Source organism: Streptomyces sp. NPDC051041 (assembly GCF_044456065.1).
GTDB lineage: Bacteria > Actinomycetota > Actinomycetes > Streptomycetales > Streptomycetaceae > Streptomyces > Streptomyces glaucus.
Genome location: NZ_JBITFM010000002.1, coordinates 211,101 through 312,444 on the forward strand (window position 1 = coordinate 211,101; position 101,344 = coordinate 312,444).

Annotated in this window: 83 protein-coding genes, 2 pseudogenes and 1 riboswitch (1 of these 86 running past the window's edge); of the genes and pseudogenes, 57 read left to right on the top strand and 28 right to left on the bottom strand. The window is 73.0% G+C overall.

The features are described 5' to 3' along the window. Positions 1-1,304, top strand: the 3' portion of a protein-coding gene (gene glmM, locus ACIBAI_RS04275; protein ID WP_399030875.1) for a phosphoglucosamine mutase. It extends 55 nt beyond the left edge of the window; the window shows 1,304 of its 1,359 coding nt (coding positions 56-1,359); its start codon lies beyond the left edge, outside the window; its stop codon occupies positions 1,302-1,304. Here the strand turns inward: glmM and ACIBAI_RS04280 are convergent. Both ACIBAI_RS04280 and coaA read right to left on the bottom strand, forming a co-directional pair. Further along, positions 1,301-2,239 (bottom strand): DUF389 domain-containing protein, encoded by a 939-nt coding sequence (locus tag ACIBAI_RS04280; RefSeq protein WP_399030876.1) that lies wholly within the window; start codon positions 2,237-2,239, stop codon positions 1,301-1,303. The two genes, glmM and ACIBAI_RS04280, sit on opposite strands and share 4 nt — an antisense overlap. Positions 2,240-2,255: 16 nt before the next feature. Next, positions 2,256-3,224, bottom strand: coding sequence for a type I pantothenate kinase (gene coaA / locus ACIBAI_RS04285; protein ID WP_399031363.1), 969 nt, complete (start codon positions 3,222-3,224; stop codon positions 2,256-2,258). 192 nt (positions 3,225-3,416) lie between these two features. Here coaA and glmS point away from each other — a divergent pair, with 192 nt between their 5' ends. Then, positions 3,417-5,264 (top strand): glutamine--fructose-6-phosphate transaminase (isomerizing), encoded by a 1,848-nt coding sequence (gene glmS / locus ACIBAI_RS04290; protein ID WP_399030877.1) that lies wholly within the window; start codon positions 3,417-3,419, stop codon positions 5,262-5,264. On the opposite strand, the gene ACIBAI_RS04295 is transcribed toward glmS, so the two are convergent. Further along, the gene (locus tag ACIBAI_RS04295) at positions 5,225-5,449 is read right to left on the bottom strand and encodes a DUF397 domain-containing protein (protein ID WP_399030878.1); all 225 of its coding nucleotides are present in this window, start codon (positions 5,447-5,449) and stop codon (positions 5,225-5,227) included. The genes glmS and ACIBAI_RS04295 overlap by 40 nt on opposite strands. A 7-nt stretch (positions 5,450-5,456) precedes the next feature. Continuing rightward, positions 5,457-6,308 carry a helix-turn-helix transcriptional regulator gene (locus ACIBAI_RS04300; RefSeq protein ID WP_399030879.1) on the bottom strand — a complete coding sequence of 284 codons (852 nt, stop codon included), beginning with the start codon at positions 6,306-6,308 and terminating at the stop codon, positions 5,457-5,459. 216 nt (positions 6,309-6,524) lie between these two features. Between ACIBAI_RS04300 and ACIBAI_RS04305 the strand changes: the two genes are divergently transcribed. The 4 genes from ACIBAI_RS04305 (at position 6,525) to ACIBAI_RS04320 (ending at position 8,813) form a co-directional block, all read left to right on the top strand. After that, entirely contained in the window at positions 6,525-6,953 is a 429-nt protein-coding gene (locus ACIBAI_RS04305; protein WP_399030880.1) for an ATP-binding protein, read from the top strand. Positions 6,954-7,057: 104 nt separating this feature from the next. Then, positions 7,058-7,978 (top strand): hypothetical protein, encoded by a 921-nt coding sequence (locus ACIBAI_RS04310; protein ID WP_399030881.1) that lies wholly within the window; start codon positions 7,058-7,060, stop codon positions 7,976-7,978. 3 nt (positions 7,979-7,981) lie between these two features. Next, entirely contained in the window at positions 7,982-8,431 is a 450-nt protein-coding gene (locus ACIBAI_RS04315; RefSeq protein WP_399030882.1) for a hypothetical protein, read from the top strand. A gap of 10 nt (positions 8,432-8,441) precedes the next feature. Continuing rightward, on the top strand, positions 8,442-8,813 hold the full coding sequence (locus tag ACIBAI_RS04320) for a holo-ACP synthase (RefSeq protein WP_399030883.1): 372 nt from the start codon (positions 8,442-8,444) through the stop codon (positions 8,811-8,813). A gap of 33 nt (positions 8,814-8,846) precedes the next feature. Here the strand turns inward: ACIBAI_RS04320 and ACIBAI_RS04325 are convergent, their stop codons facing one another. After that, positions 8,847-10,055 carry a hypothetical protein gene (locus ACIBAI_RS04325; RefSeq protein ID WP_399030884.1) on the bottom strand — a complete coding sequence of 403 codons (1,209 nt, stop codon included), beginning with the start codon at positions 10,053-10,055 and terminating at the stop codon, positions 8,847-8,849. 167 nt (positions 10,056-10,222) lie between these two features. Between ACIBAI_RS04325 and ACIBAI_RS04330 the strand changes: the two genes are divergently transcribed. The 5 genes from ACIBAI_RS04330 (at position 10,223) to ACIBAI_RS04350 (ending at position 15,119) form a co-directional block, all read left to right on the top strand. Beyond that, on the top strand, positions 10,223-11,656 hold the full coding sequence (locus tag ACIBAI_RS04330; protein WP_399030885.1) for an NAD(P)H-hydrate dehydratase: 1,434 nt from the start codon (positions 10,223-10,225) through the stop codon (positions 11,654-11,656). Between the two features lie 69 nt (positions 11,657-11,725). Next, positions 11,726-12,904 carry an alanine racemase gene (gene alr, locus ACIBAI_RS04335; protein WP_399030886.1) on the top strand — a complete coding sequence of 393 codons (1,179 nt, stop codon included), beginning with the start codon at positions 11,726-11,728 and terminating at the stop codon, positions 12,902-12,904. 136 nt (positions 12,905-13,040) lie between these two features. Beyond that, on the top strand, positions 13,041-14,300 hold the full coding sequence (locus ACIBAI_RS04340) for an alpha/beta fold hydrolase (protein ID WP_399030887.1): 1,260 nt from the start codon (positions 13,041-13,043) through the stop codon (positions 14,298-14,300). Next, positions 14,266-14,778, top strand: coding sequence for a tRNA (adenosine(37)-N6)-threonylcarbamoyltransferase complex ATPase subunit type 1 TsaE (gene tsaE, locus ACIBAI_RS04345; RefSeq protein WP_344599509.1), 513 nt, complete (start codon positions 14,266-14,268; stop codon positions 14,776-14,778). Before ACIBAI_RS04340 ends, tsaE begins: the two co-directional genes overlap by 35 nt. A gap of 170 nt (positions 14,779-14,948) precedes the next feature. Beyond that, the gene (locus ACIBAI_RS04350; RefSeq protein WP_399030888.1) at positions 14,949-15,119 is read left to right on the top strand and encodes a hypothetical protein; all 171 of its coding nucleotides are present in this window, start codon (positions 14,949-14,951) and stop codon (positions 15,117-15,119) included. 30 nt (positions 15,120-15,149) lie between these two features. Here the strand turns inward: ACIBAI_RS04350 and ACIBAI_RS04355 are convergent, their stop codons facing one another. Further along, entirely contained in the window at positions 15,150-15,704 is a 555-nt protein-coding gene (locus tag ACIBAI_RS04355; RefSeq protein ID WP_399030889.1) for a hypothetical protein, read from the bottom strand. Positions 15,705-15,824: 120 nt separating this feature from the next. Between ACIBAI_RS04355 and tsaB the strand changes: the two genes are divergently transcribed. The 4 genes from tsaB to ACIBAI_RS04375 are packed head-to-tail and all read left to right on the top strand — an operon-like array spanning position 15,825 to position 18,373. Next, complete coding sequence (gene tsaB / locus ACIBAI_RS04360; RefSeq protein ID WP_399030890.1) at positions 15,825-16,478, top strand: tRNA (adenosine(37)-N6)-threonylcarbamoyltransferase complex dimerization subunit type 1 TsaB; 654 nt, start codon at positions 15,825-15,827, stop codon at positions 16,476-16,478. Beyond that, positions 16,475-17,041 (top strand): ribosomal protein S18-alanine N-acetyltransferase, encoded by a 567-nt coding sequence (gene rimI / locus ACIBAI_RS04365; RefSeq protein ID WP_399030891.1) that lies wholly within the window; start codon positions 16,475-16,477, stop codon positions 17,039-17,041. The genes tsaB and rimI overlap by 4 nt, the downstream gene beginning before the upstream one ends. Continuing rightward, the gene (gene tsaD, locus ACIBAI_RS04370; protein WP_399030892.1) at positions 17,034-18,119 is read left to right on the top strand and encodes a tRNA (adenosine(37)-N6)-threonylcarbamoyltransferase complex transferase subunit TsaD; all 1,086 of its coding nucleotides are present in this window, start codon (positions 17,034-17,036) and stop codon (positions 18,117-18,119) included. The genes rimI and tsaD overlap by 8 nt, the downstream gene beginning before the upstream one ends. Then, the gene (locus ACIBAI_RS04375) at positions 18,116-18,373 is read left to right on the top strand and encodes a hypothetical protein (protein ID WP_399030893.1); all 258 of its coding nucleotides are present in this window, start codon (positions 18,116-18,118) and stop codon (positions 18,371-18,373) included. The genes tsaD and ACIBAI_RS04375 overlap by 4 nt, the downstream gene beginning before the upstream one ends. A 137-nt stretch (positions 18,374-18,510) precedes the next feature. Here ACIBAI_RS04375 and ACIBAI_RS04380 read toward each other — a convergent pair whose 3' ends face one another. After that, entirely contained in the window at positions 18,511-20,817 is a 2,307-nt protein-coding gene (locus ACIBAI_RS04380) for a glycoside hydrolase family 3 N-terminal domain-containing protein (RefSeq protein ID WP_399030894.1), read from the bottom strand. Between the two features lie 125 nt (positions 20,818-20,942). On the opposite strand from ACIBAI_RS04380, the gene ACIBAI_RS04385 reads away from it, so the two are divergent. Both ACIBAI_RS04385 and ACIBAI_RS04390 read left to right on the top strand, forming a co-directional pair. After that, entirely contained in the window at positions 20,943-21,992 is a 1,050-nt protein-coding gene (locus ACIBAI_RS04385) for a LacI family DNA-binding transcriptional regulator (protein ID WP_399030895.1), read from the top strand. A 344-nt stretch (positions 21,993-22,336) separates the two neighbouring features. Further along, entirely contained in the window at positions 22,337-23,341 is a 1,005-nt protein-coding gene (locus ACIBAI_RS04390; protein ID WP_399031365.1) for an LCP family protein, read from the top strand. 112 nt (positions 23,342-23,453) lie between these two features. On the opposite strand, the gene ACIBAI_RS04395 is transcribed toward ACIBAI_RS04390, so the two are convergent. After that, positions 23,454-24,623: a methyltransferase domain-containing protein gene (locus ACIBAI_RS04395; RefSeq protein WP_399030896.1), complete on the bottom strand. Its 1,170-nt coding sequence runs from the start codon at positions 24,621-24,623 to the stop codon at positions 23,454-23,456. A gap of 90 nt (positions 24,624-24,713) precedes the next feature. Between ACIBAI_RS04395 and ACIBAI_RS04400 the strand changes: the two genes are divergently transcribed. The 7 genes and pseudogenes from ACIBAI_RS04400 to ACIBAI_RS04430 all read left to right on the top strand — a co-directional run bounded on the left by ACIBAI_RS04400 (position 24,714) and on the right by ACIBAI_RS04430 (position 32,586). Beyond that, positions 24,714-25,652, top strand: a complete 939-nt coding sequence (locus tag ACIBAI_RS04400; RefSeq protein WP_399030897.1) for a polysaccharide deacetylase family protein — start codon at positions 24,714-24,716, stop codon at positions 25,650-25,652. Continuing rightward, positions 25,649-26,395: pseudogene (locus ACIBAI_RS04405) on the top strand (polysaccharide deacetylase family protein); the annotation flags it as partial. The gene ACIBAI_RS04400 and the pseudogene ACIBAI_RS04405, both read left to right, overlap by 4 nt. Positions 26,396-26,756: 361 nt before the next feature. Continuing rightward, positions 26,757-27,065 carry a co-chaperone GroES gene (groES, locus tag ACIBAI_RS04410; protein WP_399030898.1) on the top strand — a complete coding sequence of 103 codons (309 nt, stop codon included), beginning with the start codon at positions 26,757-26,759 and terminating at the stop codon, positions 27,063-27,065. A 119-nt stretch (positions 27,066-27,184) separates the two neighbouring features. Then, positions 27,185-28,810, top strand: coding sequence for a chaperonin GroEL (gene groL / locus ACIBAI_RS04415; RefSeq protein ID WP_344599498.1), 1,626 nt, complete (start codon positions 27,185-27,187; stop codon positions 28,808-28,810). 840 nt (positions 28,811-29,650) lie between these two features. Next, positions 29,651-30,115, top strand: a complete 465-nt coding sequence (locus ACIBAI_RS04420) for a hypothetical protein (RefSeq protein ID WP_399030899.1) — start codon at positions 29,651-29,653, stop codon at positions 30,113-30,115. A 9-nt stretch (positions 30,116-30,124) separates the two neighbouring features. Then, on the top strand, positions 30,125-31,960 hold the full coding sequence (locus ACIBAI_RS04425; RefSeq protein WP_399030900.1) for an alpha/beta hydrolase: 1,836 nt from the start codon (positions 30,125-30,127) through the stop codon (positions 31,958-31,960). 86 nt (positions 31,961-32,046) lie between these two features. Beyond that, a complete protein-coding gene (locus tag ACIBAI_RS04430) occupies positions 32,047-32,586 on the top strand; it encodes a hypothetical protein (protein ID WP_399030901.1) in 540 nt (179 codons plus the stop codon). Between the two features lie 600 nt (positions 32,587-33,186). On the opposite strand, the gene ACIBAI_RS04435 is transcribed toward ACIBAI_RS04430, so the two are convergent. Then, complete coding sequence (locus ACIBAI_RS04435; protein ID WP_399030902.1) at positions 33,187-33,609, bottom strand: hypothetical protein; 423 nt, start codon at positions 33,607-33,609, stop codon at positions 33,187-33,189. Between the two features lie 1,084 nt (positions 33,610-34,693). On the opposite strand from ACIBAI_RS04435, the gene ACIBAI_RS04440 reads away from it, so the two are divergent. Both ACIBAI_RS04440 and ACIBAI_RS04445 read left to right on the top strand, forming a co-directional pair. Further along, positions 34,694-35,254 carry a hypothetical protein gene (locus ACIBAI_RS04440; protein WP_399030903.1) on the top strand — a complete coding sequence of 187 codons (561 nt, stop codon included), beginning with the start codon at positions 34,694-34,696 and terminating at the stop codon, positions 35,252-35,254. A 138-nt stretch (positions 35,255-35,392) separates the two neighbouring features. Beyond that, entirely contained in the window at positions 35,393-35,983 is a 591-nt protein-coding gene (locus ACIBAI_RS04445) for a hypothetical protein (RefSeq protein ID WP_399030904.1), read from the top strand. A gap of 340 nt (positions 35,984-36,323) precedes the next feature. Here ACIBAI_RS04445 and ACIBAI_RS04450 read toward each other — a convergent pair whose 3' ends face one another. Then, entirely contained in the window at positions 36,324-36,488 is a 165-nt protein-coding gene (locus tag ACIBAI_RS04450; protein WP_399030905.1) for a hypothetical protein, read from the bottom strand. Positions 36,489-36,649: 161 nt separating this feature from the next. Between ACIBAI_RS04450 and ACIBAI_RS04455 the strand changes: the two genes are divergently transcribed. The 4 genes from ACIBAI_RS04455 (at position 36,650) to ACIBAI_RS04470 (ending at position 39,347) form a co-directional block, all read left to right on the top strand. Continuing rightward, complete coding sequence (locus tag ACIBAI_RS04455; RefSeq protein WP_399030906.1) at positions 36,650-37,258, top strand: hypothetical protein; 609 nt, start codon at positions 36,650-36,652, stop codon at positions 37,256-37,258. A gap of 176 nt (positions 37,259-37,434) precedes the next feature. Further along, entirely contained in the window at positions 37,435-37,953 is a 519-nt protein-coding gene (locus ACIBAI_RS04460) for an alpha/beta hydrolase (protein WP_399031367.1), read from the top strand. Positions 37,954-38,092: 139 nt separating this feature from the next. Continuing rightward, positions 38,093-38,554 (top strand): hypothetical protein, encoded by a 462-nt coding sequence (locus ACIBAI_RS04465; protein WP_399030907.1) that lies wholly within the window; start codon positions 38,093-38,095, stop codon positions 38,552-38,554. Positions 38,555-38,777: 223 nt separating this feature from the next. After that, positions 38,778-39,347 (top strand): multiprotein-bridging factor 1 family protein, encoded by a 570-nt coding sequence (locus ACIBAI_RS04470; RefSeq protein WP_399030908.1) that lies wholly within the window; start codon positions 38,778-38,780, stop codon positions 39,345-39,347. 367 nt (positions 39,348-39,714) lie between these two features. On the opposite strand, the gene ACIBAI_RS04475 is transcribed toward ACIBAI_RS04470, so the two are convergent. Then, positions 39,715-40,059, bottom strand: a complete 345-nt coding sequence (locus tag ACIBAI_RS04475; protein ID WP_399030909.1) for an ester cyclase — start codon at positions 40,057-40,059, stop codon at positions 39,715-39,717. 982 nt (positions 40,060-41,041) lie between these two features. On the opposite strand from ACIBAI_RS04475, the gene ACIBAI_RS04480 reads away from it, so the two are divergent. The 3 genes from ACIBAI_RS04480 to ACIBAI_RS04490 are packed head-to-tail and all read left to right on the top strand — an operon-like array spanning position 41,042 to position 43,924. After that, positions 41,042-41,506: a hypothetical protein gene (locus ACIBAI_RS04480; protein ID WP_399030910.1), complete on the top strand. Its 465-nt coding sequence runs from the start codon at positions 41,042-41,044 to the stop codon at positions 41,504-41,506. A gap of 9 nt (positions 41,507-41,515) precedes the next feature. Then, the gene (locus ACIBAI_RS04485; protein WP_399030911.1) at positions 41,516-43,324 is read left to right on the top strand and encodes an alpha/beta hydrolase; all 1,809 of its coding nucleotides are present in this window, start codon (positions 41,516-41,518) and stop codon (positions 43,322-43,324) included. A 30-nt stretch (positions 43,325-43,354) separates the two neighbouring features. Next, complete coding sequence (locus ACIBAI_RS04490; protein ID WP_399030912.1) at positions 43,355-43,924, top strand: hypothetical protein; 570 nt, start codon at positions 43,355-43,357, stop codon at positions 43,922-43,924. 748 nt (positions 43,925-44,672) lie between these two features. Here the strand turns inward: ACIBAI_RS04490 and ACIBAI_RS04495 are convergent. The 3 genes from ACIBAI_RS04495 to ACIBAI_RS04505 all read right to left on the bottom strand — a co-directional run bounded on the left by ACIBAI_RS04495 (position 44,673) and on the right by ACIBAI_RS04505 (position 46,980). Continuing rightward, complete coding sequence (locus tag ACIBAI_RS04495) at positions 44,673-45,341, bottom strand: ester cyclase (RefSeq protein ID WP_399030913.1); 669 nt, start codon at positions 45,339-45,341, stop codon at positions 44,673-44,675. A gap of 97 nt (positions 45,342-45,438) precedes the next feature. Continuing rightward, positions 45,439-46,212, bottom strand: a complete 774-nt coding sequence (locus ACIBAI_RS04500) for an SDR family NAD(P)-dependent oxidoreductase (RefSeq protein ID WP_399030914.1) — start codon at positions 46,210-46,212, stop codon at positions 45,439-45,441. Positions 46,213-46,311: 99 nt separating this feature from the next. Beyond that, positions 46,312-46,980 (bottom strand): MOSC domain-containing protein, encoded by a 669-nt coding sequence (locus ACIBAI_RS04505; protein WP_399030915.1) that lies wholly within the window; start codon positions 46,978-46,980, stop codon positions 46,312-46,314. Between the two features lie 80 nt (positions 46,981-47,060). On the opposite strand from ACIBAI_RS04505, the gene ACIBAI_RS04510 reads away from it, so the two are divergent. Then, positions 47,061-47,981, top strand: a complete 921-nt coding sequence (locus ACIBAI_RS04510) for a LysR family transcriptional regulator (RefSeq protein WP_399030916.1) — start codon at positions 47,061-47,063, stop codon at positions 47,979-47,981. A 46-nt stretch (positions 47,982-48,027) separates the two neighbouring features. Here ACIBAI_RS04510 and ACIBAI_RS04515 read toward each other — a convergent pair whose 3' ends face one another. After that, positions 48,028-48,357, bottom strand: a complete 330-nt coding sequence (locus tag ACIBAI_RS04515) for a WhiB family transcriptional regulator (RefSeq protein WP_344599488.1) — start codon at positions 48,355-48,357, stop codon at positions 48,028-48,030. 389 nt (positions 48,358-48,746) lie between these two features. On the opposite strand from ACIBAI_RS04515, the gene ACIBAI_RS04520 reads away from it, so the two are divergent. From ACIBAI_RS04520 to ACIBAI_RS04535, 4 genes are all read left to right on the top strand, one after another. Next, positions 48,747-49,358, top strand: coding sequence for a response regulator transcription factor (locus ACIBAI_RS04520; RefSeq protein WP_003948568.1), 612 nt, complete (start codon positions 48,747-48,749; stop codon positions 49,356-49,358). 267 nt (positions 49,359-49,625) lie between these two features. Continuing rightward, a complete protein-coding gene (locus ACIBAI_RS04525; protein ID WP_399030917.1) occupies positions 49,626-50,213 on the top strand; it encodes a sigma-70 family RNA polymerase sigma factor in 588 nt (195 codons plus the stop codon). A 138-nt stretch (positions 50,214-50,351) separates the two neighbouring features. Beyond that, positions 50,352-51,860, top strand: coding sequence for an IMP dehydrogenase (gene guaB, locus ACIBAI_RS04530; protein WP_344599486.1), 1,509 nt, complete (start codon positions 50,352-50,354; stop codon positions 51,858-51,860). Positions 51,861-52,007: 147 nt separating this feature from the next. Next, positions 52,008-53,132 (top strand): GuaB3 family IMP dehydrogenase-related protein, encoded by a 1,125-nt coding sequence (locus ACIBAI_RS04535; RefSeq protein ID WP_399030918.1) that lies wholly within the window; start codon positions 52,008-52,010, stop codon positions 53,130-53,132. 265 nt (positions 53,133-53,397) lie between these two features. On the opposite strand, the gene ACIBAI_RS04540 is transcribed toward ACIBAI_RS04535, so the two are convergent. Further along, positions 53,398-54,606, bottom strand: a complete 1,209-nt coding sequence (locus tag ACIBAI_RS04540; RefSeq protein ID WP_399030919.1) for a nucleotide sugar dehydrogenase — start codon at positions 54,604-54,606, stop codon at positions 53,398-53,400. 368 nt (positions 54,607-54,974) lie between these two features. Further along, the gene (locus ACIBAI_RS04545) at positions 54,975-56,018 is read right to left on the bottom strand and encodes a serine hydrolase domain-containing protein (RefSeq protein ID WP_399030920.1); all 1,044 of its coding nucleotides are present in this window, start codon (positions 56,016-56,018) and stop codon (positions 54,975-54,977) included. A 167-nt stretch (positions 56,019-56,185) separates the two neighbouring features. On the opposite strand from ACIBAI_RS04545, the gene ACIBAI_RS04550 reads away from it, so the two are divergent. The 7 genes and pseudogenes from ACIBAI_RS04550 (at position 56,186) to ACIBAI_RS04580 (ending at position 68,703) form a co-directional block, all read left to right on the top strand. Further along, entirely contained in the window at positions 56,186-58,135 is a 1,950-nt protein-coding gene (locus ACIBAI_RS04550; protein ID WP_399030921.1) for a serine/threonine-protein kinase, read from the top strand. A 153-nt stretch (positions 58,136-58,288) separates the two neighbouring features. Further along, the gene (locus ACIBAI_RS04555; RefSeq protein WP_399030922.1) at positions 58,289-60,883 is read left to right on the top strand and encodes a protein kinase; all 2,595 of its coding nucleotides are present in this window, start codon (positions 58,289-58,291) and stop codon (positions 60,881-60,883) included. Positions 60,884-61,073: 190 nt separating this feature from the next. Beyond that, on the top strand, positions 61,074-62,783 hold the full coding sequence (locus ACIBAI_RS04560; RefSeq protein WP_399030923.1) for a protein kinase: 1,710 nt from the start codon (positions 61,074-61,076) through the stop codon (positions 62,781-62,783). A gap of 172 nt (positions 62,784-62,955) precedes the next feature. Then, positions 62,956-64,065, top strand: a complete 1,110-nt coding sequence (locus ACIBAI_RS04565) for a serine/threonine-protein kinase (protein ID WP_399030924.1) — start codon at positions 62,956-62,958, stop codon at positions 64,063-64,065. A gap of 217 nt (positions 64,066-64,282) precedes the next feature. Next, positions 64,283-64,471 (top strand): annotated as a pseudogene (locus tag ACIBAI_RS04570) (serine/threonine protein kinase); the annotation flags it as partial. Between the two features lie 729 nt (positions 64,472-65,200). Further along, positions 65,201-66,814 (top strand): succinic semialdehyde dehydrogenase, encoded by a 1,614-nt coding sequence (locus tag ACIBAI_RS04575; RefSeq protein ID WP_399030925.1) that lies wholly within the window; start codon positions 65,201-65,203, stop codon positions 66,812-66,814. A gap of 56 nt (positions 66,815-66,870) precedes the next feature. Further along, positions 66,871-68,703, top strand: a complete 1,833-nt coding sequence (locus ACIBAI_RS04580) for a GMC oxidoreductase (RefSeq protein WP_399030926.1) — start codon at positions 66,871-66,873, stop codon at positions 68,701-68,703. Between the two features lie 123 nt (positions 68,704-68,826). Here ACIBAI_RS04580 and ACIBAI_RS04585 read toward each other — a convergent pair whose 3' ends face one another. Then, complete coding sequence (locus ACIBAI_RS04585) at positions 68,827-69,867, bottom strand: LPXTG cell wall anchor domain-containing protein (RefSeq protein ID WP_399030927.1); 1,041 nt, start codon at positions 69,865-69,867, stop codon at positions 68,827-68,829. A 791-nt stretch (positions 69,868-70,658) separates the two neighbouring features. Then, positions 70,659-70,994, bottom strand: a complete 336-nt coding sequence (locus ACIBAI_RS04590) for a chorismate mutase (RefSeq protein ID WP_399030928.1) — start codon at positions 70,992-70,994, stop codon at positions 70,659-70,661. Between the two features lie 439 nt (positions 70,995-71,433). On the opposite strand from ACIBAI_RS04590, the gene guaA reads away from it, so the two are divergent. After that, a complete protein-coding gene (gene guaA, locus ACIBAI_RS04595) occupies positions 71,434-73,014 on the top strand; it encodes a glutamine-hydrolyzing GMP synthase (protein WP_399030929.1) in 1,581 nt (526 codons plus the stop codon). A 3-nt stretch (positions 73,015-73,017) separates the two neighbouring features. On the opposite strand, the gene ACIBAI_RS04600 is transcribed toward guaA, so the two are convergent. Next, positions 73,018-73,515, bottom strand: coding sequence for a pyridoxamine 5'-phosphate oxidase family protein (locus ACIBAI_RS04600; protein ID WP_399030930.1), 498 nt, complete (start codon positions 73,513-73,515; stop codon positions 73,018-73,020). 711 nt (positions 73,516-74,226) lie between these two features. Here ACIBAI_RS04600 and ACIBAI_RS04605 point away from each other — a divergent pair. Further along, entirely contained in the window at positions 74,227-75,507 is a 1,281-nt protein-coding gene (locus ACIBAI_RS04605; RefSeq protein WP_399030931.1) for a hypothetical protein, read from the top strand. 309 nt (positions 75,508-75,816) lie between these two features. Next, on the top strand, positions 75,817-76,335 hold the full coding sequence (locus tag ACIBAI_RS04610) for a DoxX family membrane protein (protein WP_399030932.1): 519 nt from the start codon (positions 75,817-75,819) through the stop codon (positions 76,333-76,335). A 13-nt stretch (positions 76,336-76,348) separates the two neighbouring features. On the opposite strand, the gene ACIBAI_RS04615 is transcribed toward ACIBAI_RS04610, so the two are convergent. Both ACIBAI_RS04615 and ACIBAI_RS04620 read right to left on the bottom strand, forming a co-directional pair. Beyond that, a complete protein-coding gene (locus tag ACIBAI_RS04615) occupies positions 76,349-76,615 on the bottom strand; it encodes a hypothetical protein (protein WP_399030933.1) in 267 nt (88 codons plus the stop codon). Beyond that, positions 76,602-78,170, bottom strand: coding sequence for a PspC domain-containing protein (locus tag ACIBAI_RS04620; RefSeq protein WP_399030934.1), 1,569 nt, complete (start codon positions 78,168-78,170; stop codon positions 76,602-76,604). Before ACIBAI_RS04620 ends, ACIBAI_RS04615 begins: the two co-directional genes overlap by 14 nt. Before the next feature lie 179 nt (positions 78,171-78,349). Here ACIBAI_RS04620 and ACIBAI_RS04625 point away from each other — a divergent pair, with 179 nt between their 5' ends. Together ACIBAI_RS04625 and ACIBAI_RS04630 are read left to right on the top strand one after the other, a co-directional pair. Then, complete coding sequence (locus ACIBAI_RS04625) at positions 78,350-79,639, top strand: PspC domain-containing protein (protein ID WP_399030935.1); 1,290 nt, start codon at positions 78,350-78,352, stop codon at positions 79,637-79,639. Continuing rightward, entirely contained in the window at positions 79,636-80,382 is a 747-nt protein-coding gene (locus tag ACIBAI_RS04630; RefSeq protein ID WP_399030936.1) for a LuxR C-terminal-related transcriptional regulator, read from the top strand. Before ACIBAI_RS04625 ends, ACIBAI_RS04630 begins: the two co-directional genes overlap by 4 nt. A 45-nt stretch (positions 80,383-80,427) precedes the next feature. Here ACIBAI_RS04630 and ACIBAI_RS04635 read toward each other — a convergent pair whose 3' ends face one another. Beyond that, complete coding sequence (locus ACIBAI_RS04635; RefSeq protein WP_399030937.1) at positions 80,428-81,483, bottom strand: NlpC/P60 family protein; 1,056 nt, start codon at positions 81,481-81,483, stop codon at positions 80,428-80,430. A gap of 458 nt (positions 81,484-81,941) precedes the next feature. Between ACIBAI_RS04635 and ACIBAI_RS04640 the strand changes: the two genes are divergently transcribed. Next, positions 81,942-82,295, top strand: a complete 354-nt coding sequence (locus ACIBAI_RS04640; protein WP_399030938.1) for a hypothetical protein — start codon at positions 81,942-81,944, stop codon at positions 82,293-82,295. A 106-nt stretch (positions 82,296-82,401) separates the two neighbouring features. On the opposite strand, the gene ACIBAI_RS04645 is transcribed toward ACIBAI_RS04640, so the two are convergent. Continuing rightward, on the bottom strand, positions 82,402-83,616 hold the full coding sequence (locus tag ACIBAI_RS04645; RefSeq protein WP_399030939.1) for an NlpC/P60 family protein: 1,215 nt from the start codon (positions 83,614-83,616) through the stop codon (positions 82,402-82,404). 8 nt (positions 83,617-83,624) lie between these two features. After that, a riboswitch (cyclic di-AMP (ydaO/yuaA leader) is annotated at positions 83,625-83,782 on the bottom strand. A gap of 402 nt (positions 83,783-84,184) precedes the next feature. Here ACIBAI_RS04645 and pcrA point away from each other — a divergent pair. Next, entirely contained in the window at positions 84,185-86,632 is a 2,448-nt protein-coding gene (pcrA, locus tag ACIBAI_RS04650) for a DNA helicase PcrA (RefSeq protein ID WP_399030940.1), read from the top strand. Positions 86,633-86,691: 59 nt separating this feature from the next. Here pcrA and ACIBAI_RS04655 read toward each other — a convergent pair whose 3' ends face one another. Next, the gene (locus tag ACIBAI_RS04655) at positions 86,692-88,251 is read right to left on the bottom strand and encodes a M23 family metallopeptidase (RefSeq protein ID WP_399030941.1); all 1,560 of its coding nucleotides are present in this window, start codon (positions 88,249-88,251) and stop codon (positions 86,692-86,694) included. A 302-nt stretch (positions 88,252-88,553) separates the two neighbouring features. Then, a complete protein-coding gene (locus tag ACIBAI_RS04660) occupies positions 88,554-89,579 on the bottom strand; it encodes an esterase/lipase family protein (RefSeq protein ID WP_399030942.1) in 1,026 nt (341 codons plus the stop codon). 692 nt (positions 89,580-90,271) lie between these two features. Here ACIBAI_RS04660 and ACIBAI_RS04665 point away from each other — a divergent pair. Then, the gene (locus tag ACIBAI_RS04665; protein ID WP_344602693.1) at positions 90,272-90,688 is read left to right on the top strand and encodes a cobalamin B12-binding domain-containing protein; all 417 of its coding nucleotides are present in this window, start codon (positions 90,272-90,274) and stop codon (positions 90,686-90,688) included. 161 nt (positions 90,689-90,849) lie between these two features. Here the strand turns inward: ACIBAI_RS04665 and ACIBAI_RS04670 are convergent, their stop codons facing one another. Both ACIBAI_RS04670 and ACIBAI_RS04675 read right to left on the bottom strand, forming a co-directional pair. Then, on the bottom strand, positions 90,850-92,472 hold the full coding sequence (locus tag ACIBAI_RS04670; RefSeq protein WP_399030943.1) for a DUF5691 domain-containing protein: 1,623 nt from the start codon (positions 92,470-92,472) through the stop codon (positions 90,850-90,852). A gap of 58 nt (positions 92,473-92,530) precedes the next feature. Next, entirely contained in the window at positions 92,531-93,880 is a 1,350-nt protein-coding gene (locus tag ACIBAI_RS04675) for an SWIM zinc finger family protein (RefSeq protein WP_399030944.1), read from the bottom strand. Between the two features lie 156 nt (positions 93,881-94,036). On the opposite strand from ACIBAI_RS04675, the gene ACIBAI_RS04680 reads away from it, so the two are divergent. The 4 genes from ACIBAI_RS04680 to ACIBAI_RS04695 all read left to right on the top strand — a co-directional run bounded on the left by ACIBAI_RS04680 (position 94,037) and on the right by ACIBAI_RS04695 (position 100,802). Further along, entirely contained in the window at positions 94,037-95,236 is a 1,200-nt protein-coding gene (locus ACIBAI_RS04680) for an AAA family ATPase (RefSeq protein ID WP_399030945.1), read from the top strand. Positions 95,237-95,369: 133 nt separating this feature from the next. Beyond that, complete coding sequence (locus tag ACIBAI_RS04685; protein ID WP_399030946.1) at positions 95,370-97,997, top strand: DUF5682 family protein; 2,628 nt, start codon at positions 95,370-95,372, stop codon at positions 97,995-97,997. A gap of 82 nt (positions 97,998-98,079) precedes the next feature. Then, complete coding sequence (locus ACIBAI_RS04690) at positions 98,080-99,276, top strand: VWA domain-containing protein (protein ID WP_399030947.1); 1,197 nt, start codon at positions 98,080-98,082, stop codon at positions 99,274-99,276. A 797-nt stretch (positions 99,277-100,073) separates the two neighbouring features. Then, positions 100,074-100,802: a hypothetical protein gene (locus tag ACIBAI_RS04695; RefSeq protein WP_399030948.1), complete on the top strand. Its 729-nt coding sequence runs from the start codon at positions 100,074-100,076 to the stop codon at positions 100,800-100,802. The last annotated feature ends 542 nt before the right edge of the window (positions 100,803-101,344 follow it).

Consider the following 101,344-nt stretch of genomic DNA (forward strand, 5'->3'; position numbering starts at 1 on the left):
CGGCCGAGATGGCCCTCGGCCTCTCCGTCGCCGCGGCGCACGTGCTGGCCGAGGCGGGCACGTTCGAAGGACACCGGCCGACCGCGGTGGTCGGGCGTGACCCGCGAGCGTCCGGGGAGTTCCTGGAGGCCGCCGTCGTCGCGGGCCTGGCCAGCGCCGGCGTGGACGTGCTGCGGGTCGGCGTGCTGCCGACGCCCGCGGTGGCGTACCTGACCGGCGCGCTCGGCGCCGACCTCGGCGTGATGCTCTCCGCGAGCCACAACGCCATGCCCGACAACGGCATCAAGTTCTTCGCCCGCGGCGGCCACAAGCTCGCCGACGAGCTGGAGGACCGCATCGAGGCCGTCTACGACGAGCACCGCCGCGGCGAGCCGTGGGAGCGGCCCACGGGCGCGGGCGTGGGCCGGGTGCGGGAGTACGAGGAGGGGGCCGAGCGGTACGTCGCGCACCTGCTGGGCGTCCTCCCGAACCGGCTCGACGGGCTGAGGATCGTCCTCGACGAGGCGCACGGCGCGGCCTCCGCGGTCTCGCCGGAGGCGTTCACGCGGGCCGGGGCCGAGGTCGTCACCATCGGCGCCGAGCCGGACGGGCTCAACATCAACGACGGCTGCGGCTCCACGCACCTGGAGAAGCTGAAGGCGGCGGTCGTCGAGCACGGCGCCGACCTCGGCATCGCGCACGACGGCGACGCCGACCGCTGCCTGGCGGTGGACCACACCGGCGAGGAGGTGGACGGCGACCAGATCCTGGCCGTGCTCGCGCTGGCGCTGCGGGAGCGCTCCGAGCTGCGCTCCGACACCGTGGTGGCGACCGTCATGTCCAACCTGGGCTTCAAGCTCGCCATGGAGCGCGCGGGCATCCGGCTCGTCCAGACGGCGGTCGGCGACCGCTACGTCCTGGAGGAGATGAAGGAGAACGGCTACGCGCTCGGCGGCGAGCAGTCCGGGCACGTGATCGTCCTCGATCACGCGACGACCGGGGACGGCACGCTGACCGGGCTGCTGCTGGCCGCCCGGGTCGCCGGCAGCGGCCGTCCGCTGCGGGAGCTGGCGTCCGTGATGGAGCGGCTGCCGCAGGTGCTGGTCAACGTGCCGGACGTGGACAAGTCGCGGGTCGGCACGAGCGGGGAGCTGGCCGCCGCCGTCGCCGAGGCCGAGCGGGAGCTGGGCTCCACCGGGCGGGTGCTGCTGCGGCCGTCGGGGACGGAGCCGCTGGTGAGGGTGATGGTGGAGGCCGCGGACCTGGAGCAGGCCCGGTCGGTGGCCGGCCGGCTGGCCGACGCGGTGAAGTCGGCGCTCGGCTAGGACCTCGCCATACGGTCGTGCTGCCTGGCCCAGAACCACTTCTGGGCCAGCAGCGTCAGGGTGCCGGCCAGGACGATGCCGAGCAGGTTCAGCAGGAGCTGCTCCGTCGACCCCCAGGTCTGCCCGGTGTCGCCGTAGCCGAGGGCGACGGCCGCGTTGGCGGCGGCGGGGACCGTGGTCACGGAGATGGCGACGCCGACCAGGGCGCCGGACTTGGCCGAGGTCAGGGACAGGGTGCCGGCGGTGCCGGCCAGGACCGCCACCACGAAGGAGAACCAGTCCGGGGCGTAGATGAAGCCGGTGTTGGGCCGGTCGGCCTTCAGCTGCTCCTCGCTGAACAGGTCGACCGCGTCCATGAAGAGGCTGAAACCGACCGTCACCGCCATCGCCGCCGCGAAGCCCGCCAGCAGCGCGGCCAGCGAGCGCAGCGCCAGCCGGGGCGCCCGCTGCACGATCGCCGTGCAGATGCCGGCCAGCGGGCCGAACTCCGGGCCCACCGCCATCGCGCCGACGATCAGGATCGCGTTGTCCAGGACCACGCCGCAGGCCGCGATCATCGTGGCGAGCGTGATGAAGGCGACGTAGGTGACGGAGAGGGTCGACTCCTCGTGCGTCGCCTCCTCCAGCTGCTCCCACAGCACCGCGTCCGCGCTCTCGCCCGGCGCCTCCCGCTCGGCCTCCTCGGCCCGGTCGGACAGCGACAGGTCGATGCCCTCGACGGCGATGGACCCGCACTTGTCCAGGTCCAGCTCCCGCAGTTCGCCGATGAGTTCGTCGCCCGCCTCGCGGGCCACGTCGCACAGCACGACGTCCCCGGCGGGGCTGCGGGCGGCGCCCGGCAGCACGACGAGGTGCGCGGTGCCGACCGTGCCCTCGATCAGGCGGACCACGGCGCCGGTCTTCTCGGGCGGCGCGATCAGGCGCAGATGCAGCATGGCGGCAGCGTAGCGGTCACAGTTTGCGCAGGCTCAGGCGCTGCACCGTGTGGTCCGGGCCCTTGCGCAGGATCAGGGTGGCGCGGCCGCGGGTGGGGGCGATGTTCTCCACCAGGTTGGGCTTGTTGATCGTGCGCCACGTCGTGCGGGCGTAGTCGAGGGCCTCCTCCTCGGAGACCTGGGTGTACTTGCGGAAGTACGAGGACGGGTCCTGGAAGGCGGTCTCGCGCAGCTTGCGGAAACGGTTCAGGTACCAGCGCTCGATGTCCTCGGGGCGGGCGTCGACGTACACGCTGAAGTCGAAGTAGTCGGCGAGGCCGACCCGGGTGCGGCCGTCCTTGCCGGGCAGGGCGGGCTGCAGGACGTTGAGCCCCTCGACGATCAGGATGTCCGGGCGGCGCACGACGAGCTTCTCGCCGGGGACGATGTCGTAGATCAGGTGGGAGTAGACCGGGGCCGTCACCTCCTCCTTGCCGGCCTTGATGTCGGCGACGAAGCGGGTGAGCGCCCGGCGGTCGTAGGACTCGGGGAAACCTTTCCGCGACATCAGGCCGCGGGCCTGGAGCTCCCGGGTGGGCAGCAGGAAGCCGTCCGTCGTCACCAGCTCCACGCGCGGGTGCTCGGGCCAGCGGGAGAGCAGGGCCTGCAGGAGGCGGGCGACGGTGGACTTGCCGACCGCGACCGATCCCGCGACGCCTATCACGAAGGGCGTGCCCGCCTGGGACCCCTGCTCGCCGAGGAAGGTGTTCAGCGCGCCCCTGAGCCGGTCGGTGGCCTCGACGTAGAGGTTGAGCAGCCGGGACAGCGGCAGGTAGATGTCCCGCACCTCGTCGAGGTCGATGACGTCGCCGAGGCCGCGCAGCTTCTCCACCTCCTCCGCCGTCAGCGGCAGCGGCGTCTTGTCGCGCAGCGCGCTCCACTCGGCACGGGTGAGATCGACGTAGGGAGTCGCCTCCGGCCGCTGCCGGTGGGCGCTCCGGGGCATCGGGGAGACCGGAGAGATCACAGTCCATTGTTACGGGCGTGCGAACGGATCGGCGGGTGGGGTGCGTCACGCGACCGGTTTCCGGCCGTACGGGCGGCGTCCGGCGGGACGGCTTCGTACCCCGGTGGGAATTTCCGATTTCGGGCACGCGACGAGGGGTTCGGACGGGGATCGGACCGTAGGCTGCCGCCCATGTGCGGAATCGTGGGATACGTGGGGTCGCAGTCGGCCCTGGAAGTGGTGACGGCCGGACTGAAGCGGCTGGAGTACCGGGGCTACGACTCGGCGGGCGTCGCCGTGCTCGCGGACGGCGGACTGGCGACGGCGAAGAAGGCCGGGAAGCTGGAGAACCTGGAGAAGGAGCTCGCCGAGCGCCCGCTGCCGACGGGCACGACGGCCATCGGGCACACCCGGTGGGCCACGCACGGCGGCCCGACCGACGCCAACGCCCACCCGCACATCGACAACGCGGGCCGGGTGGCGGTGGTGCACAACGGCATCATCGAGAACTTCGCCCTGCTGCGCGCCGAGCTGGCCGAGCGCGGCCACGAGCTGGCCTCCGAGACCGACACCGAGGTCGTGGCGCACCTGCTCGCCGAGGAGTTCTCCTCCTGCGCCGACCTGGCGGAGGCGATGCGGCTGGTGTGCCGGCGGCTGGAGGGCGCGTTCACGCTGGTCGCGGTGCACGCGGACGAACCCGACGTGGTGGTGGGCGCCCGGCGGAACTCGCCGCTGGTGGTGGGCGTCGGCGCGGGGGAGGCCTTCCTCGCCTCGGACGTCGCCGCGTTCATCGCGCACACCCGGTCGGCGATCGAGCTGGGCCAGGACCAGGTGGTGGAGCTGCGCCGGGACGCGGTGACGGTGACCGGCTTCGACGGCAGCCCGGCGGACGTCCGCTCCTACCGCGTCGACTGGGACGCCTCGGCCGCCGAGAAGGGCGGCTACGACTACTTCATGCTCAAGGAGATCGCCGAGCAGCCCAAGGCGGTCGCCGACACGCTGCTGGGCCGCATCGACGCGTCCGGCTCGCTGACGCTGGACGAGGTGCGGATCCCGCCGGGCGTGCTGCGCGAGGTCGACAAGGTCGTCATCGTGGCGTGCGGCACGGCCTTCCACGCCGGGCTGATCGCCAAGTACGCCATCGAGCACTGGACGCGGATCCCGTGCGAGGTGGAGCTGGCCAGCGAGTTCCGCTACCGGGACCCGATCCTGGACCCGCGGACCCTGGTCATCGCCATCTCCCAGTCCGGCGAGACCATGGACACGCTGATGGCGCTGCGGCACGCCCGCGAGCAGGGCTCCCGGGTGCTGGCGATCTGCAACACCAACGGCTCGACGATCCCGCGCGAGTCGGACGCCGTGCTCTACACGCACGCCGGCCCGGAGGTGGCGGTCGCCTCGACGAAGGCGTTCCTGACCCAGCTGGTCGCGTGCTACCTGGTGGCCCTCTACCTGGGCCAGGTGCGCGGCACCAAGTGGGGCGACGAGATCCGCGCCGTCATCCGGGACCTGTCGCGGATCTCCGGCGCGGTGGAACGGGTCCTGGAGACCATGGAGCCGGTCCGGGAGCTGGCGCGCACGCTCGCCGACAAGAACACCGTGCTGTTCCTCGGGCGGCACGTCGGCTACCCGGTGGCCCTGGAGGGCGCGCTGAAGCTGAAGGAACTCGCCTACATGCACGCCGAGGGCTTCGCGGCGGGCGAGCTGAAGCACGGGCCGATCGCGCTGATCGAACAGGACCTGCCGGTGGTGGTCGTGGTGCCGTCCCCGCGCGGGCGGTCCGTCCTGCACGACAAGATCGTCTCCAACATCCAGGAGATCCGGGCCCGGGGCGCGCGGACCATCGTCATCGCGGAGGAGGGCGACGAGGCGGTCGTGCCGTACGCCGACCACCTGATCCGCATCCCGGCGACGCCGACGCTGCTCCAGCCGCTGGTGGCGACGGTGCCGTTGCAGGTGTTCGCGTGCGAGCTGGCGACCGCGCGGGGGAACGAGGTGGATCAGCCCCGGAACCTGGCGAAGTCGGTGACGGTGGAGTAGGGGGCCGCCTTCAGGGCTTCGACGAAGGAGGTGAAGGCTCCGGCCGGGAAGGTGAGGGTGGCCCTGGCCGGGGCCTTCGAGTCGCGGAGGGAGACGTGGGTGGTGGTGTGGGCTATCTCCACACAGTCGTTCCCGTCTCCTTCTCCGGAGTAGGAAGACTTCCGCCAGGGGCCGTAGGTGGTCATGGATGCCTCAGAGTTCTTTCGTCAGCTTGTGGATGAAGTCACGTGACTGTTCGGGCCCGAGCGCTACGGCCTCCACTTTACGGAAGCGCGTTCGGTAGGCGCCGAGTTGAGCTTCGGAATCGATGAAGACCGAGCCATGCGGCGCATCACGCACCACCGTGTCGAGCTTGGGCAGCGGGCCACCCACGTACGCCATGGTGCTCGAGGCTCTGGCGAAGCCGTCCAGGTCGAAAGGAATGACACGGACGGTGAGGTGATCCGCCTCGGAGAGATGAAGGATGCGGGTGAGCTGAGCCTGTGAGGTGGCACGGTCGCCGACCCTGATCCGAAGCGCCGCTTCGTGGATCAACACGTTGTACGGAACGGGGGAGGGGCCCTCGATGACCGCACGGCGCGCCACCCGGTGCCGGATGCGCAATTCGATCTCCTCCGCTGTCAGTTCAGGGATCCTGGACGAGAAGACGGCGCGTGCGTAGTCCTCCGTCTGCAACAGGCCCGGTACGAACAGGATGGCTACCTCGTGCCGGAAAGAACTGTGGTGATCCAGTTCGGACAGATCGAGGAACGACGTGGGCAGCAGGCCCCGGTACTCCTCCCACCAGCCGCGTGTCCGGTCGGTGGCCATGGCGACCAGAGCGTCGATGAACTGGTCGTCCGTGCAGGCGTAATGGGAGGCGAGGCGGCGGAGCCGCTGTTCGCTGACGCCTGCGATTCCGGACTCGATCTGGCTGATGACCGGTGCGGTCACCCCGAGGAGGGCCGCCGCCTGCCGGGCGGTGAGGCCCGCAGCTTCGCGGAGCCTGCGCAGTTCGACCGCCAGTCGAAGCTGACGGGCCGTCGGCTCGTTCCTCAAAGCCATCGGCTGTTTCTCCCAACCCGCCCGCGAACGCGACTCGTTCGGGCGTAACACTACGCGATCCGCTTGCAGGGTTTAAACAATTAGCCCTACTGTCGGTGACACGCCGCGCACTCTGCGGAAGCGCACCGCCCCGCCCTGCCGCGGCGGCCGCGGCACTGCCACCGCCCGGACGCGTAGCGCCCCCTGCCAACTCCCTCGTCTCGACAGGAGTCACGCATGCCCGGAACCCAGTCCAACGAGCCCGACGAGTCCTGGGAGTACTCCCTCTCCCTCCCCGGCGACCCGCGTGCCGTCACCGTCAGCCGCCGGACCCTCCGGCTGATCCTCACCGTGCACGGGCTGATCCGCCTCGTCGACGTGGCGGAGCTGCTCGCGGCGGAGCTGGTCTCCAACGCCGTGCGCCACACCAAAGGGCCGGCTGACCTGCGGGTGCGCTGGTCGGCGGGGGTGCTGCGGATCGGGGCGTGGGACGCGGACCCGCAGCCGCCCGGGCCGCCGCACTCCTTCGAGCAGGCCCTCGACCTGGAGGGGGGAAGGGGGCTCGCGCTGGTCCGGGCCTGCTTCGACCTGTGGGGGTGGCAGCCGCTGACGAGGGACGGCAGCCGGGGCAAGTACGTGTGGTGCGAGCTGGCCGCGGTCGCGTGAACGTTTTGCCGATCCCCGAAAGGGTGAACGTATCCCGATCACCCGGACAGCCCATCCCTTGAGCCGCCTAGGTTGCGCACATGGTCACATCCGCCCATGAGGGCATGCATCGCATCTTTCAGGAGAGGCCCGAAATCCTCACGCCCGTTTTCGACGTGCTGGACGTCGAGTTGCCCGAGAAGGCGGCGGTGGACGCGATCGTCTCCGACGTGACGGAGACCAGGCCGATGGCGCGTCACGTCGACACGGTGCTGCGGGTCACCTCCGCCGACGGCGACGCCTTCCTGCTCGCCGTGGAGGCGCAGGAGCGGCGGGATCCGAGGAAGGAGTCGAGCTGGCCGTACTACATCGCGTACCTCAACTCGAAGTACGGCCTGCCCGTGCTGCTGCTCGTGGCCTGCCGGGACCGGGCCACCGCCGCGTGGGCCGCCGGCCCGTTCGACTGCGGAGCCCGCGGCTGGACCGCCCAGCGGACGTATCCCCTGGTCGTGAGCCCGGACAACATCCCGCCGATCACCGACGTGAGAACGGCCATGGAGAAGCCCGCCATGGCGGCGTTCTCCGTCCTGACACATGCCAACAGTCCTGACATCGACGCCATACTGGACGTGCTGGCCCGAGCCCTCGCGAGGCTGGACTCCGAGATCTCGGACTACATCTACCAGTTCCTTGACGCCACCCTGGGGGACTCCCCCGCCGGAGAAAAATGGAGGAACATCATGACCTTCGTCAACTACTTCCCTGGCCGGGGCACGGTCATGGAGCGGGCCTACCTCGAGGGCAAGGCCGAAGGGAAGGCCGAAGGGAAGGCCGAAGGGAAGGCCGAAGGGAAGATCGAAGGAGTTCTGCGCGTGCTGGAGGGGCGCCGTCTTCCGGTCTCCGACGAGGTGCGCGAGCGCATCACCGCCTGCACCGACCTCGACCGCCTCGACGACTGGCTCGAACGGGCCGGCACCGTGGAGAGCGCGGAGGGCCTGTTCGACGCGGACCCGGAGGCTCCCCCGAACGCTCCCGGACAGGACTGACCTATGGACGGTTCCCAGGAGGACGAAGCCCGGGACGCACGGTCGGAACTGCTCGGCCTCTGCCGGTTCACGGCGCTGGGCCTCGCACGGGGCGTCCCGCGGGAGAAGGCACCGGCCGACTTCCACAACGGGCTGGAGGACCTCGGGCGGCGCGGTGTCGTCTCCCTCGACGACATGGCCCGGGCGCGCGCCAGGATGGCGCCGGATGCGAGGGAGCACCCCACGCAGTGGGCCAAGGGCTTCGCGGAGGGATACCGCTCGGCGCGGGCCGCGGCGGTCCCGCAGGTCCTGGACGCACGCGAGGCCGCCGTTCCCGCGGCTGCCCGCCGGGCCCTCGCCGTGTACCCCGACGCGGCCGCACTCATCCGCTTCCCCGGCCGGGCCGGCACCGTGGCCGACGTGGCCGGTCCGTTCACGGGGGACCCGAGCCGGCGGCCGTCGCGCGGATCGTAGGGTGCTCGGCATGAGCATCATCGGGGTCGGTATCGACGTCGCGGAGATCGACCGGTTCGAGACGTCGCTGAAGCGGACGCCGGGACTGGCCGACCGGCTGTTCCTGAAGAGCGAGTTGCTGCTGCCCAGCGGGGAGCGGCGGGGTGTCGCCTCACTGGCCGCCAGGTTCGCCGCCAAGGAGGCGGTGGCCAAGGCGCTCGGCGCCCCGGCCGGGCTGCACTGGACCGACGCCGAGGTGTACGTCGAGGACAGCGGGCAGCCCCGGCTCCGGGTGACCGGAACCGTGGCCGCCCGCGCGGCCGAGCTGGGCGTGCGGTCCTGGCACGTGTCGCTCAGTCATGACGCCGGGGTGGCTTCGGCCGTCGTCGTCGCCGAGGGGTGAGGAAGCGGGGGAGACGGCCTTCCGCGACGGCCCTCAGCAGATCGACTGCACGCTGTTGACCAGCGTGTTGTTGCGGAACGTGGTGTTCGTTCCGCACGGACTCTCGCGGATCGCGGAGTTGGTCACCGTCAGGTTCTGGATCGTGATGTCGGAGTTGTTCGGGAACTCCGAGCGGGCCGCGAGGCGGATCTCGCCGCCGCCCGTGACCGTGCCGCTCCGGGCGGCGATGTTCACGTTGGAGCAGTTCTCGACCAGGATCGCGTTGTTGCCGGTGTGGGACAGGGTCACCCGGTCGATGGTCGCGCCGCCGCTCTCCGAGACGCAGAACACGCCGCGCCCGCCGCCGCGCGCCACGACCTCGCCGACGCGGATGTTGGTCGGGTAGGAGTTGCCCACCCGGCCGTTGCGGTTGGCCATGCGGAAGGCGGCGTACCCGGTTCCGGTGCCCGCGTTCTCCGCGTCCACCTTGGTGACGGTGGCGTTGATCGTCTGGTTGAGCAGCAGTCCGGACTCGCCCACGTCGCGGGCGGTCACCGTGCCGACGGTGAGGCCGTCGACGCCGTAGGTCTCGACGGCGTGGCTGGACGCGCCCGAGACGTAGACGTCGTCGATGCGGACGTTGCGCGTCCACTGGCTGGTGTCGCCGCGGTTGTCGATGCGGACGCCGAGGCCGGCGGACAGGCGCATGTCGATCCGGCCGAGGACGACGTTCTGCACGTTGCGCAGGAAGACGCCGTACAGCGGGCTGCCCGTGACGTTGAGGTGCTGGACCTCGACGTCCCGGGTGCCGCGGGAGTAGACCGGCGCCTGGTCGCCCGTGCCGCTGCCGGTGACGTTGATCGTGCCGCAGACGTCGAGCACCGTGTAGCTCGGCAGCGAGATGCGCGAGCCCGCCGACATGGAGCCCGAGCCGCGGACCACGACCCGCTCCTTGGCCGTGCGTCCGGCGGTCAGGCTGTTCACCGCCGCCTGGACGGCGGCCCGCAGGTCGGTGCCGGTGTAGACGGTGCTGCCGCCGCGCCGGGCCGTCCAGGTGCTCCCGTTGAGCACGGCCTCGGCCTGGTACGCGCCGTCGCCGCAGGCGGCGGCGCGGGCGGGGGCCGCAGCGGCGGGCGCGGGCGCGGTCAGGGAGCCCGCGAGGGTGAGGAGGGCGACCGCGCCGACGGCGGCCAGGCCGGCGCGCTTGCGCGCCGACGCGTGGACGGACGTGCGTGAGGAGAGGAGTGCGGCTCTGCGTCCCATGGGAGTGGGTCTCCGCTCGTGAGTGTCGAACCGATTCGAGTGAATCGATTCATCCTGTGGGGAGCCGTGAGTTTGGCAAGAGCGCGGCAGAGCGTCAATGGGCGCGGCGGAACACGTGCGGCGCGACGGCCGCACCGTCGTGCCCGGCGTGCGGGAGACTCGACCGCATGCGTACTGCGTACAGCGTGGAGACGGTCAGGACGGCTGAGCGGGAGCTGATGGCGCGGCTCCCCGAGGGAGCGTTGATGCAGCGGGCGGCGGCCGGGCTCGCCGCCGCCTGCGCGGATCTGCTGGGGCGGGTGTACGGCAGCCGCGTCGTGCTGCTGGTCGGCAGCGGCGACAACGGGGGCGACGCCCTGTACGCCGGCGCCCGGCTCGCCCGGCGCGGCGCGGGCGTCACGGCGGTGCTGCTCGCGCCGGAGCGGGCGCACGCCGGAGGGCTCGCGGCGCTGCGCCGGGCGGGCGGGACCGTCGCGGCCCCGGGCGCGGGCGAGGAGCTGATCGAGCGGGCCGACCTCGTCCTCGACGGCATCGTCGGGATCGGCGGCAAGGGCGGGCTGCGGCCGGACGCGGCGCCGCTGGCCGCCGCGGCCGGGCGGGCGCGGGCCGCGGTCGTCGCCGTCGACCTGCCGAGCGGGGTGGACGCCGACACCGGCGAGGTGCACGGGGCCGCGGTCCGGGCCGACCTGACGGTGACCTTCGGGGCGCACAAGCCGGGGCTGCTGATCGACCCGGCGCGGGAGCACGCCGGGTCGGTGCGGCTGGTCGGCATCGGGCTGGAACTGCCGGCCGAGCCCGAACTGGAGGCGCTGCAGCACGCGGACGTGGCGCGGCTGCTGCCCGCGCCGGCCGCCGAGAGCGACAAGTACCGGCGCGGGGTCGTCGGCGTCGCCGCCGGGTCCGCGCGGTATCCGGGGGCGGCGGTGCTGGCGGTGTCGGGGGCGCTGCGGGGCGGGGCCGGGGCCGTGCGCTACGTCGGGCCCGCCAGGGACGCGGTGATCGCCCGCTTCCCCGAGGTGCTCGTGTCGGACCGGGGGCCGCGGCGGGCGGGACGCGTGCAGGCCTGGGTCGTCGGGCCCGGGGCCGGTGACGACGGCCGCGCCGTGGCCGAGGTGCTGACGGCCGACGTGCCCGTGCTGATCGACGCGGACGGGCTGCGGCTGGCCGACCGCGGGCTCGTACGGGCCCGCACCGCGCCGACGCTGCTGACCCCGCACGCCGGGGAGGCCGCCGCGCTGCTCGGGGTGGACCGGGAGGAGGTCGAGGGGGCGCGGCTGGCCTCGGCGCGGGAGCTGGCGGCGCGGTACGGGGCGACGGTGCTGCTGAAGGGGTCGACGACGCTGGTCGCCGACGCGGCCGGCGGCGCCGTACGGGTGAACCCCACCGGGACGCCCTGGCTGGCGACGGCCGGGAGCGGGGACGTGCTGTCGGGGCTCGCCGGATCGCTGCTGGCGGCGGGGCTGCCGGCGCGGGACGCCGGGAGCGTGGCGGCGTACCTGCACGGGCTGGCCGGGAGGTTCGCGGCGGACGGGGCGCCGGTGAGCGCGCACGACGTGGCGGAGGCGATCCCCGGGGCCTGGCGGGACGTGGTGCGGGGGTGAGTCCGGCCGCGGCCTGGGCGGACCCGCTGCCTCCGGTCCTGTTCGTCCGCTCTGAGACACTGGGCGGCGATGAGTGAGACAGCAGCCCTGCGGACCGCGCCCCTGCGGGCCCGCGCCGAGATCGACCTGGCCGCCGTGCGGGCCAACGCGCGCACCCTGCGCGCCCTCGCGCCGGAAGCGGCCCTGATGGCGGTCGTGAAGGCCGACGGGTACGGACACGGAGCACTGCCGTGCGCCCGCGCGGCGGTCGAGGCGGGGGCGACCTGGCTGGGCACCGCCACGCCCGAGGAGGCGCTCGCGCTGCGCGCCGACGGCGGGCTGCCGGCGGACGTACGGATCATGTGCTGGCTGTGGACGCCCGGCGGGCCCTGGCGGGAGGCCGTCGAGGCCGACCTCGACGTGTCCGTCAGCGGGATGTGGGCCCTCAGGGAGGTCACGGCGGCGGCGCGGCTCGCGGGCCGCCCCGCGCGCGTGCAGCTCAAGGCCGACACCGGGCTCGGGCGCGGCGGCTGCCAGCCCGGCGCGGACTGGGCCGAACTGGTCGGCGAGGCCCTGCGCGCCGAGCGCGCGGGACAGGTGCGGGTGACCGGCCTGTGGTCCCACTTCGCCCGCGCCGACGAGCCCGGCCACCCCTCCATCGCCGCCCAGCTCACCCGCTTCCGGGAGATGGTGGCGTACGCCGAGCAGCGGGGCGTGCGCCCCGAGGTGCGGCACATCGCCAACTCGCCGGCCACCCTCACGCTCCCCGAGTCCCACTTCGACCTGGTACGGCCGGGGATCGCCCTCTACGGCATCTCGCCCAGCCCCGAGGTCGGCACCCCGGCCGACCTCGGCCTGCGCCCGGCCATGACGCTGTCGGCCTCCCTGGCCCTGGTCAAGCACGTTCCGGGCGGGCACGGCGTCAGCTACGGCCACCACTACGTCACCCCCGGCGACACCACCCTCGGCCTGGTGCCGCTGGGCTACGCCGACGGCATCCCGCGGCACGCCTCCTCGGCCGGCCCCGTCCTGGTCGACGGCAAGTGGCGCACGGTCGCCGGGCGGGTCGCCATGGACCAGTTCGTCGTCGACCTCGGCGGGGACGAGCCCGAGCCGGGGGCGCAGGCCGTCCTCTTCGGGCCCGGCGACCGCGGCGAGCCCACCGCGGAGGACTGGGCGCAGGCCGCGGGCACCATCGCGTACGAGATCGTCACCCGGATCGGAACACGCGTTCCCCGCGTCTACGTGAACGAGCGGCAAGCGGGGTAACCGAACAGCAGCCCGCACCGGCACGGGAACACCGCCGGCGCGGGCGGCGCGGGCACGGACGGGCACCGGCCCGGCCCGCAGCAGCCCGGAAAGGCCCGGGAAGAGCCCCGGTGGAGCCGGGAAAGGGGAGCGGTACGTGAGCGAGAGCAGTGCGGGGGCCGTCGCGGACGTCGCCGCGGCGGCCGTCGCCTCCGCCACGGGGGCGGCCGCCGGCGGCTGGCGCAGGACGACCGGCCTCGCCGGCGCCGCGATAGGCGTGATCGCGGCGGGCGCGGCCGTCGGCGTCGCCGTCGAGCGGCTCACCGTCGGCCGCGGCATACGCGCCAAGGCCCGGCTGGTCCTCGACGCGGCGGGACCCTACGGCGCCCTGCGCGGCACCCCCGGCAGGGCGTACGCCGACGACGGCACCGAGCTGTACTACGAGGTCGACGACGTCGACCCGGACACCGCGTCCGCGACCGGCCCGCGCCGCCGGCGGCTCTTCGGGAGCAGGGCCCCCGCCCCCGTGACCGTCGTCTTCAGCCACGGCTACTGCCTGAACCAGGACTCCTGGCACTTCCAGCGCGCCGCGCTGCGGGGCGTGGTGCGGGCCGTGTACTGGGACCAGCGCAGCCACGGCCGGTCGGGGCGGGGCGTCGCCCAGGTGCGGGACGGCGAACCGGTCAGCATCGAGGAGCTGGGCCGCGACCTGAAGGCGGTGATCGACGCGGCCGCGCCCGAGGGGCCGATCGTGCTGGCCGGGCACTCCATGGGCGGCATGACCGTGATGGCCCTCGCCGACCAGTTCCCCGAGCTGGTCCGCGAGCGGGTGGTCGGCGTCGTCCTCGTCGGCACGTCGTCCGGGCGGCTCGGCGAGGTCAACTTCGGACTGCCCGTGGCCGGCGTCAACGTGGTGCGACGCGTGCTGCCCGGGGTGCTGAGGGCGCTGGGGCAGCGGGCCGAGCTGGTGGAGAAGGGGCGGCGGGCGACCGCGGACCTGTTCGCCGGGATCATCAAGCGGTACTCGTTCGCGTCGCGGGACGTCGACCCGGCGATCGAGCGGTTCGCCGAACGGATGATCGAGAGCACGCCGATCGACGTGGTCGCCGAGTACTACCCGGCGTTCGACGACCACGACAAGACCGAGGCGCTCGCGCACTTCGCGGACAAGCCGGTCCTCGTGCTGGCCGGGATCCAGGACATGGTCACGCCCAGCGACCACAGCGAGGCGATCGCCGACCTGCTGCCGAACGCGGAGCTGGTGCTGGTGCCGGACGCCGGGCACCTGGTGCTGCTGGAGCACCCGGAAGTGGTCACCGACCGCCTCGCCGACCTGCTCACGCGCGCCGGCGCGGTCCCGGCAGGGGCTACCGTGGGTGGCTATGAGAGCACCAGCAGCACCGCACGACCCGGCTGACACCGAGCTGATCGTCACCTCCCCCGAGCAGATGCGGGAACTGGGCCGCGAACTGGCCAAGCTGCTGCGCGCGGGCGACCTGGTGATGCTCACCGGGGAGCTCGGAGCGGGCAAGACGACGCTGACCCGCGGGCTCGGCGAGGGGCTCGGCGTGCGCGGCGCGGTCACCTCCCCGACCTTCGTGATCGCCCGGGTCCACCCCTCCCTCGGCGACGGCCCGCCGCTCGTCCACGTGGACGCCTACCGGCTGTCCGGCGGCCTGGAGGAGATGGAGGACCTCGACCTCGACGTCTCCCTGCCGGAGTCCGTGGTCGTCGTGGAGTGGGGCGAGGGCAAGGTCGAGGAGCTGACCGACGACCGGCTCCAGGTCATGATCCACCGGGCCGTGGGCGACACCGCCGACGAGGTGCGGCACGTGACGCTGACCGGGCTGGGGGAGCGCTGGGCGGCGGTGGACCTGAGCGTGCTCGCCGGCTGAGCGCTCGGGGCGGCCCGCGGCGCCGGACCCGGCGCCGCGGGCCCGTCCCGGAACGTTCCGACAAGCCGTCGGCAAGATGTTGCGCTCGGCGTCCCGGACGTGGTCACATGGTATCCAGCCCGTGGTTAGGTCTACCTAACCACGCCCGCCCCCGGCCTCAGGAGGCGTCCATGCCGGCCACGGAACGAGACGAGGCGCCGCAGCGCGCGGTGCCCGGGGTGCCCATGCGGGACCTGCTGGCGGCGTGCGCCGCCGCGACCGTGATCTCCACCCCGCCCCGCGCCCCGGAGCCCGAGGAGGCGGAACCGCCCGCCGAGCACCGCCGGCGGGAAGCCGCCTGACCCGCCACGGGCCCGCGGGCAGGGTCCCGGCTACCGGACGACGACGACCTTCTGCCCGATCGTCGCGAACGACCACATCGCCGCGCCGTCCGCGCGCGACTGCCGGATGCCGCCCGTCCGCGCGCCCGGGCCGAGCCGCGGCGCCGAGCCGTCCACGGCCGCGCTGAAACCGATGGCCACGCCGTCCACGCTGGTGAAGCGGACGACGTGCTCGACGGGGACGCCGTCGGACCCGGTGACCCGCTTCGAGCGGGACGTCACCTCGTAGGTGCCCGGCTCCGGGTCGACCGCGCCCGGGGTGACCGGGAACGCGCGCCGGACCCGGCCGTCCGCGCCGACCAGCCACACCCGGTCGTCGTCCACCGAGTACACCACCCGTTCACCCGTTCCGGACCCCGCGGGCGGCGCGGCGGGGTCCGTCCGGTCCCGGGGCGCCTTCGAGGCGGCCGCGGCCGGCGCGCCGCTCGCCCGCGGCTCGCCCGGTCCCGCGGGGACGCCCGCGGACGCCTGGTAGGCGAGGACGCCCACCGTCACCAGGGCCGCCGCGGTGAGTCCGGCGACGGTCGAGGAGCTGCTGCTGGCCACGGGCGCCCACCTCGGTCGCGTCGTACGTCGTGCGTGTCGTTCTCGGGGCGACGGTAGCAGCCGGTGACCGTCCTGCCGGGGTGTCGACCGCCCGGGACGCGGGAGCCGTAGGCTGTTTGCGTGCTCTTGCTCGCTCTGGATACCGCCACCCCCGCCGTCACCGTCGCGCTGCACGACGGCGGGAACGTCATCGCCTCGTCGAGCCAGGTGGACGCGCGCCGCCACGGGGAGCTGCTGCTCCCGGCGATCGACCGGGTGCTCGCCGAGGCCGGCGTCCGGCTGGACGCCGTCACCGGCATCGTCGCCGGCATCGGGCCGGGCCCGTACACCGGGCTGCGCGTCGGCCTGATGACCGCGGACGCCCTCGGCCTCGCGCTCGGCGTGCCCGTGCACGGCGTGTGCACGCTGGACGGCCTGGCGTACGCCGCCGACCTGACGGGACCCTTCGTGGTGGCGACCGACGCCCGCCGCAAGGAGGTCTACTGGGCGCGGTACGCCGACTCCCGCACCCGCCTCACCGACCCGGCCGTGGACCGGCCCGCCGACATCGCCGACCAGGTGAAGGGCCTGCCCGCGGTCGGCGCGGGCGCGCTGCTGTACCCGGACACCTTCCCCAGCGCGCACGAGCCCGAGCACGTGTCGGCCGCCGCCCTGGCCCGGCTGGCCGCCGAGAGGCTCGCCCGGGGCGAGGAACTGCCCGCGCCCCGGCCGCTGTACCTGCGCCGTCCCGACGCCCAGGTCCCCAAGAACTACAAGGTGGTTACCCCCAGGTGACCGGGCCCGTGACCCCCGTGCTGCGCGAGATGCGCTGGTGGGACATCGATCCCGTGCTGGAACTGGAGCGGGACCTGTTCCCCGAGGACGCCTGGTCGCGCGGGATGTTCTGGTCCGAGCTGGCCCACGCGCGCGGACCGGGGGCCAACCGGCGGTACGTGGTCGCCCAGGTCCCCGGGGAAGGCGCCGGGCGGATCGTCGGGTACGCCGGACTCGTCGCCTCCGGCGAGCAGGCCGACGTCCAGACCATCGCCGTCGCCCGCGACCACTGGGGGACCGGCCTCGGCGGGCGGCTGCTGACCGAACTGCTGGCGGCGGCGACCGCGTTCGAGTGCGCCGAAGTGCTGCTGGAGTGCCGCGTGGACAACGTCCGCGCGCAGCGGCTGTACGAGCGCTTCGGCTTCGAACCCGTCGGCGTCCGGCGCGGCTACTACCAGCCGGGCAACGTGGACGCCCTGGTCATGCGCCTGACCCCGGCAGCCGGCGGCGGCTTCGCCACGGGTGCACAGTGTCCGACCGCGGCCGAGCCGCGGTCCGTACGAGGAACAGAGATCCATGACTGACGAACCCCTGGTGCTGGGGATCGAGACCTCCTGCGACGAGACCGGTGTCGGTGTCGTCCGCGGCACCACCCTGCTGGCCGACGCCGTCGCGTCCAGCGTGGACGAGCACGCCCGCTTCGGCGGGGTCGTGCCGGAGGTGGCCAGCCGGGCGCACCTGGAGGCGATGGTGCCCACCATCGACCGCGCGCTGAAGGAGGCGGGCGTCTCCGCCAAGGACCTGGACGGCATCGCGGTGACCGCCGGCCCGGGCCTCGCGGGCGCCCTCCTGGTCGGCGTGTCGGCGGCGAAGGCGTACGCCTACGCCCTGGGCAAGCCGCTGTACGGCGTCAACCACCTCGCCTCCCACATCTGCGTCGACCAGCTGGAGCACGGCGCGCTGCCGGAGCCCACGATGGCGCTGCTGGTGTCCGGCGGGCACTCCTCGCTGCTGCTGTCGGCGGACATCACCTCCGACGTCCGCCCGCTGGGCGCCACCATCGACGACGCGGCCGGCGAGGCCTTCGACAAGATCGCCCGCGTGCTGGACCTCGGCTTCCCCGGCGGCCCGGTCATCGACCGGTACGCGCGCGAGGGCGACCCGGACGCGATCGCCTTCCCGCGCGGCCTGACCGGCCCGCGCGACCCGGCGTACGACTTCTCCTTCTCCGGGCTGAAGACGGCCGTGGCCCGCTGGATCGAGGCCAGGCGGGCGGCGGGGGAGGAGGTGCCGGTGCGGGACGTGGCGGCCTCCTTCCAGGAGGCGGTGGTCGACGTGCTGACCCGCAAGGCCGTGCGCGCCTGCAAGGACGAGGGCGTCGACCACCTGATGATCGGCGGCGGCGTCGCCGCCAACTCCCGCCTGCGGGCCCTGGCGCAGGAGCGCTGCGAGGCGGCCGGGATCCGGCTGCGGGTGCCGCGGCCGAAGCTGTGCACGGACAACGGGGCGATGGTGGCCGCGCTCGGCGCGGAGATGGTCGCCCGCAACCGGCCCCCGTCCGGCTGGGACCTGTCCGCGGACTCCTCGCTGCCGGTGACGGACCCGCACGTGCCCGGTCACGACCACGTGCACCGGACCGGTGAGGAGAACCTGTACTCGTGACGGTCGCGCTGATGTGGGAGGCGCGGGCGGTGCCCGGCCGGGGAGAGGAACTGCTGGCCTGGGCCCGGGCGCAGCAGCTCGCCGGGGAGCCCCTGCGCCGGGAGACCCTGCGCGCCCCCGGGGACCGGGTCCTGGTCATCACCTGGTGGGACGCGCCGTACGACGCCGAGCTGCCCGAACTGCCGGAGCCCGACGGGGAACTGGTCACCCGGGCGGTGCACCGGTGGCGGTTCGAGTCGGTGGCCGCGGACTGACCGGGGCGGCGCGGGCCGGGAGCCCGTGACCGGGCCCGCCGCCGGCAGGGCGACGGCGGCGGGCGCCGGGGAGGCGGCCCGCCGCCCGCGGTGCGGCGGCCCGCCCACCGCGCCCGCCGCGCTCCCGGCGCGGCGGGTCACACCGGCCGCGCCACCTCCGTCTCGCACCGCAGCCGCCGGTCCGGGCCGAGCACCCGCAGCGGGCCGGTGAGCGTCAGCCGCGCCGTGTGGCGCACGTCCGCGCTGGACGCCGCCAGCCGCAGTTCCAGGTCACCGGGCTCCACCACCCGCCGCCCCGAACGGTCGGTGAACGCCGACAGATCCGCGTGGAACCGGAACGTCACCCGCGCCGCCTCGCCCGGCGCCAGCTCCACGCGCCGGTAGCCGACCAGGCGGACGTCGGGCCGGGTCACCGACGCCACCGGGTCGTGCAGGTACAGCTGCACCACCTCCGCGCCCGCGCGGTCGCCGGTGTTGCGGACGGTGAGCGAGAGGTCGTACGAGCCGTCCGTGCCGATCCCCGGTTCCGTGCCGGCGACGTCCTCCCAGGCGAACGTCGTGTACGAGCGGCCGTGGCCGAAGGCGTACAGCGGGGTCGGGTCGAGGTTGCTGACCTCGCCCGCGAGGCCGAGCGGCGGCTGGAGGTAGGTCCAGGGCTGCCCGCCGGGCACCCGCGGGACGCTCACCGGCAGGCGCCCGGAGGGGTTGACGCGGCCCGACAGCACGCCCGCCACCGCGGGGCCGCCCTCCTCCCCCGGGAAGAACGCCTGGACCACGGCGGCCAGCCGGCCCTGCCAGCGGCCGAGCGCGTACGGCCGCCCCGTCAGCAGCACCAGCACCACCGGCACGCCCGTCGCCACCAGCGCGTCCAGCAGCGCCCCCTGCGCGCCGGGCAGCCTGAGGTCGGAGGCGTCGCAGCCCTCGCCCGAGGTGCCCCGGCCGAACAGGCCCGCCCGGTCGCCCAGCACGGCCACGCACACGTCCGCCTCGGCCGCGCGTGCCACCGCCTCCTCGAATCCGGCGGTGTCCGGGTCGGACACCCCGCAGCCTTCGGCGAACGTCACCTTGGCGTCCGGCAGTTCGTCCCGCAGCGCCTGGAGCACCGTCGGGATCTCGATGCCCGTCGGCACCTCGGGATGGTGGGGGAGCACATGGGAGGGGAAGGAGTAGCAGCCGAGCATCGCCAGCGCGTCGGCCGCGCGGGGGCCCACCACCGCGATCCGGGTGTCGGGGGCCAGCGGCAGCAGGCCGTCCGGGTTGTCCAGCAGCACCACCGACTCCTCCGCCAGGCGGCGGGCCAGGGCGCGGTTGGCGGCCGAGTCCAGCTCCACGGGGCCGGCCGGCTCCGGGGTCCAGTCCTCGTCCAGCAGGCCCAGTTCGCACTTCTGCAGCAGCACGCGGCGGGCCGCGCGGTCGATCAGGTCCTGGGGGACCTCGCCCGCCCGCACCGCCTCCAGCAGCGGTTTCCCGTAGCACTTCAGGGTCGGCAGCTCCACGTCGATGCCGGCCGCGAGCGCCGCGTGCGCCGCCTCGGCGGGGCTGCCCGCCACCCGGTGCAGGGTTTCGAGGAAGCCGATGCCGAAGTAGTCCGCGACCACCGTCCCCGTGAACCCCCACTCCTCGCGCAGGATCCCGGTCAGCAGCCCGGGGTCCGCCGAGGCGGGCACGCCGTCGGTCTCGGTGTACGCCGCCATCACCGACCGCGCCCCGCCCTCGCGCAGCGCCATCTCGAACGGCGGCAGGGTGACGTCCGCGAACTCGCGCACCCCGGCCCGCACCGGCGCCAGGTTGCGGGCGCCGGCCGAGGCGGCGTACCCGGCGAAGTGCTTGAGCGTGGCGACGATCCCCGCCGACTCCAGCCCCCGCACGTACGCGGCGCCGATCGTGCCGACCAGGTACGGGTCCTCGCCGATGGTCTCCTCCACCCGGCCCCAGCGCGGATCCCGTACGACGTCCAGGACGGGCGCGAGGCCCTGGTGGACGCCGACCGAGCGCAGGTCGCGGCCGATGCGCCGGGCCATGTCCGCCACCAGCTCCGGGTCGAAGCTCGCCCCCCAGGCCAGCGGCACCGGGTAGGCGGTGGCCCGCCAGGCGGTGAAGCCGGCCAGGCACTCCTCGTGCGCGACGGCCGGAATGCCGAACCGGCCCGCCTCGGTGATGCGGCGCTGGGCGCGGGCCAGTGCCTGCGCGCCCAGCGCCGGGTCCACGGGGGCGGTGCCGAAGGGGCGGGTGAGCTGGCCCAGGCCGTGGGTGATCAGCTCGTCCCAGTCGTAGTCGATGGTCATGTCGTGCTGGTGCGGGGCGACTCCGTCGCCGTCCGTGGCGGCGCCCACCCACACGCCGTACAGCTGGGCGGTCTTCTCCTCCAGGGTCATCCGGGAGAGGAGGTCGTCGACGCGGGCGGCGGCGGGCAAGGCGGGGTCACGCCAGGGCGCGGTGGTCATGAAACTCCTGTCGGGGGGACGGACGGCCCTCTCACGAATGTTTCGGTCCATAATTCGAATGTTCCGGGAACCTATGGCGCTCCGAGGACTTCGTCAAGAGGTCCCGCAGGGATACGATCGCCGCCATGACATCCCCGCAGCCCGCTGAAACCCGGACGCACGGGCGATCGGCGCAGACCGCGACCCTCGCCGAGATCGCCCGTGAGGCCGGCGTGTCGGCGCCGACTGTTTCGAAGGTCCTCAACGGCCGGGCCGACGTGGCCCCGGCCACCCGGACCCGCGTGGAGGAACTGCTGCGCGCCCACGGCTACCGGCGCCGCCGGGCCGAGGCGACCCGCTCGCCCCTGATCGACCTGGTCTTCCACGAACTGGAGAGCGCCTGGGCGATGGAGGTCATCCGGGGCGTGGAGAACGTCGCCAGGGACGCGGGCCTGAGCGTGGTGCTCTCGGAGAGCGCGGGCCGGCTCACCCCCGGGCGGACCTGGGCCGACCAGGTGGCCGCCCGTCGCCCGCACGGCGTGGTCCTGGTGCTGTCCGGGCTCGACGAGTCCCAGCGGGCGCTGCTGACCAGCCGCTCCATCCCGTTCGTGGTGATGGACCCGGCCGGCGACCCGGGCACCGACGTGCCGTCCATCGGCGCCACCAACTGGCAGGGCGGGCTCGCCGCGACCCGGCACCTGGTCGAGCTGGGGCACACCCGCATCGGCGCCATCAGCGGACCCTCGCGGATGATGTGCAGCCGCGCCCGGATCGACGGCTACCGGGCCGCCCTGGAGACGGCCGGGCTGCCGGTCGACCCCGGGCTGATCCGCACCGGCGACTTCCACCACGAGGCCGGCTACCGGCAGGGCCTGGCGCTGCTGCGCCGCCCGGACCGGCCCACCGCCGTCTTCGCCGGCAACGACCTGCAGGCGCTCGGCCTGTACGAGGCCGCGCGGGAGCTGGGCCTGCGCATCCCGGAGGACCTGAGCGTGGTCGGCTTCGACGACCTGCCGGTGGCGCGCTGGGTGGGGCCGCCGCTGACGACCGTGCGGCAGCCGCTGACGGAGATGGCGGAGGCAGCGGCCAGGCTGGTCCTCGACCTCGGCCGCGCCGACGGCTCCGCGGCGGCCACCCGGGTGGAACTCGCCACCAGCCTGGTGGTGCGCAGCAGTACGGCCGTGGCCGGAAGGTGAGGTGTCGACGGGTGGGGCCGACGGCCCCCATCCGGTCGAAGTCTGTCGGTTGTGCAATCGAAACTTTCGAAAATCATCGTCGTGAGAACCCCGGATCCGCCGGGACGAGGTGGACGCGCCGTTCGAGGAGGACGGCGCCCGCCGGCTGACCCTCGGGCCCGGCGGCCTCGGCGCCGACGCGTCGCCGGGCGCCGGTACCGGTACCGGTCCCGGTCCTGGTCCTGGTCCCGGGGAAGTCTGAGAATTTCTGAAGAAACGCTGCCCCACATCCCCGCTCGTAATAATTCGGACTTACGTTCCTCGTTGTGACGGGACACGACGGCGACGGGGACGGGGGCGGACTGATGGGCCTGCGGTCGATGGTGCTGAGGGCCGCCGGCCTCACTCTGGCGGGCGCGCTGCTGCTGGGACTCGGAGCGGCGGCCTGGGCGTACTGGCGGCTGGACGGCAACATCCGCGGCGTCGACATCAACAGCGCGCTCGGCGACGACCGCCCGGCGGCCTCGACCCCGTCCGCCTCGGCCTTCGCCGCCGCGCCGTCCACCGGCGCCCTGAACATCCTGGTCCTCGGCTCGGACTCGCGCAGCGGCGCGCAGAACCGGGAGCTGGGCGGCGGCGACAGCTCCGGCGCCCGCTCCGACACGGCGATGGTGGTGCACCTCGACGCGGGCCGCACCAGCGCCACGGTGGTCAGCATCCCGCGCGACACGCTGGTCACCCGGCCGTCCTGCCCGCTGCCGTCGGGCGGTTCGACCCCGGCGGCGTACCAGGTGATGTTCAACACCGCGTACGCGGTGGGCGGGCCGGTGTGCGCGGTGAAGACGGTGGAGTCGCTCACGGGCCTGCGCATGGACCACTACATCGAGATCGACTTCTCCGGCTTCGCGAAGCTGGTGGACGCGCTCGGCGGGGTCACCGTCACCACCGAGGAGGACATCGACGACGACAAGAGCCACCTGCGGCTCCGGGCGGGCACCCACCACCTGAACGGCACCCAGGCCCTGGGCCTGGCCCGCACCCGGTACGGCACGGCGAACGGCAGCGACCTGGACCGCATAGAGCTCCAGCAGAAGCTGGTCAGGGCGCTGCTGACCCGGGTCTCCGCGACCGACCTGCTCACCGACCCCGCGAAGCTGTACGAGGTCGCGGACGCGATCACCGGCAGCCTCACCACCGACACCGGCCTGGACTCCCTGAACGAGCTGACGCGCCTGGGCCGCAGCCTCGACGGCCTCACGGCGGACCGGGTGCGGACGGTGACGATGCCGGTGGTGCCGGCCCTCTCGGACGCCAACCGGGTGGTGGCCGAGGAGCCCGAGGCGCGAAAGCTCTGGGACTCGCTGCGGTGAGCCGCTCGGGCCGGCGAGTGCCGGGCGAGGCGCGCGGCGAACGGCTCGCCGCCCCCGGACGCCGGCGACCCGGGCGCCGTGCGCCTGCTCGCGGCCTTCGGCGGCGGGGGCCTCACGGCTGGACCGGATGCCCGACGAGCACCGTCGGCGCGCCCGCGACCCGGGTCAGGAACACCGTCGCCGCGTTCGGCCCCTGCGGCCGCACCTTCCGCCGCAGCTCCTCCGGTTCGACGGCCGACCCCCGCTTCTTCACGGTCAGCGTGCCGACCTCCCGCTGCCGCAGCAGGGCCTTCAGCCTCTTGACGTTGAAGGGGAGGTGGTCGGTGATCTCGTACGCGGTGGCGTACGGCGTCGGCCGCAGGTCGTCCGCCGTGACGTACGCGATGGTCGCGTCGAGCAGCCCGCCGCCGACCAGGTCGGCGACCTCCGCGACCAGGTGGGCGCGGACGACGGCGCCGTCGGGCTCGTACAGGTACCGCCCCACCGGGCGCACCGGCGGATCCGGCAGCCGGCGGGAGAGCAGGGTGCGCGGCCCCGGCAGCAGGGTCGCCCGGACCGCGCCCGGCTCGGTGCCGAACCACAGCACCGCCTCCTTCACGTCCCCGCCGTCGGAGACCCACTCGGCCTCGGCGTCGGCGGGCACCGCCTCGTGCGGGATGCCGGGCGCGACCTTCAGCGCGGCGGCACGGGAGGCCGTACGGGCCGCCGCGACGGCCCAGGACAGCGGCGGCGAGTAGGCCTGCGGGTCGAAGACGCGGCCGCGTCCGCCGCGCCGGGCGGGGTCGGCGAACACGGCGTCCCAGCCGGTGGTGTCCACGTCCGTGACGTCCGCCTCCCGCACCTCGATCAGGTCCGCGAGCCCCAGCGCGTCGGCGTTGGCCCGCGCCGCCGCCACCGCCGCCGGGTCCCGGTCCACGGCGAGCACCCGGATCCCGGCCCGGGCCAGCGCGATCGCGTCGCCGCCGATGCCGCAGCACAGGTCGGCCACGGACGCCACGCCCAGCTCCCTCATCCGCTCCGCCCGGTACGCCGCGACCGCCGCGCGCGTCGACTGCTCGACCCCGTTCGGCGTGAAGTACATCCGCCGCGCGTCCTCGGCGCCGAACTTCGCCGCCGCCCGCTGCCGCAGCCGCGCCTGGCCGAGCGCCGCCGACACCAGCCCGGCGGGGTGCGCCCGCCGCAGCCGGGTGGCCACGGCCAGCTCCTCGGCGGGGTCGGTGTCGCGCACCTCGTCGAGGAGGGCGCGGCCTTCGGGGGTCAGCAGGAGAGCGAGGTCGTTCACCGGGTCATTGTGGGCCAGTCGGTGGACGGCGCGCCCGCGGCGGCGGTGTCGGCCCGGGATCGGGACGCCGGGCTGCGAGGATCCGGCACCATGCGAGCAGCCGTACAAAATGACGAACGCCGGGTGCGGGGGGCGGTTTCCCCGAGACTGCGGATCCGTGGCGGCCTCGCCGTGCTCGCCGTCGCCGCCCTCGCCCCGGGATGCGCGCCGAACGACGACCGGGCGCGGCCCGTCGCCGGCCAGCAGGCGCCCCAGACGTCCCCGGCCCGGGCGCTGTCCGCCTACGCCGCCAGGCTGCGCGCGGCCCACGCCGCCCGGGTCGCCGCGGCGAAACGCTGGGGCCTGCGCAGGGTCCCCCTGACGGCTCCGCCCCCGCCCGCCGAGAAGCCGAGGATCAGGACCCGCGAGGGCTTCGAGGTCGACGAACACCGGGAACGGGACCTCCCCCCGGTCTTCACCACCGTCCCCACCCGGCACAAGGTCGTCTTCCTCACCATCGACGACGGCGCCGAGAAGGACCCGGCGTTCCTGCGGATGATGAGCGAGCTGAGGATCCCGTACTCCGCCTTCCTCAGCGACTACCTGGTCCGGAAGGACTACGGCTACTTCGAGCGGATGCAGCGGCTGGGCGTCGCCCTCAACAACCACACCCTGCGCCACCCCTACCTGCCCGCGCTGTCGTACGCCCGCCAGAAGCGGGAGATCTGCGGCATGCAGGACGTGATCGAACGGCGCTACGGCAAGCGGCCGGTCCTCTTCCGCCCGCCCTACGGCAACTACGACCAGGACACGCTGCGCGCCGCCAAGGCCTGCGGCATCCGGTACGCCCCGCTGTGGAACGAGGAGGTCTTCGCCGACCGCTGGGAGTACCGCGAGTGGGACCGCGAACTGCGCCCCGGCGACATCGTCCTCAGCCACTTCCGGGGCCGGGGCGACTGGGAGGGCACGATGCGGGACATGGCCCGCCGGTTCCTGGACAAGGTGACGGCCGAGGGGTACGCGGTGGCGCGGCTGGAGGACTACCTGTGAGGCCGCGGCGGGCGGCAGCCGGCCTCCTCACGGCCGCCGCCCTCACGGCCGCCCTGACCGCCTGCGGCACGCAGCCGCCGGCCGAGGCCCGGCCGGGCGGCGACGCGCCGCAGGGCCACCGGCCGGGCGGCGCCCGGGAGCCGGCCGCCCGCGGCACGGGCCTGCCCCCGGTCGTCGACCGCGTCCCGACCCGCGACCGGGTCGTCTTCCTCACCTACGACGACGGCGCCGAGCGCGACCCCCGGTTCGTCGACCTGGTCCGCGCCCGGCGCCTGCCGGTCACCATGTTCCTCACCGACAGCGTCGCGGGACCGGCGTACGGCCACTTCGCGCGCCTGCGCGCGGTCGGCGCGAGCCTGCAGAACCACACCCTCGACCACCCCTTCCTGCGGGGCCTGCCCTACGCCGGCCAGCGCGCCGAGATCTGCGGCCAGCAGGACAAGCTCAAGTCCCGCTTCGGCGTCCGCCCCCACCTCTTCCGGCCGCCGTACGGCGCGTACGACACGGCGACGCTCCGCGCCGCCGCCGACTGCGGGATCACCGCGGTCGTCCTGTGGCGGGCGTCGGTGACGGGCAGCGGCGAACTGGCCTACGCCCGGGGCGCCCCCCGCCTCCGGCCGGGCGACATCGTCGCCGTGGACCCCGACGAACCCGCGGGCCTGTCCCTCCTGGACCGCACGAGACGCCTGCTGGGGGAGATCGAGGAACAGGGGCTGCGCGTGGGACGCCTGGAGGACCACGTCCGGGTCCCCGGCCGGGGATCACGCGCGGACGCCCGGCCCTCCGGCGCCGGCCCGTCCGGCGCCCGGGAACGGGGCCGTGCGGGTCTGAGCGGGGGGCCGGGGGCGGCTCCCGGGGGGCGGTCCCTCCGGCACCGGCCGGCTGCGCGGACGCGCGCCCGCGGGGATTTCCGCCGCCACGCCACGGGCAATTGGCACTCCGCTTGACCGAGTGCTAATCGCGGTCATAGTCTCGGCTCTGGCACTCCCCCCTGGAGAGTGCCAACAACGCGACGGGCAGGTCCGGCACCCGCGACGACGGATCGACCTGGTCGCCACCTCAGACAGTTAACCCCGTGAGATCTCCGAAGGGGGAGGTCGGATCGTGACGACCGCCAGCTCCAAGGTTGCCATCAAGCCGCTCGAGGACCGCATCGTGGTCCAGCCGCTGGACGCCGAGCAGACCACGGCCTCTGGCCTGGTCATTCCGGACACTGCCAAGGAGAAGCCCCAGGAGGGCGTCGTCCTGGCCGTGGGCCCGGGCCGCTTCGAGGAGGGCAACCGCCTTCCGCTCGACGTCAAGGTCGGCGACGTCGTGCTCTACAGCAAGTACGGCGGCACCGAGGTGAAGTACAACAACGAGGAGTACCTCGTCCTCTCGGCCCGCGACGTCCTCGCGATCGTCGAGAAGTAAGTCGACGCCACCTCGACTCCTTGCTCTCCAGCTGCGCCCCTGGCCCCCGCGACCGATAAGAAGCCGGGCGCCCGGGGCGCAGTTGATTTCCCCTAGATCCCGAGAGGGCTCACGCTCCCATGGCGAAGATCCTGAAGTTCGACGAGGACGCCCGTCGCGCCCTTGAGCGCGGCGTCAACAAGCTCGCCGACACGGTCAAGGTGACGATCGGCCCCAAGGGCCGCAACGTCGTCATCGACAAGAAGTTCGGCGCGCCCACCATCACCAACGACGGTGTCACGATCGCCCGCGAGGTGGAGATCGAGGACCCGTACGAGAACCTCGGCGCCCAGCTGGTCAAGGAGGTGGCGACCAAGACCAACGACATCGCGGGTGACGGTACGACCACCGCGACCGTCCTGGCCCAGGCCCTGGTCCGCGAGGGTCTGAAGAACGTCGCCGCCGGCGCCTCCCCGGCGCTGCTGAAGAAGGGCATCGACGCGGCGGTCAAGGCCGTCTCCGACGACCTGCTCGCCACCGCCCGCCCGATCGACGAGAAGTCCGACATCGCCGCCGTCGCCGCGCTGTCCGCCCAGGACCAGCAGGTCGGCGAGCTCATCGCCGAGGCGATGGACAAGGTCGGCAAGGACGGTGTCATCACCGTCGAGGAGTCCAACACCTTCGGCCTGGAGCTGGACTTCACCGAGGGCATGGCCTTCGACAAGGGCTACCTGTCGCCGTACTTCGTGACGGACCAGGAGCGCATGGAGGCCGTCCTGGAGGACCCGTACATCCTCATCCACCAGGGCAAGATCTCCGCCATCGCGGACCTGCTGCCGCTGCTGGAGAAGGTCATCCAGGCCAACTCCTCCAAGCCGCTGCTGATCATCGCCGAGGACGTCGAGGGCGAGGCCCTGTCCACCCTCGTCGTGAACAAGATCCGCGGCACCTTCAACGCCGTCGCCGTCAAGGCCCCCGGCTTCGGCGACCGCCGCAAGGCGATGCTGCAGGACATGGCCGTCCTCACCGGCGCCACCGTCATCTCCGAGGAGGTCGGCCTCAAGCTCGACCAGGTCGGCCTGGACGTGCTCGGCACCGCCCGCCGCGTCACCGTCACCAAGGACGACACCACGATCGTCGACGGCGCCGGCAAGTCCGAGGACGTGCAGGGCCGCGTCGCGCAGATCAAGGCCGAGATCGAGACCACGGACTCCGACTGGGACCGCGAGAAGCTCCAGGAGCGCCTCGCGAAGCTGGCCGGCGGCGTGTGCGTGATCAAGGTCGGCGCCGCCACCGAGGTGGAGCTGAAGGAGCGCAAGCACCGTCTGGAGGACGCCATCTCCGCGACCCGCGCCGCGGTCGAGGAGGGCATCGTCTCCGGTGGCGGCTCCGCCCTGGTGCACGCCTCCAAGGTCCTGGAGGGCAACCTCGACAAGACCGGCGACGAGGCCACCGGTGTCGCGGTCGTCCGCAACGCCGTCGTCGAGCCGCTGCGCTGGATCGCGGAGAACGCGGGCCTGGAGGGCTACGTCATCGTCTCCAAGGTCAAGGAGCTGGAGAAGGGCAGCGGCTACAACGCCGCCACCGGCGAGTACGGCGACCTGGTCAAGGCCGGCGTCATCGACCCGGTCAAGGTCACCCGCTCCGCCCTGGAGAACGCCGCCTCCATCGCCTCCCTCCTGCTGACGACCGAGACCCTGGTCGTCGAGAAGAAGGAAGAGGAAGAGCCGGCCGCCGCGGGCCACGGCCACGGCCACGCCCACTGAGCGAACCGCTCGCGAAAGGCCCCGGTCCCGGGAGGGACCGGGGCCTTTCGCCGTCAGGGGCCGGGTCGCGTCGGCCACCACCGGACACCAGCAGCTGCACGAGCTCGGCAAGCAGCGTCCGAACCCTTTTCGGATCCGCCAGAGGACGACGAGAGCGGCCTGAGCGAGCCGCCGCGCAAAAACTTCCACGAACTTCAGGTCCCCGACGGCCTGCGTGCCCACCTCGTGCAGCGTCCCGGGCCGGAGCCGCGCCCGTGGGCGACCGTGTTCGTAATCGGCCCACGACGCTGGGTCAAACCGGCACCGCGCGGGGCGGCGCCGGTGGCTCCGTCCGCTGTCTTGAGCCGCGCCGTCCGGCCGATCGTGGCTCCGAGTCCCTGCCCCGCCGGTGAGCTCAGCAGAGCATCATTACGCCCAGGCGACCCTTCGCCACCATGAGAATGGCGTCTCTCTCTCCCCCCCCCCCGCGACGGGCGTTCCTGTCGAGCGCCGGCCGTCACTTCGGCAGCTGTGGAACGCGAGGCACCAGGTGTGGCGAACGGGTACGGCACGAACATCAAGGGCTTGGCCTCGGCGGCTCCCATGAACTGCCCTGAGGTCGCACGTAAGTGCGTGAGCATGGGCGGGAAGACGTGCGCCGCCAGCGTGCTGTATCGCCGCCGGTTCACTTCTCGACTGCCGTCGGCGTCTGAGTACGGATACTCAGCGCCCATGACGGCCGGAACGGATGAGGCGCGTGGGGGAGGAGTTGTAACGTGCCCTTCGATCAACGCAGCGTAGTGATCGCATGTGCGCAACGCGTCGGCGACGCGCGGCAGGGCACGGGGAGGGGGACCACGCGTGGCGTGGGAGGAGTGGGAGCGGCTCAAAGCCGCAGCGGTCGCACAGCACTCCGCGCGGATGCAGCTCAACCAGCTGCCCGCCGACCAGGGAGGCACCGGTCCGGGCGGTGGTGGCACTTCCGGCAGGCTCCGGTCCGACAAAGCGGTGTGGTCCGCGGCCGCCGAAGGCGTGGGCGACCTGCGGAACAACATCGGCAAGGCGCTGACGAAGCTGGGGGACGGCCAGACCGGACTCGGCAAGGTTTCCGGCTGTCTGACCGCGGTGGCCCAGAAGAGCGTGTGCGACTCCTGGGAGCGCCGGGTGAAGAACATCGGCGAGCTGTGCGACGGGCTCGCCGACGTGCTGGAGAAGGCGGGAAACGACCAGTTGAGGACCGACGAGGCCATCAAAGCTGAGATCGCCAGGCTGCGGGTCCGCTCCGAGGATGCGTCCACCGCCGGTGGTCCGGGCAAGGGCCGGTGATCCGCGAGCGTGGACCTCAAGACACTCAAGGCCATCGATTCATCCGAGTACGCGGACGCGGCGGACGGATACCGCGCGGTCAGTGATATGGCCGACGCGGCCAGGGAGCGCATCGACCAGCAGATCACCAAGGCCATGCAGAAGGCCAACGAGGGCGAGGGGGCGGACGCGGCGCTGAAGCAGCTGGCCAGGCTGTCGGAGAACTTCCACTACACACAGGTGGAATGCGGCCTGGTCAGCGGAGCGCTCAACGGCTTCTCGTCCGAGATCGCCGCCCCCAGGCGCCGCCTGCTGGAGGCGCTGGAGGACGCGAAGGCGCTGTCGTACAGCGTGGACGCGGACGGCGGCGTCACCTATCCCGCCGGCGGCGAGAGCGGGCTGACCGGTGACGAGGTCCCGGGCGGAACGCTCAAGGGCAACACCGGCCTGTACACCCCCGGCCCCGGCCCGGACATTTCCGGCCTGCGCAGCCCCAACCCCCACCGGGCGAAGGCCCAGGACATCGCCGACCGCATCGCTCACGCCGTGCGGGAGGCCACGGAGATCGACGAGCGGTACAGCGAGGCGCTGGGGAAGCTGAAGGCGGCGCCGGGACTGACGGTCAACGCCAGGACGTGGGCGAATGTGGCGTCCGACATCGGTGCCGTCGGCTCCGCCGCGAACGAGTACCTTCGGGACACCATTCCGCTGGACAAGTCGCCCGCCGACCGCAAGGAGTGGTGGGACAGTCTCAGCGACGAGGAGCGCGACGAATACAAGAGGGCGTTTCCGGAAATCATCGGGAACCTGGACGGTATTCCATCCGTGGTACGGGACGAGGTCAATCGTGAGAACCTGGAAATTTTGATCGGTAAGCTTTCAGGTGAAGAAAGCGAAAAATCCAAGGATCAGCTGGGTGCCCTGAAAAGCATTCAGCAGCAGTTGCAGGAAAACTCTTCGAACCTGCTGGTGGATCCGAAGGAGCCGCCTATGTATCTATTGGGGATCGGTGATCAAGGGCTTGGCCGGGCCATTGTCGCATTCGGAAACCCCGATATTTCGAAAAATGTGGCGGCGTATGTTCCCGGTCTTGGTACCGCCTTGGACACGGGATTTGCCGAGAATGATGTGAAACGCGCCTATGACACCGCAGTCGGCGCCCGGGAAAAGAATCCGTCCAGCGCATCCATCGTGTGGCTGGGCTACGACGCGCCCCAACTTTCCGCTCCCCGGAATTTTTCCACATTGGTGTCCGACACGGATGTCATGTTCGCTCATGACGCGGAGAGGGGCGCGTCGGCTTACAACTCGTTCATGGGTGGACTCGCTGCGACGAACGAACACGAGGACCTGCACCTTGTCGCGATCGGACATTCATACGGTTCCCGCCTTGTGGGAGCTGCAACACAGGAACCGGGGGGAATCCCTGGAGCTGATGACGTCATCCTTCTCGGGAGCCCAGGCGTGGGCGTCGACAAGGCGGAGGCCCTCGGGGTCGGCAGGGACCATGTGTTCGTGGGGGCTGCCGAAAACGATCCCGTCAGTCACCTGCCATCGAAGAAGGAGGCTGTGGCCGGCAGCGTGGGGTTCGGTGGCGGTCCAGCTTTTGCGTATCTCTTCGGAGAGGTTGCGGATCAAGGTGATGACGACATCTGGTTCGGCAAGGACCCGGCCAGCGAGGCGTTCGGTGCCAGGCGCTTCAAGGTGTTGGACGGGCCGATGCCGGTGATCGATGGACAAGGTCTGACCCCGGCGCACTCCAATTACTTCAATCCAGCCAAGGAAGGGGACCCTGTGTCTGCTGCCAACATCGCGGCCATCATCGCAGGCCGACAGGACCTCGTGACTTGGGACGAACATCGATGAAAATCCGTGCTGTCACCCTCGTGGTGTCAACTCTTTTCCTTTCCGGATGCGGCTTCACGGGTGACAGTGGAAACGGGGAAGCGGGAGTGAGCGGGAAGAAAGAGGAAATTATGAACATGCAGGAGGCGGCTGACCATGCTGAGGGAATCATCGACGCGACTCTCGAAGCGATCGATCCGCCGGTCGAGGTCATGCGGGGGCCGTCGAGCGAATCAAGTTGCACCGACTTCAAGAATGACGAGACCGGTACCGGGTCGGTAACCCGTCGACGCTATGTCATGACGATTATTTCGGCCGAGCGGCGCGGTGGTTTCCTTGGCGTCGTCGAGCGATACTGGAAGAAGCAGGGGTACGAAATTACGTCGATTCGGAACAGTTCCGACATGCCGGCGATTTTCGCGACTGCGCCGGACGGCTTCCGGGTCGGTCTGGAATTCGGATACAAGGGGCAGGCTGGATTCAAAATCACTTCCCCCTGCGTCACGGAGTCGAAAGTAACCGAAGCGCCCAGAGAACCCCTCAAGCCGGGCTCGCCGGAGTCCAAGGGGCTCCCTTACATCCACTCCGACTTCTGGTCATCGACCGCCCCGATCTCCTCCGCTTCACCGACAGCGCCGGTGGACTGATGGTGATTCCTGGCGGCAGCTCCTCGACGCGACACCACTCACCCGATCATCTGGACGAGTCGAAGTAAGTTTTTTCCTGATCCGAGGACAGGGCCGGGACTTCCGTGCTCGTCGCAACCCTCGCCCGCACGGATCTCGCCGAGCGCAGCATGGCTGACAGCGAATCCGGCGACGCTCCGTTCGCCGATACGAGCACCTCGCTCGGGCGGTGCCGTCGGCTTCCGGGAGTCACCCGGCCCTCACCGAAAAGCTGTTAGGGGAAGGCGAAGGCGAGCGGACCGAGCCCGCCGGTCATCGGGCGAGTCGATACATGAGCAGCCACAGCGCGGGCGACGACGGTGGCCGCGTCCGGGTTGCGGACGCCGCCCGGCCTGCCGGTGCGTGACTCCGAGCGGCCGGGCGGCGCCGTGCTCATGGCGGTGGCATACGTGGGAACGGCAACGCGCGACCGCGTGAAGGTGAAAGGGGCGGCGGCCGGCCCCGGGGCCCGCGCCCTTCGTCGTGCTCGCCGTCCGCCGGTGCGTCCGGGACAGCGCTCCGCACAGCGGTACGGACTCGGGGCTTGCCGACCCCTGTCCCCGGGGCCGGCCGCCCCCGTTCCTACGGCGCGGCCAGGCGTCTGGCCCAGGAGGACAGGTCGTCCACGGAGTTGCCGCTCACGCTCGCGGAGTAAGTCTCCGGGCCGACCCTGATGTCCAGGACGAGGTGCCGGGGCAGCAGCGGAAAGCGGCTCCTGGTGACGCGGGCGTCACCGGTGAACACCTTCCGGACCAGCTCTCCCAGATGTTCGGTGCGCACGTTCTCGAAGGTGAAGTCGTCCAGCATGAGCCGTACGGCCTCGGGGTGGTTGTCGGCCCCCATGACGAAAAGATGGACGTCGTGGCCGCGGACGCTGCCGTCCCAGTCCGCGACCCAGGCGCCCCCTTCCCAGCGCTCGATGAACGTGCCGTCCTCCGCGCCCAGTGAGCGAAGCGCTGATTCGAGCTCCGCCGTCGCCTGCGGCTTGTCAACTTTTCCTGCCATGCCCCACGTCTACCTTCCGGCCCCGGATTCCGGCCATCCCTTGCCGGATTTCAGCCGGAGGACGGCCCGGGCGGCTCCGCAGCCGTCGGCACCTCCGGAACCGTCCCGCATACGGCCCGGACGGCGTCGGACCGGAGCCGCCCCCGTGGGAACAGGGCAGGGAAAGCAGGTCACGACCGTCCCGCGGGGACAGCCGGGGCCGGACGGGGAGGCGCCGAAGGCCGGCCCACGGCCCTCACGGCCCACACCCGCACCGTCTCCCCGGGAGCGTCGGCCGTCCGGCCACACCCCACCCCTCGGCCGGCGACGCCACCGGGGCCGGCCCGCGTCCGCCGTCCGCGAGCGGCCGGCCGTCGGACGTGGGAGACGGGCAGCAGCCCCCCGCACACATCGCTCACCTCCACCCGGACACGCCCCCGCCCCCGCCGCCCCGCCCGGCCGCAGCCCGGCGCCCCGGCCGGGCACCCGCTCGTGGGCGACGGCGTTCGCGGGCGAGCTCGGCCGCGACCAGTTCCACGGCGTCGCGGGACGGGTGCCGTAGGACCGTCGACCGCCCCGGACGCCCCTCTGGTGCGAGGCCAGACGCCGGGCCGGACGAGCGTGGCGGGGGTGGCGGCGAGACGGAGGGTGAAGGGGGAGGCGGGGTGAAGACGAGGGGCGTGACCCAAAGTTCCCACCCGGCCAGGGCTGTGACCGGGTGGACCGCGCCTACGGCGGGATTCCGCGGAGGCTCGGCCGATGAGTGCCGGGATGCCGTGGCGGGGGCTCCCGCCGAGGCGGAGGCGGGGACGCGCGCTGCGCGCATGAGTACGGGCACTCAATCGCTTTGGTGGCCGTCACGGACGTGAGCCGTGATCGTTCCCGGTACGGTGCGTATCGACCAGCGGATCCGCTGCTCCCGGATTGGCGAAAAGCGGAATCCGTTGGCATCTGAGTGGGGTGGAAGACGGTCCTGAGGGTCGAAACGCATGCTAACTGCTTCAACCCGGATGGGAAAAGGTACAGGTGTCAGCGAAAACCGTCGCCGAAATCATCATGGGCGAGCCCGGTTTCATGAGGGGGAGAAGCCGTGATGAGGGGGAGGGTGGTGGCAGTCGCGGTACTGGTCTCGTTCCTCGCCGGATGCGGGCCGACCGGCTCCGGATTCCCATCCGGCCACCGGGATACGAAGATGAACATGCAAACGGCGGCCGACCGCGCGGACGCCATCCTCGACGGAACGTTCGCAGCCATCAAGCCGCCCGTCCAGTGGACACCCACCTACACCGTGCCGGCCGAGTGTTACGTGGACCGTGACCGGACGGTCATGACGATCATCTCGGAGCAGCGGCGTACGGCGTTTTTGGATGTGGTGGAGCGCCACTGGAGGAGCGAGGGATACGAATTGGTCGACATGAGCGAGAATGGGCTGGCAACCAACTTCAGGACTCACGACGGGTTCCAGTTGCAAGTGCTCATTGGAACCAACGGCCAGGCCCACTTCACCGTGACCACGCCCTGCGTGGAGAAAACCGACGTGTCCGCCCCGAGCGGTCCGCCCATCGGTTTCGACTACTCGCAGCAGGAAGTTCCCGCACCGAATGTCCGTTCGGACTTCTGGTCGTCCACCGAGCCTGTTCCGTCCTCCTCCTCGAGCGGGATGTGACGGAGAGGGAACCATGTCCGCACTCTCGTGCCACTTCAACCCGGAGCAAGAGAATGAAACGACCGGACGTATTGCTTTGTTGGTGTCCCGAAGCCCCTGTGAAGTCCCGTTGAGGCGGCCCTGGTGAGAAAACTGTGGATGGCGATTCCGAGCGCTGCGTCAGGCGTCTTCATGCTGGTGGGCTGTGGCACGGTGTCCGGCATCGTGGGGCAGGCGTCCGGAAAACCCCCCGGGGCGGTCTCGGACATCACTATGCAACAGGCGGCGGAGCGTGCGGATGCAATGCTGGATGCGACTTTGAACGCAATCAAGCCGACAGTTCGCTGGACTCACGGCGGGAGTTCTGTGGGCAGCTGTGATGTCTCTCGCTCGCGCACGGTGATGACTGTCATATCCGAGGAGCGCCGAGGAGAGTTCCTCGATGTCGTGCAGCGGTTCTGGGAAAAGAGCGGGTACCGGATCAATTCCGTGAATGAGAGTGAGAAATTTCCCGCCATTTTTGCTCGATCGCCTGATGGGTTCGGCATCTCCCTCGTCATCGGTGGCGCGGGCCAGGCCGTCTTCGACGTGGACACTCCTTGCGCCAAGCCGTCCGACGTGGCCGATCCCACCACTCCGCCCAACGGGCCGGCCTACGAATACCCGATCCCCCGTCCCAACGTCCGCTCGGACTTCTGGTCGTCGGCCGACCCGGTCTCCTCGGTTCCACCGAAAACTTCGGCGGGCTGATGGCGGCTTCGGGCGGCTTTCTCCTGACGCGGTATTCTCGACCGCTGCTCCGGACGAGGCGAAGTGGGAGGGACGCGCGTGTGGAGCAGCCGCCGGACGCGTTTGATGCGTGGGCCCGCCGGGATGATCCTGGCGCACGGTGACACCGGGTCGAGCCGCTTCAGGTCCGGGTTCCTTTCAGGCAGGCCGTAGTAGAGGACGAAGCCGCCGAGGGCGGTCGACGAGTAAAGGAGGGCGTTTCCGGAGATTATCGGAAACTTGGATAAAATTTCGGCTGTGGTACGGAAAAATAGAACTGCAAAAATCTGGGAATGCTCATTGTGGGGCTGGGAGGTCAGCACTACGAGAAGTCGTGAACCATGCTGAACGGTTCGAGGAGGCAGCGGCCGCTGTCATCGACTTCAATGGGGGCCGTTGGTTTCTCCCCTTTCGGGGTATCGCTGATCAAGGCGACGACGGCATCTGGTTCGGAAAAGGCCCAGCGAGTGAGGAATTCGGCGCTCACCGCTTCCTGGCGGATGGCGGACCACGCCCCTTCGTCGACGGTCAGGGACCTACACCCGCACACTCGAACCACTTCAACCCGGAAAGGGACCCGGAGTCCGTGGACAACATTGCGAAGGTTGTGGCGCGGGAGTCCGAGCGCATCGAGGCGGAGCGGTGGAGATGAGTGGTTTCAAAAGGATTCTGACGCTGGCGTGCGCGGCTGCTTTCACGCTCTCCGGGTGCAGTATGGTGGACCGCTCGACCGGATCATCACCGGACAATGGTGAGAAGCGCGCCATGAACACGACCATGCAGCAGGCCGCGGAGCGGGCTGATTCAATGCTCGACGCCACGCTTGACGCGATCAAGCCGAGCGTCCGTTGGACGCACGGGGCATCGACGACGGGGAAATGTGATGTCTCGCGACGCCGCGTCGTCATGACCATTGTTTCCGAGGAGCGGATGGGGAACCTTTTGTGGCTGGTTCAGCGGTCCTGGGAAAAGAACGGCTACCGGATCAAGTCGGTCAACAAGGATAAAAAATTTCCGGCGATTTACGCTCGGTCGTCCGACGGTTTCGGGATCGCTTTGACGGCTGGCGCCGAGAGGCAGGTCTTCTTCGAAGCGACCACGCCCTGTGTGAGGCCCTCCGATGTGGCCGCTCCCACCGCTTCGCCCAACGGCCCGGCCTATGAGTATCCGATCCCCCGCCCCAACGTCCGCTCCGACTTCTGGTCGTCGGCCACCTCGATCTCCTCCGCTTCACCGACGGCGTGGACCGGTCGATGACGACCCTCGGGAGGGACTCCCGGCGCGGTGCGCCCGCCCGATCGCCTGAGCAAGGCGAAGGGAGGAGGGCGCGCAGGATGTGCGTACGGATGGCGTGATAGGCCGGTGTCCGGCGACCGGCCAACGCATGGTGAGATGGGGCGGCTCGGCTTGCAGAAATACGACACACCTGTGAAATTCTCAAGGATGCGCCGTACGAACACTACGCATACGACGGTGCGCCGGCACTCAACCAGTTCCTGGACGGACTCGAAACATCACGTTCCGGTGAATCGGAACCACACCGCACCGTGATCGGCCACTCGTACGGAACGACCGTTGTCGGCGCTGCGGCTCAGACGGGACGCCTCAATGCCGACGACGTCATTTTCGCGGGTATTCCGGGTGTCAAGGTGTCCCGTGCAAACGAGCTGGATGTGCCCGAGGGGCATGTGTGGAACGAAGAGGCTGATGGAGACGTCGTTCCGGACATTGGCCGCTGGGGACACGGAGGGAACGGCTTTGTGATTCCCAGCGATCCGGAGTTCGGTGCCAATGAGACGACCACGGACACCCATGGGCACAGCGGCTACTGGGACAAGGACTCCCAGGCTGGCCCCTCTCAGAGTCTGTTGAACCAGGCCCTGGTGATCGTCGGAAAGGGTGGCGAAGTACCTCTGAAGCCGAGGCCTGATCCCTGGGTGCACGTGAAATAGGAAGACGGTGTGCCGGGAGTGTTGCGATAACCGCCTTGTAATTTAATTCGACGATACGAGGCTCGCTGACGTGAATATTAGATTGTGCGCTCTCGCACTAGTCGTACCCTTTGTTCTTACTGTCATTACCGGATGCAGCGTGAATGGCAACGATTCTGATGGTGTTCCGTTCTCTGGTACGAGCACTTCAAGTGAAGCCGCCGACGCGATCGAGGAGCTGTCCAGTGGCGTCTATGACCTGATCGGTGTCGAAGGGAAGGCGTCCAGCAGTCGTGCGGGAGTCATGGACTGCTCGGACAAGGACAGGGAAACTTATTTCCGAATCTTCCACTTCTGGAGTTTTTACCCCGCGTCGGCGAGCGATCTCGATGTGGCGATGAGGCGACTCAAGGAAGAATTGCCGAAGCGTGGATGGGAGGTCGTCTCGTACGGGCCTGACACCAGTAAGAACAAGAACATCAACCTGGTCGCAGTCAATGACATGAAGAAAGCCAGTATAAAGATCGTCAAGATGGCGAAGAACGACCCGCCGAAGTTGAGTCTGAACGTCGTCTCCGGTTGCTACAAGGTCCCGGAAGGTAAAAGGGTCGAGCGCTTCTAGCGTCCCTTCATCCTGCTCGTGTCGCTTCGGGTTGCTATTGGCGAGTCCGCACTCTTCCTGTTGTGGTAAGCCTCCCCTCCTGCTTTGATTCCTGCCAGGCTTCCTCCTGCGGTCGATACGTCTCCTTGCCGTTGTCCGGCGGGGCAGGGGTGGGCGGCTTCGGGTGGGGTCTCCTTGGGCCTGCTGCGGTAGTCACGTGGCTTGTGAATAACAGCATCGTGTGATGCATGTGCGCATCGAGCGGAAAAAGCTTGGCGCCGGGCTGCCCACCCGCAGGGAACAACTCGGCCTGGAGCCGGCACTGTTGGCGTACCGAAGTCCTGCTCTGTGCTCACGGGCAGTGGTCGCAGCAGCGGCGAAAAGGCGGGCTGGGGCGGACGCGGGTACGGGTGGTCCAGGAGCGGACCCGAACGGCACGTTTCTGCGCGGGTTCGATCGCCAGAAGTTGTTGAGGGAGGCGGCCGGGCTCACGCCGGCGCAGCTGGGAGAGCGGGTCGGGCATGGCGAGGCGCACATCGCGGCGGTGGAGCAGGGCCGCCGGATCCCGATACCCGAGCTGATCGACGCCGTGGACCGGGTGGTCGGGGCGTGGGGTGCGCTGGTGGCGATGCAGGGCGAGGCGGCGAGGGTTCAGTGTCCCTCGTTCCTCCGGCGATACGTGCAGTTGGAGGCGGAGGCGGTTGAGCTGCACGCCTCCATCGATCACGTGGTCGAAGAACTCCTGTGGGCGAAGCATCGTGCGCGGGCGATGCCGGTGACTGCGTCGAGGCGGCGGATACCGGTACGTCCGTGACTCCAGCGCCCGGGCAATGCGATCACCCGTGTCGGAATGGATCCGTGGGCCGCGTTCGTGCAGACGGCCACGCGCGGTCGACAGGACGAATGCCGCAGGGAGGGCCGCTCGCCGGGCCACCCCTCGCGCATGTCATTTGCTCTTCTTCCGTTCTTCTGTCCTGTGTCCTTTCAGGATCAGGGCGTTCAGCACTTTCCACTCGCCGGCCCGGTCCGGCGCCGCGACGATCCGCCTGTGCCGGAACCTTCGACGACCAGCCGAGGGCACGCGAAAGGCCCGTTCACGGATGAGGAAGCTCCCGGATGAGGAGGTCTTCGGACGACAGGCACGGGAACGGGCCCTGTGGCCGTGGCCGGAGCCGGCGGGCTCAGCCGCCGGATGCTCCCAGCTGTTCCCTCGGTCCCGCCCGGTCGTGGTGCCACCAGCCCTCGCAGATTTTCCCGTCCCGGAAGTGGTGCCGGGTCGAGCCGGTCGTGCGCACGTCCTGGCCGGTCGGCGGAACGCCGGGGAAGGCGCCCTTGTGCCGCGCCGTCCGCGTCCAGCGCGTGCACGCCTGGTCGCTCTCGCCGGTCTGGCCGTCGACGCGGAAGGAGAAGCCGAACGCCGCCCGCCGGTCGCCGTACTGCTCGGCGGAGGCGGCGAGTCCCCGGACGCCTCCGGGGTGGGCGGGGTCGTGGTCGACGTGGTCGCCCGTGCAGAACTCGGACAGCAACTCCGGTCCGGGACCGGGTCGCGCAGGCCACCGCCGCGCACCAGCAGCCGCACGGGCTCGGCGAATAGCACCCGCGCACCCTCCGGGTTCGCCGACCGGACGGCGAGAACGGCCTGCGCGAGCCGCTGGGGGAGGACTTCCGCGAACTTCGTCCCCCATCCGGCCGCCTTCCGGGACGGCCGGGACCGGAGAGCGGTGCCGGACGGCGACCCCGGCCATGGCCCTGCCCGGAAGGGGGAGGACGCGGCCGGACCGACGGTCGCCGTGACCCGTACGGTCCTCCCCGGGGCGCCGGGCCGTTCGGCCACGCCCCGCTCCTCGGCCGACACCGCCATCAGGGCGAGGCCGCGTGCGCCGTCCGCGAGCAGCTGCCCGTTCGGCGCGGGGAACGGGCAGCCGCTCCCCGCGCACGTTGTTCACCTCGACGCCCACCTCGAGGCGGCTGTCCTCCTCGTCGTTCTTGCCCGGCCGCAGCCAGGCGCCCCGGCCGGGCACGTGCCTGTAGGTGATGGCATGCGCGGCCGGTTGGTCCTCGACCGGTCCCACGGTGTCGCGGGCCGGGGTGCCGTAGGCCGGCCCCGGTCACCCATGCAGGACCCGGCCGGCCGCCGGGTCAGGCGGGCGCCGCGTTGGGTGGCGACGAAGCGGAAGGCGAGGGAGGCGGCGGTGAAGCGGTGGTCATACCCCGAAAATCCCATCCGGTCAGGGTGGTGACCAGGTGAATCGCGCCTACGGGGCTTCTGTGAAGACTCGGCCGGCGACGGCCGGGATGTTCGTCACGGTGTGGACCAAAGTGCGATCCCAGCGCATGAGTACGGATACTCAATCACTTTGGTGGCCGCCACGGACGTGAGCCGTGATCACTCCCGGTACGGTACGTGACTACGGGCGGACCGGTTGTCGTCAGCTCGCCCGAGCACAGCGGCAGTTGACGTCCGCGTACGGGAAAACGGTTGGCGGTACACGGGGAGGGCCCGAGCGGATGGCCTGGGATGAGTGGGAGCGGCTGAAGGCTGCGGCAGCGGAGCGGCAGTCGGCGGATACGCGGCTCAACTCGGTGACGTCGGGCCAGGGAGCCGCGGGCGGGGGCGGTAGCGGTAATTCCGGCAGACTCAGGTCCAGCAAGTCCGCGTGGAACAGGGCCGGGCAGGGCGTCGGTTCCCTCCAGGAGGACATCGGCAAGGCGATGACGAAGCTGGAGGACGGCCAGAAGGGCCTCACCGACGGCGCCGGGTGCCTGACCACCGCCGCGCAGCGGGAGGTCTACGGCTCCTGGGAGCGCTACGTCAAGCGTGTGAGCGGCCGCTGCGGGAAGCTGGCCGGGATCATGGAGAAGGTGGGCAGCGATCTGCTCAAGACCGACGAAGCGATCAGGGACGAGATCGCGAAGCTGAAGGCCGAATATCGGGACACGCCCGCTGCCGGCGGTCAGCCGAAGGGCCGGTGACCGGCAACCGTGGATTACGCCACCCTGAAGGCGCTCAAGCCGTCGACGTTCTCGGACGCGGCGGACGGATACCGCGCGATGAGCGACATGGCCGGCGCGGCCAAGGACCGGATCGAGACCCAGATCACCAAGGCCATGCCGGAAGCCCTGGAGGGGGACGCGGCGGACGAGGCGCTGGGACAACTGCGGGACCTGGCGGAGAACTTCCACTACACACAGGTGGAGTGCGGCCTGATCAGCACCGCGCTCAACGGGTTCTTCCACGACATCGAGGCGGCCAAGAAGAAACTCGAGGCAGCGGTCGAGGAAGCGCAGGTCGCCAAGTTCACCGTGAACTCCGACGGTTCGATCACCTACCCGGCGGGCGGTGAGAAGACCGACGGCAAACTCCCCGAAGGCGGCACGGCAGGAGGCCTGACCGACCCTACGGCCTCGGCATTGGCCCGCCAGGCGGCCAACTTCGATCCCAACCCCAACTACCGACGTGCGCAGGAACTCGCCGACCGTATCGCCGACGCTCTCAAGGAGGCCACGGAAGCCGACGGGAAATGGGCCCCTAAGCTGCGGGCCCTGAAGGCAGACGACGACCTGACCGTCTCCGACCGGGACTGGGCCGACGCAGCCTCGGACACGCGGGGCGTGCAGGCCGCGGGCAAGGAATACCTCGGCTCGTTGCCGCAGCCGCCGAGGGACGGTAGCCCGAAGGACAACGCGGCATGGTGGAAAAGCCTTGACGCGGAGCAGCAAGCCGCGTGGATCTCCATGCGGCCTGGTGTCGTGGGCGCGCTCGACGGACTGCCTTCCACGGTCCGGGACGAGGCCAATCGCATCGTGTTCGCCGAGACGCGAGGCCGATACCAGACGGAACTGAACTCGATCCCGAAGCCGCCCGCCAACGAGTGGACATGGATCACCGCGGGTCCGTATCCGTCCAAGGTGCACACCGACGAATGGATGGAGTGGCATCGGCAGTACGGGGACCGGTACGAACACCTCACCAAGTCCCTCAAGGGTATGCAGAGCATCCAGGAGCGTTTCGACGCGACCGGAAAACGGGGACTGCCCGAGGCGTACCTGCTGGGATTCAGCCCCGAAGGAGACGGCCGGGCGATCATCGCCAACGGAAATCCGGACACCGCGGATCACCAGGCTGTCTATGTTCCGGGAACCACGTCGGACCTGGAAAACATTGGGGGCAATATCAACCGGATGGAGAACGTGTGGCGCGCAGCCGACGCGAGGGCTGGCGGGAGGCTTGTATCCACGATCACCTGGCTTGGCTACGAAGCGCCTGACGGGGTTGTCAAGGACGCACCGTTCGAACACTACGCGTACGATGGCGCACCGGAACTCAACCGATTCCTGGACGGACTCGAAACCTCGCATTCCGGTGATTCGGAACCCCACCGCACCGTGATCGGTCACTCGTACGGAACGACCGTTGTCGGTGCTGCGGCCCAGACGGGGCGTCTCAACACCGACGACGTCATCTTTGCGGGTAGTCCCGGTGTCAAGGTGTCGGGCGCGGATGAGATGGACGTGCCCGAGGGGCATGTATGGAATGAGGAAGCAGACGGAGACGTGGTTCCGGACATCGGCCGCTGGGGCCACGGCGGAGACGGTTTCGTCATTCCCAGCGATCCGAAATTCGGCGCTAACCAGATGACCACGGACACCCAGGGGCACAGCGGCTACTGGGACGAGGACTCCCCGGGTAATCCCTCGCAGAGTCTGCTGAACCAAGCCTTGGTCGTCATCGGGAGGGGCAATAGCGTGCAGCTGAAGTCATCGCCCGATCCTTGGGAGCACGTGAAATAGGAGCGCTGGTGTCCGAGAAGGAAAGACGTGATGGCCAGCTCACTGTCCATCCGAACAAAGGCCCCTGACGTGAAGAAAAAAATGAGCACTATAGTGTTCATCATGTCCCTCGCCCTTGCAAGTTTTACCGGATGCAGCATGACAGATAACGACTCCAGCGAAGTCCCATTCGCCGGTACGAGCACTTCGTATGATGCCGCAGATGCGGTGGAAGAGGTGTCCAGCGACCTCTACAACCTGATCGGCGTCAAGGGGAAGGCATCGGACAGTCGCGCAGGAGTCATGGACTGTTCAGACAAGGACAGGGAGACGTACTTTCGCATCTTCCACCCCTGGAGTTTTCAACCCGCATCGGTGAGCGACCTCGGCGCAGTGATGGAGCGACTCAAGGCGGAACTTCCGAAACGTGGATGGAAGATTGTCTCGTACGGGCCGGACACCAGTAAAAACAGGAACATCAACCTGGTCGCCGACAATGACGAGAAGAAAGTCAGTGTAAAAATTGTCGAGATGGCGAAGGATGACCCGCCGATGTTGAGTCTGGATATCGTCTCCGGTTGTTACAAAGTTCCGGACGGCAAAAAGGTTGAGCGCTTCTAGCATCTCGTGACCCTGCCCGTGTCATTTTAAGTTGCTGTGACGGGTTCGTGCCCTCGGGCTTGGGGGAGACGAATTTTCGCAGATCATGTCGCTCACCGGCCGGAGCAGCACCGGCTGCATTCGGCCGTCCGCGCGCTCGCGGATGCCTGTCCGGCGAATGGGCAGGGAAGGGCACGTATGCGGTGCGGTCCGGATCGACTCGGGCGGCACGGCTGTTTCCGGTGCGGGCGTCGTCGCCGACCCGGCGCTGCCTCGCGGAGCAGGTGGCGCCGGAGCCGTCGGGGCGACAGGTGGGAGGCTCCGTGGGATGTGCGTGGCGGACGGGCGGCGGTGGGCGGGTGTCCGGCGGCCGGCCGGCGCGCAGTGAGGTGCGTCGGCTCTGTGTGCGTGGCGCGGGGGACGTGACGCAGGACCAGGTAAAGACCGGTGCAGGCGTCGATGAGGGCACGGGCCGCGTCGAGGAGGTGCGCGGGCCGCGTTCGTGCGAACGGCCGCGCGGCCGACGCGGTGACGCAGGGACGATCGGCTGGCCGCCCCTGTGCATGTCACTGGCTCTTCCTTCGTCCCGTGTCCTGCCGGAACGGGCCCGTCCGGTATCTCCCACTCGCCGACCCGGCCCGCCCTCTCGAACGGCTTACCCGTGTTGGTGTTTCCGGCAATCGGTCCGATCCGGTCGGCAGGGGTGTCCGGAAGGCCTGTCCCCGAACGGCGAGCGCAAGAACAGGCCTGGTGGCCGGAGCCGGCGGGCTCAGCCGCCGGATGCTCCCAGCTGTTCCCTCAGTCCCGCCCGGTCGTGGTGCCACCAGCCCTCGCAGATCTTTCCGTCCCGGTAGTGGTGCCGGGTCGAGCCGGTCGTGCTCACGTCCTGGCCGGTCGGCGGAACGCCGGGGAAGGCGCCCTCGTGCCGCGCCGTCCGCGTCCAGGGCGTGCACATCTGGTCGCCCTCGCCGATCCGGTCGTCGACGCGGAAGGGGGAGCCGAACGCCGCCCGCCGGTCGCCGTACTGCTCGGCGGAGGCGGCGAGTCCCCGGACGCTTCCGGGGTGGGCGGGGCGTGGTCGACGTGGTCGCCCGTGCAGAACTCGGGCAGCCGCTCCGGTCCGATCCGCCCCGTCGCCCCGGAGAACGCCCGCGCCGGCGCCTGGTTGGGCTGCTCGTCGCGCACCACCTCCAGATCGGTGAACGTCGGCATCTCGTCGCGGAGCGCGACCGTCTCCCGGAGGACCCGGTCGGTCTCCGGCAGGTCGGAGTTGCGCATCGCCTCCTCGTACGAGGGGAACTCCACGATCCCGACGATGTGCGACGTGTCCGAGCGGTCCTTGCCGAGCACCGCGTGCGTCGCCGTCCGCTTCCCCCTGGTCCGCTCGACCCAGGTGTCCGTCAGCCGGTTCGTCTCGTCGAACCGGTCGGTCCGGCACTCGATGAGCTGTACGAGGGCCGTGACGCCGCCGCCTCCCGGCCCGGAGTTTGGATCATGTCCCTTCGGTCCGGGTCCGCGGCGGTTTCCGGCCGGGTTTACTGCGGCCCGTACTTCCGCCCCGTCTTCGACGTGATCCCGCCCAGCAGTCCCCGCGGCACGACCTTCGCCACGCCCGTCAGCGCCTTGTAGCGCGGGTCGGGGACGGACAGCGTCTTCCCCCGGGCCAGGTCCGCCAGCGCCGCCGCGACCAGCTTGTCCGCGTCCAGCCACATCCAGTTCGGGATGTTGTCCGTGCCCATCCCGGCCCGCTGGTGGAACTCGGTGCGCACGAAACCGGGGCACAGCGCCATCAGCCGTACGCCGCTGCCCGCCAGGTCACGCGCCACGCCCTGGGTGAACTGCACGACCCACGCCTTGGACGCCCCGTAGGTGCCGCGCGGCACGAAGGCCGCGACCGAGGCGACGTTGACCACGCCGCCGCGGCCCCGCTCCCGCATCGCCTCCGCCGCCGCCGAGGTCAGCCGCAGCACCGCCTCGCAGTGCACCTTGAGCATCCGCAGCTCGTCGGCCATGGACACGTCGAGGAAGCGGCCCTTGTTGCCGAAGCCGGCGTTGTTGATCAGCAGATCGACGGGGTTCCTGCGGTCGCCCAGCCGGGCGGCCACCGCGTCGATGCCCTCGTCGGTCGCCAGGTCAGCCGTCAGCACCTCGGCCTCGATGCCGTGCCGGTCGTGCAGCTCGGTCGCCTGCTCCCGCAGCCGTCCGGTGTCGCGGGCCACCAGCACCAGGTCGTGCCCGTCGGCCGCCAGCCGCCGCGCGAAGGCGGCGCCGATGCCCGCAGTCGATCCCGTGATCAATGCCGTTGTCATGACGCAAGATTAGTGACCCGGACCTCATCCGTCCGTTTACTGCACGAGGCCTCCACGAACGGTGAAGCGCCGGTTGACGGCCGGGGGCGTGAGCGCGCGTCAGCCCCCGTACCGCGCCACGTACTTCCGCGCGTCCGCGAGCGCCTCCGGGTGCAGCGCCCGGCCGGCCGCGAGCACGCGCGGCAGCAGCGCCCGCTCGGTGGTCGCCGCGCGGAACAGCAGGGCCACCGTCACGTCGTGGCCGGGCCGGTGCACGATCTCCACCGGGTCGCCCGCCCGTATCTCCCCGGGCTCGATCACCCGCAGGTACGCGCCCGGTGCGCCCCGCTCCGTGAACCGCCTCACCCACCGCTCCTCACCCAGATGGCCCTGGAAGGTGCGGCACGGGATCCGCGCGCAGGTGACCTCCAGCACCACCTCGGGCCCGATCCGCCAGCGCTCGCCGATGAGCGCGCCGGAGACGTCCAGGCCCGACGTCGTGAGGTTCTCGCCGAACGCGCCGTTCGCCAGCGGCCGGGAAAGCTCCCGTTCCCAGTCGTCCAGGTCCTCGCGCGCCATCGCGTACACCGCCTGGTCGTCGCCGCCGTGGTGCCGCGTGTCGCACACCGTGTCCCCCGCCAGGCCGCTCGCGCCGACCCCCTTGGGCCCGGGCGCCGCCACCCGCACCGGCCCGTCCGCCGGCCGCTTGTCGATGCCGGTCACCCCCTGCGGGTGGTCCGTGTACGGCACGGCCTTCGGGCGGCCCAGATTCACCGAGAGAAGCTTCATGCCCGCACGGTAAGGGACACGGGACCAAAGCGGCGACGCATTATCCGGCGCCGCGTCAAAGGCTCGCTTATCCTCGAAGGGTGATCGAAGCCCGACACCTCCGCGTCCTGCGCGCCGTGGCCGCCACCGGCTCCTTCTCGGCGGCGGGGCGCGAGCTGGGGTGCACCCAGCCCGCCGTCAGCCAGCAGATGAAGGCCCTGGAGGCGTCCGTCGGCACCCCCCTGCTGATCCGCACCGGGCGCGAGATGCGGCTGACCCAGGCCGGCGAGGCGCTGGTACGGCACGCCGCGGGGATCCTCGCCGGGCTCACCGCCGCCGAGGAGGAGGTCGCTGCCATCGCGGGGCTGCGCGCCGGGCGGGTCCGGCTGGTCTCCTTCCCCAGCGGCAGCTCCACCCTCGTCCCGACGGCCCTCGCCGCGCTGCGCGCCGCGCACCCCGGCACCCGGGTCTTCCTGGAGGAGGCCGAGCCGCCGCGCTCGGTCGGGATGCTCCGGGAGGGCGACTGCGACGTGGCGCTCGCCTTCCGCTACGAGGGGGCGGCGGGCGCCGAGGAGTGGGACGACCTCGTCGTACGGCCGCTGCTGACCGACCGGCTCGTCGCCCTCGTGCCGGAACGGCACCGGCTGGCGCGCGCCGGGTCCCTCGCGATCGGGGAACTGGCCGGGGAGCCGTGGATCGCGGGCTGCCCGCGCTGCCGCGGCCAGCTGGTCGAGGTGTGCGAGGCGGCCGGCTTCACGCCCCGCATCGACTTCGCCACCGACGACTACCCGGCGGTCGTCGGCCTGGTCGGCGCCGGCCTCGGCGTCGCCGTCCTGCCCCAGCTCGCCGTCGAGTCCGTACGGCCCCGGGGGGTGCGCGCGGTGACGCTGGAGCCGGCGGTGCGCCGGGAGATCGTCGCGCTCACCCTGCCCGACCTGGCCCAGGTGCCGGCGGTGACGGCGACCCTGGACCAGCTGGGGCGGGCGGCCGCGCGTCAGGAGCGGTGTGGGGACGAGACGTAAAAGCGACGGGCACGCGTGCGCGTGCCCGTATTGCAGAAACGTTCCTTCAGGTGTTCGAGGCGCTCTCCCCGCCGGCGGCCGAAGCCGATACCAGCCGGTTGCGCGCCCGTCCCATGAGCTCTTCGCGCTCGTCCTCGGTCAGCCCGCCCCACACGCCGTACGGCTCGCGCACCGCCAGCGCGTGCGCCGCGCACTCGGCGCGGACCGGGCACCTCATGCAGACCTCTTTGGCCGAGTTCTCGCGAGCACTCCGAGCCGCACCGCGCTCGCCCTCCGGATGGAAGAAGAGCGAGCTGTCCACCCCGCGGCACGCAGCCAGGAGCTGCCAGTCCCACAGGTCCGCGTTCGGTCCGGGAAGGCGGGAGAAATCTGCCATTGCGTGACCCCTTGTAGCCGATCTGGGCGGATACGGTGTCCACGACCGTACAACTACGATCTAAGGAGATGAAAATATGACCCATTGCGAATCTAGTGGCAGACACCTAGGAAGAGGAAGAAAATACGCCAAATGGGTCATAGGTTGTGATGAAAGGTTGAGGGTCTGTTGTGCTTGTCCGCCTCGTGTCGGACCCCTCACGTAGAGTGCCGAAGAGGACACACAGTCCCGTAACTCTTTCGAGTGACCGTCGTTGAGAGTGCGAGGCGGTTGAAGGAACCGGCGCTCGGGCGGGCGTCCGAGACGGTCGACCGCACAGGTGACGATTTCGTACCAGCCTGGAGGCTCAAGGTGACGCGCAGCAGCTGTGAGAGCCGCGGAGGACAGTCATGACTTCCGTCCTCGTCTGCGACGACTCCCCGCTTGCCCGAGAGGCGCTCCGCCGTGCGGTCGCGACCGTGCCCGGCGTCGAGCGCGTGACGACGGCCGCCAACGGCGAGGAAGTCCTCCGCCGCTGGGGTGCCGACCGCTCGGACCTGATCCTGATGGACGTGCGCATGCCCGGCCTGGGCGGCGTCGAGACGGTTCGGCGGCTGCTGTCCGCCGACCCCGGCGCGCGGATCATCATGCTCACCGTCGCCGAGGACCTGGACGGCGTGGCCCTCGCCGTCGCCGCAGGCGCCCGCGGCTACCTGCACAAGGACGCCTCGCGCGCCGAACTGCGCGCCACGGTCACGCAGGCCCTCGCCGACCCGACCTGGCGGCTCGCCCCGCGCCGGCTGCGGTCCGCCGAGATGGGCGCCGCGCCCACCCTCACCGCGCGCGAGATCCAGGTCCTGGAGGGCATGAGCCACGGCCGGTCCAACGCCGAGATCGGCCGCGAGCTGTTCCTCTCCGAGGACACCGTCAAGACCCACGCCCGGCGGCTCTTCAAGAAGCTCGGCGCCTCGGACCGGGCACACGCCGTGGCGCTCGGCTTCCGGTGGGGCCTGGTCCGTTAGGGCGCCCCCCGTGTCGCGCGGGCGGGGGCGTGGGGAGCCCCGCCTACCGCGGGACGGGCGGGGAAGGCAAGGAGGCCCACCGGGTGCCCGCTGCTCGTTTCGCCGCGGATGCCGCATCCTTGAGGTGTGGAGTCTCTCGGGGACGAGTCGGTCGAGCGGAAGGGGAGGGCGCAGGGGATGAGTTCCGGCGCACCTGCTCATAACGCTTCGGTGCACAACAGCGAACGCGGCGCCACGGACAGCACGGCCACAGGGCACCATGGACCGATGCGCGACGACGAGGCGGCCCCTGACCAAGGGCCGATCGGTGCGCTCGTCCATCGCGCCGTCGACGGGGACGAGCAGGCCACGCATGACCTGCTCGCCCACGTCCACCCCCTCGCGCTGCGCTACTGCCGCACCCGGCTGTCCCGGCTGCCGGGCGACGCCCGCCACTTCGTCGAGGACCTCGCTCAGGAGGTCTGCGTCGCGGTGCTCCTCGCACTGCCGCGCTACCGGGACACCGGACGCCCCTTCGAGGCGTTCGTCTTCGCCATCGCCGCCCACAAGGTCGCCGACCTGCAGCGCGCGGCGATGCGCCACCCCGGCTCGACGGCGGTCCCGTCCGACGAGATGCCCGAGCGGCCGGACGACTCACTGGGCCCGGAGGAGCGCGCGCTGCTCAGCAGCGACGCCGAATGGGCCAAGAAGCTCCTGGCCAACCTTCCGGAGAACCAGCGCGAGCTGCTCCTGCTGCGCATCGCGGTGGGTCTGACGGCCGAGGAGACCGGTCAGATGTTGGGAATGTCACCCGGCGCGGTCCGGGTGGCGCAGCACCGGGCGCTGAGCAGACTGCGGGCGTTGGCCGAGCAATAACCCCGCATCCAACAGGCGATGCGCCGTTTCCGTACGAACATACGAAGGTCGGAGCCATCCGGAACCGTGGAATGAGACAGCCACGCTTCCCGTTAGCATGGACATCCGCACCGATCAAGGCCATTTGGGGAAGGTGTCATGACTGCCAACGTCGACGGAGTGCCCGGTAAATTCGCGACACTCGGGCTGACCTACGACGACGTGCTGCTGCTGCCGGGCCCGTCGGACATGGCACCCGACGAGATCGACACCGCCTCGTACGTCTCCAAGAACGTGCGGGTCAACATCCCGCTCCTGTCCGCCGCCATGGACAAGGTCACCGAGTCGCGCATGGCGATCGCGATGGCCCGCCAGGGCGGCGTCGGCGTACTGCACCGCAATCTGTCCATCGAGGACCAGGCCAACCAGGTCGACCTGGTCAAGCGCTCCGAGTCCGGCATGGTGGCGAACCCGATCACCATCCACCCGGACGCCACGCTCGCCGAGGCCGACGCGCTGTGCGCGAAGTTCCGCATCAGCGGCGTGCCGGTCACCGACCCGGCGGGCAAGCTGCTCGGCATCGTCACCAACCGCGACATGGCCTTCGAGACCGACCGCACGCGCCGGGTGCACGAGGTCATGACGCCGATGCCGCTGGTCACCGGCAAGGTCGGCATCTCCGGCCAGGAGGCCGTGGAGCTGCTGCGCCGCCACAAGATCGAGAAGCTGCCGCTGGTCGACGACGAGGGCGTCCTCAAGGGCCTGATCACGGTCAAGGACTTCGTGAAGGCGGAGAAGTACCCCAACGCCGCCAAGGACGCCGAGGGACGGCTGCTGGTCGGCGCCGCGGTCGGGGTCGCCGGTGACGCCTTCGAGCGCGCCCAGGCCCTCATCGAGGCGGGCGTCGACTTCATCGTCGTCGACACCGCGCACGGCCACTCCCGCCTGGTCGGCGACATGGTCGCCAAGATCAAGTCGAACGCGTCCGGCGTCGACGTCATCGGCGGCAACGTCGCCACCCGCGAGGGCGCCCAGGCCCTCGTCGACGCGGGCGCCGACGGCATCAAGGTCGGCGTCGGCCCCGGCTCCATCTGCACCACCCGCGTGGTCGCCGGCGTCGGCGTCCCGCAGGTGACCGCCATCTACGAGGCGGCGCTGGCCGCCAAGGAGGCCGGCGTCCCGGTGATCGGCGACGGCGGCCTGCAGTACTCCGGCGACATCGCCAAGGCCCTCGTCGCGGGCGCCGACACGGTGATGCTGGGCTCGCTGCTCGCGGGCTGCGAGGAGTCGCCGGGCGAGCTGCTGTTCATCAACGGCAAGCAGTTCAAGTCGTACCGCGGCATGGGCTCCCTGGGGGCCATGCAGTCCCGCGGCGACCGCAAGTCGTTCTCCAAGGACCGCTACTTCCAGGAGGGCGTCGCCTCCGACGAGCAGCTGGTGCCCGAGGGCATCGAGGGCCAGGTGCCCTACCGCGGCCCGCTCTCCTCGGTCGTCCACCAGCTGGTCGGCGGCCTGCGCCAGTCGATGTTCTACGTCGGCGGCAGGACGGTCCCCGAGCTCCAGGCCAGGGGCCGGTTCGTGCGGATCACCTCGGCGGGCCTGAAGGAGAGCCACCCGCACGACATCCAGATGACGGTCGAGGCGCCGAACTACAGCGCCAAGCGGTGACGCCCGCGCGCACGGCGCGCGGCCCCGGCCTGTGGAGGGCGGCCCCGGACGTTCCGGGGCCGCCCTCGCCGTCCCCGCGGAAGGCCGCCGCCGGCCCCGTCGGGGATACTGGAAGGCGCTGAAACGCATAAGGAAAGGCCACACATCGTGACTGAGATCGAGATCGGGCGAGGCAAGCGCGGCCGCCGGGCGTACGCCTTCGACGACATCGCCGTCGTCCCCAGCCGTCGTACGCGGGACCCGAAGGAGGTCTCGATCGCCTGGCAGATCGACGCCTACCGCTTCGAGCTGCCGTTCCTGGCCGCCCCCATGGACTCGGTCGTCTCCCCGGCCACCGCGATCCGCATAGGGGAGCTCGGCGGCCTCGGCGTGCTGAACCTCGAAGGCCTGTGGACGCGGTACGAGGACCCCCAGCCGCTGCTCGACGAGATCGTCGGCCTGCCCGTCGAGACGGCGACCCGCCGGCTGCAGGAGATCTACGCCGCCCCCATCAAGGAGGAGCTGATCGGCGCGCGCATCAAGGAGGTGCGCGACTCCGGCGTGGTCACCGCCGCCGCGCTCTCCCCGCAGCGCACCGCCCAGTTCTCCAAGGCCGTCGTCGACGCGGGCGTGGACATCTTCGTCATCCGCGGCACGACGGTCTCGGCGGAGCACGTCTCGCACTCGCACGAGCCGCTGAACCTGAAGCAGTTCATCTACGAGCTCGACGTCCCGGTGATCGTCGGCGGCTGCGCCACCTACACCGCCGCGCTGCACCTGATGCGCACCGGCGCGGCCGGCGTGCTGGTCGGCTTCGGCGGCGGCGCCGCGCACACCACGCGCAACGTGCTGGGCATCCAGGTCCCCATGGCGACCGCGGTCGCGGACGTGGCCGCCGCCCGCCGCGACTACATGGACGAGTCCGGCGGCCGGTACGTGCACGTGATCGCGGACGGCGGCGTCGGCTGGTCCGGCGACCTGCCCAAGGCGATCGCCTGCGGCGCCGACGCGGTCATGATGGGCTCCCCGCTCGCGCGCGCGGCGGACGGCCCGGGCCGGGGCCACCACTGGGGCATGGAGGCCGTCAACGAGGAGCTGCCGCGCGGCAAGAAGGTCGACCTCGGCACGGTCGGCACCATCGAGGAGATCCTCACCGGCCCGTCCCACACCCCCGACGGCTCGATGAACTTCTCCGGCGCGCTGCGCCGCGCCATGGCCACCACCGGCTACAGCGAGCTGAAGGAGTTCCAGCGGGTCGAGGTGACGGTGGCGGACTCGCAGCACCGGCGGTGAGGTGACGCCGCGCCCGGCCCGGGCGGAGGAAACGGCGGAAGGGCCCGGTCACTCGTGGGAGTGGCCGGGCCCTTCCGCTTGCCCGGCCGGACGTGCGAGGGCGCGCGTCGGCGTGCGGGGGCGCGTGGCCGCATCCGGGGCGGGGAGGGGCGTTCCGGGGCGGTGGTGTCCGTGTCCGGCGCCCCGGTTTCGCGGAGCGCCTCCTTCCGGGGGCGCGGCCGCATGACACCGGCCCCGCAGGCTCGGGCGCCGCGCGCGCTCCCCCTCACAACCGGTGCGCCGCCCCGGTGGGCGTCGCCCCGCGCGTGTCCAGCAGCAGCTGGGCCTTCACCGACAGGCCCTGGAGGTCGTACGTGCGGTGCTGCTGGAGCAGGATCGTCAGGTCGGCCTCGGCGGCGGCCTCGTAGAGGGAGTCGGCGCGCGGGACCGGGCGGTCCAGGACGCTCCAGGAGGGGACGTGCGGGTCGTGGTAACTGACCGCGGCGCCCAGCTCCATCAGCCGGACCGCGACCTCCTGGGCGGGCGCGGCCTGCTGGTCGGCGAGGTCGGCCTTGTAGGTGACGCCGAGCAGCAGCACGCGCGCGCCGCGGGCCGACTTGCCGTGCTCGTTGAGCAGGGCCGCGGCGCGCTGGACGACGTACCGGGGCATCCGGCTGTTGACCTGCTGGGCCAGTTCCACCATGCGCAGGGTGCGGCGCGCGTGGCCGGCCAGGTCCTGGGGGACGGAGGGGCCGCCGACGCCGGGGCCGGGGCGGAAGGCCTGGAAGCCGAACGGCTTGGTCTCCGCGCAGCGGATGACGTCCCACAGGTCGACGCCGAGGTCGTGGCAGAGGACCGCCATCTCGTTGACGAGGGCGATGTTCACATGCCGGTAGTTGGTCTCCAGCAGCTGCACCGTCTCCGCCTCCCGGGGGCCGCGCGCGCGTACCACCTTGTCGGTGAGCCGGCCGTAGAAGGCGGCGGCCGACTCGGTGCAGGCGGGGGTGAGGCCGCCGATGACCTTGGGGGTGTTGGCGGGGGTGAAGGCGCGGTTGCCGGGGTCGACGCGGCTGGGGGAGTAGGCGAGGTGGAAGTCGCGTCCGGCGCGCAGCCGCGAACCCCCCTCCAGGAGGGGACGCAGGAACTCCTCGGTCGTCCCCGGAAGCACGGGCGACTCCAGGATCACCGTGGTGTGCGGGCGCAGATGGGCGGCCAGGGCGCGGGCGGCCGTCTCCACCTGGCCCAGGTCGGGCCCGCCGTCCGCGCCGCGCGGGGTCGGGGCGCAGATGACGGCGGTCCGGACGCGGCCCAGCTCCGCCGGGCGGGCGGCCGGGCGGAACCCCCGCGCGAGCATCCGGCGCAGTTCGGCGGGGCTGAGGGAGCCGGTCTCGGGGCCGGTGCGGTAACCGAGGGTGGGAATGCCGGCGGCGACGGCGGCCTGGGCCAGGGGCAGGCCGTACGGGCCGAGTCCGATGACGGCGAGATCTGCGGGCATGGCGTGGGCCGTCCTTCCCAGTAACCGAAGCGGGACAGGTGCGCAAGCCCGGTGGACAGCACGGGCGAGCACAAACGTCACACTAGGAGTAAATATGACCGATATGCGGGATTGGGTGGCTGTGTTTCGGCGGAAGTCGTCCGCGGGCCGGGGGTGAGGGGGCCGAAGCCGGGCCGCCCGGACCGGCGCGGCGCGCCGAGCCGCTCGCGGCGGCGGCCGATGCGCCCCCTCGGCCGGTCCGTCCGGTCGCCGCTCGGCGGGACCGGACGGGGAGCGGGTCCCGCCGCCGGAACCCGGAACGGGCCGGGGCTCCCGACGCCGTTCGGACGAACGGCCCGGGGCGGATCCCCGCCCGGACCCCGGTCGCGCTACGGGCGGCCGGCGCAGAACTCGGCGGCGAGCAGCCGGGGTTCGAGTCCGGGATCCGCGATCGCGTCCGTGTTCACCCGGAAGGTGAGGACGCGGCGGCCGTCGACGGTGGCCGCGGTGCGCACATAGCTGCCGGATATGCGCCCGTTGTGCCCCCACACCGTCACGCCGCAGGGCAGCCGCTCGGGGAACAGGCCCATGCCGTACGCGCCGTGTGCGGCCCGGGTGTCGAGCATCTCGCGCAGCCGGCGCGGGGGCAGCAGCTCACCGCCCAGCAGGGCCGTGTAGAAGCGGTCCAGGTCGGCGAGCGTGGTCACCAGCTCGCCCGCGGCACCGGCCACCCGCGGGTCGAGCTCGGTGACGTCGGTCCCGTCGGCGGCGTAGTCGCGGCCGTGCGGGGACGGAAGCGAGGTGCGGGATCCGGGGAAGGAGGTGCCCGTCAGGCCCAGGGGAGCGATGATCCGGCGCTCGGCCTCGGCGGCGTACGAACGGCCGGTGACCCGGTCGACGACCAGGCCGAGCAGGACGTAGTTGGTGTTCGAGTAGGAGAAGCGGCCGCGGCCGGCCGGCGGGTGGGTGAGGGCGATGCGCACGGCCTGGAGCGGCGTCACGGGGACCGTGCCCCGGGTGTCCGCGCTGAAGTCGTACAGGCCGCTGGTGTGGGTGAGCAGGGAGCGCAGGGTCAGCGCGCGCCCGTCGTTGCCCGCCCCGCGCACCAGGCCCGGCAGGTGCCGCTCCACGGTGTCGGACAGCGCCAGGCGGCGCTCGGCCGCCAGTTGCAGCACGACCGTCGCGACGAAGGTCTTGGTGACGCTGCCGGCGCGGAAGTGGTCGGCGCGGGCGATGCCCTCGCCGGCCTGGGCGTAGCGGACGCCGGACGGCCCGCTGGACAGCAGCGCCGCGGCGGGCGCCCCGCCCCGGGCGACCAGCAGCGGAAGGAGGGCGTCCGTGGCCGGGGCCACGGGGAGCGACGTGGCGGCCGGGGTCAGGGCGAGCAGGGCCAGGGCCAGGGGGAGGGCCAGCAGCGTCCGAAGTGGCGGCATCGGGGTCCCTCCTTGTCGCGCCCATCATGCAGGGCGGCGGAACGCGGGATTCACCGGGGCCGGGCCCACCGGCTCCCGTCACGCCGTCAGGGACACCCTGGGCGCCGGGCACTTGCCGGGTGAGGGACAATGAAGTCTCTGTCAGGGCGGGTTGCATGAGGGGACGCATGTCGGAGGCGGAGCGGGCGGGGACATCCCGTCAGGACGAGAGCGCACGTCTCCTCGCCGGGCGGTACCGGCTGGGAGACGTGCTCGGCCGCGGCGGCATGGGCACGGTGTGGCGTGCCGAGGACGAGACCCTGGGGCGCACGGTCGCCGTCAAGGAGCTGCGGTTCCCGTCGAACATCGACGAGGAGGAGAAGCGGCGCCTGATCACGCGCACCCTGCGCGAGGCCAAGGCGATCGCGCGGATCCGCAACAACAGCGCCGTGACGGTCTTCGACGTGGTCCAGGAGGACGACCGGCCGTGGATCGTGATGGAGCTCGTCGAGGGCAGGTCCCTCGCCGAGGTCATCCGGGAGGACGGCCTGCTGGAGCCGAAGCGCGCGGCGGAGGTCGGCCTCGCCGTGCTCGACGTGCTGCGCTCCGCGCACCGCGAGGGCATCCTGCACCGCGACGTGAAGCCGTCGAACGTGCTCATCGCCGACGACGGCCGGGTCGTGCTCACCGACTTCGGCATCGCCCAGGTCGAGGGCGACCCGTCCATCACCTCCACCGGCATGCTCGTCGGCGCGCCCTCGTACATCTCCCCGGAGCGGGCCCGCGGGCACAAACCGGGACCGGCGGCCGACCTGTGGTCGCTGGGCGGGCTGCTGTACGCGGCGGTGGAGGGCGTGCCGCCCTACGACAAGGGCTCCGCGATCGCGACGCTCACGGCGGTGATGACCGAGCCGCTGGAGGAGCCGAAGAACGCGGGACCGCTGAAGGACGTCATCTACGGACTGCTCACCAAGGACCCGGCCAAGCGGCTCGACGACGCCGGCGCGCGGGCGATGCTGAACGCGGTCATCCACGCGCCGCGGACCGGGCCGGCCGGCGGGGCGGAGCCGGCGGACGCCACCAAGGTCGTGCCGCTGCCGGCGCCGCCCGGCGGGCGGGCCGGCCGCGGCGGCGCGGCGGACGCCGGGAGCGAGCGGCCCCAGGAGGCGGCCGACCGGCCGCGCGGGGCGCTGCGGTCCACGCGGAAGGCCGCCGTCCCGGCGGGGGCGGCCGGGGCCGCGGCACGCGCCCGGTCCGGCACCGGCACGGCCGTGCCGGCGGCGGACCCGGGCGGGGCGAACCGGGCGAGCGGCGGCCGGAGTTCGGGATGGCCCGTGATGCCGCCGCCGGACCTGCCGGCCAGGCCCGCGCCCAAGGCGTCGCTCACCGACGTGGTGCCGCGGCGGACGCTGGTGGCCGTCGCGGTGGTCGTGGTGCTCGCCGTCATCGGCACCGTGCTGGCCCTCACGCTCGGCGGCGACGACGGCTCCGACGGCGCCGCGGGCAACGGCGGCAAGGCCTCCGCCAGCGCGACCGCCGGCACCGGGACCGGGCAGGACGAGGCCGGCGGGACCCGCACGGACGGGGCGGCGACGCAGACGGCGACGGCGACGACGACGGGAGCGGCCTCGCCGGGCACGCCGAGCAGCGGGCCCGGCACGGCCGGCGGGGCCGGGGCGGGCGCGGACGGCTCCACCGGGGACGACGGCGCCGCGTCGACGCACCAGGGCGAGCAGGGCTACTCGATAGGCCTGCCCGAGGGGTGGAAGTACCGGTCCACGGACGCCGCGGGGGACCGGTTCACCGGGCCCGACGGACAGAAACTGCTCGTCGCGTGGACGTCCACGCCGAAGGACGACCCGGTGGCGGACTGGAAGAACCAGGAGCGCTACATGAAGCGCGCGCAGTACCGGAAGATCCGCATAGAGCAGGTGGACTACCGGGGCTGGAACACGGCCGACTGGGAGTTCACCTACGTCGACGGCGGGACCGCGTACCGGACCATCGACCGGGGCTTCGTCGTCGACGACGACCAGGGGTACGCGCTCATGTACACCGCGAAGGCCGCCGACTGGGACGGTGACCTGCGCAAGGACACCTGGCGGACGCTGACGGAGACGTTCGAACCGAAGTCGTGAGGGAGCACGCCCGGGTTTGGGAGGCCTGAGATCTGGAATCCCCTCGGTGCGGGTTGCCTCCGGCACGTATCGTGAGTGCCTGCGGACCGTGCGCAGCGGGGCGGCCCGCGGGGCGAACGGAATCGACCGACGGGCCTGCTTGGGGGAGGCAACGTGGACGACTATGCGGGACGGGTACTCGCCGACCGCTACCGCCTGCCGCTGCCGCCGTCCGAGGAGTACGAACTCACCGAGACCCGGGCCTTCGACACCTACAGCGGCCAGGAGGTCCTGGTCCGGCAGGTGCCGTTGCCGGAGGTCGTCGAGGCGGAGGTGCTCGACGCGGAGGGGCTGCCCGACGGTTTCACGGCACGGGACGGCGGCGCCCGCGGTGGCGGCGGGCGCCCCGGTGCGCGGACGGCGGCGCGGCGGGGCGCCGATCCGGTCGTGCGGCGCGCCGTGGAGGCCGCGCAGGCCGCGGCCCGCATCCCCGACCATCCGCGGCTCGACCAGGTCTTCGACGTGTTCGCCGAGGACGGTTCGCTGTGGATCGTCAGCGAGCTGGTGGCCGCGCGACCGCTGGCGGCGCTGCTCGCCGAGAAGCCGCTGACGCCGTACCGGGCGGCCGAGGTCGCCTCCGACGTCCTGATGGCGCTGCGGGTGCTGCACGCCCACGGCTGGGTGCACCGCAACATCACCGCCCGCACCGTGCTCGTCTGCGACGACGGCCGGGTGATGCTGACCGGCCTCGCGGTCGGGGCGGCGGAGGAGGCGCTGTGCGGGTACGACCCGGTGCCGGCGCCGGAGGGCGACGGGAGCGGGGGCGTCCCGGGGCCGGGGGAGCCCTCGGGGACGACCGGGGGCGGTGGTCACCGGGGGACGGGCGACCCCGGTGACTTCACGGGTGGTTTCGGCGCCGCTCACGCCACCGGTCCCGGCGGGGCCCGCGATTTCCGCGAACCGGGCGGGCCCGGTGGTTTCGGCGCCGCCGCCGATCCCGAGGCCGCCCGGCGGGCCGCCCTCGAGGCGCGGGCGGCCGGGGGGCCGCAGGCCGCCGGACGGGAGAGGAGCGGCGGATCCTCCGCCGGCCCCGCTCGCCCCGCGTTCGACAGCAGCGAGGACATCCGGGCGGCGCGGGCCGGGGCGATCGCCGCGTACCGCGCGGGCGCCCGGGCCGCGGCCCGTGTCCAGGAGGCGCAGAACGGACACGCGGCGCTGCCCGGCTCCCGCCCCGCCGCCGACAGCGACCCCGCGCCCCACGGCAACGGCTCGGCACCGCCGCCGTACGCCGCCGGCCCCGGCACCGCGCCCCCGGGCCAGATCGCCGACCCCTACGGCGTACGGCCCGCCTCCTGGCACGGCGCCGCGCCCCGCACCGGCCCGGGCGACGCCCCGGGCAAGGGCGCCCCCCGCACCCCCGGCGACGCCTCCCCCGCCCCGGCCCCGTCCGGCGGGCCCGCCCCGTCCCCGAGCCGTTGGGACGACCTGGTCGCCGACGCCCCCGCACGGCGCGGGCCGGCGACCGCGCTGGCCGCCGAGCGGGCGCGGCAGGCGCGGATGGCGGTCGTGGGCCCGGTGACGGAGCGGTGGGCTCCGGAGCAGGCCGGACCGGTGCACGAGAACTGGCAGCTGGCGCCGCCCATCGGCCCCGCGACCGACCTGTGGGCGCTGGGCGCGCTGCTCTTCCGGGCCGTGCAGGGACATGCGCCCTACCCGGAGGACTCGACCGCCGAACTGGTGCAGATGGTGTGCGCGGAGCCGCCCGCGTTCGCCGAGGAGTGCGGTCCGCTCCGGCCGGTCGTGGAGTCGCTGCTGCGTCAGGACCCCACCGAGCGCATCGACTTCGAGGAACTGAGCGGCTGGCTGCGCTCGCTGGTGCGCTCCGCTCCCGAGCCGGAGGCGGGCGTGCACGTCGTCCCCGTCCCGCCCGCCGACGCCGGCCGGCTGCCGGTCGTACGCCGGCGCGGCGAGCTGGTGCGCAGGCGGCGCGCCGGACTGCCCGCGCACCACGGGCGGCACAAGCGGGCCAAGCAGGAAACGCGGTCACCGCACCGCCTGGGCCGCACGCTGCTCCTGCTCATACTGCTCGCCCTGGCCACGGCGATCTTCTACGCCATGTACTTCCTGCCGAAGGCCGGCACCGACGACGCGGGCGCCCCGGACCGGACCGGTGTCGCCGGCGAGGCCGGCGAGGCGCCCGCGCAGTCCCCGGACACCAGCGGCGACCCGCGGCCCGACCGGACCTCGCCGGAATCCGGCACCGGCTCCGGGGAGTCTGCGGGTACCGCCGAGACGCAGACCACCGTGCCCGAGACCGCCGACGGCTTCACCCTGCGCAAGGACGCCGAGGGCTTCCGCGTCGCCGTCGCCGAGGGCTGGAAGCGCACGCCCGTCAACGGACGCGGCCAGGTCGTCTACTCCGGCGGCGACTTCGAGCTGCTCGTCGTGCCGGGCCGGGACGGCGCGGACGAGTTCGGCACCGATCCGATGGCGTACCAGCGGGACAAGGAGCCCGAGCTGCAGCCGTACCGCGACTCCAGTTGGGCCACCTCCACGGGGCTGAAGACCATCGAGGTGGGCGGACGCACCATGGCCGAGGGGCAGTTCACCTGGACCGACGGCGACGGGCGCGAGCTGTACGTGCGCAACCTGGCGATGCTCGTCGACGGCGAGTACCACGTGGTCCAGGTGCGCGGCCCGGAGAACGAACGCGACGAGGTGACCCGCCTGTTCGAGCAGGCCTCGGCGACGTACCAGGCGACCGGCTGACACCGCCGCGCGCCCCGTCCCCCGGCCCCTCCTCCCGCCCCGTGCGCCGCGGTTCACCCGGTGGCTCCCCCGCCTTCCCCAAAGGGGCGACTGTCACAGTGCGGTCTCCGGGGCACCCCGCCGGTTCCCCGCACGGGGGCCGGTCCTTACGCTGGCCCTGTCAAGACCATTGCGGGGCAACGTGAATCAGATGCAGGGCCTGCTCCTCGCGGGCCGCTACCGGCTCGGCGACTCCATCGGCAGCGGTGGCATGGGCCGGGTATGGCGCGCGCACGACGAGGTGCTGCACCGGGCCGTCGCGGTCAAGGAGCTGACGGCCGCGCTCTACGTCTCCGACAGCGACCGGGAGATCCTGCTGGCCCGCACCCGCGCGGAGGCGCGCGCCGCCGCGCGGATCAACCACTCCGCCGTCGTCACCGTGCACGACGTCCTGGAACACGACGGCCGGCCGTGGATCGTGATGGAGCTGGTCGAGGGCCGCTCGCTGGCCGACGCGGTCATGGAGCGGGGGCGCGTGGAGCCGCGGGAGGCCGCGCGGGTCGGACTGTGGGTGCTGCGCGCGCTGCGCGCCGCGCACACCGCGGGGGTGCTGCACCGCGACGTCAAGCCCGGCAACGTCCTCCTCGGCCGCGACGGGCGCGTCCTGCTCACCGACTTCGGCATCGCGCAGATCGAGGGCGACACGACCATCACCCGGACCGGCGAGGTCGTCGGCTCGGTCGACTACCTCGCGCCCGAGCGGGTCCGCGGCCACGACCCGGGCCCCGCCTCCGACCTGTGGGCGCTGGGCGCGACGCTGTACACGGCGGTGGAGGGCGTCTCGCCGTTCCGCCGCACCTCACCGCTCGGCACCATGCAGGCGGTCGTCGAGGAGGAGGCCGCCGAGCCGCGCCACGCCGGCCCGCTCGCGCCCGTCCTCGACGCGCTGCTGCGCAAGGATCCGGCCATGCGGCCGCAGGCGGCCGAGGCCGAACAGATGCTCGCCGAGGCGGCGGAGGGCCGCCGGCCGGACACGACGCGGGCGTACCCGCCGGCGCGGCACGCGGACCCGCACCCGGCCGCCGGTCCCGGATCCGGCCCGGCCGCGACCCCGTACCGCCCCGCGGCGGCCGGCCCCGCGGCGGCCGGACCGGCAGCGGTCGGCACCGTGACGGCCGGTCCCGTGACGGCCGGTCCCATGACGGTCGGCACCATGGCGACCGGACCGACGGCGGTCGGCCCCACGGCGCTGGGCCCGCAGCCTGCGGCCCCCGCACCGCGGGGACGCCGGCTGCGCACGCTCGCCCTGGTGGTCGTCGTCGCCGCCCTCGTCGGCGGCGGAACCGCCGTGCTGCTGCAGAAGTGGGACGAGAGCCGGCGGACGGAGCAGAGCGCGTCCGCTCCGCCGAACCCCACGACCACCACCGACGGGGCCCCCGAGGGAAACGTTCCGGACTCCTGGGAGCGCCACGACGACCCGGTCGGCTTCAGCCTCTACCTGCCCAAAGGATGGAAACGGCAGGTCCACGGCATCGACGGCGACCTCAAGCAGATCGACTACACCCCCGACGGCGGCGAGCACTTCGTCCGCATCGCCGTCGACACCTCCCCGGACTTCAACGATCCCCACGCCCACCAACTGGATCTGGAACAACAGCTCCAGCGGCTGGCCGACTACCGGCGGGTGCGGCTGGAGCGGAACGTCTACCGCGACCGCGACGGCGCCGTGTGGGAGTACACCTGGACCGCCCTGGCGAAGGACACGCGGTTCCCCGGGCCGCGCCGCGCCATGGAGGAGACGTACATGTCACGGGACGGCGTCGAGTACGTCATCTACATCTCCTCACCCGCCGAGGACTGGGCGACCACCAGCCGGCAGTTCACGACGGTGCTCCAGGGCTGGCGGGAGAAGACCCCCTGACCCGGCGGTGAGGCGGTCGGTCCGACCCGGCGGCGAGGCGGCCGCTCCGGTGGTGCGCCGACGGGCTTCCCGGCGTCGCTCGGTACGGCGACGGCCTTTCCTGCGTCGGTTGTCGGCCACTCACCCGCCGCCGCACCGGAGGCGATCCGTCCGCTGGGGCATCATGGGCCGCATGGGACCCGAGGGGGAGAGCGGCCGGGTGATCGCGGACCGGTACCGGTTGGAGGCGAGGCTCGGTCGCGGCGGCATGGGCGTCGTCTGGCGGGCCACCGACCGGCTGCTCGGCCGGCGGGTCGCGGTCAAGGAGCTCCCCCTGGACGAGACCCTCTCCGCCGAGGAGGCCCGGCAGCAGCGCGACCGCACCCTGCGCGAGGCCCGCGCGGTCGCCCAGCTGCACCACCCGCACATCGTCGTGGTGCACGACGTCGTCGTGGACGACGGGCGCCCGTACATCGTCATGGAGCTGATCGAGGGCAGCTCGCTCGCCGACCACGTCGCCGCGCACGGACCGGTCGGCCCCGTCGAGGCCGCCCGCATCGGCATCGCCCTGCTGGGCGCCCTGCGCACCGCGCACGCGGCCGGCGTCCTGCACCGCGACCTCAAGCCCGCCAACGTCCTGCTGGAGGACGGCACCGACCGGGTCGTCCTCACCGACTTCGGCATCGCGCGGGTCGAGGGCGCGACCACCCTCACCGAGTCCGGCTCCTTCGTCGGCTCGCCCGAGTACACCGCGCCCGAGCGGATGTCCGGCGGCCGGACCGGCCCCGCCTCCGACCTGTGGTCGCTGGGCGCGCTGCTGTGCGCGGCACTGACCGGCGAGTCGCCGTTCCGGCGCGACTCGCTGGGCGGCATCCTGCACGCCGTGGTCTCCGAGGAGGTACGGCCGCCCGCGCAGGCGGGACCGCTCCTGCCCGTCGTCCGCGGGCTGCTGGAACGCGATCCCGAGCGGCGGATGGACGCGGACCGGGCCGAGCGGATGCTGCGGGCCTTCCTGGAACTGGGCCGTACCCCCGAACTGCGCCCGGCCACCGAGCGCCGGGGCGTCACGCGCGGCGTACTGGTGGCCGTGCTGCTGGTGACGGCGACCGGGGTGGTGGGCGTGTCCGCGGCGGCGCTGCTGATGGACCGGGACGGCGACGGGGGCGGCGCGCCGGCGACCTCCGTGCCCGAAACGCCCCCGGCGGAGACCTCGTCGCCGGGCGTCCCCACCGCGACCGTGACGGTGACCCGCCCGTTTCCGCCGGGCCGTACGGAACCCCGGCCGTACGCGGACCGGGGGTGAGCCCCGTCGCGCGTCACCGGCCGGGACCGGACCGCACACGCGGTGGACGAACCCGGCAGCGGCGGCGGGGAGCCCGCCACGGGGCCGGCGGGCGGGGCGTCCGGCTCGGCCGTGAGGCGTGGCCCGGCCCGGCCGGGGCGCGCGTCGACAAGCGGGCGCCCCGCGCGGTACTCATGGGGATGAGCAACCATGGGGCGGCGAGGGCGCCCGGGGCCGGCTGGTGGGCGGGCGCTACCGGCTGATCGAGCGCATCGGCTCCGGCGGGGCGGGCACCGTCTGGCGGGCGTACGACGAACTCGTCCAGCGCGAAGCCGCCGTCAGGGAACCGCGGTTGCCGGGCGAGCCGGAGGACGGGAGCCACCGGCGGGCCGCCCGCCGGCTCCACCACGAGGCCCGTGCCGCCTCCCCGCTCACCACCGCTACCGCCGCCTGGATCGCCCACCGCGAGCGCGACCCGGACGCCGTCCTCCCCCTCCCCGTCCGGTTCTCCTCCCTGGGCGGGGACGGCAGCGCGAGCGACCAGCCCCGGACCGTGCTCCACCGCAGCGACGAGGACGGCGGCGGGGACCTCCAGGTCCGCCTCAGCCTGCGGGACGAGGCGCCCGGCTCCCCGATGGGCCGCGCCCGGCAGGCCCACCGGGACCGGCACCCGGACGGGGGCGACGCCCGCGCCCGGTACGCCCGCACCAGCGTCCAGGGGTACGAGGCCGTGCTCGCCGACACCACCCACGGCCGGGACGGTTCCGCGACCCGGGTGCTGCGCCTGGTGATCCGGACCGATGACGACCGCATGTACGAACTGCGCGTCGACACGCCCGAGGGCACCCCGGACGAGCGCAGGGGCGCGGCGGTGTCCAGGGGCGCCCGTGACCGGCTCGTCCTCGGAAGCGACTGAACCCCGCGAAGGACCGGACCCGCGGAAGCGGCCGAACCCCCGGAAGGGACCGGGCCTCCGGAAAGGACCGGACCCGCCGAAGGGCCGAACCCGGAAAGGACCGGGCCGACCGCGGCCGTCCCCGCGCAACGCCTGATCAGCGCATTCGTTGCCAGCGGACGCTGGCGTCGTGTGAGTGCCCGGTGAAACCCTGTTACCGACGGGTACCCAAAGTTTCCGCGCAGGCATACCCTGCGCCTCATGACGGACGCGCAGGCCCCGGCACCGACCGGTACGAACCCCCTCGCTCCCGCCCCGGCGGGCGCCCGCACCGCCGCCGACGTGGTCACCCCCGAGCTGGTCGCCCGGCTCACCAGGGACGTGATCGGCTCCGGCCGCACCGCCCACCACACGCCGTTCACCGGCGAGAAGCTGGCCGACCTGCCCGAGTCCACGCCCGAGGACGTGGCCAAGGCGTTCCACCTGGCCCGCACCGCCCAGCCCGTATGGGCGCGCACCCCGGTGCGGCAGCGCGCCGCCGTCCTGCTCCGCTTCCACGACCTGCTGCTGGAACGCCAGGCCGAGGTCCTCGACCTCATCCAGCTGGAGACCGGCAAGGCCCGCCTGCACGCCCACGAGGAGGTCCAGGCCGTCGCGGTCGCGGCCCGTCACTACGGCCGCCGGGCCGCCGCCTACCTCCGGCCCAAGCGGCACACCGGCGCCGTGCCGGCCCTGACGAAGGTCACCGAACTGCGCCACCCGCGCGGCGTCGTCGGCCAGGTCGTCCCCTGGAACTACCCCCTCGAACTGTCCGTCGGCGACGCGCTGCCCGCCCTCGTCGCGGGCAACGCGGTGGTGATGAAACCCGACACCGAGTCCTGCCTGACCGCGCTGTGGGCCCGTGACCTGCTGGTCGAGGCGGGGCTGCCCGCCGACGTGCTCCAGACCGTCATCGGTGTCGGTCCCGTCGTCGGCCCCGAGGTCGTCAGGCACGGCGACTACGTCTCCTTCACCGGTTCCACCCGCACCGGCCGCGAGGTCGCCCGGGTCGCCGCCGACCGGCTGGTGGGCGTCTCGCTCGAACTCGGCGGCAAGAACGCCATGCTGGTCCTGCACGACGCCGACGTGGAGAAGGCGGCGGCCGGCGCGGTCCGCGCCTGTTTCTCCTCCGCCGGCCAGCTGTGCGTGTCCATCGAGCGGCTGTACGTCCACGAGTCGGTCGCCGACGCCTTCCTGGAGCGTTTCGCGGCCCGCACGCGCGCGATGCGGCTGGGGCGCGCCCTGGCCTACGGCGCCGACATGGGGTCCCTGGTCAGCGGGCGCCAGCTGGAGACCGTGCGGCGGCACGTGGAGGACGCCGTCGCCCGGGGCGCGCGGATCGTGGCCGGCGGGGTCGCCCGCCCGGACATCGGCCCCTACTTCTACGAGCCGACCATCCTCGAGGGCGTCACCGACGCCATGGCCGTGCACGCCGAGGAGACCTTCGGCCCGGTCGTGTCCGTCCACCGCTTCGCGTCCGAGGACGAGGCGATCGACCGCGCCAACGCCACGCCGTACGGCCTGAACTCCTCGGTCTGGACGCGGGACGCCCGCCGCGGCCGGAAGGTCGCCGCCCGGCTGCGCACCGGCACGGTGAACATCAACGAGGGGTACGCGTCCGCGTACGGCAGCGTGCAGTCCCCCATGGGCGGCATGAAGGACTCCGGCCTGGGCCGCCGGCACGGCGCGGAGGGCATCCTCAAGTACACCGAGGCGCAGACCGTCGCCCACCAGCGGCTGCTGCCGATGGCCCCGTCGTTCGGCATGGACGACGAGAGGTACGCGGCGCTCATGAGCCGCGGCCTGCGCCTGATGAAGGCGTTCCGCCTCCGCTAGCCCCCCGGATCCCGCCGGCCACCCGGAACCCCACCCGTTCTCGACGAGGAGAGCACGTGTCGCAGGAGAACTCCGTCCAGGAACACGACGAGGACGACGACGACTACGACTACGACTACGACTACGACGTGATCGTGGTCGGCTCCGGCTTCGGAGGCTCGGTCGCGGCGCTGCGCCTGACCGAGAAGGGCTACCGCGTCGGCGTGCTGGAGGCGGGCCGCCGCTTCACCCGCGAGACGCTCCCGCGCAGCTCCTGGGACCTGAGGAACTACCTGTGGGCCCCCCGGCTCGGCATGTACGGCATCCAGCGCATCCATCTGCTGGGCAACGTCATGGTCCTGGCGGGCGCCGGCGTCGGCGGCGGCTCCCTCAACTACGCCAACACCCTCTACGTGCCGCCGGCGGCCTTCTTCGAGGACCCGCAGTGGCGGGACGTCACCGACTGGCGGGAGGAGCTGAAGCCGTACTACGACCAGGCGCGGCGCATGCTCGGCGTGCGGCTCAACCCGACGATGACCCCGTCGGACGTGCACCTGAAGGCGGCCGCCGAGCGGATGGGCTGCGGCGACACCTTCCACCTGGCGCCGGTCGGCGTCTTCTTCGGCGACGGCCGGGACGCCGACGGGACGGTGACGGCGAAGCCGGGGCAGAAGGTGCCCGACCCGTACTTCGGAGGGGCGGGGCCGGAGCGCCGGGCCTGCGCCCAGTGCGGCGAGTGCATGACCGGCTGCCGGCACGGCGCGAAGAACACCCTCGGCGAGAACTACCTGTACCTCGCCGAGAAGGCGGGCGCGGTGGTGCACCCGCTGACGACGGTCGTCTCGGTCACGGAGGACCCGCGGGGCGGCTTCGCGGTCGCCGCCCTGCCCACCGACCGGCGGAGGAAGGGCCGGGGCCGGACCTTCCGGGCCCGCCGGGTCGTCCTCGCCGCCGGCACCTACGGCACCCAGACCCTGCTGCACCGCATGAAGGCGGACGGCCGGCTGCCGTACGTCTCCGACCGGCTGGGCGAGCTCACCCGCACCAACTCCGAGGCCCTGGTCGGCGCCCAGACCGACGACCGGCGCTACCGCAAGGTCACCGGCGAGGCGAGGGTCGACTTCACGCGCGGCGTCGCCATCACGTCCTCCGTCCACCCCGACCCGGACACCCACATCGAGCCCGTCCGCTACGGCAGGGGCTCCAACGCGATGGGCAGCCTGTCGATCCTCCAGGTCCCCTACGCGGGAAACCGCTCGGGTGCCTCCCGGGTGCTGGGCTTCCTGCTCCACGCGGCGAGGCACCCGGTGCAGGCGGCCCGCTCCCTGTCCAACCGCCGCTGGTCGGAGCGGACGATCATCGGCCTGGTGATGCAGTCGCTGGACAACTCCCTGACGACGTACCTGAAGCCCAAGGGCGTCGGCAAAGGCCTGCTGACGGCCCGTCAGGGTCACGGCGCCCCCAACCCCAAGCAGATCAAGGCCGCCACCGAGGGCGCCTCCGCGCTGGCCGCCGAGATCAACGGCTTCGCCGGCTCGAACATCGGCGAGCTCATGGGCACCCCGCTGACGGCCCACTTCCTCGGCGGCTGCCCGATCGGCGCCTCCCGCGAGACCGGCGTCATCGACCCGTACCACCGCCTCTACGGCCACCCCGGCATCTCGGTCGTCGACGGCTCCGCGGTCTCGGCCAACCTGGGGGTGAACCCGTCCCTGACGATCACGGCCCAGGCCGAGCGGGCGATGGCGTACTGGCCCAACAAGGGCGAGCCGGACCCGCGCCCGCGGCAGGGAGCGGCGTACCGGCGCCTCGCCCCCGTGGCGCCGAAGTCCCCGGCGGTCCCGCCGGACGCCTTCGGCGCGCTGCGGCTGCCGTTCCTGGGGATCCCGGCGGTGCCGCCGAAGCGGTGAGGAGCGGTGCGGAGGGGGAGCGGGACGGAAGAAGGACCCGCGCCCCCCTCCGAGCGCGGGTCCTTCTTCCGTCCCGTGCCAGGCCTTCACGGCCTCACGGCTGTGCGGCCCGGCGGGCGTGGTTCACGCCTGGGCGTCGGCCTTGCGCCGCCGCACCGCGAACACCGCGCCGGCGCCGGCGACGACGGCGACACCGCCGACGAGTCCGATCATCGGCAGGGCGGAGCCGGCGCCGGTCTCGGCGAGGCTGCCGGTGGGCAGGTCGGAGACGTCGCCCTGCGGCTTCTTCACCGAGTCCCTGGCGTCGTTGTCGCTCGGATCGGCCGTGCCCGGGGCGGGGTTGGCGGAGCCGGGCTCGAGGACCTCGAAGTCGTACATGGCCCAGCCCTCGGCGATGCAGTCCTGGCCCTCGACGTTGTCGAGGTAGGCGCCGGAGCCGAAGGAGTAGGAGTCACCGGCCGGGGCCTTGGCGTCGATGCTGACGCGCAGGTCGACGGTCTCGCTGGCCTTGGACTTCAGCTTCTCCACGAAGTAGAAGTAGTCGCCGGCCCAGTCGTCGCTGCCGATGCGGTCCCAGGAGCCGGTCTCGGGGTTCTTGAACTCGAGGTCGACGTAGGGGCTGAGGAACTTCGACTCGTCGAGTTCGTAGTTCTCCACCTCGGCGTAGAAGGCGACGCCCTCGACGTCGGTCCCGGACTCGTTGGTGACGACCAGTTCGAAGTCGTGGAAGCCGTCACCCGCGACGATCTTGCCCGGCAGGCCCTTGATGTCCGCGGACACCTTGGCGTCGCCGAAGTTCTCGTCCAGGTCCTCGCAGTACGGGACGGTCGGGTCCGACGGCTCCTCGCTCGGCTCGGCCGGCTCGGACGGCTCGGGCTCCTCCGACTCGCTCTGGGTGGCGCTCGGGGCGGGCGACGTGGTGGTGGGGGTGCCGGTCGGCACACCGGTTCCGGTCGGGGCGGCGGTGGTGGTGGCCGTGTCGCTCGGTGTCGCCGTGGCCGTCGCCGTGTCGGTCGCGGTGGCGGTGGGCGTGGTGCCGGCCGTGTCGCTCGGGGGCGCCGCAGGCGTCGTCCCCTCCGCGAACGCGGCGGGCGCGGACAGCAGCGCGAGCGGCGCGATGACCGCGGTCGCGGCGGCGGCTGCCATGGCACGGCGAAGCTTCATGAAGACCTCAGGGAGTCCGGCGCACTGCGGTGACCGCAGTGCGGGGGTGGGAGGCCTCCGCGTGTGAGGCGCGGGTGTGGCCCTCGGGTCGTCAGGTTTGATCGGTGGAAGCTGTGAAGGGTTGCACTTGTCCTCATGGAATTCTCATGTGATCTGCGTCACGCGCCCGTGGGCGGGTTCGCGGTGCGCGAGGCGGGCACGACAAGGGCCCCGCGTGACGGAGTCGCGGGGTCCTTCTTCCGTCGGCGCCGGCGTCGGGGCAGCGCCGGTGCCGGGGAGCGGCGCCGGGGTCGCACCGCTCGCTCGGGGTGCCGCGGGCCCCGCTTCGGGCGCCGGCCGCCCGGTGCGCTCGGGCGCCTCCTGGCGGCGGGGACGGACTGTTCCCGGCCTCGGGCGGCACGCCGGGCACGGCGGGACGGTGCGGGGCGGGCGGTGCCGTCGTGCGCGGAGGGGTCCGGGTGCTCCGCGCGTCGTGTCCGGCCGGGAGCCGCCTGCACCGCCGGTCGTCCCGGACCCGGGCTGTTTGCCGGCCGGCCCCGGGCGTCCCCGGGGCCGGCCGTTCTCTTGGGCGACCGGACTGCTGTCCCCTGCCGTCCGGTCACCTTCCTGGAGCGAGGTCCCACGACGCGCGGCACGGGCCGTGCGTCTCATCGCTCCAGTGAGCCACGCGTGGTTCTTCTCGGGCCCGCCCCTGGCTGGCACGGACATCCGGACCAACGAGCCGGACGGGCCGGCGGTCACGCGCCGGACGGGTGAGCGGGCATGCGCACGCGCGTACCCGCAACGCCCGGTCAGATCCTGCCGCGGCACAGCTCCAGCAGGGTCATCGCGAGGGCGGTGCCGGGCTTGCCCAGCGCCTCCCGGTAGTGGCCGAGGACCTCCATCTCCCGGGAGAGGTTCACGCGCCGGCCGCCGGAGGCGATGCGCGCCTGCTGGATCACGGCGGAGACCGCCATCCGTTCCTGGATCAGGCCGATGATCCGGTCGTCGAGGGCGTCGATGCGCTCCCGGGCGCCGGTGATCACGCCGGCGGCCTCGGCGGTTCCGGCCCCGGTCCTCTCCGTGCCGTTGCTCTCCGTCTTCCGGGCCTGCTCCGCGGCGGTCTTCTCGGTGGGGGTGACGGTCATGGTCGGGGGCTCCTCGCGGGGTGGGGGCGGCCCCTGGAACGACAGGTCCCGGAGAACGCCAGGCGCCCCGGACCTTGTCGGCCCGGGGCGCCTGGGAAGTCGCTTGTCAGTTGCTCAAGCAGCACGACCATGGCAGCCGGCGGGCCGGTCGCCATAGGTAAAGAGGAAGGTCGGGTGCTTGTGCATGAGGGGCAGTATAGGCACAGCCCGGCCGGCCGCACGGGCGCGTTCCGGCCGGCGGTACGGGCGCGGCCCGGCCGGCTGCCGGGCGGCGGCGCGAGGCCCGTGCCGGAGCGGTGGAGGAGGCGTGCGCCGGCGGGGGAGGGGACGTGCGCCGGCGGGGGGAGGAGGCGGCGGCTGCGGCGACGGAACCGGATCCACGGCCGCCTCGGTAGAATCGGGTGGCACAAGGACCCGCCCAACCGCCGGAAGGCACCCCGTGTCATCAGCGACTCCCGCTGCCGCCGCCCCCGACACCGTCCTGGTCGTCGACTTCGGTGCGCAGTACGCCCAGCTCATCGCCCGACGCGTCCGTGAGGCCCGGGTCTACAGCGAGATCGTGCCGAGCACCATGCCCGTCGAGGAGATGCTCGCCCGGAACCCGGCGGCGATCATCCTCTCCGGCGGCCCCTCGTCGGTGTACGAGGAGGGTGCGCCCCGTCTCGACCGCGAGCTCTTCGAGTCCGGCGTCCCCGTCTTCGGCATGTGCTACGGCTTCCAGCTGATGGCGCAGACCCTCGGCGGCACGGTGGACAACACCGGCGCCCGCGAGTACGGCCGTACGCCGCTGCACGTCTCCAAGGTCTCCTCCACCCTCTTCGAGGGCACCCCGGCCGAGCAGGCCGTGTGGATGTCGCACGGCGACGCCTGCTCCGCCGCTCCCGACGGCTTCACCGTCACGGCCTCCACGGACGTCGTCCCGGTCGCCGCCTTCGAGAACGACGAGAAGAAGCTGTACGGCGTCCAGTACCACCCCGAGGTGATGCACTCCACCTACGGGCAGCAGGTGCTGGAGCACTTCCTGTACCGGGGAGCCGGCCTGGAGCCGAACTGGACCACCGGCAACGTGATCGAGGAGCAGGTCGAGGCGATCCGCAAGCAGGTCGGCGACAAGCGCGCGATCTGCGGTCTGTCCGGCGGCGTGGACTCCGCCGTGGCCGCAGCCCTCGTGCAGAAGGCCATCGGCTCCCAGCTGACCTGCGTGTACGTCGACCACGGCCTGATGCGCAAGGGCGAGACCGAGCAGGTCGAGAAGGACTTCGTGGCCGCGACCGGCGTCCAGCTGAAGGTCGTCGACGCGAGCGAGCGGTTCCTGAACGCGCTCAAGGGGGTCACCGACCCCGAGGAGAAGCGGAAGATCATCGGCCGGGAGTTCATCCGGGTCTTCGAGCAGGCCCAGGCCGAGATCGTCGCGGACGAGGGCCCGGCGGTCGAGTTCCTGGTCCAGGGCACGCTCTACCCGGACGTGGTCGAGTCCGGCGGCGGCACCGGCACCGCCAACATCAAGTCCCACCACAACGTGGGCGGCCTGCCCGAGGACCTCGAGTTCAAGCTGATCGAGCCGCTGCGCAAGCTGTTCAAGGACGAGGTCCGCATGGTCGGCCAGGAGCTCGGCCTGCCGGAGGAGATCGTCCAGCGCCAGCCGTTCCCCGGCCCCGGCCTCGGCATCCGGATCGTCGGCGAGGTCACCAAGGAGCGCCTGGACCTGCTGCGCGAGGCCGACGCCATCGCCCGCGAGGAACTGACGGCGGCCGGCCTCGACCGGGACATCTGGCAGTGCCCGGTGGTGCTGCTCGCCGACGTCCGGTCCGTCGGCGTCCAGGGCGACGGCCGCACCTACGGCCACCCGATCGTCCTGCGCCCGGTGTCGAGCGAGGACGCCATGACGGCCGACTGGTCGCGCCTGCCGTACGACGTCCTCGCCCGGATCTCCACCCGGATCACCAACGAGGTCAAGGACGTCAACCGGGTCGTCCTGGACGTCACCTCCAAGCCGCCGGGGACCATCGAGTGGGAGTGAGCCCTACGTGCGCTTGAGCGTGCGCAGGGGTGCGCCGGGCCGCCAGACCTGGACGACCAGATACGTGTCGTCCTCGACGTAGGTCCGCACGACCTCCGTCAGCTCGGTGCGGAAGAGGTGGAACGGCTGCGGCGGTTCCACCTCTTCGGCGTATCCGGCCTTCGCCCGCGGATCGGTGACCTCGAACGCCCGTCCGCCGATCCGCACGTCGCCGCCGCCCATGGACTGGCCCTCCCCGGGATTCGCCTGGAGCGCGAAGCGGGGATCGCGGCGCAGGTCGAGCGCCTTGAGCGAGTCCGGCATCATTCCCAGCCACAGTTCGCCGTCCAGGAAGCGGACCTCCAGACCGGTGGTGCGGGGCGAGCCGTCCTTGCGGAGGGTGGCGAGGACATGGTGGGTGTACGCGCCGAAGCGCGCCTCGACGGTCCGGGCGAGGTCGGGTTCGGCGGTGACGAAGGCGGCCCAGTTCGCCCGGCCGGGCGGGCTCGTACGGTTGCTCATGCGGTCAGTGTGGCGTCGAAAGCGGACATCTTCTGTCGGGCATTCACGGCATCACCTGTACGCGTGAGGTGGCCGAAGAGGTGTGCCGCGCTCCTGCCCGGACGGTGCCGCCGTCAGCCGGTACGGACCGGCCGCGTCGGACGGTCGGCCGCCGGTCGTCCGGCGGAGGGGCTGCGCCCGAGTCCGAGGGCGACGGTTTCTCAGTCGGTCCCCGGGGAGACGGGGTCTCCCCGTAGGCCCGGCCGAGCAGCGGACACGGAGCGGTGCGGACCCGGCGTGACCCCGACCGCTCCGCCGCCGGGGACAGGCACCGCCATGCCGGACGGTTCCGGCGGAGGGGGTCCCGCGGCCCGGTCAACACGGCGGGCCGGTCTTCACCCTCGCTGACCGCACCTGCCGGATGTGAGAGGGGTGGCGTAGGGCACAATTCGCTGACGTCGCAAGGAAGTTGTTCCCGTGCGGGGACGGCCGGGACCCGGGCAGGGTCCGAGAGGCCGTCGGGCGTGCGAGGACGGCGCCGGGGCGGGTGCCGGTTCGGTCGCCGGACGGGCACCGCGATGCGGTGTCATGCCGGCGGTCGTCGACGTCGACGGCGACGGTGTCGCTGGTGCTGGTGCTGGTGTCGGCGTGGATCGGTGCCGGTGCCGGACGGTTGCGGTGCCGGGATGGATACGTACGGTTCGGGTTCGTGGGAAAGGGCGGGCGTCGGGCGTGGCGGTGCGGGAGGCGAGAGAGGGCGGCGCGGACGCGGCCGCGCACGGGGGCGGCTGTGCCTGCGGGGACTGCCCGCACGGGGCACGCGAGGGACACCGGCGGGCGGTTGCCGCGTTCCGGTCGAAGCGCGACGAGTTCGCCGCCGGGCACGGCCTGCCGGCCGCCGTGGCCCATTCGGCCTCGGCCTCCCGCCAGTGGATCTCCGAGGAGCTGACACAGGCGGCGGAACTCGTCGCCGAACGAGGTCGCGCCGAGGGCCGGGCATGGCTGGCGGGCCTGTGGCGGCGTACGGCGTGCGCGGTGTGGGCGGCGGTGGTGGTGCTGCTCCTGGCCCAGGCGCTCACCGCGATCGGCGCGGGCTGGTCCGCCGCACGCACCGCCGGGCTGCTGGCGGCGCTGGTGGTGGCCGGGGCGCTGACGGCGGCGTCGTGGTTCCACCGGGCGCGGGGTGGCGCGCTGGCGCCCGTCATCGGTGAGGACAACCGTCTGTCCACGTCGCGTGCGGTGGCCGGGGCGTGGGTGCTGTTCGTCACCTATGCGGTGCTGGTACTGGCCGGGCAGCTGGCGGTGGCCTCACGGCACGGTGCGCGCGACGCGCTGGTCTCCGGGCTCGAACTCGCCCGGGGCGCCGGTGTGGTGACCGTGCTCGCCGTGGTGTGCGGGATCGCCGTGCTGGTGCGGCGGGTGGTCGGGGTGCGGGTGCTCGGGCAACGGCTGCAGAAGGTACGGGCGGACCGGCCGCGGGCCGCGGACCTGCTCACGGACGACGCGGGGCGGGGCGCCTTCGCCGACATCCAGTACGTCGTGATCAGCGCGGTGGCGCTGGTGTTCGCCGCGGTGCGGCTGGCCCGGCGACCGGACCAGCTGCCGGACCTGCCATGGGGACTGGCGGTGGTGGTGCTGGTGTCCGCGATGACGTACCTGGCCGGGAAGTACGCGGAGGGGGGCCGTCCGGTGATCCTTTCCGTGGTGCGGGCGCGGGAGGCCGGTGACCTGGACGCACCGATCCGTACCGGGGACGACATCGAGATCCGGGGGGCCGGGTTCGTGCCGCCGGGGGCGCAGCGGGCGGACCGGCTGTCGCGGATGGTCGTCCGTATCGGCGCGGTGCACGTCCATGTGCCGTTGGTGCCGGTGACCGGAGGGTTCAGCAACCCCACGGACGCATTGCTGACCGTGCCGGTGCCGGCGGACGTGGAGCCGGGACGGGTGGAGGTGCAGGTGGTCACCGCGGCGGGAGCGGAGACGAACAAGTACGTGATCGACGTGACCGAGTGACGGGCGCGGGGGCCTCCGACGGGTGGCCTCCGGCGGGTGGCCGCGTGTGTCCGGTGGCGGGCGAGGGGACGCGTGACGTGCTCGGGCGGGTGCGGCTGCGGGTGCGGAACGTGGTCGGTCCTCCGGGCGCGGCCCGTCCCCCGGGCCGTCCTTCGGCCCGGGGGCGAGGAAGTAGTTCCGGCCATTGCCGGGCGCGGCTTGTAAAAGGCGGCCGGTTCTGGAATGAGCGGGCTGACCTTGGCGTACGTATCGTCTGATGAAGGGTTCGGTGCGTGTGGTGAGAGGTGGCTGACGGCGTTGACCCACGGTATGCGTACGGAGACGCACACGTCTCATCTCGGCGGCGACCGGGACCGGCGGGACACCGCCACCCGTTACGCCCTCCTTCCGCTGCGTGTCTTTCTGGGCGTCACCTTCCTCTACGCCGGCCTGGACAAGCTCACCGACAGCGCCTTCCTGAAGGAGGCCGGCGCCGGGTCCATCGGCGACATGATGCGCACCGTCCGTGACTCCTCCGCCCTTCCGGCCCTGGTCGACCTGGCCCTGGAGAACCCCGTCGGTTTCGGCTACGCCATCGCCCTCGGTGAACTGGCCGTCGGCATCGGCACCCTGCTCGGTCTGCTCACCCGCCTGGCGGCACTCGGCGGTGCGTTGATCTCGCTCAGCCTGTGGCTGACCGTGAGCTGGGCCTCCGACCCGTACTACTACGGCAACGACCTCGCCTACCTGATGGCCTGGCTGCCTCTCGTCCTCGCGGGCGCGCCCCTGCTCTCCCTGGATGCCGCGCTGCGGGCGCGACGGCGGCAGCGGGCCGGAGGGCACCGGTAGGCCGGCCGGGCCGTCAGGTCGGCGCGTCGGCGTCGGCGTCGGTGTAGGCGTCGGCTTCGGGCCGGCCGGCGGCCCGGCTGCCCGTCCTGCGGCGCCGGTGCACGCCCCGCGCCAGCAGTCCGGCCACGGCTGCCAGACAGAGCCCGCCCGCGACGACGGGTATCACCACGAACCAGGGCGTCTCCCAGGCGCCACCCGCGTCACCGGCGTAGACGACGCCGGCCAGGGTCAGGAAAGCGCCGGCGACCAGTCGTCCGGGCTGGAACTCATGACGCAGCACGGCGCACCTCCGCCTGCCCCACACCGACCTGGAGATCGAGGTCGACCGTGCCGGTACTCCTGACGCCGGCCGACGGCGGCAGGGTCACCTCCTCGTGCTTACCCGGAGCCACGTCCACGTCCTTCTCGTCGTCGCCCGGCAACTGGATGTCGCCCATGCCCACGTCGACGCTGAGCCGCACGGTCACCTCCGGCGGGACGATGACCCGTATGCGGCCCATCCCCACGTCCGCCCGTGTGCTCACCGTCTGCCCCTCGGCCAGCCGCAGCCGGGACAGGTCCAGGGTGCCGGCGCCGGTGCCGAGGCCGTACGCCGGCCGCACGCTCGCCGCCGCGGCCGGCTTCCAGGTCGTGCGCGTCCACTGCGTGCCGATGTCCTCGGGCAGGACGGCCGAGCCGGCGAGCAGGGCCGCCGTGACAACCGCCAGGAACACCGACCCGGCACCCGTGCGCCCCAGGAACGCGCTCACCGCTATCCCCAGGCCGAAGACGACGAGCGCGCAGGACAGGCCGGTCTGCAGGCTGGTGCCGAGCGGACGATCCTGCCAGGTCAGGCGGGTGCCGAGGGTGCCGGCGAGCAGGGCGAGCAGGAACACCCAGCCGCCGATCCAGCGCGGGCCGCGCGGCCTCGGCGGCCGGGACCACCGGGCGCGGAGGCCCTCGCCGCCGCCGTACGCGCCGAGGCCGATGTTGACGGCGGCCGAGACGTCCCGGTCGCGGGCGTCGAGGGGGCCCCACAGATATCCCGTGCCGCCGATGTGCGTGCCGTCCTTGACGATGGGATCGCGCCACCAGGAGGGGGCGGCGGCGACCGGGGGCGCCTGGGGCTCCGGCGGGGCGTCGGCGACGGCCTGGGCGGCGAGCGGGTCGGGGCCGGGCGCGCCGCGGTGCCGCGACCAGTAACCGGCGCCCGCGAGCAGCAGGGACAGGACGACGGCGAAGGTCAGCACTCCGCCGTTGTTCAGCATCGTCAGGAACACCCCGCACCCGACCAGCGCGAACAGCACGGCGGCGAGGGCATGGCCGTCGACGCGGCCGGTCAGGAGCTTGCGCACCTCGTTCCCGTCCTCGTCGTCGTACGGGACGAGGAGCCAGGCGAAGCCGTAGAAGACGAGGCCGACGCCACCGGTCGCGGAGAGCACCGCGAGGGTGATCCGGAAGATCACCGGGTCCATGTCGCACTGCCGTCCGAGCCCGGCGCAGACTCCCGCCAGCATCTTGTACCGGTGATCGCGGCGGAACCCGTGGGGAGGGCCGGGGGCGCCGGCGGTTCCGTCGGACGACGGGTCCGGGGGCGGAGGGACCGCGCCTCCGTCGTGCTCCGCGGCGCCCGTCCGCGTACCGCCTTGCGGGGCCTGGCCGTTCCCCGGCGTCGTCTCCCCTTCTTCCCCCCGCGCGCCCGTGTGCCCGTGCGCGCGGGAGCTCCGGTCCGGGCCGGACGAGGCGCCGGGCCGCGCATCCGCGGCGGGCGCGGCATCCTGCGGCCCGGCGCCCGGTGCGGGGCGCGGGCCGGAGCCGGGTCCCGGACCCGTCGCGGCGTGCTCGTGATCTGTCATGTGTCCATGGTGACGGGCGGGCCGCCGCGGCGGCAGCCGCCGCGACCCTGGCCGGACCCTGAAATCTCCCCTGATCCGGGACCGGGGAAGCGTTCGACGGAGCGGCCCGCCGAAGATCAGGGGAGTCTCGGGGGACGACCCTGATGCCCGGACCCTCCCGCCGTGTGACCATCGTTGGCATGCCGGAAGCCGCAGCAGCGCCACTCGCCGAACCGCGGCCGCCGCGCAGGCTCTACCGCAGCAGTGACGGACGCTGGCTCGGGGGCGTGGCGCGGGGGCTCGCCGGGCATCTCGGGCTGCCCGTCGTCTGGGTACGGCTCGTGTTCGTCGGCCTGTTCATGGCCGACGGCCTCGGCGCGCTGCTGTACGCCGCGTTCTGGTTCTTCGTGCCGCTCGGCGTCGGCGGCGTCGACGCGCAGCGGGCGCCGTCCCCGGCCGCCGCCGGGACCTCGCCGGACGGCCGCCGCAGACTCGTCGCCCGCAAACCCGACAAGGGCCAGATCGTCGCCCTGCTCCTCATGGTCGTCGTGGCCATGGTCTTCGTGGGCAACGTCGACCTCGGCACCGGCGCCCAGGCCTACCTGTGGCCGACCGTGCTCGTCGGCGCGGGCGTCGCCCTGGTCTGGCGGCAGGCGGACAACGCCCGCCGGGCCCGCTGGGTCGAGGTCGGCAGCCGCCGGCGCACGGTCACGCTGCTGCGCACCGCGGCCGGCGTACTGCTGGTGACCGCCGGCGTCACCGGCATCTTCGTCCTGCAGGGCTCCGCCGCCCACCTCGGCTCCGTCCTGCAGGCCGCCCTCGCGGTCCTCGTCGGCATAACGCTCCTCGCCGGCCCCTATCTCGTGCGGATGACGCAGGACCTGTCCGAGGAGCGCCTGATGCGCATCCGCGCCCAGGAGCGCGCGGAGGTCGCCGCCCACGTCCACGACTCGGTGCTGCACACCCTGACCCTGATCCAGCGCAACGCGGAGAACCCGAACGAGGTGCGCCGTCTCGCCCGCGCCCAGGAGCGCGACCTGCGCACCTGGCTGTACAAACCGGAGGGCAACGGAAAGGACGAGGCCGAGGAGCCCACCACCCTCGCCGAGGCCGTGCGGCGCAACGCCGCCGAGGTCGAGGACAAGCACGGCGTCCCGATGGAGGTGGTCGTCGTCGGCGACTGCCCGCTCGACGAGAGGATCGGCGCGCAGATGCAGGCCGCGCGCGAAGCGATGGTGAACGCCGCCAAGTACGGTGGCGAGGGCGGCGCCGTACAGGTCTATGCCGAAGTCGAGGGAAGGAAGGTCTTCGTGTCCGTCCGGGACCGCGGCCCCGGCTTCGACCTCGATTCGATACCCGCCGATCGGATGGGAGTCAGGCAATCGATCATCGGCCGCATGGAACGCAACGGCGGCACGGCGCGGCTGCGCGCGGTGCCCGGCGGCGGTACGGAGGTCGAGCTGGAGATGGAGAGGGCGGAGACGTCATGAGCGACCCGACCGAGACGAACGGCAGGGCGGGGACGGCGGAGGCGGCCGGGTCCGCGGCGCCGGCCGGGAGCGGCGCGGGCCGGCGCCATGTGCGCGTGGTCCTCGTCGACGACCACCGCATGTTCCGTACGGGCGTGCAGGCCGAGATCGGACAGACCGAGCAGACCGGCGTCGAGGTCGTCGGGGAGGCCGCCGACGTCGACCAGGCGGTCGCGGTCATCATCGCGACCCGGCCCGAGGTGGTCCTGCTGGACGTGCACCTGCCGGGCGGCGGCGGCGTCGAAGTGCTGCGCCGCTGCGCCGCGCTGACGGCCGACACCGAGCGGCCCGTCCGCTTCCTCGCCCTGTCCGTGTCGGACGCGGCGGAGGACGTGATCGGCGTCATCCGCGGCGGCGCCCGCGGCTACGTCACCAAGACGATCACGGGCGCGGACCTGATCGATTCGATCTTCCGCGTCCAGGAGGGCGACGCCGTCTTCTCGCCCCGCCTGGCCGGCTTCGTCCTCGACGCCTTCGCCTCCACCGACGCCCCGCCCGTCGACGAGGACCTCGACCGCCTCACCCAGCGCGAGCGCGAGGTCCTCCGCCTCATCGCCCGCGGCTACGCCTACAAGGAGATCGCCAAGCAGCTGTTCATCTCCGTGAAGACGGTCGAGTCCCACGTCTCGGCGGTGCTGCGCAAGCTCCAGCTGTCCAACCGGCACGAGCTGACCCGGTGGGCGACGGCTCGGCGCCTGGTGTGAGCCGGGAGGGCGGCGCCCCTCGCCGCGGGACGCCGCCCTCGTCCCTCACACCACCCGCGTGGCCCCCGCGAACGGCATCTCGCTGATCGGGGCCACCCGCACCGGCGCCGACGGGTTGGGGGCGTGGATCATCCGGCCGTTGCCGACGTACAGGCCCACGTGGCTGACACCGGAATAGAAGAAGACCAGGTCGCCCGGGAGGAGCTGGGAGCGGGAGACGCGGCGGCCCGCGCCGATCTGCGCGTAGCTCGTGCGGGGGAGGGAGACGCCCGCGGAGCGGTACGCGGCCTGGACCAGTCCCGAGCAGTCGAAGGCGTCCGGACCGGTGGCGCCCCAGACGTAGGGACTGCCGAGCTTCCGGTAGGCGTACGACACGGCGGCCGCGGCACGGGAGTTGGGCGCCCGCACGGGGCCGGATGCGGCCGTGGCCTCCCGTACGTCCGGCGAGGTGCGCGTCGCGTGGCCGGTGCCGTCGGCGAGCGGTGCGCGCTCCTCCGGCGTCAGCCGGGACAGCAGACGGCGGGCCGTGCCCAGCTTGTCGGTGACCGTGGCGCGGTGCCGCTTCAGCTCCGCCTGCCGCGACTTCAGGGCGGCCAGCTCGATGCGCGCCGCCCCGCGCAACTGCTCGATCTCCCGGAGCTGTTCGCGGACGCGGGCGACGGCCGCGGCCTGCCGGCTGCCCGCCCGCTCGACGAACTCCGCTCCCTCCAGGTACCGGTCGGGATCCGTGGCGAGCGCGAGGTGCAGTGCGGGGTCGAGCCCGCCGCTGCGGTACTGCGCCGCCGCGGCCGAACCCAGCGCCTGGCGCGCCGAGTCGAGCCGGTCCTCCTTGCGGGCCGCCCGGTCCTGCAGACTCTCCAGCCGCTGCTCGGCCGCCTCCGCCTGCTCCTTGGCGCCGTTGTACTTCTCGGCGGCGGCCTCCGCCTCCTGGTACAACTCGCCCACCTTGGCCCTGACCTGCTCCGGCGTCAGTCGGGGCTCGGCGTGTCCGGTCCCGTCGAGGGTCGTCGCGGCAGCCGCGCCGGCGAGGACGGCGGTGGCGGCCGTGCGGGCTCTGCCGCCGCCCAGGAGGCGTTGTCGGGGCTTGCGGTGCGCTGCCACCGGGGTTCCACGTCCTTTCGTACGGCCGCCGGGCCCGTGCCGCGGCCGCCCGGGGACCGGGCGGACGACCGGGTCGCGCGTCCGGCGGCGGTCCGCACGGGGGGAGCGGACCGCCGCCGGACCTCCTCGGCGGCGGCGCCGGCTGCCGCCCCGGGCGGGGCGGCGGTGGGGAGCCGGTCACCTGCTGGAGGACGCTAAGCCTCGTCGGACGGGCCCGGTGGCGGGATGTACGGAACTGTCGGGAGCGGACCGGCAGTTGACCGTATGCGCCCGTCATCGCTCTCTGTGTTCACGTTGTTTACCCAGTGTGATGATCGGTGTGTCGGACGGGGCGGGGAGCAGTGGCAGGCACCGGGAGGTGCGTACGGGCAGGCGCCGCCGGGGTGGTCCCAACCGGGACGGGGGCGGGGCGGGCCGGTGTCGGACGGCCCGTGGGCCTCTGGCTAGGCTCCGGCCCCATGGACGTACTCATCCACCTCTTCGTCGGTCTGCACATCATCGGCATCGCCGCGCTCCTGGGCGGTTTCCTGACCCAGGTGAAGGCGATGGGCGAGGGCACCGCCCGCTTCGGCCCGGCGATGCTGCACGGTGCGCTGACGATGCTGGTCACCGGAGTGATCCTGGTCGGCCTCAACCAGGCCGACGACCAGTCCGTCGACAACGTCAAGATCGGCGTGAAGCTGGCACTGCTGATCGTCATCCTCGGTCTCGTCTACGTGAAGCGGGACGAGGAGAAGGTGGACAAGAGCCTGTTCGGCCTGGTGGGACTCCTCACCACCGCGAACGTCTTCATCGCGGTGCTCTGGACCTGAGCCCGCCCGGGACCGCCCGGCCCCCGGACCACGGGCCCCGGCCGCACGCGTGCGCGGCGTGCGCCGCGCACGCGCGGGACAGGTTCGGGGAGGGCGGCCCCGCCCGTCAGGCCGGCCGCACCACGCTGTGGATCGACGACTCGCCGTCGTAGTAGACCGACTCCTCCCGGACGTACGCGCCGGGCTTCGGGGCGTGGATCATCATGCCGTCGCCGATGTAGAGGCCGACGTGGGTGACGTCGTCGTAGAAGAACACCAGGTCGCCGGGTCGGGCCTGGGAGAGGGGGACCGTAGTGCCCGCGTTCACCTGGTCGTAGGTGGTGCGGGGCAGGGTGACCCCGGCGGCCTTCCAGGCGGCCTGGGTGAGGCCGGAGCAGTCGTAGGACCCGGGGCCGGTGGCGCCCCAGACGTACGGCTTGCCGATCTGGTCGCGGGCGAAGGCGAGCGCCTTCCCGGCCTTCGTGCCGTAGGAGGAGCCCGGCGCGGACGACGAGCCCGACCCGGACGGCGAGTCCGGCGCGGACGGCGAGTCCGGCGCGGACGGCGACGCACTCGAACCGGAACCCGATGAGCCGCTCTCCTGCCGCCGGGCGGCCTCCTCCTGCCGCTGCCGTTCCCGGGCCTGCCGCTCGGCGAGTTCCGCGGCCTTGCGGTCGGCCTCCTCCTGTTTGCGCTTCTCGATCGCCGCGAGCCGCGCCTTCTCCTCGGCGGTCAGCTCCGACAGCAGGTCACGCGCGTCGGCGAGCTTCTGCTGGACGGTGGCCTTGGCCGTCTTCAGGTCGTTCTGCGAGTCGGTGAGCTTTTCGAGGCTGTCGGTGGCCTCCTGACGCTTCCTCATCGTCTCCGACTGCTGCGCGAAGTAGTCGTCGACCGCTTCCTTCTGCCGGCCGGTGAGCCGGCTCATCAGCTGGTTCTGGTCGAAGTAGTCCTGCGGGGAGTCCGCGAGCAGGAAGGTCGCGGTGTCCGGCACGGATGCGCCGGTGCGGTACTGGGCGGCGGCGTAGGAGCCCAGTTCCTCGCGTGCCTCGTTGAGCTTCTGGGCGCGCCGGGCGACGTCGTCGAGGAGGGCGTCGACGCGCTTGCGCTGCTCGGCGGTCCTCTCCTTGGCCGCGTTGTACTCGTCGGTGGCCGACTCCGCCTGGCGGTACAGGTCGTCGACCTTCTTCTCGACCTCTTCGAGACTCGGCCTGTCGTCCGAGGGGGCGGCGTTGGCCGTCTGGGGGAGCAGGGCCACGGAGGCGAGGGCCGCCGTGGCGAGGGCGGGGGTCCGTATGCCTGCTGCGCGGGTGCCCGCGGTGCGCGGTTTGCGGTGCGACGCCAAGGGAGGCGACTCCTTCCGTGCTCCGCCTGCCGGGTTGGCTGTCGGGTTCGGGCGGGTGGTCCGGAAGGCCGCCCTACGGCCCTGCCCCGCGGGGCGGAGCGGGCCGATTCACCCCGGGTTCTCGGTCGGGTCCCCGGCTCGGCCGCCGTGCGGGCGCGCCGGACTCGGCGGAGGCCGCGCGACCCGGCGACGTTCGCCGGTGGGGGTCGTACGGCCCGCCCGCACGGTAGCCAACCCGTGCGGCGGCTGTGAAGGTTGGCGGGTGATATGCCCGATACATTTTCGTGACCTTCGTCCGGGGGTCGCGCAGGGTGAGCCGCCGGGCGCGGCCTGTGGGGCACCAGACCGGGCGGCGGCTCCCGCAGGGGGTGCGCGTCCGCGCGTCGTACCGGACGGCGGTGGTCGCGGTCGGTGCGGCCGCGCCTCCGGAACGTGGCCGGAACCCGGGCGCCCGGGCGGGCTCTGGGCCGGGCGGACCCGCGCGGACGCGGCCCGGCGAGGCCCGTTCCGCGGGATGTTCCCGGGCGGGCAGCGGGCTGTCGGTGGGGAGCCCTAGACTCGGAGAGCGATGAGCAGCCTCTTTGACGACAGCTTCCTGGCGGACCTCCAGGCCTCCCCCGGCCCTGCGGAAGAGCCCCCGCCGCCCGAGGACGATCACGTACCGGAGCCGATTCCGGACGATCTGTTCGGCGGGAAGTTCGACGTGCCGCCGGACCGGGACGCCTACTACCGGGACGGCGCCCCGCGCCCGGTGGTGGACCCCGCCGCGCTCCTGGAGGGGCTGAACGACAACCAGCGCGCCGCCGTCGTGCACTCCGGCTCCCCGCTGCTCATCGTGGCCGGCGCCGGCTCCGGCAAGACCCGCGTGCTCACCCACCGCATCGCCCACCTGCTGGCCGAGCGGGGCGTCCACCCGGGCCAGATCCTCGCGATCACCTTCACCAACAAGGCCGCCGGCGAGATGAAGGAGCGGGTCGAGCAGCTCGTCGGCCCGCGCGCGCACGCGATGTGGGTGATGACCTTCCACAGCGCCTGCGTGCGGATCCTGCGGCGCGAGTCGAAGAAGCTCGGCTTCACGTCCTCGTTCTCGATCTACGACGCCGCCGACTCCAAGCGTCTGATGGCCCTGGTCTGCCGCGACCTGGACCTGGACCCCAAGCGGTTCCCGCCGAAGTCCTTCAGCGCCAGGATCAGCAACCTGAAGAACGAGCTGATCGACGAGGAGGACTTCGCCGCGCAGGCCGCCGACGGCTTTGAGAAGACCCTCGCCCAGGCCTACGCCCTGTACCAGTCGCGGCTGCGCGAGGCCAACGCCCTCGACTTCGACGACCTGATCATGACGACGGTCAACCTGCTCCGCGCGTTCCCGGACGTCGCCGAGCACTACCGCCGCCGCTTCCGCCACGTCCTGGTCGACGAGTACCAGGACACCAACCACGCCCAGTACGCCCTCGTGCGCGAGCTGGTGGGCCCCTCCGGCGAGGGCCAGGACCCCGCAGAGCTGTGCGTGGTGGGCGACGCCGACCAGTCGATCTACGCCTTCCGCGGCGCGACCATCCGCAACATCCTCCAGTTCGAGGAGGATTACCCGGACGCCACGACGATCCTGCTGGAGCAGAACTACCGCTCCACCCAGACGATCCTGAGCGCGGCCAACGCGGTCATCGAGCGCAACGAGTCCCGCCGCCCCAAGAACCTGTGGACCAACGCGGGCGCGGGCTCCCTGATCACCGGGTACGTCGCCGACACCGAGCACGACGAGGCGCAGTTCGTCGCCGACGAGATAGACCGCCTGACCGACGCGGGCGAGGCGAAGGCGGGCGACGTCGCCGTCTTCTACCGCACCAACGCCCAGTCCCGGGTCTTCGAAGAGGTCTTCATCCGCGTCGGGCTGCCCTACAAGGTCGTCGGCGGCGTCCGCTTCTACGAGCGCAAGGAGGTCCGGGACGTCCTGGCCTACCTGCGGGTGCTGGCCAACCCGGAGGACTCCGTGCCCCTGCGGCGCATCCTCAACGTCCCCAAGCGGGGCATCGGCGACCGCGCGGAAGCCATGATCGACGCCCTCGCCCAGCGCGAGAGGATCAGCTTCCCGCAGGCGCTCAAGCGCGTCGACGAGGCGTACGGCATGGCCGCGCGCTCCGCGAACGCGGTCAAGCGGTTCAACGCGCTGATGGAGGAGCTGCGCACGGTCGTCGAGTCCGGCGCGGGACCGGCGACCGTGCTGGAGGCGGTGCTGGAGCGCACCGGCTACCTCGCCGAGCTGCAGGCCTCCACCGACCCGCAGGACGAGACGCGGATCGAGAACCTGCAGGAACTCGCCGCCGTGGCCCTGGAGTTCGAGCAGGCCCGCGGCGAGGACGACCCGGGCACCCTCGCCGAGTTCCTGGAGCAGGTGGCCCTCGTCGCGGACTCCGACGAGATCCCCGACGAGGAGGGCGACGGCGTCATCACGCTGATGACCCTGCACACCGCCAAGGGCCTGGAGTTCCCGGTCGTCTTCCTGACCGGCATGGAGGACGGCGTCTTCCCGCACATGCGCGCCCTCGGCCAGACCAAGGAACTGGAGGAGGAGCGGCGCCTGGCGTACGTCGGCATCACGCGTGCGCGGGAGCGGCTGTACCTCACCCGGTCGACCATGCGCAGCGCGTGGGGGCAGCCGTCGTACAACCCGCCGTCGCGGTTCCTGGAGGAGATCCCGCCCGCGTACGTGAACTGGAGGCGGACCGGGGCCGGCGCCCCCGCGTCCTCCGGGCCGCTCTCGGGGGTGGCGGCCTCGCTGTCGTCGTCCCGGTCCCGCTCGTCGGCGTCGGGCGCGTCCGGGTTCGCCACCCGCCGCGCCGCGGAGAAGCCGGCGGTGGCGCTGGCGGTCGGGGACCGGGTGACCCACGACCAGTTCGGGCTGGGCACCGTGGTCGCGGTGAAGGGCACCGGCGCCAACGCCGAGGCGACGATCGACTTCGGCGACGCCAAGCCGAAGCGGCTGCTGCTGCGGTACGCGCCGGTGGAGAAGCTGTGACTGCGTGATCCGGTCCGCGAGGTGAGCCCCCGCCCGGGCGGCGGGGGCCTGCCGGGACGTTACGTCGGGTCCAGCCCGTGGCTGCGCAGCCACGCGAGCGGGTCGATCGTCGAGCCGCCCGCCGCCCGCACCTCGAAGTGCAGGTGGGGTCCGGTGGAGTTGCCGGAGTTGCCGGAGTACCCGATCGGCTGGCCGGCCTTCACGGCCGTGCCGGAGGGGACGATGTAGGTGGAGAGGTGGCAGTACCACGTCTCCGTGCCGTCCTTGGCGGTCACGATCATCATGTTGCCGTACGCGGTGTTGTACTGCGTGCGGACGACGCCGTCGGTCGCGGCCATCACGGTCGTGCCGTAGGAGACGGGGAAGTCGATGCCGGTGTGGATGGACATCCAGTTGATGCCGGACTGGCCGAAGTAGGCGCTCAGGCCGTGCTGGGCGACCGGCAGCGCGAACTTCGGGCGCAACCGCTCCTTGCGGGCCGCCTCCGCCGCCGCCCGCTTCCTCTGCGCCTCCTGCTGGGCCTCGAGGTCGATGCGCTCCTGGGTCCGGCTGGCCCGGTCGGCGAAGTCGTCGACGCCCGCGGACAGGCTCTTCAGCTGGGTGTCCAGTTTGCTGTTGGCGGTGGACGGCTTCACCGGCTGCGCGTCCGAGGCGGCCGCCGACGTGTCCTTGTCGTCGGTCAGGCCGCCGACGGAGGCGGCGGCGATGCCCGCCACGCCCATCACGCACGCCGAGGGCACGGCGACGGTCAGCAGCGCGGAACGCTTGGCGGGCGGGCGGCGGCGGGAGCGGCCGCTGCCCCGGGAAGCCGCGCGGGAGGGAGCCGGGGGCGTGACCTCCTCCTGGTCGTCGAGGAGGGGGGCCACGGCGGGCAGTTCGCCGGTGGCGGCCACCTCGTCGTCGTCCGGGGCCGGCCGGTCGTGCGAGGCGGCCCGCGCGTCGTAGGCGGCGTCCGGTTCGTCGTACGCGGCGGACTCCCCGTAGGAGTCCTGATCGCCCTGCTCGACCTGGTCGAAGACGGCGGTGGCGTGCTGGTCGGGGGAGTCGCCTATGGGGTGGTACTCGTCGGCCGACGGCGTGGTGCCGTCGGCCGTGCCGCCGGAGTTCCACTGCGTGGCGTCGTAGGCGCCGGTGTCGAACGCCTGGGTGCCCCACTCCCACTGCTGGGTCTGGTCGGCCGGGTTGCCGGACTGGTCGGGCGGGAGCCAGGCGCCGGTGTCCCACTGGCCGGTGGCGTCGGGGCTCGTGGCCTGCGGCGGGATGACGGGAAGCGGCTGGTGCCCGGTCGTCCAGGCCGTCGCGTCGTAGGCGCCGGTGTCGTAGGCGGCGTGGTGATGGGCCGGGTACGCGTCGTGGTCCACGGCCTGGTGGGCGCCGGTGGACCACTGGCCGGTGTCGTACGCCCCGGTGTCCCGGTCCGGGAGACTGCCGAAGAGCGGATCCGCCTCGAAGGTCCCCGTGGCGTGGCCGCCGGTGTCGAAAGCGGTGGTGCCGTAGCCGCCGTAGGTGGTGTCGCCGTACTGGGCTTCCTGGGTGCCGTACGACGCGTGGTGCGCCGGGGCGGCGTCGGAAGCCGGGGCCGGGGTGGTCATGGTCCCCGACGGGTGACGGTCGTTCACCAACTTCTCTTTCGCCTCGACAACAGGGGCTGCCAGAGCAGTGCGGCGACTGTACCCGGCGGTACGCGGGCACGACAATCTTCCGCAGGTTTCGCACGCGCAGGAAACGGGCAATCGGCCGTGTTTCGGCGAACTGCGGACAAGAGTTTGGCCTTGTGTTCGAGATTTGTTCGATCCTGGTCCACCGGTGTTCCGGCGACGCTCCGGGGGCGAGGCGGCATGGGGGCGGCGGCGCGGGGTGGCCGGGGCGCTGTCCGGCTCGTTTCGCCGGCGGCGGCCGCCGGGTGATCGCCGGGCGGCTGTCAGGCGACCGTGAGGCCGTCGGCGTGGTCGGCGGACTCGGTTTCCGGCCCGGGCGTGTCGTCGAGGGCCCGGCGCACGCCCGCGGCGACGGCCGGGTGCACGGGCAGGGCGAGATGGCCGATCCCCGTCACCCGCACGTTCTGCGCGCTGAGGTCGGGGTGGTCGAGGCGGGCCGTCTCCAGCGGGTCCATTACGCGGTCCAGGTCGCTCCAGAAGCTCACGAAGTGCGTGCGGCAGCCGGGTGCGGGCCGGGCCAGCTCCTCGATCACCGGCGAGCCGGGGCGCATCTGGCGCACGATGGGGTGCGCGTTGGCCAGCGGCAGCACCCGGGTACCGGCGTGCGGGGTACCGAGGGTCACGAGGATCCGTACCCGCGCGTCACCGCCGAGTCGCTGTACGTAGTAGCGCGCGATCAGGCCGCCGAGGCTGTGCCCCACGACGTCGACCCGGTCGCTGCCCATACGCTCGCAGATCTCCTCTATGTGCCGGCCGAGCAGCTCGGCGGCGGTGCGGATGTCGCAGGTCAACGGCGAGTAGTTGAGGGACTCGATCCGCTGCCTGCCGTGCTGGGCGAGGCTGCGGCGCAGCAGGACGAAGACCGAGCGGTTGTCTATGAAGCCGTGGATCAGGACGACCGGGGGCTTGGCCTGCGCGGGCAGGCGGGCGGCGCTCGGCGGATTCGGCGTGACCGACGGGGCCGCGGTGCTCTCCGCGCTCAATATGGCTGCTGTCTCTTCTATGACTCCTGCGTCCTCTGCGACTGCTGTTCCCTCCGCGACCTCCGTTTCTTCTACAGCGGGTGTGACTGGGGTGACCTGCGTGCCCAGTGAGGGGATCACGGGAACCGCCCGGCGCTCCGGGGTGAAACCGGAGGGATAGAGCAGCAGGTGCCCCGCGAGGATCGCGAGGTCCAGGGCGGTCGCCTTCAGGAGGGCCAGGGAGAGTCCCGTCAGCCTGCTCGGGAGGAGCCGTTGGCAGAGCGGAAGAACCGGCATGAGGGGCAGTGCTGCCCTGGTGACCTTCATGGCCGACCTCCTTGTCGGCACGCGGCGGGACGCCTCCGTCCCCGTGTGCCCTCCTGGAGCGTCGCGACACGGGATTTCGGCGATGTGTCTGAGAATCGCGTGAACTGAGCGGTGCATGCGTCATGTGCGACGCCGGTGAGGGGAGGAGTTCCCGCCGGTGCGACGGCGAGGCTCTCCGATGCCGTGCCCTGTCAGCCCTGCGTGCCCTGTGACCTCGCCGAAGTGCCGCATCACCACGGAGCGCGGCCTCCCGCGCGGTGGTGCGGCGACCCCGTTGCGGCTCTCCTCGCGCCCGACTCCGCCGTGGTCCCGTTCCGCGGGAACGCGCGGCGCGGGAGCCGCGGGAATCCGGAACGGTGCGCGGCGAACGTGTCCCACCGTGTGATTTCCCCCTCGGTCCGCACCGCGAAACTGCCGGTTGCGGGATGCTGGCGATAACGTTCGTTCACTTCCCCGGGCGGCCGGGCATCCTCCCCGTGCGGACGGGTGCGGGTGACCGCGCCGCGGTGGCGCATCGGGTGCGGTGGACAGCGGGACACGCGGTACGCCGGCCGTGCCGCTCCGGCGCGGCGCGGGTGCGCGCGTGCCGCGCATCGCGCGTACGACGTGCTCGTGACGCGTCATGCGCGGCACGGGTGATGTGTGCGGTACTTGTCGGTACGGATGGATGTAGTCGCTTCATGGAGGCAGTGATGGGTGTGGCAGCCGGTCCGATCCGCGTGGTGGTGGCCAAGCCGGGGCTCGACGGCCACGATCGCGGGGCCAAGGTGATCGCGCGGGCACTGCGCGACGCCGGTATGGAGGTCATCTACACCGGGCTTCACCAGACACCCGAGCAGATCGTCGACACCGCGATCCAGGAGGACGCCGACGCGATCGGGCTCTCCATCCTCTCCGGCGCGCACAACACGCTCTTCGCGGCCGTGATCGACCTGCTCAAGGAGCGGGACGCGGAGGACATCCTGGTCTTCGGCGGCGGGATCATCCCCGAGGCGGACATCCCTCCGCTGAAGGAGAAGGGCGTCGCGGCGATCTTCACCCCCGGCGCGACGACGGCGTCGATCGTGGACTGGGTACGGGCGAACGTACGGCAGCCGGCGCAGGCGTAGCCGGCCGCACGGGCCGGGGGCCGGCGCGGGGCGGGAGCCGGCCCGAACGCTGCCGGGGGCGCGTCCCCGTCCCCGGCCTCCCGCCGCCGGGACGGGCACGGCGGTGACCGGCGCGGGGCGGCGCGGTACACGCCCGCCCGTGCCGGCGGGACGGGCACGCCCTACGCCGCCCTCAGCTCCTCGGCCATGGCCGCGCGCAGGCGCAGGGTGCCGACCAGGCGTTGGAAGGCCTCCGCCCAGTAGCCGCCGGCCCCCGGTGACGCGTCCTCCCGCTCCTCCGGTACCGCCAGCAGCGCGTCGAGGCGGCTCGCCTCGCAAGGGTCGAGGCAGCGTTCGGCCAGGCCCATGACCCCGCTGAAGCTCCACGGATAGCTTCCCGCGTCCCGCGCGATGTTCAGCGCGTCGACCACGGCGCGCCCGAGCGGCGGGGCCCACGGCACGGCGCACACCCCCAGGAGCTGGAACGCCTCGGACAGCCCGTGCGTCGCGATGAATCCGGCCACCCACCCGGCCCGTTCGGCGGCGTCCAGCGTGCCGAGCAGCTTCGCCCGCTCCGCCAGGGACACCGCGCCCGGACCGCCGGCCTCGGGTGCCGTGGGCGCTCCGAGCAGCGCCCGCGCCCACCCGGCGTCCCGCTGCCGCACCGCCGCCCGGCACCACGCCGCGTGCAGCTCGCTCTGCCAGCCGTCCGCCACCGGCAGGGCGACGATCTGCCGGGGAGTGCGTCCGCCCAGCCGCCCGCACCAGGTGCCGAGCGGCGTCGCCTCCACCAGCTGGCCCAGCCACCAGGACCGCTCCCCCCGTCCGGTGGGGGGCTTCGGGACGACGCCGTCGCGCTCCATGCCCGCGTCGCACTCGTGCGGCGCCTCCACGAGGATCGTCGGCGTGTCCCGGGTGGGGTCGACGGCCACGCACGCGGCGGCCCGGGCCGCCATCCGCGCGGCGAGCGCCGAACCCGGCAGCGCCGACAGCAGCTCCGCCGCCGTCGCCCGGACGTTGCGGCTGCGGTCGGCCAGCGCCTGCTCCAGGAACGGCTCGTCCTCGGGGCCGAGCCCCGCCCGCAGCGAGTCGAGGAACATCAGCCGGTCCTCGGCCCGCTCCGTCGCCCAGGTCGAGGCGAGCAGCTCGCGGGCGGCGGCGGGTTCGCGGGCGCGCAGCGCCGACAGGAGGGCGACGCGCTCGGCGAAGAGGCCCTCCTGCCAGAGCCGGTGCACCCGCTCCGTGTCCTGCGGGCGCGGCAGGGCCGTGCCGCCGCCCGGGGTCGCGCGCAGGGCGAACCGCCAGTCCGGGTTCAGCCGGGCGAGCCACAGGGCGCGCGGACCGGCGAACGCCAGCGCCGCCGGACGCAGGTCGGTGCGCCCCCGCGCCGCGTCCAGCAGTGCGGGCAGGGCCTCCGGCGGTGCCGCGTAGCCGTGGGCGTTCGCCGCCGCGAGCCACTGGGGCAGCAGCTCCATCAGGTCCGGCGCCGTGCCCCTGCGGCCTCCGCCCGCCGCGCCGGGGCGGTCGGCCAGCAGCATCGCGAGCCTGCGGGCCGCCGCGGCCGGCAGCGGCGGGCGAGGGTCCTCGGGAGCCGGTTCCGGGCGCCGCGCCGCGCGGGCCGGCCGCAGCCCGGCCCGTCTGCGGACGGTCTCCGCGGCCGCCGCGTCCAGCAGCGCGACCGGCGCCTCCCGTCCCGGCGCGCAGCCCGGTGGCGTGCGCCGTTCCGTGCCGAGCAGCGCCGTGGTGACGAGTTCCTCCCAGGCGCCCGGCGCGGGTGCGCCCGAGGGAGCGGAGGCCCTGGTCATACGGATTCCTTTCCGTCGGGTTCCGAACGCCTTCTCGCCGGCTGCCGGCCGGGGCCGCTCAGCACAGCGGCACCGCGTCGCCCGGTCCCTCCGGCCAGGCCGTCAGCGGGGTGAAGCCCCGGTGGCCGCACTCGCCGAAGACCCTGACCGGCGCGCCGCCCGAGAGGGCGGCGAGGCGCCACAGGCCCGGGCGGGCCCGGGCGGCGGGGGTGAGCGGCAGCGCCGCGTCCTCGTCGGCGTCCGCCAGCTGCCAGGAGTCGCCGTCCGGGGCCGGCACGACCCGGTCCAGGGTCACCGGGACCGACTCCAGCCACGGGTCGTCGCGCAGTGCCTCGCCGTAGCGGGCGGCCGCCTGCGACGTCGTCATGCCCGGCGGCCGCGTCGACGCCGGCGCGGGTGGCGCGAACTGTTCGCCCAGGGCCACCCGCTGCTGACCGGCGCCCGGGTAGGCGGACACCTCCGCGTCCAGGGTCAGCCCGACCGGCAGGGCCGGTTCCGGCGCACGGCCGGCGGCGCCGTAGGAGAGGACCAGCACCGTGCGGCCCGATCCGGCGCCGTACAGCCATGTGCGGCGGGTCGTCAGGTGGGTGTCCGCCGTGTCGTACCGGGCGAGGACCAGCCAGCGGTCCCGCACGGGCGGGCCGTCCGGCGCGGCGGGCAGGCCGACCCGTGAGCGGACCGTCGCCGCCAGGCCGTCCGGCAGCTCCTCGCGGCGCAGCCACCCCTGGTCGAGGAGGTGCAGCAGGGCGCACTCCTCCAGCAGCCGCACCGGCCAGCCGGGCCCGGACCCCGGGATCGCGCCCAGCTCCCGGACGCGCGCGGCCAGCCCGGGCGCCTGGGCGTCGACCATGCGGGCCGCCGTCTCCTCCCACAGCCCGTACCCCGCCTGCTCCGCGCCGGCCAGGCCGCCGCGGAGCAGGTCCGCCAGGCGCTGCTCCAGTTCCGTCGCCCCGGCCGTGACCAGCCGGGCCCGGCGCTCCGCCCTGCGCCGTGCCGCCTCCGGATCACCCGGCCCGGACGCGGCCGCGGTCCGCTTCCCCTCCGTGCGCCCGCGCCCGCGCCGGCCCGCCAGCCACCGCCCGGCCCAGTCCGGGGGCTGCCCCGGCGGCACCGCCCCGTCGCCGCCCGCCCAGAGCAGCAGCAGCCCGAGCGCGTGCTTGCACGGTGACTTCCGGCTCGGGCAACTGCACGCGTAGGCGGGCCCGGACGCGTCCGCGAGGTCGACGACCGTCCGATACGGCTCGCTGCCGCTGCCCTTGCACAGCCCCCACACCGCCCCCTCGCCGGAACTGCCCGCCCCGGACCACGGCCCGGCCGCGCCGAGCCTGCCTCCCGCTTTGCGCGACGCGTCGTCCGGTGCCAGTGCCAGCACCTGGTCCGCGGTCCAGCGCGCCCCCTGCTGAGTCATGCCGTCGACGGTAGGTCCCGGCACTGACAATCGACCGCCCGAGCGGCTCCGCGATGGCCCCACCAGCGCGTTCAAGCAGGTCAGGGCGGATTGTCAGTGGTGTGGTGCACGGTGGACACCAGATCCGAACCGGCCGAGCTGGAGGGGGACTCAGCCATGCCTGTGCCCGTAGAACCGACGTCCGCCGATCCGAGCCGGAACGGGGCCGCGCCCGCGGACACCGGCGCGGCCGCCCCCGAAACCGCGGTCGCGGGCACGCACCCGTCCGCGCCCGGGACCGACGCCCTGCGTCCGCACGCCGAGGACGCCTTCGCCGACGAGCTCGCCGCGCTGGCCGCGCAGGACGACCGCCCGCGCCCGGCCCGCTGGAAGCTGTCGCCCCGGGCCGTCGCGACGTACCTGCTCGGCGGCACCCTGCCGGACGGCACGGTGATCACTCCGAAGTACGTGGGCCCGCGCCGCATCGTCGAGGTCGCCGTCACCACGCTCGCCACCGACCGCGCCCTGCTGCTGCTCGGCGTGCCCGGCACCGCGAAGACCTGGGTGTCCGAGCACCTGGCCGCGGCGGTCAGCGGCGACTCCACGCTGCTGGTGCAGGGCACGGCCGGCACGCCGGAGGAGGCCGTCCGCTACGGCTGGAACTACGCGCGGCTCCTCGCCCACGGCCCGAGCCGCGACGCGCTCGTGCCCAGCCCGGTCATGCGGGCCATGGCCCAGGGCATGACGGCCCGCGTCGAGGAGCTGACCCGCATCCCGGCCGACGTGCAGGACACGCTGATCACGATCCTGTCCGAGAAGACGCTGCCGATACCGGAGCTGGGCCAGGAGGTCCAGGCGGTCCGCGGCTTCAACCTGATCGCCACGGCCAACGACCGCGACCGCGGGGTCAACGAGCTGTCCAGCGCCCTGCGCCGCCGCTTCAACACGGTCGTGCTGCCGCTGCCGGAGAGCCCCGAGGCCGAGGTCGACATCGTCGCGCGCCGCGTCGACCAGATCGGCCGCTCCCTCGACCTGCCGGCCGTGCCCGACGGCATCGACGAGATCCGCCGTGTCGTCACCGTCTTCCGCGAGCTGCGCGACGGGGTGACGACCGACGGGCGGACGAAGCTGAAGTCGCCCAGCGGCACCCTGTCGACGGCCGAGGCGATCTCCGTCGTCACCAGTGGTCTCGCGCTGGCCGCCCACTTCGGCGACGGCGTGCTGCGGCCCGGCGACGTCGCCGCGGGCGTCCTCGGCGCGGTCGTCCGGGACCCGGCGGCGGACCGGGTGATCTGGCAGGAGTACCTGGAGACGGTGGTCCGCGAGCGGGACGGCTGGACGGACTTCTACCGGGCCTGCCGGGAGGTGAGCGCGTGAGCGACAACACCTCGATGTGGGGCGGCAGGCGCAGGACGGAGACGGTGTCCGCCCCGGTGCCGGGGGACCGGGCGGCCGGACGGGCCGGCGAGGGAGAGGGTACCGGCCGGGGCCGGTGGCGAGGGGGGACCGCGTGACAGGCGCTGACGGCGGCGGGCGCAGCGGGTCCGGCGCGGGGCCGCTGCTGCTCGGGGTACGGCACCACGGACCGGGGTCGGCGCGGGCGGTGCGGGCCGCACTGGCGGCGGCCCGGCCGCGGGTGGTGCTGATCGAGGGCCCGCCCGAGGCCGACGCCCTGATCCCGCTCGCCGCCGACGAGGAGATGCGGCCACCGGTCGCCCTGCTCGCCCACGCCGTGGACGAGCCCGGCCGTTCGGCGTTCTGGCCGCTCGCCGAGTTCTCCCCGGAGTGGGTCGCGATCCGCTGGGCCCTGGAGCACGACGTCCCGGCCCGCTTCATCGACCTGCCGGCCGCGCACACGCTGGCGTGGGAGACGGCCGCGGGCGAGGCACCGGCCACGGAGGCCGGGGACGGGAACGGGTCCGCCGGGCCCGGCACCGAGGGCACCGCGCCCGGCGGGGACGGCGCGGGACCGGCGGCCGGGCGCGGCCCGGACGCCGGGCCGGCCCCCGGCACGGACGCCGCCGGCGCGCCCGCCCCCGCCGGTGGCGCAGGCCCGGACGTCCGGATCGACCCGCTCGCCGTGCTGGCCGGGACGGCCGGCCACGACGACCCCGAGCGGTGGTGGGAGGACGTCGTCGAGCACCGGGGCGCGGGGGAGGGAGACCCGCTCGCGCCGTTCGGCGCGCTGGAGGAGGCCATGGCGGCGCTGCGGGAGGCGTACGGCAGCGGCGGGCGCGGCCGGGACGCCGTGCGGGAGGCGTACATGCGGCTCCAGGTGCGGGCGGCGCGGCGCGAGTTCGCCGACGGCGTGGCCGTGGTGTGCGGGGCCTGGCACGTGCCCGCGCTGCGCCGGAAGGCCACCGTCGCCGCCGACCGGGCGCTGCTCAGGGGACTGCCCAGGGTCAAGGTGGACATGACCTGGGTGCCGTGGACCCACCGCCGGCTGTCCCGGGGCAGCGGGTACGGGGCGGGCATCGACTCGCCGGGGTGGTACGGGCACCTGTTCGGCGTACCGGACCGGCCGGTCGAGCGGTGGATGACCAAGGTGGCGGGGCTGCTGCGGGCCGAGGACCGGATCGTCTCCCCCGCGCACGTCATCGAGGCGGTGCGGCTGGCGGAGTCGCTCGCCGCGCTGCGCGGCCGCCCGCTGCCCGGCCTCGGCGAGATGACCGACGCCGTGCGGGCGGTGATGTGCGAGGGCTCGGACGTGCCGCTGGCGCTGGTGCACGACCGGCTGGTCGTGGGGGACGTGATGGGGGAGGTGCCGCCGGCCGCGCCCGCGGTGCCGCTGCAGCGCGACCTCGCCCGGACCCAGCGCCGGCTGCGGCTCCGGCCGGAGGCGCTGGAGCGGGTGCTGGAACTCGACCTGCGCAAGGAGACCGACGCCGGCCGCAGCCGGCTGCTGCACCGGCTGCGGCTGCTCGGCGTCGACTGGGGCGAGCCGGCCGCCTCGCGCGGGAGCACGGGCACGTTCCGGGAGACCTGGCGGCTGCGCTGGGAGCCGGAGCTGTCCGTGCGGGTCGCCGAGGCCGGGGTGTGGGGGACGACCGTGCCGGCCGCCGCGACCGCCAAGGCCGGGGCGGACGCCCTCGCCGCGCCGGACCTGGCCGAGGTCACCGCACTCGCCGAGCGGTGCCTGCGGGCGGAACTGCCGGACGCGCTGCCCACGGTGATGCGGGTCCTCGCCGAACGGGCGGCGCTCGACTCGGACGTCGGCCGTCTCGCCCAGGCCCTGCCGGCGCTGGTCCGCTCCCTGCGCTACGGCGACGTGCGCGGCACGGACACCCGGGCGCTGGCCGAGGTCGCCGCGGGTCTCGCCGAGCGCGTCTTCGTCGGCCTGCCCCCGGCCTGCACCGCGCTGGACGCGGACGCGGCCGAGGAGATGCGGCGCCACGTCGACGCGGTGCACCGGGCGGTGGGCCTGCTCGGCGACGACCCCGCGCCGGCCCACGGCGATCTGCGGGCCCGCTGGCGGACGGTGCTGCGCGCGCTGTCCGAGCGGGACACCGTGCCCGGCGTCATCCGGGGACGGACCGCACGGCTGCTCCTGGACGACGGGGAGCTGGCGCAGGAGGAGGCGGCGCGGCTGATGGGACTGGTGCTGTCGCCGGGGACGCCGCCGGCGGACGCGGCGGCGTGGATCGAGGGCTTCGTCGGAGGCGGCGTCGGCGGCGGGATGCTCCTGGTCCACGACGAGCGACTGCTCGGACTGGTCGACGCCTGGCTGACCGGGGTGCCGGCGGAGGCGTTCACGGACGTGCTGCCGCTGCTGCGGCGCACCTTCTCGGCGTACGAGCAGGGCGTGCGCCGCACCCTCGGCGAACTGGTCCGGCGCGGCCCGGGGCAGCGGGGGAGCGGCGCGGTGACCGGTTCGGACAGACCGGGGTTCGCGCCCGGCCTCGACACCGGGCGCGCGGACGCCGTGCTGCCGGTGGTGCGGCTGCTGCTGGGCCTGGACGGCGACCGGGATGGAGCGGGGCAGGACGCCGGAGACGGCGAGGACTCCAGGAACAGCGGGATGACCGAGGGCGGTGAGGTGTTCGAGGACGTCGGGGTCTTCGAGGGCGTCGAGGTGACCGGGGACGACGAGAGGGCCGGAGGCGGCGAGGACACCGGTCTCGTCGGGGTGACGCGATGACGGCCGGGGCGAGGGGAAGGGGCGGCGTGCGGATGCCGTACAGGGCCGGACGCGGGCCGAACGAGCTGGTGAACGGGTCCGGATGCCGGACCGGCGAGCGGGCGGGGGTGGGCGTGTGACGGCCGGATCCGCGGACCAGGCGCAGGAGCGGCTGCGGCGGTGGCGGCTGGTGCTCGGCGGTGACGCGGCCGACGGCACCGGGTGCGCCCTCGCCGGGCGGGACGCGGCGATGGACGGGGCGCTCGCCGCGCTCTACGGGAAGGGGGACGGAGCGCAGCCGGGGCGGGACCGTGCGGCGGGGCTGGGAGCCTCGGCGCCGTCCGTGGCGCGGTGGCTGGGCGACATCCGGACGTACTTCCCCTCCTCCGTCGTACAGGTCATGCAGCGCGACGCCATCGACCGGCTCGGGCTGGCCGCCCTCCTGCTGGAGCCGGAGATGCTGGAGGCGGTGGAGGCCGACGTGCACCTGGTCGGCACGCTGCTGTCGCTGAACAAGGCCATGCCGGAGACGACGAAGGAGACGGCGCGGGCCGTCGTGCGCAAGGTCGTCGAGGACCTGGAGAAGCGCCTCGCCACCCGCACCCGGTCCGCCCTCACCGGCGCCCTCGACCGCAGCGCCCGCGTCAGCCGGCCCCGGCACCACGACATCGACTGGAACCGCACGATCGCGGCCAACCTCAAGCACTACCTGCCGGAGCACCGGACGGTCGTGCCCGAGCGGCTCGTCGGCTACGGACGTGCCTCCCGGTCGGTGAAGAAGGACGTCGTCCTCTGCGTCGACCAGTCCGGGTCGATGGCGGCGTCCGTCGTGTACGCGTCGGTGTTCGGGGCGGTGCTGGCGTCCATGCGGTCGATCAGCACCCGGCTCGTCGTCTTCGACACGGCGGTCGTCGACCTCACCGACCAGCTCGACGACCCGGTGGACGTGCTCTTCGGCACCCGGTTGGGCGGCGGCACGGACATCAACCGGGCGCTGGCGTACTGCCAGGAGCGGATCACCCGGCCCACGGAGACGGTGGTGGTGCTGATCAGCGACCTGTACGAAGGCGGGATACGGGACGAGATGCTGAAGCGGGTCGCGGCGATGAAGGCGTCGGGGGTGCAGTTCGTGACGCTGCTCGCGCTGTCGGACGAGGGCGCGCCCGCGTACGACCGGGAACACGCGGCCGCGCTCGCCGCGCTGGGCGCACCGGCGTTCGCCTGCACGCCCGACCTGTTCCCCGAGGTGATGGCGGCGGCGATCGAGAAGCGGCCGCTTCCGGTACCGGAGACGGCGTGACGTCCCGGGACCGGCGGCGCCGGGCCGGGTGACGACCGGTCGGGTCGCGCGACGGCGGTCGGGCCGGACCCCGGCTGCCGGGTACGGCTGCCGGGGCGCGCGCGGAAGGCCGGTGCGGGCGACGGCGTCCGCCGACGATGCGCCGGCCCGCGGGACCGGCGGAGCGGCGCCGTCCGGATGCGGCCGGCGAAAACGGACATGACTGCCCATCGGTAGCGAGGGGCTTGCGCGACCTCGGGAACCCCGTGCGAGGATCGACGCCTCGGTGGCGAGGCGCCGCGCTCCGCAGGCCCGTGCCGTGTCGTGCGGACTCGTCGCCGTAAGCCGTGCCGCGCCGACCGCCCTCACCCGCCGACCGTCGTCACACGTCACCCGTTCCGCCGCACGGGAGGAACATCCCCGCCTTGATCCGGCAAGCAGCCCCGGCCGACGCCGCTGTACGCGTGCTGCGCACAGCGGCCGGACGGTGCGTGCTCCGGGCCGTTCTCCTGGTGGGCGGGGTGTTCGCGGCCGGACTCCTGTGCGGAGGACCGGCCCAGGCCGCCGAGGGCCGGAATCCGGCGGCCCCGATGACGGCCCCGGCGGCTGCGGTGGCCCCGGTGACCGCGCCGGCTTCTGCGCGGGACGCGTGGCCGTCGACGGGAAGCACGGCCGGGAAGCCGGCCGGGGGTCCGGCCGGCGACCGCGTGCCCGCGGCGGGGCAGGACAGCGGACCTGGCCCGCGCACTGCCCCGGACCGGCAGCAGACCTCTCCCGGCGGCCTCCTTCGCCCGGTCGTCGAGGACGCCGTCCATTCCGTGGACGCGCGTGTCGTGCGGCCGGTCGGCGGCCTGGTGCGGACGGCGACCGAGGGGCTGGCCGAAAGGATCCCCGAACCGCCCTGCGGCCCGTCGGCGGAGCTGCCCGGCCTCCCCGGCCTCCCCGGCCTGCCGACACTGCCCGGCCTCCCCGGCACCCCCGGTTCGCCCGGCGTTCCGGATCCGCCCGGCGAGCCCTCGGCGCCGGGACTCCCGGACGTACCGGGGACGCCGGAGCTGCCGGAGCTGCCGGAGCTGCCGGAGCTGCCGGAGTTGCCGGAGCTGCCGGACGTGCCCGCTGCTCCCGCGGTGCCGGGACACCCACTGCCCACGCCCGTCACCCCGGACCCGCAGCCGGGCTCCCCGGCCGTCCCGTCGGCCGGCGACGGCCACACCCCCGACACGCGGGGCGACGCGGTGGCGGGAACCGATGTCCACGGTCCGCGCGTCGGCGTCGTACCGGAGGCGTCGGCGCACGGCGGCGCGCACCGGCAGCGTGCCGCGTCGCCCAGCGGTCACGTTCTCGTCCACCGGGAGCCCGCCGGTGAGCCGGACGGTGCGCTGGGCAACCGGTCGGCGGCCGACAGCGGCACCCCGCGCCACGGCGACGTCCAGGCCGTCACCCCGGACCACCGGACTGCGCCGCGGTTCGTGCCCGGCGGCACCGTGTCCGCCGACGCGGCCGGGATCCGGGACCGGTACCGGGACGTTCCCGTCTCCCCCGCATAGAGCGGACCCTCCTGCGCCGTAGACCCGGCGCGCGGGACGGAACGGGCCTGCCCGTCCGTCCGGCCCCCTCCGTTCCCCGGACGGGGGCCGCCGAAGCCGCGACCGGGTCCGCGGTCCCCGCCCGGAGACCTGCCGTTCCCAGGAATCTCCCGCCCCCAGGAACCTCCCGCCCCCAGGGGTCCCCTGCTCCCAGGAGGTCCCCTGCGCTCAGGAGCCTCCTGCTCGCGGGCCCCCCGGGCAGGGAGCTCTCCGCTTCGGGGACCGCGGCACCGGCCGACCGCCGCCCGGCGGGACGACCGCCGTGATCCCGCACCGGCCGCGATCACCGCAAGCCCTGAAGTCCCCCGAGCCCCCAGTCCCAAGCTCCGACTCCCAACCCCCAGCCCTCCCAGCTCTCACATTCCCGGAACTCTCCGCCGCACCCCGGGCGGAGCGGACTCCGCGGAGTCCGAGGTCCGAACGGCCGAAAGCCGTCGGTCTGTTCGGGCGGAGGCCCGCGGACGGGGCGGCGGGTCCCCGATGGGGCGGGGACCCGCCGCCCG

Excerpts from the sequence above, each read along its gene's own strand:
- ACIBAI_RS04280 (WP_399030876.1), bottom strand. The coding sequence starts at position 2,239 with ATGCTGCATCTGCGCCTGATCGCGCCGCCCGAGAAGACCGGCGCCGTG.
- coaA (WP_399031363.1), bottom strand. The coding sequence starts at position 3,224 with ATGCCCCGGAGCGCCCACCGGCAGCGGCCGGAGGCGACTCCCTACGTC.
- glmS (WP_399030877.1), top strand. The coding sequence starts at position 3,417 with ATGTGCGGAATCGTGGGATACGTGGGGTCGCAGTCGGCCCTGGAAGTG.
- ACIBAI_RS04295 (WP_399030878.1), bottom strand. The coding sequence starts at position 5,449 with ATGACCACCTACGGCCCCTGGCGGAAGTCTTCCTACTCCGGAGAAGGA.
- ACIBAI_RS04300 (WP_399030879.1), bottom strand. The coding sequence starts at position 6,308 with ATGGCTTTGAGGAACGAGCCGACGGCCCGTCAGCTTCGACTGGCGGTC.
- ACIBAI_RS04305 (WP_399030880.1), top strand. The coding sequence starts at position 6,525 with ATGCCCGGAACCCAGTCCAACGAGCCCGACGAGTCCTGGGAGTACTCC.
- ACIBAI_RS04310 (WP_399030881.1), top strand. The coding sequence starts at position 7,058 with ATGCATCGCATCTTTCAGGAGAGGCCCGAAATCCTCACGCCCGTTTTC.
- ACIBAI_RS04315 (WP_399030882.1), top strand. The coding sequence starts at position 7,982 with ATGGACGGTTCCCAGGAGGACGAAGCCCGGGACGCACGGTCGGAACTG.
- ACIBAI_RS04320 (WP_399030883.1), top strand. The coding sequence starts at position 8,442 with ATGAGCATCATCGGGGTCGGTATCGACGTCGCGGAGATCGACCGGTTC.
- ACIBAI_RS04325 (WP_399030884.1), bottom strand. The coding sequence starts at position 10,055 with ATGGGACGCAGAGCCGCACTCCTCTCCTCACGCACGTCCGTCCACGCG.
- ACIBAI_RS04330 (WP_399030885.1), top strand. The coding sequence starts at position 10,223 with ATGCGTACTGCGTACAGCGTGGAGACGGTCAGGACGGCTGAGCGGGAG.
- alr (WP_399030886.1), top strand. The coding sequence starts at position 11,726 with ATGAGTGAGACAGCAGCCCTGCGGACCGCGCCCCTGCGGGCCCGCGCC.
- tsaE (WP_344599509.1), top strand. The coding sequence starts at position 14,266 with ATGAGAGCACCAGCAGCACCGCACGACCCGGCTGACACCGAGCTGATC.
- ACIBAI_RS04350 (WP_399030888.1), top strand. The coding sequence starts at position 14,949 with ATGCCGGCCACGGAACGAGACGAGGCGCCGCAGCGCGCGGTGCCCGGG.
- tsaD (WP_399030892.1), top strand. The coding sequence starts at position 17,034 with ATGACTGACGAACCCCTGGTGCTGGGGATCGAGACCTCCTGCGACGAG.
- ACIBAI_RS04380 (WP_399030894.1), bottom strand. The coding sequence starts at position 20,817 with ATGACCACCGCGCCCTGGCGTGACCCCGCCTTGCCCGCCGCCGCCCGC.
- ACIBAI_RS04385 (WP_399030895.1), top strand. The coding sequence starts at position 20,943 with ATGACATCCCCGCAGCCCGCTGAAACCCGGACGCACGGGCGATCGGCG.
- ACIBAI_RS04390 (WP_399031365.1), top strand. The coding sequence starts at position 22,337 with ATGGGCCTGCGGTCGATGGTGCTGAGGGCCGCCGGCCTCACTCTGGCG.
- ACIBAI_RS04400 (WP_399030897.1), top strand. The coding sequence starts at position 24,714 with ATGCGAGCAGCCGTACAAAATGACGAACGCCGGGTGCGGGGGGCGGTT.
- groL (WP_344599498.1), top strand. The coding sequence starts at position 27,185 with ATGGCGAAGATCCTGAAGTTCGACGAGGACGCCCGTCGCGCCCTTGAG.
- ACIBAI_RS04435 (WP_399030902.1), bottom strand. The coding sequence starts at position 33,609 with ATGGCAGGAAAAGTTGACAAGCCGCAGGCGACGGCGGAGCTCGAATCA.
- ACIBAI_RS04445 (WP_399030904.1), top strand. The coding sequence starts at position 35,393 with ATGGCGATTCCGAGCGCTGCGTCAGGCGTCTTCATGCTGGTGGGCTGT.
- ACIBAI_RS04455 (WP_399030906.1), top strand. The coding sequence starts at position 36,650 with ATGAGTGGTTTCAAAAGGATTCTGACGCTGGCGTGCGCGGCTGCTTTC.
- ACIBAI_RS04470 (WP_399030908.1), top strand. The coding sequence starts at position 38,778 with ATGCATGTGCGCATCGAGCGGAAAAAGCTTGGCGCCGGGCTGCCCACC.
- ACIBAI_RS04480 (WP_399030910.1), top strand. The coding sequence starts at position 41,042 with ATGGCCTGGGATGAGTGGGAGCGGCTGAAGGCTGCGGCAGCGGAGCGG.
- ACIBAI_RS04490 (WP_399030912.1), top strand. The coding sequence starts at position 43,355 with ATGGCCAGCTCACTGTCCATCCGAACAAAGGCCCCTGACGTGAAGAAA.
- ACIBAI_RS04500 (WP_399030914.1), bottom strand. The coding sequence starts at position 46,212 with ATGACAACGGCATTGATCACGGGATCGACTGCGGGCATCGGCGCCGCC.
- ACIBAI_RS04505 (WP_399030915.1), bottom strand. The coding sequence starts at position 46,980 with ATGAAGCTTCTCTCGGTGAATCTGGGCCGCCCGAAGGCCGTGCCGTAC.
- ACIBAI_RS04515 (WP_344599488.1), bottom strand. The coding sequence starts at position 48,357 with ATGGCAGATTTCTCCCGCCTTCCCGGACCGAACGCGGACCTGTGGGAC.
- ACIBAI_RS04520 (WP_003948568.1), top strand. The coding sequence starts at position 48,747 with ATGACTTCCGTCCTCGTCTGCGACGACTCCCCGCTTGCCCGAGAGGCG.
- ACIBAI_RS04525 (WP_399030917.1), top strand. The coding sequence starts at position 49,626 with ATGCGCGACGACGAGGCGGCCCCTGACCAAGGGCCGATCGGTGCGCTC.
- guaB (WP_344599486.1), top strand. The coding sequence starts at position 50,352 with ATGACTGCCAACGTCGACGGAGTGCCCGGTAAATTCGCGACACTCGGG.
- ACIBAI_RS04540 (WP_399030919.1), bottom strand. The coding sequence starts at position 54,606 with ATGCCCGCAGATCTCGCCGTCATCGGACTCGGCCCGTACGGCCTGCCC.
- ACIBAI_RS04545 (WP_399030920.1), bottom strand. The coding sequence starts at position 56,018 with ATGCCGCCACTTCGGACGCTGCTGGCCCTCCCCCTGGCCCTGGCCCTG.
- ACIBAI_RS04550 (WP_399030921.1), top strand. The coding sequence starts at position 56,186 with ATGTCGGAGGCGGAGCGGGCGGGGACATCCCGTCAGGACGAGAGCGCA.
- ACIBAI_RS04560 (WP_399030923.1), top strand. The coding sequence starts at position 61,074 with ATGCAGGGCCTGCTCCTCGCGGGCCGCTACCGGCTCGGCGACTCCATC.
- ACIBAI_RS04565 (WP_399030924.1), top strand. The coding sequence starts at position 62,956 with ATGGGACCCGAGGGGGAGAGCGGCCGGGTGATCGCGGACCGGTACCGG.
- ACIBAI_RS04575 (WP_399030925.1), top strand. The coding sequence starts at position 65,201 with ATGACGGACGCGCAGGCCCCGGCACCGACCGGTACGAACCCCCTCGCT.
- ACIBAI_RS04585 (WP_399030927.1), bottom strand. The coding sequence starts at position 69,867 with ATGAAGCTTCGCCGTGCCATGGCAGCCGCCGCCGCGACCGCGGTCATC.
- ACIBAI_RS04590 (WP_399030928.1), bottom strand. The coding sequence starts at position 70,994 with ATGACCGTCACCCCCACCGAGAAGACCGCCGCGGAGCAGGCCCGGAAG.
- ACIBAI_RS04600 (WP_399030930.1), bottom strand. The coding sequence starts at position 73,515 with ATGAGCAACCGTACGAGCCCGCCCGGCCGGGCGAACTGGGCCGCCTTC.
- ACIBAI_RS04610 (WP_399030932.1), top strand. The coding sequence starts at position 75,817 with ATGCGTACGGAGACGCACACGTCTCATCTCGGCGGCGACCGGGACCGG.
- ACIBAI_RS04620 (WP_399030934.1), bottom strand. The coding sequence starts at position 78,170 with ATGACAGATCACGAGCACGCCGCGACGGGTCCGGGACCCGGCTCCGGC.
- ACIBAI_RS04625 (WP_399030935.1), top strand. The coding sequence starts at position 78,350 with ATGCCGGAAGCCGCAGCAGCGCCACTCGCCGAACCGCGGCCGCCGCGC.
- ACIBAI_RS04630 (WP_399030936.1), top strand. The coding sequence starts at position 79,636 with ATGAGCGACCCGACCGAGACGAACGGCAGGGCGGGGACGGCGGAGGCG.
- ACIBAI_RS04640 (WP_399030938.1), top strand. The coding sequence starts at position 81,942 with ATGGACGTACTCATCCACCTCTTCGTCGGTCTGCACATCATCGGCATC.
- pcrA (WP_399030940.1), top strand. The coding sequence starts at position 84,185 with ATGAGCAGCCTCTTTGACGACAGCTTCCTGGCGGACCTCCAGGCCTCC.
- ACIBAI_RS04660 (WP_399030942.1), bottom strand. The coding sequence starts at position 89,579 with ATGAAGGTCACCAGGGCAGCACTGCCCCTCATGCCGGTTCTTCCGCTC.
- ACIBAI_RS04665 (WP_344602693.1), top strand. The coding sequence starts at position 90,272 with ATGGGTGTGGCAGCCGGTCCGATCCGCGTGGTGGTGGCCAAGCCGGGG.
- ACIBAI_RS04670 (WP_399030943.1), bottom strand. The coding sequence starts at position 92,472 with ATGACCAGGGCCTCCGCTCCCTCGGGCGCACCCGCGCCGGGCGCCTGG.
- ACIBAI_RS04675 (WP_399030944.1), bottom strand. The coding sequence starts at position 93,880 with ATGACTCAGCAGGGGGCGCGCTGGACCGCGGACCAGGTGCTGGCACTG.
- ACIBAI_RS04680 (WP_399030945.1), top strand. The coding sequence starts at position 94,037 with ATGCCTGTGCCCGTAGAACCGACGTCCGCCGATCCGAGCCGGAACGGG.
- ACIBAI_RS04690 (WP_399030947.1), top strand. The coding sequence starts at position 98,080 with ATGCCGGACCGGCGAGCGGGCGGGGGTGGGCGTGTGACGGCCGGATCC.